The organism is Pseudomonas sp. LB3P58, from assembly GCF_054897895.1.
In genome coordinates, this window is record NZ_JBUBVE010000001.1 from 4,701,527 (window position 1) to 4,816,287 (window position 114,761).

The 114,761-nt window shown below is 59.1% G+C and carries 107 protein-coding genes (2 of these 107 running past the window's edge); 60 read left to right on the top strand and 47 right to left on the bottom strand.

The annotated features are described in order from the left end of the window. Nucleotides 1–281: the 3' end of a pyruvate kinase gene (gene pyk, locus ACYZTZ_RS21880; protein ID WP_046049690.1), read on the top strand. It extends 1,171 nt beyond the left edge of the window; 281 of the gene's 1,452 nt are visible here — the last part of the coding sequence; its start codon lies off the left edge, out of view; it ends in the stop codon at nt 279–281. Between the two features lie 192 nt (nt 282–473). On the opposite strand, the gene ACYZTZ_RS21885 is transcribed toward pyk, so the two are convergent. Genes ACYZTZ_RS21885 through ACYZTZ_RS21895 form a run of 3 tightly spaced genes read right to left on the bottom strand, consistent with a single transcriptional unit; the run spans nt 474 to nt 3,286 of the window. Further along, nucleotides 474–1,223 carry an enoyl-CoA hydratase-related protein gene (locus ACYZTZ_RS21885; protein WP_056741365.1) on the bottom strand — a complete coding sequence of 250 codons (750 nt, stop codon included), beginning with the start codon at nt 1,221–1,223 and terminating at the stop codon, nt 474–476. A gap of 28 nt (nt 1,224–1,251) precedes the next feature. Then, nucleotides 1,252–2,187, bottom strand: coding sequence for an iron-sulfur-binding ferredoxin reductase (locus tag ACYZTZ_RS21890; protein WP_461999686.1), 936 nt, complete (start codon nt 2,185–2,187; stop codon nt 1,252–1,254). Next, nucleotides 2,180–3,286 carry a GGDEF domain-containing protein gene (locus ACYZTZ_RS21895; RefSeq protein WP_461999687.1) on the bottom strand — a complete coding sequence of 369 codons (1,107 nt, stop codon included), beginning with the start codon at nt 3,284–3,286 and terminating at the stop codon, nt 2,180–2,182. The genes ACYZTZ_RS21890 and ACYZTZ_RS21895 overlap by 8 nt, the downstream gene beginning before the upstream one ends. A 484-nt stretch (nt 3,287–3,770) precedes the next feature. Between ACYZTZ_RS21895 and ACYZTZ_RS21900 the strand changes: the two genes are divergently transcribed. The 4 genes from ACYZTZ_RS21900 (at nt 3,771) to ACYZTZ_RS21915 (ending at nt 10,475) form a co-directional block, all read left to right on the top strand. After that, nucleotides 3,771–5,294, top strand: a complete 1,524-nt coding sequence (locus ACYZTZ_RS21900) for a fumarate hydratase (protein WP_129437918.1) — start codon at nt 3,771–3,773, stop codon at nt 5,292–5,294. 390 nt (nt 5,295–5,684) lie between these two features. After that, nucleotides 5,685–7,451 (top strand): sensor histidine kinase, encoded by a 1,767-nt coding sequence (locus ACYZTZ_RS21905; RefSeq protein ID WP_462000695.1) that lies wholly within the window; start codon nt 5,685–5,687, stop codon nt 7,449–7,451. Next, nucleotides 7,445–8,776, top strand: coding sequence for a sigma-54-dependent transcriptional regulator (locus tag ACYZTZ_RS21910; protein WP_461999688.1), 1,332 nt, complete (start codon nt 7,445–7,447; stop codon nt 8,774–8,776). The genes ACYZTZ_RS21905 and ACYZTZ_RS21910 overlap by 7 nt, the downstream gene beginning before the upstream one ends. A gap of 379 nt (nt 8,777–9,155) precedes the next feature. Further along, nucleotides 9,156–10,475, top strand: a complete 1,320-nt coding sequence (locus tag ACYZTZ_RS21915) for an MFS transporter (RefSeq protein WP_046049695.1) — start codon at nt 9,156–9,158, stop codon at nt 10,473–10,475. Nucleotides 10,476–10,616: 141 nt separating this feature from the next. On the opposite strand, the gene ACYZTZ_RS21920 is transcribed toward ACYZTZ_RS21915, so the two are convergent. Next, on the bottom strand, nt 10,617–11,372 hold the full coding sequence (locus ACYZTZ_RS21920) for a COG4705 family protein (protein WP_461999689.1): 756 nt from the start codon (nt 11,370–11,372) through the stop codon (nt 10,617–10,619). Nucleotides 11,373–11,581: 209 nt separating this feature from the next. Between ACYZTZ_RS21920 and ACYZTZ_RS21925 the strand changes: the two genes are divergently transcribed. Then, nucleotides 11,582–12,211: a flavin reductase family protein gene (locus tag ACYZTZ_RS21925; protein WP_056741356.1), complete on the top strand. Its 630-nt coding sequence runs from the start codon at nt 11,582–11,584 to the stop codon at nt 12,209–12,211. Here the strand turns inward: ACYZTZ_RS21925 and ACYZTZ_RS21930 are convergent, their stop codons facing one another. After that, on the bottom strand, nt 12,212–12,442 hold the full coding sequence (locus ACYZTZ_RS21930) for a hypothetical protein (protein WP_008156042.1): 231 nt from the start codon (nt 12,440–12,442) through the stop codon (nt 12,212–12,214). 42 nt (nt 12,443–12,484) lie between these two features. Further along, on the bottom strand, nt 12,485–12,838 hold the full coding sequence (locus ACYZTZ_RS21935; RefSeq protein WP_461999690.1) for a putative quinol monooxygenase: 354 nt from the start codon (nt 12,836–12,838) through the stop codon (nt 12,485–12,487). Nucleotides 12,839–13,173: 335 nt separating this feature from the next. Here ACYZTZ_RS21935 and ACYZTZ_RS21940 point away from each other — a divergent pair, with 335 nt between their 5' ends. Then, complete coding sequence (locus ACYZTZ_RS21940) at nt 13,174–14,103, top strand: AraC family transcriptional regulator (RefSeq protein ID WP_461999691.1); 930 nt, start codon at nt 13,174–13,176, stop codon at nt 14,101–14,103. A 62-nt stretch (nt 14,104–14,165) separates the two neighbouring features. Here ACYZTZ_RS21940 and ACYZTZ_RS21945 read toward each other — a convergent pair whose 3' ends face one another. The 6 genes from ACYZTZ_RS21945 to ACYZTZ_RS21970 all read right to left on the bottom strand — a co-directional run bounded on the left by ACYZTZ_RS21945 (nt 14,166) and on the right by ACYZTZ_RS21970 (nt 21,600). Continuing rightward, nucleotides 14,166–15,221 carry an ABC transporter ATP-binding protein gene (locus ACYZTZ_RS21945; RefSeq protein ID WP_046049700.1) on the bottom strand — a complete coding sequence of 352 codons (1,056 nt, stop codon included), beginning with the start codon at nt 15,219–15,221 and terminating at the stop codon, nt 14,166–14,168. A gap of 15 nt (nt 15,222–15,236) precedes the next feature. Further along, a complete protein-coding gene (locus ACYZTZ_RS21950) occupies nt 15,237–16,085 on the bottom strand; it encodes an ABC transporter permease (RefSeq protein ID WP_056741352.1) in 849 nt (282 codons plus the stop codon). Next, nucleotides 16,082–16,990, bottom strand: a complete 909-nt coding sequence (locus ACYZTZ_RS21955; protein ID WP_046049702.1) for an ABC transporter permease — start codon at nt 16,988–16,990, stop codon at nt 16,082–16,084. The genes ACYZTZ_RS21950 and ACYZTZ_RS21955 overlap by 4 nt, the downstream gene beginning before the upstream one ends. Nucleotides 16,991–17,183: 193 nt before the next feature. Continuing rightward, nucleotides 17,184–18,287, bottom strand: coding sequence for an extracellular solute-binding protein (locus ACYZTZ_RS21960; protein ID WP_056741351.1), 1,104 nt, complete (start codon nt 18,285–18,287; stop codon nt 17,184–17,186). A gap of 218 nt (nt 18,288–18,505) precedes the next feature. Beyond that, nucleotides 18,506–19,954 (bottom strand): aldehyde dehydrogenase family protein, encoded by a 1,449-nt coding sequence (locus ACYZTZ_RS21965; protein WP_461999692.1) that lies wholly within the window; start codon nt 19,952–19,954, stop codon nt 18,506–18,508. An 8-nt stretch (nt 19,955–19,962) separates the two neighbouring features. After that, nucleotides 19,963–21,600, bottom strand: a complete 1,638-nt coding sequence (locus ACYZTZ_RS21970) for a 5-guanidino-2-oxopentanoate decarboxylase (protein ID WP_461999693.1) — start codon at nt 21,598–21,600, stop codon at nt 19,963–19,965. A 159-nt stretch (nt 21,601–21,759) separates the two neighbouring features. Between ACYZTZ_RS21970 and ACYZTZ_RS21975 the strand changes: the two genes are divergently transcribed. Then, on the top strand, nt 21,760–22,641 hold the full coding sequence (locus ACYZTZ_RS21975) for a LysR substrate-binding domain-containing protein (protein WP_461999694.1): 882 nt from the start codon (nt 21,760–21,762) through the stop codon (nt 22,639–22,641). Nucleotides 22,642–22,764: 123 nt separating this feature from the next. On the opposite strand, the gene ACYZTZ_RS21980 is transcribed toward ACYZTZ_RS21975, so the two are convergent. After that, nucleotides 22,765–23,379 carry an NAD(P)-dependent oxidoreductase gene (locus ACYZTZ_RS21980; RefSeq protein WP_461999695.1) on the bottom strand — a complete coding sequence of 205 codons (615 nt, stop codon included), beginning with the start codon at nt 23,377–23,379 and terminating at the stop codon, nt 22,765–22,767. 44 nt (nt 23,380–23,423) lie between these two features. Next, entirely contained in the window at nt 23,424–24,305 is an 882-nt protein-coding gene (locus ACYZTZ_RS21985) for an MBL fold metallo-hydrolase (protein ID WP_461999696.1), read from the bottom strand. Nucleotides 24,306–24,419: 114 nt separating this feature from the next. Between ACYZTZ_RS21985 and ACYZTZ_RS21990 the strand changes: the two genes are divergently transcribed. Beyond that, nucleotides 24,420–25,325, top strand: coding sequence for a LysR family transcriptional regulator (locus tag ACYZTZ_RS21990; RefSeq protein ID WP_461999697.1), 906 nt, complete (start codon nt 24,420–24,422; stop codon nt 25,323–25,325). Nucleotides 25,326–25,524: 199 nt separating this feature from the next. Then, the gene (locus ACYZTZ_RS21995) at nt 25,525–25,746 is read left to right on the top strand and encodes a hypothetical protein (RefSeq protein ID WP_046049710.1); all 222 of its coding nucleotides are present in this window, start codon (nt 25,525–25,527) and stop codon (nt 25,744–25,746) included. A 9-nt stretch (nt 25,747–25,755) separates the two neighbouring features. On the opposite strand, the gene ACYZTZ_RS22000 is transcribed toward ACYZTZ_RS21995, so the two are convergent. Next, nucleotides 25,756–26,652 carry a helix-turn-helix domain-containing protein gene (locus ACYZTZ_RS22000; protein WP_008156068.1) on the bottom strand — a complete coding sequence of 299 codons (897 nt, stop codon included), beginning with the start codon at nt 26,650–26,652 and terminating at the stop codon, nt 25,756–25,758. A gap of 188 nt (nt 26,653–26,840) precedes the next feature. On the opposite strand from ACYZTZ_RS22000, the gene pobA reads away from it, so the two are divergent. Next, nucleotides 26,841–28,025, top strand: a complete 1,185-nt coding sequence (gene pobA, locus ACYZTZ_RS22005) for a 4-hydroxybenzoate 3-monooxygenase (RefSeq protein WP_462000696.1) — start codon at nt 26,841–26,843, stop codon at nt 28,023–28,025. A gap of 80 nt (nt 28,026–28,105) precedes the next feature. Further along, entirely contained in the window at nt 28,106–29,623 is a 1,518-nt protein-coding gene (locus ACYZTZ_RS22010; RefSeq protein ID WP_461999698.1) for an MDR family MFS transporter, read from the top strand. A gap of 87 nt (nt 29,624–29,710) precedes the next feature. Here ACYZTZ_RS22010 and ACYZTZ_RS22015 read toward each other — a convergent pair whose 3' ends face one another. The 4 genes from ACYZTZ_RS22015 to ACYZTZ_RS22030 all read right to left on the bottom strand — a co-directional run bounded on the left by ACYZTZ_RS22015 (nt 29,711) and on the right by ACYZTZ_RS22030 (nt 33,621). Next, complete coding sequence (locus ACYZTZ_RS22015) at nt 29,711–30,559, bottom strand: cache domain-containing protein (protein WP_461999699.1); 849 nt, start codon at nt 30,557–30,559, stop codon at nt 29,711–29,713. A gap of 123 nt (nt 30,560–30,682) precedes the next feature. After that, nucleotides 30,683–31,555 carry an ATPase gene (locus ACYZTZ_RS22020; protein WP_461999700.1) on the bottom strand — a complete coding sequence of 291 codons (873 nt, stop codon included), beginning with the start codon at nt 31,553–31,555 and terminating at the stop codon, nt 30,683–30,685. Between the two features lie 118 nt (nt 31,556–31,673). Further along, a complete protein-coding gene (locus tag ACYZTZ_RS22025; protein WP_461999701.1) occupies nt 31,674–32,666 on the bottom strand; it encodes an NAD-dependent epimerase/dehydratase family protein in 993 nt (330 codons plus the stop codon). Between the two features lie 61 nt (nt 32,667–32,727). Further along, complete coding sequence (locus tag ACYZTZ_RS22030) at nt 32,728–33,621, bottom strand: LysR family transcriptional regulator ArgP (protein ID WP_056741339.1); 894 nt, start codon at nt 33,619–33,621, stop codon at nt 32,728–32,730. A gap of 96 nt (nt 33,622–33,717) precedes the next feature. On the opposite strand from ACYZTZ_RS22030, the gene ACYZTZ_RS22035 reads away from it, so the two are divergent. The 3 genes from ACYZTZ_RS22035 to ACYZTZ_RS22045 all read left to right on the top strand — a co-directional run bounded on the left by ACYZTZ_RS22035 (nt 33,718) and on the right by ACYZTZ_RS22045 (nt 35,502). Continuing rightward, complete coding sequence (locus ACYZTZ_RS22035; RefSeq protein ID WP_461999702.1) at nt 33,718–34,119, top strand: ACT domain-containing protein; 402 nt, start codon at nt 33,718–33,720, stop codon at nt 34,117–34,119. 7 nt (nt 34,120–34,126) lie between these two features. Beyond that, entirely contained in the window at nt 34,127–34,729 is a 603-nt protein-coding gene (locus ACYZTZ_RS22040; RefSeq protein WP_461999703.1) for a LysE/ArgO family amino acid transporter, read from the top strand. Nucleotides 34,730–34,905: 176 nt separating this feature from the next. Then, nucleotides 34,906–35,502, top strand: a complete 597-nt coding sequence (locus ACYZTZ_RS22045; protein ID WP_461999704.1) for a superoxide dismutase — start codon at nt 34,906–34,908, stop codon at nt 35,500–35,502. A 204-nt stretch (nt 35,503–35,706) separates the two neighbouring features. Here ACYZTZ_RS22045 and ACYZTZ_RS22050 read toward each other — a convergent pair whose 3' ends face one another. Next, nucleotides 35,707–35,973 carry a DUF6124 family protein gene (locus ACYZTZ_RS22050; protein ID WP_223430265.1) on the bottom strand — a complete coding sequence of 89 codons (267 nt, stop codon included), beginning with the start codon at nt 35,971–35,973 and terminating at the stop codon, nt 35,707–35,709. A gap of 709 nt (nt 35,974–36,682) precedes the next feature. Here ACYZTZ_RS22050 and ACYZTZ_RS22055 point away from each other — a divergent pair. The 7 genes from ACYZTZ_RS22055 (at nt 36,683) to ACYZTZ_RS22085 (ending at nt 48,628) form a co-directional block, all read left to right on the top strand. Then, nucleotides 36,683–38,734: a putative bifunctional diguanylate cyclase/phosphodiesterase gene (locus tag ACYZTZ_RS22055; protein ID WP_056741994.1), complete on the top strand. Its 2,052-nt coding sequence runs from the start codon at nt 36,683–36,685 to the stop codon at nt 38,732–38,734. A 208-nt stretch (nt 38,735–38,942) separates the two neighbouring features. Continuing rightward, the gene (locus ACYZTZ_RS22060; RefSeq protein ID WP_134096511.1) at nt 38,943–40,289 is read left to right on the top strand and encodes an imelysin family protein; all 1,347 of its coding nucleotides are present in this window, start codon (nt 38,943–38,945) and stop codon (nt 40,287–40,289) included. Nucleotides 40,290–40,589: 300 nt separating this feature from the next. Then, on the top strand, nt 40,590–42,017 hold the full coding sequence (locus ACYZTZ_RS22065; RefSeq protein ID WP_461999705.1) for a di-heme oxidoreductase family protein: 1,428 nt from the start codon (nt 40,590–40,592) through the stop codon (nt 42,015–42,017). 26 nt (nt 42,018–42,043) lie between these two features. Then, entirely contained in the window at nt 42,044–43,108 is a 1,065-nt protein-coding gene (locus ACYZTZ_RS22070) for an imelysin family protein (RefSeq protein ID WP_461999706.1), read from the top strand. 14 nt (nt 43,109–43,122) lie between these two features. Beyond that, nucleotides 43,123–44,220: a DUF1513 domain-containing protein gene (locus tag ACYZTZ_RS22075; RefSeq protein ID WP_461999707.1), complete on the top strand. Its 1,098-nt coding sequence runs from the start codon at nt 43,123–43,125 to the stop codon at nt 44,218–44,220. A 219-nt stretch (nt 44,221–44,439) separates the two neighbouring features. Then, nucleotides 44,440–45,588: an efflux RND transporter periplasmic adaptor subunit gene (locus tag ACYZTZ_RS22080; RefSeq protein WP_056741998.1), complete on the top strand. Its 1,149-nt coding sequence runs from the start codon at nt 44,440–44,442 to the stop codon at nt 45,586–45,588. 13 nt (nt 45,589–45,601) lie between these two features. Continuing rightward, entirely contained in the window at nt 45,602–48,628 is a 3,027-nt protein-coding gene (locus ACYZTZ_RS22085) for a multidrug efflux RND transporter permease subunit (protein WP_461999708.1), read from the top strand. Nucleotides 48,629–48,755: 127 nt separating this feature from the next. On the opposite strand, the gene ACYZTZ_RS22090 is transcribed toward ACYZTZ_RS22085, so the two are convergent. The 5 genes from ACYZTZ_RS22090 to colR form a co-directional block, all read right to left on the bottom strand. Next, nucleotides 48,756–48,983: a hypothetical protein gene (locus ACYZTZ_RS22090; protein ID WP_082555825.1), complete on the bottom strand. Its 228-nt coding sequence runs from the start codon at nt 48,981–48,983 to the stop codon at nt 48,756–48,758. A gap of 2 nt (nt 48,984–48,985) precedes the next feature. After that, a complete protein-coding gene (locus ACYZTZ_RS22095; RefSeq protein ID WP_461999709.1) occupies nt 48,986–49,699 on the bottom strand; it encodes a lipopolysaccharide kinase InaA family protein in 714 nt (237 codons plus the stop codon). 4 nt (nt 49,700–49,703) lie between these two features. Further along, complete coding sequence (locus ACYZTZ_RS22100) at nt 49,704–50,372, bottom strand: class I SAM-dependent methyltransferase (protein WP_462000697.1); 669 nt, start codon at nt 50,370–50,372, stop codon at nt 49,704–49,706. Nucleotides 50,373–50,534: 162 nt separating this feature from the next. Then, nucleotides 50,535–51,812 carry a sensor histidine kinase gene (locus ACYZTZ_RS22105; RefSeq protein ID WP_461999710.1) on the bottom strand — a complete coding sequence of 426 codons (1,278 nt, stop codon included), beginning with the start codon at nt 51,810–51,812 and terminating at the stop codon, nt 50,535–50,537. Then, entirely contained in the window at nt 51,802–52,485 is a 684-nt protein-coding gene (colR, locus tag ACYZTZ_RS22110) for a two-component system response regulator ColR (protein WP_008155536.1), read from the bottom strand. The genes ACYZTZ_RS22105 and colR overlap by 11 nt, the downstream gene beginning before the upstream one ends. A gap of 204 nt (nt 52,486–52,689) precedes the next feature. Here colR and ACYZTZ_RS22115 point away from each other — a divergent pair, with 204 nt between their 5' ends. Together ACYZTZ_RS22115 and ACYZTZ_RS22120 are read left to right on the top strand one after the other, a co-directional pair. Beyond that, nucleotides 52,690–54,639: an LTA synthase family protein gene (locus tag ACYZTZ_RS22115; RefSeq protein ID WP_461999711.1), complete on the top strand. Its 1,950-nt coding sequence runs from the start codon at nt 52,690–52,692 to the stop codon at nt 54,637–54,639. A gap of 54 nt (nt 54,640–54,693) precedes the next feature. Next, nucleotides 54,694–55,437 carry a phosphatase PAP2 family protein gene (locus ACYZTZ_RS22120; RefSeq protein WP_461999712.1) on the top strand — a complete coding sequence of 248 codons (744 nt, stop codon included), beginning with the start codon at nt 54,694–54,696 and terminating at the stop codon, nt 55,435–55,437. Between the two features lie 174 nt (nt 55,438–55,611). Here ACYZTZ_RS22120 and groL read toward each other — a convergent pair whose 3' ends face one another. The 4 genes from groL to ACYZTZ_RS22140 all read right to left on the bottom strand — a co-directional run bounded on the left by groL (nt 55,612) and on the right by ACYZTZ_RS22140 (nt 59,121). Beyond that, nucleotides 55,612–57,255, bottom strand: a complete 1,644-nt coding sequence (groL, locus tag ACYZTZ_RS22125; RefSeq protein WP_008155543.1) for a chaperonin GroEL — start codon at nt 57,253–57,255, stop codon at nt 55,612–55,614. Between the two features lie 49 nt (nt 57,256–57,304). Further along, complete coding sequence (locus tag ACYZTZ_RS22130) at nt 57,305–57,598, bottom strand: co-chaperone GroES (RefSeq protein WP_008155545.1); 294 nt, start codon at nt 57,596–57,598, stop codon at nt 57,305–57,307. A gap of 248 nt (nt 57,599–57,846) precedes the next feature. Then, a complete protein-coding gene (locus ACYZTZ_RS22135; protein ID WP_008155548.1) occupies nt 57,847–58,323 on the bottom strand; it encodes an FxsA family protein in 477 nt (158 codons plus the stop codon). Between the two features lie 66 nt (nt 58,324–58,389). Further along, nucleotides 58,390–59,121: a HugZ family pyridoxamine 5'-phosphate oxidase gene (locus ACYZTZ_RS22140; protein WP_056742005.1), complete on the bottom strand. Its 732-nt coding sequence runs from the start codon at nt 59,119–59,121 to the stop codon at nt 58,390–58,392. Between the two features lie 165 nt (nt 59,122–59,286). On the opposite strand from ACYZTZ_RS22140, the gene ACYZTZ_RS22145 reads away from it, so the two are divergent. Further along, nucleotides 59,287–60,045 (top strand): SDR family oxidoreductase, encoded by a 759-nt coding sequence (locus tag ACYZTZ_RS22145; protein WP_461999713.1) that lies wholly within the window; start codon nt 59,287–59,289, stop codon nt 60,043–60,045. A gap of 110 nt (nt 60,046–60,155) precedes the next feature. Here the strand turns inward: ACYZTZ_RS22145 and apbC are convergent, their stop codons facing one another. Further along, nucleotides 60,156–61,250: an iron-sulfur cluster carrier protein ApbC gene (gene apbC, locus ACYZTZ_RS22150; RefSeq protein WP_046047101.1), complete on the bottom strand. Its 1,095-nt coding sequence runs from the start codon at nt 61,248–61,250 to the stop codon at nt 60,156–60,158. 181 nt (nt 61,251–61,431) lie between these two features. Here apbC and metG point away from each other — a divergent pair, with 181 nt between their 5' ends. The 8 genes from metG to ACYZTZ_RS22190 all read left to right on the top strand — a co-directional run bounded on the left by metG (nt 61,432) and on the right by ACYZTZ_RS22190 (nt 68,319). Further along, nucleotides 61,432–63,483 (top strand): methionine--tRNA ligase, encoded by a 2,052-nt coding sequence (gene metG / locus ACYZTZ_RS22155; protein WP_095132521.1) that lies wholly within the window; start codon nt 61,432–61,434, stop codon nt 63,481–63,483. A gap of 142 nt (nt 63,484–63,625) precedes the next feature. Next, the gene (locus ACYZTZ_RS22160) at nt 63,626–64,195 is read left to right on the top strand and encodes an Rnf-Nqr domain containing protein (RefSeq protein WP_461999714.1); all 570 of its coding nucleotides are present in this window, start codon (nt 63,626–63,628) and stop codon (nt 64,193–64,195) included. Next, nucleotides 64,192–65,202 (top strand): electron transport complex subunit RsxB, encoded by a 1,011-nt coding sequence (gene rsxB, locus ACYZTZ_RS22165; protein ID WP_461999715.1) that lies wholly within the window; start codon nt 64,192–64,194, stop codon nt 65,200–65,202. Before ACYZTZ_RS22160 ends, rsxB begins: the two co-directional genes overlap by 4 nt. Beyond that, a complete protein-coding gene (locus ACYZTZ_RS22170) occupies nt 65,189–66,181 on the top strand; it encodes an RnfABCDGE type electron transport complex subunit D (protein ID WP_461999716.1) in 993 nt (330 codons plus the stop codon). Before rsxB ends, ACYZTZ_RS22170 begins: the two co-directional genes overlap by 14 nt. Then, complete coding sequence (locus ACYZTZ_RS22175) at nt 66,178–66,789, top strand: RnfABCDGE type electron transport complex subunit G (RefSeq protein ID WP_461999717.1); 612 nt, start codon at nt 66,178–66,180, stop codon at nt 66,787–66,789. Before ACYZTZ_RS22170 ends, ACYZTZ_RS22175 begins: the two co-directional genes overlap by 4 nt. Further along, entirely contained in the window at nt 66,782–67,369 is a 588-nt protein-coding gene (locus ACYZTZ_RS22180) for an Rnf-Nqr domain containing protein (RefSeq protein WP_461999718.1), read from the top strand. The genes ACYZTZ_RS22175 and ACYZTZ_RS22180 overlap by 8 nt, the downstream gene beginning before the upstream one ends. A 25-nt stretch (nt 67,370–67,394) precedes the next feature. Beyond that, entirely contained in the window at nt 67,395–68,033 is a 639-nt protein-coding gene (nth, locus tag ACYZTZ_RS22185; protein ID WP_008155568.1) for an endonuclease III, read from the top strand. A gap of 106 nt (nt 68,034–68,139) precedes the next feature. Continuing rightward, nucleotides 68,140–68,319, top strand: a complete 180-nt coding sequence (locus ACYZTZ_RS22190) for a PA3496 family putative envelope integrity protein (RefSeq protein ID WP_007898493.1) — start codon at nt 68,140–68,142, stop codon at nt 68,317–68,319. Nucleotides 68,320–68,410: 91 nt separating this feature from the next. Here ACYZTZ_RS22190 and ACYZTZ_RS22195 read toward each other — a convergent pair whose 3' ends face one another. Beyond that, complete coding sequence (locus ACYZTZ_RS22195) at nt 68,411–69,037, bottom strand: response regulator transcription factor (protein WP_008155570.1); 627 nt, start codon at nt 69,035–69,037, stop codon at nt 68,411–68,413. Between the two features lie 578 nt (nt 69,038–69,615). Here ACYZTZ_RS22195 and ACYZTZ_RS22200 point away from each other — a divergent pair. After that, nucleotides 69,616–70,248: a hypothetical protein gene (locus ACYZTZ_RS22200; protein WP_461999719.1), complete on the top strand. Its 633-nt coding sequence runs from the start codon at nt 69,616–69,618 to the stop codon at nt 70,246–70,248. A gap of 185 nt (nt 70,249–70,433) precedes the next feature. Here ACYZTZ_RS22200 and ACYZTZ_RS22205 read toward each other — a convergent pair whose 3' ends face one another. Beyond that, complete coding sequence (locus tag ACYZTZ_RS22205) at nt 70,434–71,651, bottom strand: argininosuccinate synthase (RefSeq protein ID WP_007898502.1); 1,218 nt, start codon at nt 71,649–71,651, stop codon at nt 70,434–70,436. A gap of 129 nt (nt 71,652–71,780) precedes the next feature. Continuing rightward, nucleotides 71,781–72,689 (bottom strand): flagellar protein MotY, encoded by a 909-nt coding sequence (locus tag ACYZTZ_RS22210; RefSeq protein ID WP_461999720.1) that lies wholly within the window; start codon nt 72,687–72,689, stop codon nt 71,781–71,783. A gap of 159 nt (nt 72,690–72,848) precedes the next feature. Between ACYZTZ_RS22210 and pyrC the strand changes: the two genes are divergently transcribed. Further along, entirely contained in the window at nt 72,849–73,895 is a 1,047-nt protein-coding gene (gene pyrC, locus ACYZTZ_RS22215; protein ID WP_056742014.1) for a dihydroorotase, read from the top strand. After that, complete coding sequence (rnt, locus tag ACYZTZ_RS22220) at nt 73,892–74,569, top strand: ribonuclease T (RefSeq protein WP_046047091.1); 678 nt, start codon at nt 73,892–73,894, stop codon at nt 74,567–74,569. Before pyrC ends, rnt begins: the two co-directional genes overlap by 4 nt. A gap of 69 nt (nt 74,570–74,638) precedes the next feature. Here the strand turns inward: rnt and ACYZTZ_RS22225 are convergent, their stop codons facing one another. Continuing rightward, nucleotides 74,639–75,241, bottom strand: a complete 603-nt coding sequence (locus ACYZTZ_RS22225; RefSeq protein WP_008155583.1) for a peroxiredoxin — start codon at nt 75,239–75,241, stop codon at nt 74,639–74,641. 302 nt (nt 75,242–75,543) lie between these two features. Here ACYZTZ_RS22225 and ACYZTZ_RS22230 point away from each other — a divergent pair, with 302 nt between their 5' ends. Both ACYZTZ_RS22230 and bfr read left to right on the top strand, forming a co-directional pair. Beyond that, on the top strand, nt 75,544–75,762 hold the full coding sequence (locus tag ACYZTZ_RS22230) for a bacterioferritin-associated ferredoxin (protein WP_008155585.1): 219 nt from the start codon (nt 75,544–75,546) through the stop codon (nt 75,760–75,762). Nucleotides 75,763–75,960: 198 nt separating this feature from the next. Next, complete coding sequence (gene bfr / locus ACYZTZ_RS22235; RefSeq protein ID WP_056742015.1) at nt 75,961–76,434, top strand: bacterioferritin; 474 nt, start codon at nt 75,961–75,963, stop codon at nt 76,432–76,434. A 180-nt stretch (nt 76,435–76,614) separates the two neighbouring features. Here bfr and grxD read toward each other — a convergent pair whose 3' ends face one another. The 3 genes from grxD to ACYZTZ_RS22250 form a co-directional block, all read right to left on the bottom strand. Then, a complete protein-coding gene (gene grxD / locus ACYZTZ_RS22240) occupies nt 76,615–76,956 on the bottom strand; it encodes a Grx4 family monothiol glutaredoxin (protein WP_461999721.1) in 342 nt (113 codons plus the stop codon). Between the two features lie 97 nt (nt 76,957–77,053). Further along, a complete protein-coding gene (locus ACYZTZ_RS22245; RefSeq protein WP_461999722.1) occupies nt 77,054–79,159 on the bottom strand; it encodes a molybdopterin oxidoreductase family protein in 2,106 nt (701 codons plus the stop codon). A gap of 134 nt (nt 79,160–79,293) precedes the next feature. Beyond that, nucleotides 79,294–79,584, bottom strand: a complete 291-nt coding sequence (locus ACYZTZ_RS22250; RefSeq protein ID WP_046047088.1) for a hypothetical protein — start codon at nt 79,582–79,584, stop codon at nt 79,294–79,296. Between the two features lie 417 nt (nt 79,585–80,001). On the opposite strand from ACYZTZ_RS22250, the gene argF reads away from it, so the two are divergent. Together argF and ACYZTZ_RS22260 are read left to right on the top strand one after the other, a co-directional pair. Beyond that, on the top strand, nt 80,002–80,922 hold the full coding sequence (argF, locus tag ACYZTZ_RS22255; RefSeq protein WP_033053690.1) for an ornithine carbamoyltransferase: 921 nt from the start codon (nt 80,002–80,004) through the stop codon (nt 80,920–80,922). Further along, nucleotides 80,919–82,028 (top strand): ABC transporter ATP-binding protein, encoded by a 1,110-nt coding sequence (locus tag ACYZTZ_RS22260; RefSeq protein WP_033057464.1) that lies wholly within the window; start codon nt 80,919–80,921, stop codon nt 82,026–82,028. Before argF ends, ACYZTZ_RS22260 begins: the two co-directional genes overlap by 4 nt. Before the next feature lie 91 nt (nt 82,029–82,119). Here the strand turns inward: ACYZTZ_RS22260 and ACYZTZ_RS22265 are convergent, their stop codons facing one another. After that, the gene (locus ACYZTZ_RS22265) at nt 82,120–82,902 is read right to left on the bottom strand and encodes a PhzF family phenazine biosynthesis protein (protein WP_461999723.1); all 783 of its coding nucleotides are present in this window, start codon (nt 82,900–82,902) and stop codon (nt 82,120–82,122) included. Nucleotides 82,903–83,008: 106 nt separating this feature from the next. Continuing rightward, a complete protein-coding gene (gene ybaK / locus ACYZTZ_RS22270; RefSeq protein WP_007971306.1) occupies nt 83,009–83,479 on the bottom strand; it encodes a Cys-tRNA(Pro) deacylase in 471 nt (156 codons plus the stop codon). 369 nt (nt 83,480–83,848) lie between these two features. On the opposite strand from ybaK, the gene ACYZTZ_RS22275 reads away from it, so the two are divergent. The 4 genes from ACYZTZ_RS22275 to glpD all read left to right on the top strand — a co-directional run bounded on the left by ACYZTZ_RS22275 (nt 83,849) and on the right by glpD (nt 88,967). Beyond that, on the top strand, nt 83,849–84,700 hold the full coding sequence (locus tag ACYZTZ_RS22275) for an MIP/aquaporin family protein (RefSeq protein WP_462000698.1): 852 nt from the start codon (nt 83,849–83,851) through the stop codon (nt 84,698–84,700). A gap of 75 nt (nt 84,701–84,775) precedes the next feature. Then, nucleotides 84,776–86,281, top strand: a complete 1,506-nt coding sequence (glpK, locus tag ACYZTZ_RS22280) for a glycerol kinase GlpK (protein ID WP_033057460.1) — start codon at nt 84,776–84,778, stop codon at nt 86,279–86,281. 95 nt (nt 86,282–86,376) lie between these two features. Next, nucleotides 86,377–87,132, top strand: a complete 756-nt coding sequence (locus ACYZTZ_RS22285) for a DeoR/GlpR family transcriptional regulator (RefSeq protein ID WP_007916700.1) — start codon at nt 86,377–86,379, stop codon at nt 87,130–87,132. A 296-nt stretch (nt 87,133–87,428) separates the two neighbouring features. After that, nucleotides 87,429–88,967 (top strand): glycerol-3-phosphate dehydrogenase, encoded by a 1,539-nt coding sequence (gene glpD, locus ACYZTZ_RS22290; protein ID WP_461999724.1) that lies wholly within the window; start codon nt 87,429–87,431, stop codon nt 88,965–88,967. Between the two features lie 62 nt (nt 88,968–89,029). Here the strand turns inward: glpD and ACYZTZ_RS22295 are convergent, their stop codons facing one another. Continuing rightward, nucleotides 89,030–89,917, bottom strand: a complete 888-nt coding sequence (locus ACYZTZ_RS22295) for a LysR family transcriptional regulator (RefSeq protein ID WP_462000699.1) — start codon at nt 89,915–89,917, stop codon at nt 89,030–89,032. Nucleotides 89,918–90,022: 105 nt separating this feature from the next. Here ACYZTZ_RS22295 and ACYZTZ_RS22300 point away from each other — a divergent pair, with 105 nt between their 5' ends. The 15 genes from ACYZTZ_RS22300 to ACYZTZ_RS22370 all read left to right on the top strand — a co-directional run bounded on the left by ACYZTZ_RS22300 (nt 90,023) and on the right by ACYZTZ_RS22370 (nt 106,174). Next, nucleotides 90,023–91,390, top strand: a complete 1,368-nt coding sequence (locus ACYZTZ_RS22300; RefSeq protein ID WP_461999725.1) for an MFS transporter — start codon at nt 90,023–90,025, stop codon at nt 91,388–91,390. After that, entirely contained in the window at nt 91,371–91,781 is a 411-nt protein-coding gene (locus ACYZTZ_RS22305; protein WP_461999726.1) for a DUF4440 domain-containing protein, read from the top strand. Before ACYZTZ_RS22300 ends, ACYZTZ_RS22305 begins: the two co-directional genes overlap by 20 nt. 7 nt (nt 91,782–91,788) lie before the next feature. Continuing rightward, complete coding sequence (locus ACYZTZ_RS22310; RefSeq protein WP_461999727.1) at nt 91,789–92,736, top strand: flavin reductase family protein; 948 nt, start codon at nt 91,789–91,791, stop codon at nt 92,734–92,736. A 13-nt stretch (nt 92,737–92,749) separates the two neighbouring features. Continuing rightward, nucleotides 92,750–94,054: a Rieske 2Fe-2S domain-containing protein gene (locus ACYZTZ_RS22315; protein ID WP_461999728.1), complete on the top strand. Its 1,305-nt coding sequence runs from the start codon at nt 92,750–92,752 to the stop codon at nt 94,052–94,054. Beyond that, nucleotides 94,032–94,517 (top strand): aromatic-ring-hydroxylating dioxygenase subunit beta, encoded by a 486-nt coding sequence (locus ACYZTZ_RS22320; RefSeq protein WP_461999729.1) that lies wholly within the window; start codon nt 94,032–94,034, stop codon nt 94,515–94,517. The genes ACYZTZ_RS22315 and ACYZTZ_RS22320 overlap by 23 nt, the downstream gene beginning before the upstream one ends. A 26-nt stretch (nt 94,518–94,543) precedes the next feature. Then, nucleotides 94,544–96,244: an NAD(P)/FAD-dependent oxidoreductase gene (locus ACYZTZ_RS22325; protein ID WP_462000700.1), complete on the top strand. Its 1,701-nt coding sequence runs from the start codon at nt 94,544–94,546 to the stop codon at nt 96,242–96,244. Nucleotides 96,245–96,288: 44 nt separating this feature from the next. Continuing rightward, nucleotides 96,289–97,626: an amidase family protein gene (locus ACYZTZ_RS22330; protein ID WP_461999730.1), complete on the top strand. Its 1,338-nt coding sequence runs from the start codon at nt 96,289–96,291 to the stop codon at nt 97,624–97,626. A 118-nt stretch (nt 97,627–97,744) separates the two neighbouring features. Beyond that, nucleotides 97,745–99,022: a tryptophan permease gene (gene mtr / locus ACYZTZ_RS22335; RefSeq protein ID WP_461999731.1), complete on the top strand. Its 1,278-nt coding sequence runs from the start codon at nt 97,745–97,747 to the stop codon at nt 99,020–99,022. Between the two features lie 268 nt (nt 99,023–99,290). Then, a complete protein-coding gene (locus ACYZTZ_RS22340) occupies nt 99,291–100,205 on the top strand; it encodes a glutamate/aspartate ABC transporter substrate-binding protein (RefSeq protein ID WP_461999732.1) in 915 nt (304 codons plus the stop codon). Nucleotides 100,206–100,396: 191 nt separating this feature from the next. Continuing rightward, entirely contained in the window at nt 100,397–101,143 is a 747-nt protein-coding gene (locus ACYZTZ_RS22345; RefSeq protein ID WP_008156468.1) for an amino acid ABC transporter permease, read from the top strand. Then, entirely contained in the window at nt 101,143–101,814 is a 672-nt protein-coding gene (locus ACYZTZ_RS22350; protein ID WP_056742021.1) for an amino acid ABC transporter permease, read from the top strand. Before ACYZTZ_RS22345 ends, ACYZTZ_RS22350 begins: the two co-directional genes overlap by 1 nt. Then, on the top strand, nt 101,811–102,545 hold the full coding sequence (locus ACYZTZ_RS22355) for an amino acid ABC transporter ATP-binding protein (RefSeq protein WP_046047081.1): 735 nt from the start codon (nt 101,811–101,813) through the stop codon (nt 102,543–102,545). Before ACYZTZ_RS22350 ends, ACYZTZ_RS22355 begins: the two co-directional genes overlap by 4 nt. 64 nt (nt 102,546–102,609) lie before the next feature. Next, nucleotides 102,610–104,511 (top strand): two-component sensor histidine kinase AauS, encoded by a 1,902-nt coding sequence (gene aauS, locus ACYZTZ_RS22360; RefSeq protein ID WP_461999733.1) that lies wholly within the window; start codon nt 102,610–102,612, stop codon nt 104,509–104,511. Continuing rightward, on the top strand, nt 104,508–105,836 hold the full coding sequence (aauR, locus tag ACYZTZ_RS22365; protein ID WP_056742023.1) for a two-component response regulator AauR: 1,329 nt from the start codon (nt 104,508–104,510) through the stop codon (nt 105,834–105,836). The genes aauS and aauR overlap by 4 nt, the downstream gene beginning before the upstream one ends. 8 nt (nt 105,837–105,844) lie before the next feature. Further along, nucleotides 105,845–106,174, top strand: coding sequence for a GlpM family protein (locus ACYZTZ_RS22370; RefSeq protein ID WP_462000701.1), 330 nt, complete (start codon nt 105,845–105,847; stop codon nt 106,172–106,174). A 197-nt stretch (nt 106,175–106,371) separates the two neighbouring features. Here the strand turns inward: ACYZTZ_RS22370 and ACYZTZ_RS22375 are convergent, their stop codons facing one another. The 3 genes from ACYZTZ_RS22375 to metE form a co-directional block, all read right to left on the bottom strand. After that, the gene (locus tag ACYZTZ_RS22375; protein ID WP_461999734.1) at nt 106,372–107,040 is read right to left on the bottom strand and encodes a DsbA family oxidoreductase; all 669 of its coding nucleotides are present in this window, start codon (nt 107,038–107,040) and stop codon (nt 106,372–106,374) included. Nucleotides 107,041–107,129: 89 nt separating this feature from the next. Then, nucleotides 107,130–108,164, bottom strand: a complete 1,035-nt coding sequence (locus tag ACYZTZ_RS22380; RefSeq protein WP_056742026.1) for an alpha/beta fold hydrolase — start codon at nt 108,162–108,164, stop codon at nt 107,130–107,132. Nucleotides 108,165–108,411: 247 nt separating this feature from the next. After that, nucleotides 108,412–110,724: a 5-methyltetrahydropteroyltriglutamate--homocysteine S-methyltransferase gene (gene metE, locus ACYZTZ_RS22385; protein ID WP_461999735.1), complete on the bottom strand. Its 2,313-nt coding sequence runs from the start codon at nt 110,722–110,724 to the stop codon at nt 108,412–108,414. 107 nt (nt 110,725–110,831) lie between these two features. Between metE and metR the strand changes: the two genes are divergently transcribed. After that, a complete protein-coding gene (gene metR, locus ACYZTZ_RS22390; RefSeq protein WP_008155262.1) occupies nt 110,832–111,749 on the top strand; it encodes a transcriptional regulator MetR in 918 nt (305 codons plus the stop codon). A 120-nt stretch (nt 111,750–111,869) separates the two neighbouring features. On the opposite strand, the gene ACYZTZ_RS22395 is transcribed toward metR, so the two are convergent. The 4 genes from ACYZTZ_RS22395 to ACYZTZ_RS22410 all read right to left on the bottom strand — a co-directional run. Beyond that, nucleotides 111,870–112,367 carry a GNAT family N-acetyltransferase gene (locus tag ACYZTZ_RS22395; RefSeq protein ID WP_462000702.1) on the bottom strand — a complete coding sequence of 166 codons (498 nt, stop codon included), beginning with the start codon at nt 112,365–112,367 and terminating at the stop codon, nt 111,870–111,872. A 2-nt stretch (nt 112,368–112,369) separates the two neighbouring features. Beyond that, nucleotides 112,370–113,008, bottom strand: coding sequence for a LysE family translocator (locus tag ACYZTZ_RS22400; RefSeq protein ID WP_461999736.1), 639 nt, complete (start codon nt 113,006–113,008; stop codon nt 112,370–112,372). Nucleotides 113,009–113,032: 24 nt separating this feature from the next. Then, nucleotides 113,033–113,467: an NUDIX hydrolase gene (locus tag ACYZTZ_RS22405; RefSeq protein ID WP_461999737.1), complete on the bottom strand. Its 435-nt coding sequence runs from the start codon at nt 113,465–113,467 to the stop codon at nt 113,033–113,035. A 90-nt stretch (nt 113,468–113,557) separates the two neighbouring features. Beyond that, on the bottom strand, nt 113,558–114,761 hold the 3' portion of the coding sequence (locus ACYZTZ_RS22410; RefSeq protein ID WP_461999738.1) for an HD domain-containing phosphohydrolase. The gene runs 161 nt beyond the window's last position; only the last 1,204 of its 1,365 coding nucleotides appear in the window; its start codon lies off the right edge, out of view — the gene reads right to left on this strand; its stop codon occupies nt 113,558–113,560.

Consider the following 114,761-nt stretch of genomic DNA (forward strand, 5'->3'; position numbering starts at 1 on the left):
TGATCATGTCGCGCATCCGTTCCTCGATTCCGATCTACGCGTTCTCCCCGCACCGCGAAACCCAGGCCCGCGCGGCCATGTTCCGTGGCGTCTACACCGTACCGTTCGACCCGGCATCGCTGCCGCCTGAGCAAGTCAGCCAGGCCGCGATCGACGAGTTGCTCAAGCGCGGCGTAGTCGAAAAAGGCGACTGGGTCATCCTGACCAAGGGCGACAGCTACCACACCATCGGCGGCACCAACGGGATGAAAATCCTGCACGTTGGCGACAAGATGGTCTGATTGCCAGATCGCTGAAAAACAAAAGCCCCGCCATTTGAATGGCGGGGCTTTTTGCTTTCTGGGTCCAGAAGATGTGTTGCCTGGGCGGGCCTCTTCGCGAGCAGGCTCGCTCCCACATTGGGTCTGTGGCGTTCACAAAATCCCTGTGGGAGCGAGCCTGCTCGCGAAGGGGCCCGCCCAGTCACCGCAGAGTCAATGCCGTTTGATGAACCCGGTCAACGCCGCAATCGCTTCCGGCGAGCGCAACCGTTGGGTGAACTGTGCACTCTCTTCTTCTATTGCCTTGCGCAGTTGTTCGCGGTCCGGGGCTTTCATCAATTGCTTGCTGATACGTACCGCCTCCGGCGGCAGCGACTCGAAACGCAACGCCATCTCCCGCGCCTTGGCCAGCGCCTCTTCGCCACTGCCCAAGGCTTCGGTCGCAATGCCCCACTGCGCGGCCTGCTCACCACTGAAACCTTCGCCAAGCAGCAACAACTCGGCGGCTTTGGCCTGCCCGAGCAGTCGCGGCAGGATCAGGCTGGAACCAAACTCCGGGCATAACCCAAGATTAACGAACGGCATGCGTAGGCGCGCATCGCGGCTGATATACACCAGATCGCAATGCAGCAGCATCGTCGCGCCAATACCTACCGCAGCACCGGCCACGGCGGCGATCACCGGTTTGCGGCATTCGAGCAGGGTGAGCATGAACTGAAACACCGGGCTGTCGAGGTTGCTCGGTGGTTGCTGGATGAAATCGGCGATGTCGTTGCCAGCGGTGAAGCACTCGGCGCTGCCAGTGATCAGCACGGCGTTGATTTCAGGGTCGGTATCGGCCAGTTTCAACGCTTCAGCCAAGTGGCTGTACATGGCGCGGGTCAGGGCGTTTTTCTTGTCAGGGCGGTTGAGGCGCAGGGTCAGCAGGCCGCGCTCACGTACAAATTGGATGGCATCGCTCATGGTCGGTCTCGCGTCTGAAAATCAGCGCTCAACCGCGGAGAACAAAGACGTCCGCCAGCAGTTGATTGCGCGGCAATCCCGCCAGATACAAGCGCCGGGCAAAGGCGTCTACGCTGTCAGGGGCCCCGCAGAGTAAGGCCAGGGTTTGCCGGGAGACAAGCCGCAGTTGCGCCAAAGCCGCGGGCAACTCGGCCGCTGTCCACAGCTCGATGCTCAGGTTCGGGCGGCTGGCTGCCATGGCTTGCAGGGGCTTGGCCAGATAATGCGCCTCGGCATCATGGGCCAGATGAATGACGCGAATGGCACCTTGGTGATCTTGTCGTAGCGCTTCACGCAAGATGCCGAATAAAGGTCCCAAACCCGTGCCGGCAGCCATCAGCCAAAGCGGTCGGGTGTTCCAGTCCGGGTCGTAATGCAAGGCCCCGCCGCGCAACTCGCCGAGGCGGATCGAATCGCCGATTTTCAGCTGGCGGGCCGCGTCGCTGAATTCACCCGGCTGGCGACAATCGAGGTGGAACTCCAAAAAGCGGTCTTCTTCCGGCAGGCTGGCCAATGAATACGGCCGTGCCACGTTGCCCGCCCACAACACCAGATGCTGCCCGGCGCTGTAGCGCAAAGGGCTTTGAGGGGTCAGGCGCAAACGCAACACGCTGGTGCTTAACCAATCGACAGCCGCCACCTCGGCCGGGCGGCCATCCTGCTGAGGATCGAAGGTGTGCACCTGCAAGTCTTCGACCACCTGACACTGACACGCCAGGCGCCAGCCTTGCTGACGCTGGTCTGCGCTCAGGGCGTCGGGGCGGCTGTCACTCGGCAGCCCTTGGACACATTGCACCAGACAGGCATGGCAACTGCCGGCGCGACAGCTGTAGGGCACCGATACGCCGTTCTGATTCAACGCATCGAGCAGGTTGCTGCCCGCCGCCACCGACCATTGGCGTTCGCCGACCCGTAACTCAGGCATCGACGTTCTCCCACGCGGCCGCGCAACGATTGCGGCCGTCACGCTTGGCGCGATAAAGCGCCTGATCGGCGCGCTGCAAGGCTTCATCGAGATCGTCGCCCAGTTCGAGCAACGTCATGCCCGCCGACAAGCTGAGATGGGCGACGTTGAGTCCGATCAGTTCGACATCGGTGAACGCAATGCGCAGCCGCTCGCAACAGGAGGTCAGGCGTTCGGCGTTGCAATCGGGCAACAGCACGACGAATTCTTCGCCACCGTAACGGGCCAGGACATCGCCATCGCGCAAGCAGGCGGTGGCCACGGCGGCAAAGGCTTGCAGCACCTGATCACCGGCGGCATGGCCGTGCACATCGTTGATCCGTTTGAAATGGTCGAGGTCGATCAGCGCCAGGCCATGCAGGACACCGGCGTCCATGGCCTTCAGCTCACGGGAGGCCAGGCGCAGGAAATGCCGGCGATTGAACAGCCCGGTCAGTTCGTCGGTGGCCACCAAATCTTCGAGCTGGCGCATCATCCCGCGCAGGGTGTCCTGATGCGCCTGCAAGGCAAATCGGCGCTGACGCATGCGTAGTCGAGAGGCCTGGACGTGACGGGCATAAAGTTCCAGCCAGACCAACACGATGAGCAGTACGCACACCTGCAACGCGGCCAGTGCCGGGTCGGGTAACTGGAAGTGGTAGCCCTCCCACAGCGTGATCGCGCTGAAACTGAAAAACACCAACAGCGCGCACCGCAAAAAGGCCAGGCGCGAAAGATGGAACAACCCGAACAGCAGAATCAGCACGTAGAACACCAGGAACGCGCCGCGTGCCTCGTCCAGATGGGCGATCAGCCAGGTTTGCCAACCCAGCCCCAGCAACACTTGCGCTTCGGTCAGGCTGGGGTCGGAAAAACGCAGGTTGCAGCCACTGTAAAACAGCGCAAACAACGTGGCCTGACTGATGACCACCAGCGCACTGCCGATGGCCACGTTGGGCAAGGATTCATCGTAATGACCGGTGAAAAACGCCAGCCACAACAGCAACAAAGCCAGGGCGTAGGTGCCGGCTGCGAGGGCAAAGCGTTTGAGCAACAAGCGCTGGATGGCGTTATGGGTCAATCGTTGACTCACCGTGCGAAGGGAGGCTGCTTGAGTGTCCTACTCTACAGACCGAATGCCACTTTAGTAGCGTGCCTGATAAATGACCATTCAATTTTAAGGGCGGAAAACTGGCGCCAAAGGCATGACCTCATTTCTCGCCAAAACAACAATCCTTGTAGCAGCTGGCGAAGCCTGCGTTCGGCTGCGAAGCAGTCGTAAAATCAAGCACCGCGGTGTGTCAGGTAAATCAGGGTGTCCGTTTCACGACTGCTTCGCAGCCGAACGCAGGCTTCGCCAGCTGCTACAGGGATCGTGTTCGATATGCGACCAACGATTGACTACCGGCGGGTGTGCCCGGAACCGAGGCGCGTTATACTGCCGCGCCTTTTTAGCGTCGCGCCAGCAGCCCCGGCGTGCCTTGTAAAGGTGCTTGCAACCGACCGATGCACCCAAGCTGCAAGCACCTTATTGAATGTTCCCGTCTTTTAGAGGAGCGCGACTCATGACCGTGATCAAGCAAGACGACCTGATTCAGAGCGTTGCCGACGCCCTGCAGTTCATTTCCTATTACCACCCCGTTGACTTCATCCAGGCGATGCACGAAGCCTACCTGCGCGAAGAATCGCCAGCGGCCCGTGACTCCATGGCGCAAATCCTGATCAACTCGCGGATGTGCGCCACCGGCCACCGCCCGATTTGCCAGGACACCGGCATCGTTACCGTCTTCGTTCGCGTGGGCATGGACGTACGCTGGGATGGCGCCACCATGGGCCTGGACGACATGATCAACGAAGGCGTGCGCCGGGCTTACAACCTGCCGGAAAACGTCCTGCGTGCCTCGATCCTCGCCGACCCGGCGGGCGCTCGTAAAAACACCAAGGACAACACCCCGGCCGTTATCCACTACTCCATCGTTCCGGGTAACACCGTGGAAGTGGACGTGGCGGCCAAGGGCGGCGGTTCCGAGAACAAGTCGAAAATGGCCATGCTCAACCCGTCCGACTCGATCGTCGACTGGGTGCTGAAAACCGTTCCGGAAATGGGCGCTGGCTGGTGCCCACCGGGCATGCTCGGCATCGGCATCGGCGGCACCGCCGAGAAAGCCGCCGTGATGGCCAAGGAAGTGTTGATGGAATCCATCGACATCCACGAGCTGAAAGCACGCGGCCCACAGAACCGTATCGAAGAGATGCGTCTGGAGCTGTTCGAGAAGGTCAACCAACTGGGCATCGGCGCCCAGGGCCTCGGTGGCCTGACCACCGTACTCGACGTGAAGATCATGGATTACCCGACCCACGCCGCTTCGTTGCCGGTGTGCATGATCCCGAACTGCGCCGCCACCCGTCACGCGCACTTCGTGCTCGACGGTTCCGGCCCGGCCTCGCTGGAAGCGCCACCGCTGGACGCCTACCCGGAAATCGTCTGGGAAGCCGGCCCATCGGCTCGTCGCGTCAACCTCGACACCCTGACCCCGGAAGACGTGCAGAGCTGGAAGCCGGGCGAAACCGTCCTGCTCAACGGCAAAATGCTCACCGGTCGCGACGCCGCGCACAAGCGCATGGTCGAGATGCTGAACAAGGGTGAAACCCTGCCGGTGGACCTCAAAGGTCGCTTCATCTACTACGTCGGCCCGGTTGATCCGGTGCGCGAAGAAGTGGTGGGCCCTGCCGGCCCGACCACCGCGACGCGGATGGACAAGTTCACCCGTCAGATCCTCGAGCAAACCGGCCTGTTGGGCATGATCGGCAAATCCGAGCGCGGCCCGACCGCGATCGAAGCGATCAAGGACCACAAAGCCGTTTACCTGATGGCAGTCGGCGGCGCGGCTTACCTGGTGGCACAAGCCATCAAGAAATCCCGCGTGGTGGCTTTCGCCGAACTGGGCATGGAAGCAATCTACGAGTTCGACGTGAAAGACATGCCGGTTACCGTTGCGGTTGATAGCAAGGGGGAGTCGGTACACATCACCGGTCCTGCCATCTGGCAGAAAAAGATCAGTGAAAGCCTGGCGGTGGAAGTGCAGTAAGCACGACCTTACGCAGCGAAAAACCGGCCTGTTGGCAACAACAGGCCGGTTTTTTTGTGCCTGACAAAAAGTAATCAAAAGCGCTCAAAGACGTATTGATTTGTTCTAAGTAAATGTCATCGACCTGTCAGATCTGGCAGGTCACAGCAACAACCACGCCTGATAAGTTAAACGCACTGGTGCACTCTCTATCATGGCGGATATGCGCCTCTACAGAGAGGCTGGCACCACGGATAACAGGTTTCTGGAACGACAACGACGAAAAGCAGCTTAGACGCGCCACTCGTATCAACAATCGTCCAATCAAGGTGCGGTGGAGGGGCGGGCATCGGCAACAAGTCTGGACGGCATGCTATCGTGCGCGCCCGTATTCCCAGTGTTTTCTACAGCATGATTCCAACTGCTCGTGCCGTGCGTTTGTCGTTGTATACCCTGTTGATCATCGCCGGGGCGGTCCTTGCCGCCACCTTGGCCATACGTCATGCCGAACGCCAGGCCCTGGTCGAAGACGCCGCCCGCGCCAATCAGCAACTGGCTTTGTACGCCAACTCCCTGCACACCCTGATCGACCGCTACCGCGCCCTGCCCGCCGTATTGGCGTTGGACCCGGAACTGCGCGCCGCGCTAAGCGGTGAAGTGAGCCCCGAACAGCAGCTTGCGTTGAACCGTAAACTGGAAAAAATCAACGGAGCAGCCCACTCATCGACCCTGGAACTGCTCGACCACACCGGCCTCGCCGTGGCCGCCAGCAATTGGCGTTTGCCCAGCAGTTACGTTGGCCACAACTATGGCTTTCGCCCCTATTTCAGCCAGACGCGCACTCAAGGCACCGGGCGCTTTTATGCGGTGGGCGTGACCAGCGGCATTCCCGGCTACTTCCTGTCCAGCGCGGTCACCGGCGACGACGGCCAGTTCCTCGGCGCGATGGTGGTGAAACTCGAATTTCCGGAACTGGAGCGCGAATGGCGTCAGGGCAGCGACACGCTGCTGGTCAGTGATGCACGCGGGATTATCTTCATCGCCAACCAGCCGGGCTGGCGCTATCGCCTGTTGAAACCGCTGAGTGACAGCGATCACGCCGAACTCAAGGTCACCCGTCAATACGATAAACAACCGCTGACCCCGCTCGAGTATCAATCGGTGCGGCGCTTCGACGACAACAGTGATCTGACGCGGGTCGTGGGTCCTGACGGGACGGCGAATTACCTGTGGGAATCGCTGCCGCTGAGCACTGAAGGCTGGACGTTGCACCTGCTGCGCCGCCCACAAATCGCGTTCGAAGACAGCCGCAACGCCGGGCTCGCCGCCGCCGGGTTGTGGCTGGCCGTGGTGTTTCTGTTGCTGTTCCTCAATCAGCGCTGGCGTCTGGCCAAGCTGCGCCAGCGCAGTCGCGAAGAGCTCGAACAACTGGTGGAAGAACGCACCCGCGACCTTCGCACCGCTCAAGACGGTCTGGTGCAGTCGGCCAAACTCGCCGCCCTCGGCCAGATGTCTGCGGCGCTGGCCCATGAAATCAATCAACCGCTGACCGCCCAGCGCATGCAGCTTGCTACTCTGAGGCTGCTGCTCGATCACGGCCGGGTCGATGACGCCTACAAAGCACTCAGACCGGTGGATGAGATGCTGACGCGCATGGCCGCCCTCACCGGCCACCTGAAAACCTTCGCCCGCAAAAGCCCCAGCGGCCTGCGCGAACGGCTGGACCTGGCGGCGGTGGTGGACCAATCGTTGCAGCTGCTCGACACAAGGTTGCGCGATGAACAGGTCAGCACGGTGCTGCACCTGACGCGTCCGGCCTGGGTGCGTGGCGATGCGATTCGTCTGGAACAGGTGCTGATCAATTTGCTGCGCAATGCCTTGGACGCCATGCAGGACAAACCCTGCAAACGCCTGGAAATCCGTCTCGAAGCCGACGAACAACTCTGGCGCCTGACCGTCACCGACAACGGTGGCGGCATTGCCGAAGAGCACTTGGCCAACGTGTTTGATCCGTTCTTCACCACTAAACCGGTGGGCGATGGCCTGGGCCTCGGGCTGGCCGTATCCTTTGCCATCGTTCACGAATCGGGCGGACGCCTGAGCGCCAACAATCATGCAAACGGCGCGGTGTTCACCGTGACCTTGCCCATTGACCTGGAGGCCCCTGGCTCATGCTGAATTCAGTGATGGTGGTCGACGACGAAAGCAGTATTCGCAGTGCCGTCGAACAATGGCTGAGCCTGTCGGGGTTCGAGGTGCAATTGTTCAGCCGCGCCGATGAGTGCCTGGCGCAGCTGCCGAAGCATTTCCCCGGGGTGATCCTCAGCGACGTGCGCATGCCTGGCATGACCGGCCTGGAACTGCTGGCCGAGGTTCAGCGGCGCGACGCCGACTTGCCGGTGATTCTGCTGACCGGCCACGGCGATGTGCCGATGGCGGTCGAAGCCATGCGCGATGGCGCCTACGACTTCCTTGAAAAACCCTTCAGCCCCGAAACCCTGCTCGGCAGTCTGCGCCGTGCGCTGGACAAGCGGCGGCTGGTGCTGGAAAACCGCGCCCTGCACGAGCAGGCGGACAACCGCGCCAAACTCGATGTGACGTTGCTGGGCGTGTCCCGTGGTTTGCAGACGCTGCGTCGGCAAGTGCTCGACCTGGCGACGCTGCCGGTCAATGTGTTGATTCGCGGTGAAACCGGCAGCGGCAAAGAGTTGGTTGCCCGTTGCCTGCACGACTTTGGTCCACGTGCCGACAAACCGTTTGTGGCGCTGAACTGTGCGGCGATTCCCGAGCAGTTGTTCGAGGCCGAGCTGTTCGGTCACGAGAGCGGCGCGTTCACCGGCGCCTCAGGCAAACGCATCGGCAAGCTCGAATACGCCGACGGCGGCACGCTGTTTCTCGATGAAATAGAAAGCATGCCGCTGGCCCAGCAGGTGAAATTGCTGCGGGTGTTGCAGGAGCAGAAGCTGGAGCGGTTGGGCTCCAATCAGAGCATCCGCGTGGATTTGCGAATCATCGCCGCGACCAAACCCGACTTGCTGGACGAAGCCCGGGCCGGACGCTTTCGCGAGGATTTGGCCTATCGGTTGAACGTGGCCGAGTTGCGGCTGCCGCCGTTGCGCGAGCGGCGTGAAGACATTCCGTTGTTGTTCGAGTCGTTTGCACAAAATGCCGCCGAGCGTTTGGGGCGCACTTTTCCACCGCTGAGCGGCCCGCAGTTGAGCCACCTGCTGAGCCACGACTGGCCGGGCAATGTGCGCGAATTGGCAAACGTTGCTGAGCGACAAGTGTTGGGGCTGGGTGAGCCGGAACCGGTGGGAATTGATCCTGGGCAATCGCTGGCGGCGCAGCAGGAAGCGTTTGAAGCGCATTGTCTGCGCGCGGCGTTGACCCGGCATAAGGGCGATGTGAAAGCGGTACTTGAAGAACTGCAACTGCCGCGCCGGACCTTCAATGAAAAGATGCAGCGGCATGGGTTGAGTCGGGAGATGTTTTTGGGGGAGTGAGTTTTCACGCGGGATTTTCAGTGATGCTGAAATCCATCCCCTCACCCCAGCCCTCTCCCCAACGGGGAGAGGGGGAAAGGGAGCAGATTTGTGTTGTTTTCAAAGCTGCGTTCGACTCGGTCTTTCAGGTCGATGTAGCTCCAAGAACACCTCGGTCAGTCCCCTCGCCCCTTTGGGGAGAGGGTTAGGGTGAGGGGTGTTTCTCCCTGAATAAGCGGATTTCCGCTCACACCCCCAACACTCATAAGCAAACATCCGCTCATAAAACCCCGCCCCCCCCTCTAAACCGGCCCTCCTCCCGTTGGCACAGCTCCTGCTATAGCCCAAGCAGGCTGCGTTTCAACGCGCTCCACAAAAACAATTAAATGAAGGATCCGTCATGGATAACTCACAAACCCTGCCTCTTGGGTCGGCAGCTACGCCTGCCAAAGAAAGAACCACTGCCAGTCGCATCAAATCGATCTTCAGCGGCTCTGTCGGCAACATGGTCGAGTGGTACGACTGGTACGTCTACGCCGCCTTCTCCCTGTACTTCGCCAAGGCCTTTTTCCCCAAAGGCGACACCACCGCACAACTGCTGAACACCGCCGCGATCTTCGCCGTGGGCTTCCTGATGCGCCCGATCGGTGGCTGGTTGATGGGCCTTTACGCCGACAAGGCCGGTCGCAAGAAAGCGCTGATGGCTTCGGTGTACCTGATGTGTTTCGGCTCGCTGCTGATCGCCCTGAGCCCCGGTTATGAAACCATCGGCATCGGCGCACCGATCCTGCTGATTTTCGCCCGTTTGCTGCAAGGCCTGTCGGTCGGTGGCGAGTACGGCACCTCGGCAACGTACCTCAGCGAGATGGCGACCAAGGATCGTCGCGGTTTCTACTCCAGCTTCCAGTACGTGACCCTGATCTCCGGTCAGCTCATCGCCCTGGCCGTGCTGATCGTGCTGCAACAGACCCTGACCACTGAAGAGCTGTACGCCTGGGGCTGGCGCATCCCGTTCGCCATCGGCGCACTGTGTGCCGTCGTCGCGCTGTACTTGCGTCGTGGCATGGAAGAAACCGAGTCGTTCGCCAAGAAAGAGAAGGCCAAGGAAAGCGCCATGCGCACCTTGATGCGCCATCCGAAGGAACTGATGACCGTGGTCGGCCTGACCATGGGCGGCACCCTGGCGTTCTACACCTACACCACGTACATGCAGAAATACCTGGTGAACACTGTCGGCATGAGCATCTCCGACTCCACCACTATTTCGGCTGCCACGCTGTTCCTGTTCATGTGCCTGCAACCGATCATCGGCGGGCTCTCGGATAAAGTCGGTCGCCGGCCAATCCTGATTGCCTTCGGTATTCTCGGGACGCTGTTCACCGTGCCGATCCTGACCACCCTGCACACCGTGCAGACCTGGTGGGGCGCGTTCTTCCTGATCATGGCGGCGCTGATCATCGTCAGCGGCTACACCTCGATCAACGCGGTGGTCAAAGCCGAGCTGTTCCCGACCGAAATCCGCGCCTTGGGCGTCGGCCTGCCGTACGCGCTGACCGTGTCGATCTTCGGCGGCACCGCTGAATACATCGCACTGTGGTTCAAGAGCATCGGCATGGAAACCGGTTACTACTGGTATGTCACCGCGTGTATTGCCGTGTCGTTGCTGGTCTACGTGACCATGAAAGACACCCGCAAGCATTCGCGGATCGAGACGGACTGACAGTTGCATTGAGGTCGGCTGTGCCGGCCTCTTCGTCGGAACGCCGCCCGGACCAAGCCCGCTCCCACATTCGACCGCATTCTCATGAAAGAACTCGGTCAGTGTGGGAGCGAGCCTGCTCGCGATGGCCGCACCTCGGTATCAAGTCAACTCGGCAACCGCAGGCTTCGCGAACTTCTTCTGCGCATACGAAGCCCCCGCAATCATCACCACCAGAATCCCCGCCAACACCAACGACGAACCGATGGTGCCGAAATCCAGCCCACCCTTTGCATGGGGCTTGGTCAGGAAATCGCCCAACGTCGCGCCAAACGGCCGCGTCAGTACAAACGCCACCCAGAACAGCAGCACCGACGAAATCCTGGTGAAGTATTTGAGCAGCACCACCACCGCAATGGTCGAGCCGATCAGCAGTGCGCCACCTGCAAAACCGAGACCCGAGTCATCGGCCAGGTAGTCGCCAAGCGCAGTGCCCAGGGTGTTGGAAAACAGTATCGCCATCCAGTAAAACATCTCGCCGCGAAAGGTCTGGACCTTGGTGACGTTCAGCGAATCGCCGCTCAAGCGCCACGCAGCAAAAATCCCTATCAAAATCGCAATCAGGATCATCGAGCCCGTGGCATAGCCCAACTCAAGGGTGCGGTCCATGAAATCAGACATGGTGGTGCCGGCCGTGCTGGTCGACAAAATCACGATCCAGTACAGCACCGGCTTGTAGGTTTTGGACATCAGTTGTGTGATCAGCGTCAGTACGAACACGCTGATCAAAATCAGAGAGCTGATGGCGTAACCGACGTTGAGGGTCATCGACAGCAAGTCGCCGGCGGTTTCCCCCAGGGTCGTCGCGCAGATTTTCATCACCCAGAACGCCAGGGTGATTTGAGGAAGTTTGTTCATCGAGGGTAAAGCTCCAATAGTCAGGGCAGCCGTTTTCTCAGGCTTTGGACGCCGCGCAGACTGAAGGTGAGGCCGTGAAAATTAGGTAGGTGCTTTATGAAAAAACTGTCACACAAGCCAATGCGCCGTCATTGCCACACTGGAAATTGCTGGCCACCGCTTGCACTATGGCCCTCTTCGCTACAAACCGAACTCAGGAACCCCGCGCCATGCCCGACGACATCCACTTCTACGAACCCGCCAACGGCCACGGCCTGCCGCATGACCCGTTCAATGCGATCGTCGGCCCGCGTCCCATTGGCTGGATTTCCTCTCAGGATGCCAATGGCCGCCTGAACCTGGCGCCTTACAGTTTCTTCAACGCGTTCAACTACATTCCGCCGATCATTGGGTTTTCCAGTGTCGGGCGCAAAGACAGCCTGAATAACATCGAGCAGACCGGCGAATTCGTCTGGAACCTGGCGACCCGGCCACTGGCCGAGCAGATGAACCAGAGCTCTGCCATGGCCCCGCCCGAGGTCAACGAGTTCGAGTTGTCCGGGCTAACCCCGGCAGCGTCGAAAATCATTCAGGTGCCGCGCGTCGCCGAAAGCCCGGTGTCCTTCGAGTGCAAGGTCACGCAGATCATTCAGTTGCAGCGGGCCGATGGCAACGTGGTGCCGAGCTGGCTGATTCTCGGCGAAGTGGTCGCCGTACATATCGCCAAATGGCTGTTGAAGGATGGGGTGTACGACACCGCCGCGGCAGAACCGATTCTGCGCGGCGGCGGGCCAGCGGATTATTTCCAGCTGGGGCCTGAGGCGTTGTTCAAGATGTATCGCCCGGGGGCGAAAAGGTAATTACCAGATCAGGTCGCCGTCTTCGCTGACGTCCCTGAGACGGGTCAGTTCTTTGGCTGCGGCCTCGTCGGCCTCATGGGCAGTTTTGAAGGTCTGTTCTTCGAGCAGCTTGTGAAAGCGCGGCGCACCCGAACCACCGATGGCTTTGGTGGCGATTGCGGCGTGATAACCGCCTTCACGGGGTACTACGGCAGATACGGCTTCGAAGGTTTCAAAGGCTTTGCGTGCCATGTCGCGGATCCTGGCTGAATGGAGAATTGAGCCATTAAACCCTCAACCCGCCATTTTGTGTACCCACGACTGAGACTGCCCCAGCGCCTGGGCGGCCGACACGTCCTTGAAGGTATGAAAATCCAGGCTGTTGACCACCAGGTCTTGAACCAACCCGGCAAAAATCTGCATGGCCGGGGTGCTGAAGTAAGCGGTCATGGCCTGCTGGTTCATCCAGAAACCGGACACCAGCCACAACTCCGGATCGCATTGCGAATGCTGCAGGGCAAAACTCAGGCAACCCGGTGCGCTGCGAGACGGCTCGATCAACGCGCTGAGGCGCGCGCCGAGCTCCACCGAACGCCCGGCGCGAGCGCGGACAAAGGCCATATGACTGACGGGGATCTGCGTAGACATGTTCAACCCTCCCAGGTACTCGAGTGGCAGCCGTGGGACGGGCTGCGACAGGATCAAAGGTTAAGCGCGCAGGTGGAAGCGCGGTTAGTCGATTCCTGCCGGCTTGTTGCACAATCCTGCGCGGCGTCTCGAAAAACCTGTAACAACCTGTAAACGCTTTCGTGCCAATGAAACAGGGCTTTCAAGCAAGTTTCCCTTGGGTTGGCCTGTCATAGAGGTGCCGTTAATTCACTCCGTGCAGAATCAGGCAAGGTTGAGGCAGGATGTGTCTACCGCTTCGTCTTGCACAAACTTAAGCTCGCCTCATTACCAACGCCTTGCCGAGGATGCCTAGCATGTCGTCGCTCGATCACTTTCAAGCCCCGCTGGACGCCGACATGGAGAAACAGCGCGCGGAACTGGCCGCTATCATTCGCCAAAACACGGCGGAGGATGGCACTTATGCGACTGCCGTCGGCTCGCTCTTCATGTCTCGCCATAGCCAGTCCCATGAGTTTGCCCCGGTACTGGCGCAACCCGCGCTGTGCATCATGGCGCAGGGCCGTAAAGAGGTCAGGCTGGCCGATGAATACTTCAACTACGATCCGCTGAATTACCTGGTGGTGTCGGTCTCGATGCCACTGAGCGGGCGTGTGGTGAATGTCACGTCTGAAGAACCGATCCTCGCGGTGCGGCTGGATATCGACCCGGCTGAAATCACTGCGCTGATTACCGACGCCGGCCCTCTCAGTGTGCCCACCCGGCCGACGGGGCGCGGCTTGTATGTCGAACGGATCGACACCGCGATGCTCGACGCGGTGTTGCGTCTGGCACGTTTGCTGGATGCACCGAAAGACATCGCCATGCTCGCACCGCTGATTCGCCGGGAAATCCTGTATCGGTTGTTGCGCAGTCAGCAGGGTCACCGGCTGTACGAAATCGCTATCGCCAACAGCCAGAGCCATCGCATCAGCCAGGCGATCAAATGGCTCAACGGCAACTATGAACAGCCGTTGCGCATCGATGATCTGGCGAAGGAAGTGAACCTGAGCGTGTCGACGTTGCATCACCGGTTCAAGGCGATGACGGCGATGAGTCCGTTGCAGTATCAGAAGCAACTGCGCCTGCAAGAAGCGCGACGGTTGATGCTGGCGGAAGGGTTGGAGGCTTCGGCGGCGGGGTATCGGGTGGGGTATGAAAGCCCTTCGCAATTCAGCCGTGAGTACAGCCGGTTGTTTGGGGCTCCGCCGTTGCGGGATTTAGCGCGGTTGCGGTTGACCGTCTGATCTGGTTTTTGTGCTGGTTTTGCCGGCCTCATCGCGAGCCTGCTCGCGATGAGGCCAGTCAGTCAGGCGCCGAGTACTCGGCACGCCTCAGCTGGCAAGGTCACGGAAACGGGATTGCCAATGCTCAACCCAAACCCCTGACACGGTGTGCTCAACGCCGTAAACGACACCCCGGAACACTCCACGGTCGTTTCAATCGTCGCGCCAATATCACGCACAAACGTCACCTTACCGAGCAACCGATTCCCCGCCGTGGCCTGTGGATGCGACAGTTGCAGGTCTTCAGGGCGAATCAGCATCTTCACCTTCTCACCCACCACAATGCTGCTGCAGATCGGCACTTCCAGCGCATCGCCACCCGGCAGCCCGATCTTGCCGTTGCCCAGTGCGGTGGCCGGGAAAATATTCCCCGAGCCGATAAAGTCCGCGACAAATTCATTGGCCGGGTGACGATAGATTTCAATCGGCGTGCCCACTTGCTGCACCCGATGTTCACCCAATACCACAACGATATCCGCCATGGTCATGGCTTCACGCTGGTCGTGGGTCACCATGATGGTGGTGATGTTCAAGCGTTGTTGCAGCTGACGGATTTCCACCTGCATCGATTCACGCAGCTTGGCGTCCAGCGCCGACAGCGGTTCGTCGAGCAGCAGAATTTTCGGGTGGTTGGCAATCGCCCGGGCAATCGCCACGCGCTGACGTTGGCCACCAGAGAGTTTCGACACCGGACGGTCGATCATTTCCTGCAACTGAATCAGTTGCAGCAACTCCACCACCCGCGCCTGCTGATCGGCCTTGCTGACGCCACGCAATTTCAGCGGATAGGCGATGTTCTCCCCCACCGTCATGTGCGGGAACAGCGCCAGCGATTGAAACACCATGCCGAAATTACGTTGATGCGCAGGCGTGTGGCCGATATCTTCACCGTCCAGGCGAATCTCGCCGCCGCTCAGGGTTTCAAGCCCTGCGATCATGCGCAGCAAGGTGGTTTTGCCGCAGCCCGACGGGCCGAGAAAACACACCAGTTTGCCCTCGGGCAAATGCAGGTTTACATCCTTTACCGCGCAGGCCGAGCCGTAATGTTTCTCGACGTTTTCCAGAATCAGACCAGTCATGTTGCACCTCAAGAATCAGAACGAAACGCCACCTTCACCAACCAGCTTCTCCAACGCCCAGATCAGGACGAAGTCGATCAGCACGATCAGCACGGCAAACGAGAAAACGGTTGGGTCGAGCGAAGACACGGTGCGGCTGTACATCCAGATCGGCACGGTCATGACGTCGATGGTGTAAAGGAAGTAGGTCACGGTGAATTCGTTGAACGAGACGATGAACGCCAGCAGCATCCCCGCCAGAATCCCCGACTTCATCAGCGGCACCACCACATCGATGATCGCCCGGGTCGGCGAAGCACCGAGCATCTGTGCGGCCTCTTCAACTTCGCTGCCGATGGAGAGCATCGCGGCGGTGCAGTTTTTCACCACGAACGGCAGCGCCAGGATCACGTGGGCAATCACCAGCCGCGAGGTGGTCATCTGGAACGGCAGGCTGTCGAACACCAGCAGCAACGCCAGCCCCAACACCACCATCGGAAACACCAACGGCAGCGACATCAATTGCAGCGCCACGGCTTTGCCGCGGAACTCGCAACGGGTCAGCGCATAAGACGCAGGCACTGCGATGATCGTTGCAAACACCATGGTCAGGCACGCGACCATCAGGCTGGTGGTCATGGCTTTGCCCAGGCTCAGCACGTCGCTGGCGTCCGGCGAGACGAAGGTGTGCCAGGCCGCTTTGTACCATTGCAGGCTGTAGCTGCTCGGCGGGAAGTCGAGGTTCGACGAGCCGCTGAACGACATTACGATCATGGTCAGGATCGGCAACACCGCCAGCAGCAGGATGAAGCCCGAGAGGATGCCGGCAAACTTGCCGGTCTCGCCCGGCAGCAGCCCATAACGTTTCTTGATCAGGGTACTCATTGCGAAGCCTCCAGCATGCGCCGACGGCGGCCAGTGATGTATTCGGACAAGGTCATGATCGCGAGCGTGGTGACAATCAACACCACACCGGCAGCGGAGGCGGCGGGCCAGTTCATCAGCGGGGCGATCTGGTCATGGACCATCACGGCCAGCATCGGCACGCGTCGGCCACCGAGCAGCAAAGGCACCACGAAGCTGCTGGCGTTGTAGGCAAATACCAACGTCGCGCCAGTGATGATCCCCGGCATGCTCATCGGCAGCACCACCTGACGGAACACCTGCAAACGGCTGGCACCTAGCGTTGCAGCGGCTTCTTCATAAGTACGGGCGACGCCGCGCATGGCGCTGGCAATCGGCAGCACGGCCAACGGGAACGCGGTTTGCACCAGGCCCATCAGTACGCCGTTCTGGTTGTAGAGCAACATGATCGGGCGCTTGATCAGGCCCAGGCCCATCAGCGCCTGATTGAGCATCCCGCCTGGGCCGAGAATTACCAGCCAGCCGTAGCTTTGCAGCAGCAGGTTGACCAGCAAAGGCAGCAGCACCGCGGCGAGGAAGATCCGTCGCACAAACGGTGAGGTCAGCCGCGACATGGTGTAGGCCACCGGGATCGCCAACACGACCGCGATCACCGCGCTGATCAACGCCAAGCGCAGGGTCAGCAGCAAGGATTTGAGGTAATACGGTTCCAGCAGTTGGGCGTAACTGGCCAGGCTGAACCCGGTCCATTCCGCGCCCTTGGTGCCCACGCTCATGCGCAGTACCAGCAGGCTGGCGGCGATCAATACGCCCAGAAACAGCATCGACGGCGAAAGGAAAATCCAGGCACGCGTCGTCGGCGAAACACCCCGATTGACGCGCACAGGAGCGGCGGCGACCGGATGAGTCAGAGGTTGGTGTTCCATAGCAAGGGTCTCGTCAATGGAAAGCAGCTGACAAACACAAGACTTCAGGCGACTTCGGCCCCTGTGGGAGCGAGCTTGCTCGCGATTGCGGTGTATCAGTCGACATCAATGTTGAATGACAGTCAGCAATCGCGAGCAAGCTCGCTCCCACAGGGGATTTTCAGTGGTTGAAGATCCTGTGTTCGTCACTCGATCAGGAAGAAAAGATTTCCGTGTAACGACGAATCCATTGGTCATGCACGGTGGCCAGGAAGGCGTTGTCGTGCATGATCGCCTTCTCGGCAATCTGCTCTGGCGTGAGGATGAACGGGCTCTTGCGCGCTTCGGCGGAGATGATCGCCTTGGCGTTGACCGGGCCGTTGTAGATGTCTTCAGCCATCTTGCCCTGCACCAACGGGTCCAGAGAGTGGTTGATGAAGGCGTACGCCATGTCGGTGTCGCCCGGACGGTTCTTCGGCATTACCGATTGCATCAAGTCGGTGTAGAAACCTTCCTTCATGCCAAAGGTTGCACTCAGACCGTAGGCCGGATCGCGGATCTGTTTCGGGAAGAATGCCGGCGCGTACAGGCCGCCCATGTCCAGGGAACCGGTGCGGAACAGCTCGGCGATCTGGTTCGGGTTTTCACCCAGGGTGACCACGCGATCTTTCAGCTCGGCGAGTTTCTTGAAGCCCGGCTCAATGTTGTGTTCGTCACCACCGGCCAGTTTGGCGGCGATGATGATCAGGTCCATGGCCTCGGTCCAGTTCGGCGGCGGCAGGAAGATGTTCGGCGCAGCGTCGGCGTCCCACAGGGCGGCGTAGCTGTCCGGCGCTTCTTTCTGAGTGCGCGTGCTGTAGACCAGGCTGTTGCACCAGAGCAGGTAACCGATACCGTGGCCATTGGCGCCGGTGCGGTATTTTTCCGGTACGTCGACCAGGTTCGGGATGCGGTTGAGGTCGGGTTTTTCCAGCAGGTTGGCGGCGGCCAGACCTTCGGCGCCGACGCCGGCCAGGGTGATGATGTCGTACTGCGGACGATCACCGCCGGCCTTGAGTTTGGCGACCATTTCCGAAGTACTGCCGGTACGGTCAGCGATGACCTTGCAGCCGTACTTGTCTTCGAAGGTCGCAGCGATGTTACGCAGGGCTGCCAAGCCGGTGTCATCGGACCAGGTCAGCAAACGCAGGGTCTTGCCCGCAAAGCGTGTGTCGCTGGCGTTAGCCTTGATGAACGGCATGCTCATAGCGGCCGCTGCCACCGAGGCTACGCCCACGGTTTTGATGAATTGACGTCTGTTCAGATCATGCTCGCCCATTACGGACTCCCTTTGTTTTTGTAGGTATGAGGCTGGTCGCAACCGTTGCATCTGCGCCGCCAGATCTGCTTCAAGCCCCCGTATTCACGGGGTTTGCGCTGAGCCGACGGGTTCATCCTGAGGTCGTGCAAAACACCTGACTATCGATAAAAACTCATTGAAGCCATGACGCCAGCGCATGCCTCATCACGAGGCATGCGCTGGCCCTTTTCGAGCCGTCAGACCGCTCGAATCACGTGTTTGATTTCCTGGAAAGCCTGCAAACCCCACGGCCCCAATTCGCGGCCGATGCTGCTCTGTTTGTAGCCACCCCAAGCGGTCTGCGGGAAGATCACTTGCGGCGCGTTGATCCACACAAGCCCCGCCTGCAAGGCGTTGGCGACCCGATCTGCCGCTTCCGCGTCGCGAGTGACCACGCTGGCCACCAGACCGAACTGGCTGTCGTTGGCCAGGGCAATCGCCTCGGCTTCGGAGGCAAAACTGCGTACGCAGATCACCGGACCGAAAATCTCTTCACACCACAGCGCACTGTCGAGGGGCACTTCGGTGAAAATCGTCGGCTGCAAAAAATAGCCGCGCGGCAGGTCTGCCGGGCGATTGCCGCCGCAAACCAGCTTGGCGCCAGCACTCAAACCACGATCGATGTGGCCGAGTACGCGCTGGTATTGCGCCTGATTGACCAGTGCGCCCATTTCCACGTTCGGGTCGAACGGGTCGGCCACGCGAATGGCTTCGGCGCGGGCCTTCAACCGGATGAGGAATTCGTCCGCCAGTTCATCGGCGATCAGTACTCGACTGGTGGCCGAACACATCTGCCCGGCGTTGAAGAACCCGCCGCCACAGGCCACTTCCACGGCCAGTTCGATGTCAGCGTCTTTGAGCACCAGCAGCGAGGATTTTCCGCCCAGTTCCAGGCTCACGCCCTTCACGGTTTCTGCGGCACGTTGCATGACTTGAACACCGACGGCGTTGCTGCCGGTGAAGGAAATCTTGGCGATGCGCGGGTCAGCCGACAACGGCGCACCAACCGCCAGGCCAGTGCCGCAGACCAGGTTGAACACACCCTTGGGCAGACCGGCCTCGGCGATGATCGTCGCCAGTTCCAGTTCCGGCAGCGGCGTGACTTCGGACGGCTTGAGCACCACGCAGCAACCAGCAGCCAGGGCCGGGGCGAGTTTCCAGGCGGTGGTGACCATCGGGAAATTCCACGGCACGATCAGGCCGACCACACCGCACGGCTCACGGCGCACACGAGCGCTGAAGTCGTCGGTTGGCAGCTCGACATTGCTGTCTTGCTTGGCATCGAGCCCTTCGGCCAGACCGGCGTAGTACTCGAAGGTGGCGATCACGTCATCGACATCGATGGCGGCTTCAAACAGCGGCTTGCCGTTGTTGCTCGACTGCAAATGCATCAACTGTTCGCGACCGGCCTGCACGCCCGCAGCAATTTTGCGCAGGATCGCACCGCGCTCGGCACCGGTGGTTTTCGACCACTCCTTGAAAGCGTTGGTCGCGGCAGTGACGGCTTGATCGACTGCATGTTCATCGCCGCCGTTCACGGTGGTCAACAGGGCTTCGGTTGCCGGGTTGATCACCCGCAGGTGTTCGTTGCCAGCGGACCATTGGCCGTTGATGAACAGGCCATCCAGCGCCGTTGGGAAAGTCATGCGGAAAGTCATTTCGACACCGCCTTCATCCACACACTCTGATCGATTTCAATCAGGGTCGGACCCTGGCGATCGGTGGCGGCACGCAGTGCGCTGCGCAGTTGCTCGACACCGCAGATGGCTTCGGCGGCACAGCCCAGCGCCTTGGCCACGCCGATGAAGTCCGGGGTGTAGATGTCGACGCCAACCGGCTCGATGTCGCGGTTGACCATGTATTTCTTGATCTCTTCGTAGCCCTGGTTATTCCACAGCAGGACGATCACCGGGGTGCGCGCTTCAACGGCGCTGGCCAGTTCCGGCAGGGTAAATTGCAGGCCGCCGTCGCCGATCAGGCACACCACCGGAGGACGTGCGCCGTTTTCAATGCTGCCGCCGAGCCAGGCGCCGATGGCTGCCGGCAAGGCGTAACCGAGGGTGCCGTAACCGGTGGACGAGTTGAACCAGCGACGCGGGCGTTCCGGGTTGAACGTCAGGTTGCCGGTGTACACCGGTTGGGTCGAATCGCCGACGAAGACTGCGTTTGGCAGTTCGTGCAAGACGGTTTCCAGGAAGCGGGTCTGGGCCAGGGTCGGAGCGTCCCAGGTGGCGGCCAGTTCGTCGCGCAAGCGTGCGGCACGGACCTGGCCCCAATCGTTACGGCGCTCGGCCAGCGAGTGGTGGGACAGTTCGCTCAGCAAGGCTTGGGCGGCGTTGCGCGAGTCGGCTACCAACGCGACTTTCGGCGGGTAGTTGCGCACGGTCTGGTCGGGATCGATGTCCACACGCAGCAGCACGCCAGGAATTTCGAATCCGCCGGCGAAGGTCACGTCGTAATCGGTCTCGGCCAGTTCGGTGCCGATCGCCAACACCACGTCCGCTTCAGCCACCAGAGCGCGAGTCGCGACCAGGCTTTGGGTCGAGCCGATCAGCAACGGATGGTTGGATTCGAGCATGCCTTTGGCATTGATGGTCAGGGCCACCGGGGCGTCCAGCAACTCGGCCAGTTCAGTCAACTCGGCGGCGGCATCGATGGCGCCGCCACCGGCGAGAATCAGTGGGCGCTTGGCACCGGCCAGCAGCGCGGTCATGCGGCTGATTGCGCTCGGCGAGGCACCGGCGCGGTCGATGTTCACCGGGACGCTGGCGAGCAGGTCATCGGCCTCTTCGACCAGGACGTCCAACGGAATTTCGATGTGCACCGGACGCGGACGGCCGGCCTGGAACAATGCAAAAGCGCGAGCCAGGACGCCCGGCAGTTCAGCCGCCGACATCAAGGTGTGGGAGAACGCCGCCACGCCACCGACCAATGCGCTCTGGTTCGGCAGCTCGTGCAGCTTGCCGCGACCGCCGCCCAACTGGCTGCGCGATTGCACGCTGGAGATCACCAGCATCGGGATCGAGTCGGCGTAGGCCTGGCCCATCGCGGTGGTGATGTTGGTCATCCCAGGGCCGGTGATGATGAAGCACACACCCGGTTTGCCGCTGGTGCGAGCGTAACCGTCGGCCATGAAACCGGCGCCCTGTTCGTGACGCGGAGTGACGTGGTTGATGCTCGAACGGGCCAGCCCGCGATACAGCTCCACGGTATGAACCCCGGGAATGCCGAACACCTGCTCAACCCCGTAATCTTCGAGTAACTTGACCAATACTTCGCCGCACGTCGCCATGTCTTTGCCCTTCTTGTTCGTTTGAGACGCCGGACCTGCGCAGTGTTTATGATGAGTGGGCAGGTCCAGGGATGGCCTCATTGGAACGGGCGACACGTAGCCGCAACAATGGATAAAAAGTCATACTAGCCATGTCCTCACGTCATACCTTGGATCCCAATGAAACGATTGCCTCCCCTGCCGGCGCTGCACACCTTTCTGATTACCGCGCAGTGCTGCAACTTCACCCGTGCTGCCGAACAGCTGTACATCACCCAAGGGGCGGTGAGTCGGCAGATCGCCGGGCTGGAAGAACATCTGGGTTATGAACTGTTCATTCGCCAGGCCCGAGGCCTTGACCTGACGGCCGAAGGACGGGAATGGTTGCCACGGGTCCAGCAGATTTTCGGCTTGATCGACGAGGCGGTGGAGCAGATCGGCGAGAAGCGCGAAACCCTGCAACTCAAGGCCCCGACGTGTGTCATGCGCTGGCTGTTGCCGCGGCTGTTGCAGTGGCAACGGGAGCGCCCGGATGTGCCGGTGGAGTTGACCACCACGGTCAAACACGGCGTGGATTTTCATCGCGAGCAGTTCGATGCAGCGGTGATGTACGGCGCACCGCCGGACAGCGCGCTGGCCTCTTTTCATTTGTTCGATGAGCAACTGACACCGGTCTGCTCCAAACCTCTGCTGGAAGGTCCAGTGCCGCTGATGACGCCGGAGGATCTGGAGCAGCACATGCTGCTGCACCCGACCCGGGATGAACGGGACTGGAAAGCCTGGCTGGCCACCGCGGATATTCGCTTGAGCAATGTCGGCAAGGGTCAGCATTTCGAAACGCTGGACCTGGCGATGTCGATGGCGTCCCAGGGGACCGGCGTGGCGATCGGGGATTGGTCGTTGATTGGCGATGATTTGAGTGCCGGGCGGCTGGTCATGCCGTTTGAATTGAAGGTGAAGACCGGGTTGGCGTATTACCTGGTTTTCCCGGAAAAACCCGGACCTTCGCCGAAGTTGCGTGAGTTGATGGGGTGGTTGGTGGAGCAGGCTCAGAGCCGCTGAAAAGCTGAAAAGCTTCGCGAGCAAGCCCGCTCCCACACTGGATCGTAGGCGTTCACAAATTGTGTGTTCACCTGCGGTCCAGTGTGGGAGCGGGCTTGCTCGCGAATGGTTTCAGCCGCGCTATCAATACCCGACTGTGAACCGCTGCCGAGAATGCTTCGGCGCTTCCACTTCATCGATCATCGCAATCGCATAGTCGGCAAAAGTGATCCAACTACGCCCTGCACTGCACACCAGCAAATCATCCTTGCCAACCCGAAATGTCCCCGTGCGCTCACCTTCGACAAACTCTGCCGATGGCGACACAAAGGTCCAGTCCAACTCTTTTTCCTGCCGCAGGTTTTCCAGAAACAGCGCACCCGCGCTGGCCTCAGCCTTGTACGCCTGCGGAAAACCCTCGCTGTCGATGACGCGTGTTCCGTCCGGCAGCAACAGCGATCCGGCACCGCCCACCACCAGCAAACGTTTCACCCCGGCCTTCTGCACAGGCCCGATGACGGCGCTGGCAGGAAGGGTCGCGAAGTGCGCAGCGCTGATCACCACGTCATGGCCCGCAACGGCCGCTTGCAACGCTTCGGCATCAAGGGCATCGACATTCTTGGTGACCACACCGGCACGCTGACCGATCTTCGAGGTGTCGCGGGCAATGGCGGTGACGCTGTGACCACGGCGCAGGGCTTCTTCCAGCAGTTGGCTACCGGCACGACCGGTGGCACCAATGATTGCGATCTTGCTCATGACGTTCTCCAGTTGGCTTGTGTGTATTGATCAGGTACGGCGGGTTACCACTTCATCTCGCCCTTGGCGACTTTGGCGCTCAGCTCAAGCGAGCTTTCTTCACCCAGCTTCGGGTAGCGTTTTTTCATCGCAGCGATCAGCGCGGCAGCGTCCTTTGCCTTGGCAGTTTCTTCGTCGAAGGCCTTGATGTAATCGGCGGTGAACTGCACGGCGGCCAGCGAACGGGCGCTCTCACCAAGGTAATGACCCGGCACGATGGTTTTCGCCTTCAGGGTTTCGATGGCGTGCAGCGTAGTCAACCAATCGGCGTGGGACTGCGGCGTCTGGGTGTCGGCCATCCACACGTGGATGTTTTCCGCGACGACGACGCCACCGACCACTGCCTTGATCGACGGAATCCAGACAAAGGTGCGATCTGGTTGTTTGCCCTCAAGCCCCACCACCTGCAATTTCTGCCCTTCGAGCATCAGGCTGTCGCCTTTGAGTACCTGCGGCACGATGGTTTTGGCCGGTACATCGGCGCCCATTTTCGGCCCCCAGAACGCCAGTTTGCCGTCGACGGTTTTCTGGATGTGATCCACGGTCGGTTGCGAGGCGAGCACTTTGGCGTTGGGGAATGCGGCGGTCAGGGTGTCGAGGCCGAAGTAGTAATCCGGGTCACCGTGGCTGATGTAGATGGTGGTCAGTTGCTTGCCGCTGGCGCGGATCTTTTCGACCACTTGCTCGGCCTGGGATTTGCCAAATTGCGCATCCACCAAAATCGCGTCTTTCTCGCCGCTGACCAATACCGAGGTCACCGGGAAGATCGCCTTGACGCCCGGGTTGTAGACATCCAGGGTCAGGGTCGAGGCTGCCGCTGCGTGGGCGGCGAAACCGAGGGTGGCGGTGGCCAGCAAAATACGTTTAAGCGAGGTGAAGCCGATCATCTGTTGCTCCGTTGTCCGAATGCCGTGCTTGGCGATGGGACAGAGCTTAGTTGCATGACTCAGTACAAAAAATGCGATGCTTGAACATAGTTTGTTTCTGAAAGCGGGCAAATCATGGATCGTCTACAAGCAATGCGGGTGTTCGTCACAGTGGTTGACCTCGGCAGCCAGTCGGCCGCCGCCGATCACCTGGACCTGTCACGGCCGGTGGTTTCGCGCTATCTGGCGGAGCTGGAGGATTGGGTCGGCGCACGCCTGATGCACCGCACCACGCGCAAGTTGAGCCTGACCGCCGCCGGCAGTGAAATCCTGCCTCGGTGTCGGCAGATGCTCGACTTGTCCACGGACATGCAAGCCGCCGTCAGCGAACCGGACGAGGCACCACGCGGCCTGCTGCGCATCAGCGTCAGCACTTCGTTTGGTCAGGCACAACTGGCGGATGCCATGGCCGCTTACGTCAAACGATATCCCGGCGTCAGCATCGACCTGCAGATGCTCGACCGCACGGTGAACCTCGTGGATGAGCGCATCGATCTGGCGATCCGCACCAGCAACGACCTGGACCCAAACCTGATCGCACGACGGCTGACGGTCTGCCGCTCGGTAATCTGCGCCTCCCCCGCTTATCTGCTCGAACACCCGACACCGCGGCGGGTCGAGGATCTGAGCCAGCACAATTGCCTGACCCACTCCTACTTCGGCAAAAGCCTCTGGCATTTCGAGGAGGACGGCGAGCAGGTGTCAGTGCCGGTGCAGGGCAACATCAGCGCCAACGAAGCCAGCACGCTGTTGCGCGCGGCGATGGCCGGTGCCGGGGTGGCGATGCTCCCCAGTTATCAGGCCGGCGTGCATATCCACAGCGGCGAACTGATCCGCCTGCTGCCCCACGCCGAACCCCGGCAAATGAACGTTTACGCGGTGTATGCCTCACGCAAACACATGCCGGCGGCGTTGCGCAGCATGCTGGATTTTCTGGTGCTCAGATTTCCGGAAGAGCCGGAGTGGGATATCGGCCTGTAACCGAATGATCGTTCCCACGCTCCGCGTGGGAATGCAGCCCGGGACGCTCCGCGTCCCTTTCGAGAGCTGGAACGCGGAGCGTCCCTTGAGGCATTCCCACGCGGAGCGTGGGAACGATCAGGCACAGGGGTTCATCAGTGTTCTGAATACCGGGTTACATGCAAATGCCGCTTTGGTGGCAACTCACTGGCGCTGACCTATGCTGAAAGTAGTACCGAAGGGTATTCGTTCAGAGGTCAACGCCATGAACATCAAAACAAGAAGATACCTCGCTATTTTCATCACCTGCGCGGCCACGCTCGCGCTGTATGGCACTGCGGCCTGGCGCGTCGAGCAGTTGCGACAACTGCCCCGTGAATACGCGAGCTGCAACTTCGAACGCTGCATTCCCCACAACGCGACCCTCAACGCCCTCAAGTAACGAAGGGGATCAGGCCTCGTTGTCCTGATCGGCCTTCAAGCGGTCGCGAAATGCCTTGGGCGAGATCCCCACTCGACGCCGGAACAGGCGCGTGAAGTTGGTCGGATCAGAGAACCCCAACACGTCGGACATTTCATAAATGGTCATGCTGGTATAGGTCAGCAAACGCTTGGCCTCCAGCAACTGACGCTCGTGCATGATCTGCAACGCCGGTTGTCCCGCCAGCTCACGGCAGGTGCCGTTGAGGTGGGACACGGAAATCCCCAGCCGATGGGCCAGGTCTTCGACCTTGACGTGCTGGCGATAGGTCTCTTCCACCAGTTGGATAAAACCGTTCAGATATTCCCGGGCACGCTGCGGACGCTGGCTGGCGTTGCGACGGGAAATCACCTGGCGGCTGACCCACACCATGATCACGCTGACCAGCGAATGCATGAGCATTTCGCGAGCCGGCTGGTGGCCGGTGTATTCGTCTTGCAGCGCTGAAAACAGGCTGTTGAGGTATTCGCCTTCCTTGCCCGCCGGATAACTTTCGGCCTGGGCCAGGGCGTTCACCGAGTTGCCCAGTTGCGCCTGAAGATGGGCGACCAGCGGCGCGGCAAGGGTCACGACAAACCCTTCGACGTCCTCGGAAAACCGGAAGCCGTGCACCGACAGCGGTGGCAGGATCTGGATCGCCGGCTCGGTCAATTGCGTACGTTTGCCTTCGATTTCAAGCTCTGCCTGACCTTTGAATACGAAGAGCAACTGGCACAAATCGGCGTGACGATGGGGTTTGATTTCCCATTGGTGTTCGCGGCTGCGTTTGGAAATGGTTTCACAGTGCAGCAAGTCCGGGGTCGGCCAATCCAGGCTTTCACCGTAGAGCTTGAACACTGGAATCGAAGGTAGGTCAGGCTTGTTCATCACTTCAATCCAGGCCTCGGGGGTAGGCGGGCGATAATCGCACCGATTGGCAGAATGTACAGGTATCGGCTCAGTTTTCCCCTTCAATTGACAGACTCGCGAGAGAAAAATGCAAGCACTCGATCCATAAAAATTACTCACCGGCCCTGGTCGCGTGAAGCTTGCGAGTCATAAAAACAATGAAAACGCTGAAAACCCAAATCGCCATCATCGGCGCCGGTCCGTCCGGTTTATTGCTCGGCCAATTGCTGCACAACGCCGGCATCGACACCCTCATTCTCGAACGCCAGACCCCGGACTATGTGCTCGGACGAATCCGTGCCGGTGTCCTCGAACAAGGCATGGTAGAGCTGTTGCGCCAGGCCGGGGTGGGACAGCGAATGGACGCCGAAGGGCTGGTCCATGGAGGCTTCGAACTGGCCCTCGACGCACGCCGCGTACACATCGATCTGCAAGCCCTGACCGGTGGTAAAACGGTGATGATCTACGGTCAGACCGAGGTCACTCGCGACCTGATGGCCGCTCGTCGGGAGGCCGGTGCGCAGACGATTTACGAGGCAGGCAACGTCGTTCCTCACGGGATGAAAACCGAAGAGCCGTTCGTGACTTTTGAGAAGGACGGTGAGCTGTATCGACTCGATTGCGACTACATCGCCGGATGCGACGGTTTCCATGGCGTGGCCCGGCAGTCGATTCCTGCCGAATGCCTGAAGGTGTTTGAGCGGGTCTACCCGTTTGGCTGGCTTGGCATCCTCGCTGACACGCCGCCTGTTCACGAAGAGCTGGTTTACGCCCGGCATGAGCGCGGTTTTGCCCTGTGCAGCATGCGTTCGGCCACCCGCACTCGCTATTACCTCCAGGTGCCGGCCGACGAGCACGTCGAGAACTGGTCTGATCAGCGCTTCTGGGATGAACTCAAATCCCGTCTGCCTTGCGAGTTGGCAGCGTCGTTGGTCACTGGGCCTTCCATCGAAAAAAGCATCGCGCCGTTACGCAGTTTTGTCGTCGAACCGATGCAGTACGGACGGATGTTTTTGGTCGGCGACGCCGCACACATCGTCCCGCCCACCGGCGCCAAGGGCCTGAACCTGGCGGCCAGCGACGTCAGTACGCTGTTCAACATTCTGCTGAAGGTTTACCGAGAAGGCCGTGTGGATTTACTGGAGAAGTACTCCGAGGTCTGTTTGCGCCGGGTGTGGAAAGCCGAACGGTTTTCCTGGTGGATGACCTCGATGCTGCACCGCTTCGACGATCACGACGCCTTCAGCCAGCGGATTGCCGAGTCGGAACTGGGGTACTTCGTCGACTCCAAGGCCGGTCGAAAAACCATTGCAGAAAATTACGTCGGCCTTCCATACGAGGCTATCGAATAGCCTGCTACCGACTTACACTGGCGAGCATCCCCGCTCGCCTTGCTCCTTGCGGGTCAATCACTGTCCGCAGGTTCTAACCCGTGACCAATCTCAACCAGCCTGAAACGCCCAAACCGGCCATTCGCAGCGTGTTGATCGCCCTGATGCTGGCAATCTTTCTTGGCGCGCTGGACCAGACCATCGTGGCCGTATCGATGCCGGCCATTTCCGCACAATTCAAGGACGTCAGCCTGCTGGCCTGGGTGATTTCCGGCTACATGGTGGCGATGACGGTGGCGGTGCCGATCTACGGCAAACTGGGTGATCTGTACGGTCGCCGCAAGTTGATGCTGTTTGGCATGGGGTTGTTCACGGTCGCTTCGTTTTTCTGCGGCATGGCCCAGAGCATGGAGCAACTGGTGCTGGCGCGAATTCTTCAGGGCGTCGGCGCCGGCGGGATGATTTCGGTCAGCCAGGCGATCATCGGCGACATCGTGCCGCCCCGGGAGCGCGGCCGCTATCAAGGCTATTTCAGCAGCATGTACGCCGTGGCCAGCGTGGCCGGCCCGGTACTCGGCGGTTACATGACCGAGTACCTGTCATGGCGCTGGGTGTTCTTGATCAATCTTCCGTTGGGCCTCGGTGCCTGGCTGGTGGCCAATCGAACGCTGGTGGGTTTGCCAGTGCCACAACGCAAACCAATCATCGATTACCTCGGCACGTTGCTGATGATCATCGGCTTGACCGCCTTGTTGCTGGGCATCACCCAGGTCGGTCAGGGCCATTCGTGGCGCAGTGCGCAAGTGCTGGGCCTGCTCGGTTGTGCAGTGTTGGTATTGGCACTGTTTGTCTGGCATGAACGCCGGGCGCGGGAGCCGCTGCTGCCGATGCATTTGTTCGCCAATCGCAATGCGATCCTGTGCTGGTGCACGATTTTCTTCACCAGTTTCCAGGCGATCTCGCTGATTGTGTTGATGCCGCTGCGCTTCCAGAGCGTTACCGGCGCCGGGGCCGACAGCGCCGCATTGCACCTGTTGCCGCTGGCGATGGGCTTGCCGATTGGTGCGTATTTCGCCGGCCGCCGAACCTCGGTGACCGGGCGCTACAAACCCATGATCCTGACGGGCGCCCTGCTTATGCCGATCTCGATTCTCGGTATGGCGTTCAGTCCTCCCCAGGCCTTTGTGCTCAGTAGTCTGTTTATGTTGCTCAGCGGGATCGCTAGCGGCATGCAGTTCCCGACGTCCTTGGTCGGTACGCAGAACTCGGTGGCACAACGGGACATCGGTGTCGCCACCAGCACCACCAACCTGTTCCGCTCATTGGGCGGCGCGGTGGGTGTGGCGTTGATGTCGGCACTGCTGTTGGCATTGTTGCAGGACTCTAGTTTTGCCCACCTGGCCGGCTCTTCGATGATTGCCGAGGGCAGTTCGGGGAACGTCTTGCTCGATGGCTTGAACGCCGCGCCGGGGGATGCGCAGAACGCCTTGCGCGCTGAGCTGCTGCTGACCTTTCAACATTTGCTGATGGTCAGCGCGGCGGTGTCGCTGCTGGGGCTGACGGCGGCGATTGCCATGCCGAACATGGTGTTGCGGGGGCGCGAGGATAAAGTCCGCTAAAAGCAAAAGATCGCAGCCTGCGGCAGCTCCTACAGTGGAATGCGTACACCCTTGTAGGAGCTGCCGCAGGCTGCGATCTTTTGATCTTCAAGGGCTGTAATACCCCACAGCCACCAGAAAATGCCCGACCTTTTTCAGGTAGGCATGCTTGTCCTCGACCTTGCCCGTCACCGGGTTTTTCCAGCGGTATTCGTATTCGCCGTAATCCTGCTTGGCCATCAGCGCCAGGATCGGCTCCCCAACCGGCTTGCCTTCCGGATCATTGATCTTGCTGAAATCGGTATTGATCAACCGCAGGTTGGTGCCGTGGGCGACGTATCGCTGGTTATCCAGGTCGACGACGAAGACGTACAGGTCATCCTGCAAGTACCCGCCCTTGAGGGAGTTGATGGCCGTGAGCGTGCCCTTCTCGTCCTTGGCCAGATCGGCCGCCGCTTTGTTCAGCAACGCCATCGCCTGTTCCGCTGAGGCCCGTGGCAAATAGTAACCCACCGCCAGGATCCGCTGACCGACGCGCTGGTAGAACACATGCTTGCGTTCGACCTTGCCGTCGGACCAGTTCTGCCAGCGATATTCGGCCTGCTGAATGCCATTGCCCTCCGGCACGTTCAAGGCGTCTTTGAAGGCTTTCTGCAAATCAGGCCCGAGCACATCGGACACATCACGGCCAATCAACGCCGAAGACGGCCCACCGCTGGCGAGCATCACGCCCTTGGTGTCGAGCACGAACACGTAACGATCCTTGTCGACAAACTCGCCCTGACGGCTGAAAGCAGCGAAGGACTTGTCGCCATTGTCGTGGTAGTACGCCAGGGCTTTTTCCAGCAAGGCTTTGGCAGCCTGGCTGTCGTCCTTTTCCGTGCCGGCAGCTTGAACCTGGCCCAGACACAGCAAAAGCATCACGCCCAGCAAGGCCAACCTATGCAAAAACCCCATTGCGCATCCCTCGTTCTTGTCGGTGTTTCAAGAGCGTAGACGGCAATGGGGTATGTATGGATATTCAGCGAATGGCAGTGTGTAAGGAAATCATTCCCGGGAAATCCGGGAATGATTCATGGCTCAAGGCCGGGCGCGCAGCTGCTGCTGCAAATTCTGGATCTGCGCCTGAAGGGTGTTGATGTTGCGGGTGACCTGGCTACGGAAGGCGTCGAATTCGGCGGTATTGGTCCCGCCTGCCGTCGCGGCCGGGCGATTATCCTGCTGGCTTTTGAGGATGATGACTTCCTGCTCCAGACGCTCGATGGCGGCGCTCGGGTTGCCTTGTTTCTTCAGTGCAACGATATCGGAGCCAAGGCTCTTGAGTTGCGCGTCGAATTTGTCTGTGTCCGCCGGGTTGCTTTTCAGCACGGCGACATCGCTGTTCAAGACTTTGACCTGAGCCTGCAACTGAATGGTGGCGGTCTGTTGTTCGGTGTCTTGCGCGGTTATCTGCGCCAAGCGCTTATCCAGATCGGTGGTTTGTGCGCTCATCAGTGCCAGGCGTTTGTCCAGATCGGTGGTCTGGCCGACAACGCCTTGCTGTTGTTTGCTTTGATCCTGGAGCTTGCTTTCCAGCTGTTTGATTTGCAGCTTCAAGGCTTCACTGTCGCTGCTGACGTTGGTCTGACTGGCGACAACCTTGCCGGAAATGTCCTGCAAGCGCCCCGCCGCATCCTCACTGATACGCGCGAAACTTTCCTGGGTCGCCACCAATTGCTGTTCCATCAGCGAGAGCTGCTGAAAGCTCCACCAGGCCAGGCCTGCAAACGCGAAGAACAAGGCGCCGACCAGCGCCCACAGCGGGCCGGTGCTCGGGCTTTTGACTTTGACGACTGGCGCGGTCCGCGAATGCACGGAGGTACGAGCGCTTGTCGGAAAATCATCGTCGTCGAGGCTGTCGGCACGCAGGCTCGGTACATCGAAGTCGTCGTTGGCATCGTTACGCATGGACATTGAGTCAACCTTTGAGGAACGCGGTGATGGCTTGATGCGGCGCAGTATAACCCCCACTGCCGCATCGATTGACCCTCAACCCCGAACTCGGTTCAGTGCGGCGGCGCTAACCCGCGCGTCAGCGGATGTCCTGGGCCTTCCACCAGCCGCAGAATTCATCGAGGGCGGTCCAGAGACTGACTTTGGGATCGTAGTCCAGATAATGCCGGGCGCGGCTGATGTCCAGGGTGAAATTTTTGTTCATCACCTGCATGCCCAGGCGCGACAGGGTCGGCTCGGGGCGACCCGGCCACAGCTTGCACACGCCCTCATTGAGCGCTGCTACGGTGTAGGCCAAGCCGTAGGAACGGTAGCGCGTGACCTGTGGGACATCCATCTTGCGCATCACGTAATTGACCACGTCCCACAGCGGAACTGGCGTGCCGTTGCTGATGTTGTAGGCCTTGCCCAACGCCGAACCACTGGCCAGCAAACTGCTGAGCAACGCTTCATTGAGGTTTTGCACGCTGGTGAAATCAACCTTGTTCAGGCCGTTGCCGATGATTGAGAGCCGTCCTTTACGCTGCATTTTCAGCAATCTCGGGAAGATGCTCATGTCGCCAGCCCCCGTCACGAAACGCGGGCGCAGGGCCAGGGTTTCGAGGCCGAACTCCTGAGCGCCGAAAACTTTTTGCTCGGCCAGGTATTTGGTCGCGGCGTAGGGATGCTTGAAGCGCTTGGGCACCTGTTCTTCGGTCAGCCCCAAGTGATCGCGGCCATCAAAGTAGATCGACGGCGACGACAAGTGCACCAGTCGCCGAACCCGCTGTTTAAGACAGGCCTCGACCACGTTTTCAGTGACCTGGACATTGCCTTGATGGAAGTCCTGATAGCGCCCCCACAAACCGACCGCACCGGCGCAATGCACCACGGCTTCGACGTCTGAGCACAGATCGCGTGCCAGTTCCGGGTCGCTCAAGTCCCCCTGGATGAACTCGGCGCCACGGCGCACCAGATGCTCCACACTTTCGGCCCGGCGACCGTTGACCCGCACGTCCAGGCCTTGCTCCAGGGCGAAACGCGCAAAGCGCCCGCCAATGAAGCCGCTTGCGCCGGTAACCAGAATCTTCATGAATTGCTCCGAATATTTCGTTTTGCGTTTAGCATAGGGCGTGAGGTCTTGACGCTGCCCGTCAGTCCAACGGCACCAGCCATTGCTTCGACGAACGCACCAACTGATCGGTGAGTAACCCCAGCAACTGACCGCCATTGCGCCAATGATGCCAGTACAGCGGCACATCGATCGGCTTATCGGGCAAAAGCTCTACCAATACACCGCGCTCCAGTTGCTCGCGCACCTGCAGTTCAGGCACCAGGCCCCAACCGAGTCCCGCTTCCGTGAGGCGGATGAAGCCTTCGGACGAGGGGCATAGATGGTGTTCGAATCCGCCATCGACGCCGAGGGACGCGAGGTAGCGATGCTGTAGGAAATCGTCCGGGCCAAACACCAACGCGGGCGTTTTCGACAACAGATCGGCGCGTACACCTTCAGGAAAATGCCGGGCGATAAAGGCCGGACTGGCCAGCGCACGGTAGCGCATGGCCCCCAGCAAAACGCTGCGCGCGCCGGCCACCGGGCGCTCGCTGGCGCAGACGCACGCCGCGACTTCACCGGCACGCATGCGTTTGAGGCCGACGGTCTGGTCTTCGACCACCAGATCGAGCAGCAAATGCTGCTGCGCACAAAAATCCCCGACCGCCACCGCCCACCACGTGGCGAGGCTGTCGGCATTCAAGGCGATGCGCAGACGTTCCGGCAGGCCTTCTTCGTCGAGTGCCGGCACCAATGTTTGCAAGTCCCGTTCAAGTAAACGCACCTGCTGCACATGGTTGAGCAGCCGTCGGCCGATTTCGGTCGGGGCCGGCGGTGTCACCCGCACCAGCACCGGTTGGCCGACTCGCGCCTCGAGCAATTTGATGCGCTGGGAGATCGCCGATTGCGACAAACCGAGCACCTGAGCCGCACGTTCGAACCCGGCCTGCTCGACCACCGCGGCCAAGGCAGAAAGCAATTTATAGTCGAACATCAGTTTTCCTAATGAGCGATCAGCATGATTGGTTTTTCTTATACAGCCTGGCACCGGAGAATGGCCAGCAAGAACTCTTGAACAAGGATCATCGACATGGCTGGCGAAACTTTATTGGCAACGCTGCTGCGCAGCATGAGCCCGCAACTCAACGTCGGCGAATACGTGTTCTGCACCCTGCGCGACGGCAATCTGCCGGCAGGTCTTGAGATTGTCGGCAGCTTTCGCGAGCAGGAAGGTCTGACGGTGATTCTGGAACGATCCCACGCCGAGAAGGCCGGTTTCAGTTTCGATTACGTCGCGGCCTGGATCACCTTGAACGTGCATTCGGCCCTCGAAGCCGTCGGCCTGACCGCCGCGTTCGCCACGGCATTAGGCCAGGCCGGCATCAGCTGCAACGTGATCGCCGGCTATTACCACGACCATTTATTCGTCGGCCAGGCCGATGCCGAACGCGCCCTGCACGTGCTGCGGGATCTGGCGGCCAACGCGGAGTAAACATCTTATGTGGCAAAGCTATGTGAACGGCCTGTTGGTGGCCGCGGGGCTGATCATGGCGATCGGTACTCAGAATGCGTTCGTGTTGGCTCAGAGCCTTAGGCGCGAACATCACCTGCCCGTGGCGGCACTGTGCGTAACCTGCGATGCCTTGCTGGTGGCCGCCGGGGTATTCGGCCTGGCGACGGTGCTGGCGCAGAACCCGACGTTGTTGGCAGTCGCCCGCTGGGGTGGCGCGGCGTTTCTGATTTGGTATGGCAGCCTGGCGTTGCGTCGAGCCTGCTCGAAACAGAGCCTGCAACAAGGCGAAAACCAGACCGTGCGCTCGCTACGGGCGGTGATGCTCAGTGCTTTGGCCGTAACGCTGCTAAACCCGCACGTTTATCTGGATACCGTGTTGCTGATTGGCTCCCTCGGCGCCCAACAAACCGAGCCCGGCGCTTATGTGGTGGGCGCGGCCAGTGCGTCGCTGCTGTGGTTTTTCACCTTGGCGCTCGGCGCGGCGTGGTTGGCGCCATGGTTGGCTCGGCCAAGTACCTGGCGAATCCTTGATCTGTTGGTGGCAGTGATGATGTTCACCGTGGCGTTTCAATTAATCGTCGCCGGCTGATTATTCCAAAAGGCTCTGGAACCTCTATTCCACACAGTTGTTGCGTGGTTATGCCGCACCCCCGGTGCTATGATCCGATCCGATGCGCCGCAAAGAGTACAAACTCCCCGGCGCTTGTCTGGCCGCCCGTGATCGGCCTTGCGCTCACCGCAACTGACCTGATTAGGAGAATCATCATGGCTTTCGAATTGCCGCCGCTGCCTTACGCACACGATGCCCTGCAGCCGCACATTTCCAAGGAAACTCTGGAATTTCACCACGACAAGCACCACAACACCTATGTCGCGAACCTGAACAACCTGGTGCCAGGCACCGAGTTCGAAGGCAAGACTCTGGAAGAAATCGTCAAATCTTCCTCGGGCGGTATCTTCAACAACGCCGCTCAGGTCTGGAACCACACTTTCTACTGGAACTGCCTGGCGCCAAACGCCGGCGGTCAACCAACCGGCGCACTGGCTGAGGCGATCAACGCAGCCTTCGGTTCGTTCGACAAGTTCAAGGAAGAATTCAGCAAGACTTCCATCGGCACCTTCGGTTCCGGTTGGGGCTGGCTGGTGAAAAAAGCTGACGGTTCCCTGGCCCTGGCCAGCACCATCGGCGCCGGCAACCCGCTGACCAACGGCGACACCCCGCTGCTGACCTGCGACGTCTGGGAACACGCTTACTACATCGACTACCGCAACCTTCGTCCAAAATACGTCGAAGCGTTCTGGAACCTGGTCAACTGGAAATTCGTGGCTGAGCAGTTCGAAGGCAAAACCTTCACCGCTTAAGATCGACGCCAGTCAAAAAACCCGGCTTTTGCCGGGTTTTTTTATGGGCGCTGGAAAGTTTAGAAAGCGGGTACATCCATGAAAAATGTGTCGATTGTCCGGCCGTCTTCGCGAGCAAGCCCGCTCCCACAGGGGGAATACATTTCAAATGTGGGAGCGGGCTTGCTCGCGAAGAACGATGACGCGGTAGAACTGACTGAACGCCTATTCCTGCGGGTCGACGATATCCAACGCCCGATTAACGGCTAAGTCCGCCAGCATGACGATCTGCGCGATGGCCAACGCCGTACTGCGCTGGGAGCCGGTCAGGTAGGTGGCGAAGTCGCTGGCCAGAACACTTGCCGAGGCCAATGACTCACAGGCGTGGGCCAGGAGGGTTTCGGTGTTCATGTCCGGGGAGATCAGGAACATGGGGCTGGGGTTGTAGGGTTTGGAGCTGTTGAAGGGGGGATCGGGGATTAATTTATCCAAGGGAATGCCTATGACGTTGGGTGCCATTCCCTCGCCGTTTCTCACGCGACGAAGAGGTGGCAGCTATGTGCGAGGTGAGAAACCGGTCATAGACACCCGGCCAGACCGAAGTCTGCCCGCACACAGCCGCCATAACGCATATGCAGCAGATAAACTGGCGGCAATTATGCGGATACTGGCGATGGATGACTATGACTTGCCGGGTTCTCACACCCGATCGCTGAGTTTTCAGCGACACCCAAAAGGTAATTGAACCCGCTTCCTACGGGCAACCTGAAAACCTCGTGGGAAAGGTCTGGTTTTTTTACCGCTGTTTAAACAGACGCATCCGTTGCCTGTGCGGCCGCCATCGCGAGCAGGCTCACTCCCACAGGGATTGGATGTTTGGCAGGCCATTACCGACCCGCACACAAAAAATCTGACACTCTCCAGAAATGGATATACACACCAGACCAAATCCCCACAGCGAACCCTTGCCCCAACGCCACAGCCGTCTAACATCAACCAAACGGAAATATGTCCCAATCCCCCTCAAGTTGAAGGACCCAACAACCGACACAGTACGAATAGGCAAACACTCCAAACCACAGCATTTCGGCCAAGCTACAGGCAAAACCCCATGTGATTGATTGTCCCTTTGACTGCCATCACCGGATTGCCAATACTCATGGCAACTTGACGCTACCCGCACGGAACAAGGAATGACTCTTTGAAGCTGGAACTCAAGAACAGCTTGTCGGTGAAGTTGCTTCGGGTCGTGCTCCTGTCGGCATTGATCGTCGGCGTGGTCTTGAGCTGCGCGCAGATCGTTTTCGATGCCTATAAAACACGCCAGGCCGTGGCCAGCGATGCCCAACGCATCCTCGACATGTTCCGCGACCCCTCGACCCAGGCCGTCTACAGCCTGGACCGGGAAATGGGCATGCAGGTTATCGAAGGCCTGTTTCAGGACGACGCTGTGCGCAAGGCCTCCATTGGCCATCCCAACGAAGCCATGCTCGCGCAAAAGTCTCGCGAGCTGCAGCATTCCGACAGTCGCTGGTTGACCGACCTGATCCTCGGCAAGGAGCGCACCTTCACCACCCAGCTGGTGGGTCGCGGCCCTTACAGCGAGTATTACGGCGACTTGAGCATCACCCTCGACACCGCCACCTACGGCCAGGGTTTCATCGTCAGTTCGGTGATCATCTTCATCTCCGGCGTGTTGCGTGCGATGGCCATGGGGCTGGTGCTGTACCTGGTCTATCACTGGCTACTGACCAAGCCGCTGTCGCGGATCATCGAACACCTCACGGAAATCAATCCGGATCGCCCCAGCGCACACAAAATCCCGCTACTCAAGGGGCATGAAAAGAACGAACTGGGGATCTGGATCAACACCGCCAACCAGTTGCTCGAGTCCATCGAGCGCAACACCCATTTGCGCCACGAAGCGGAAAACAGCCTGCTACGCATGGCCCAGTACGACTTCCTCACCGGCCTGCCGAACCGCCAGCAATTGCAGCAGCAACTGGACAAAATCCTGGTAGACGCCGGCAGGTTGCAACGTCGGGTCGCGGTATTGGTGGTCGGCCTGGACGACTTCAAGGGCATCAACGAACAATTCAGCTACCAGACCGGCGACCAACTGCTGCTGGCCCTGGCCGATCGCCTGCGAGCTCACAGCGGACGCCTTGGCGCCCTCGCCCGCCTCGGCGGCGACCAGTTCGCCCTGGTTCAGGCCGACATCGAACAACCCTACGAAGCGGCCGAACTGGCCCAAAGCATTCTCGATGACCTGGAAGCGGCCTTTGCCCTCGATCATCAAGAGATTCGCCTGCGCGCCACCATCGGCATCACCCTGTTCCCCGAAGACGGTGACAGCACCGAGAAGCTGCTGCAAAAAGCCGAGCAGACCATGACCCTGGCCAAGACTCGCTCGCGCAACCGTTATCAGTTCTATATCGCCAGCGTCGACACCGAGATGCGCCGCCGTCGCGAGCTGGAAAAAGACCTGCGCGACGCCTTGGCCCGAGGCCAGTTCTACCTCGTCTACCAACCGCAGATCAGCTATCGCGATCACCGGGTGGTGGGTGTCGAGGCGCTGATTCGCTGGCAGCATCCCGAGCACGGGCTGGTTCCGCCGGACTTGTTCATCCCCCTGGCCGAGCAGAACGGCACCATCATCGCCATCGGCGAATGGGTGCTGGATCAGGCGTGCAAACAATTGCGCGACTGGCATGACCAGGGTTTCGTCGACCTGCGCATGGCGGTGAATCTGTCCACGGTGCAGCTGCACCACGCCGAGTTGCCACGGGTGGTCAACAACCTCCTGCAGATGTACCGCCTGCCACCGCGCAGCCTGGAGCTGGAAGTCACCGAAACCGGCCTGATGGAAGACATCAGCACGGCCGCCCAGCACCTGCTGAGCCTGCGCCGCTCCGGTGCGCTGATCGCGATCGACGACTTCGGCACCGGTTACTCGTCATTGAGCTATCTGAAAAGCCTGCCGCTGGACAAGATCAAGATCGACAAAAGCTTCGTTCAGGACCTGCTCGATGACGACGACGATGCGACCATCGTTCGGGCCATTATCCAGTTGGGCAAGAGCCTGGGCATGCAGGTGATTGCCGAAGGCGTGGAAACCCCCGAGCAAGAGGCCTACATCATCTCCGAGGGCTGTCACGAAGGTCAGGGCTATCTCTACAGCAAGCCGCTGCCGGCGCGGGAATTGAGCGCGTATCTGAAACAGGCCCAGCGCAGTAACGCCGCTATTTTGTAAAAGATCAAAAGATCGCAGCCTCGTTTCACTCTGTAGCAGCTGTCGAGTGAAACGAGGCTGCGTTCTCTTGACCCACGACATAACTCCCCCTGAATAAGAAATATTTCCAAGCACAACCCTTTACACATAATGCGAAAGATTTGCATTATGTCGCAGTTTTGCGCGCTTGCTGCGCCATTCCACCCCTTCTCGAAGCAGGATGTTCGCCATGATTCGTATGCCTCTGGCTACCGCCAGTCTGTTGGCCATCGCTATTTCCCTCGCCGGTTGTGGCGAAGGCAAAGACAAAGCTGTCGCTGCGCAAGCACCGACTCCGGCCGCCAGCACCACGGCCCCGGCTGCTGCACCTGCCGCTGCCAGTAAAGTCGACGAAGCCGCCGCCAAAGCCGTTGTCGCGCATTACGCCGACATCGTCTTCGCCGTTTACAGCGATGCCGAATCCACCGCGAAGACCCTGCAAACCGCCGTCGACGCCTTCCTCGCCAAGCCGAACGCCGACACCCTGAAAGCTGCCAAGGCTGCCTGGATCGCTGCCCGCGTTCCTTACCTGCAGAGCGAAGTGTTCCGCTTCGGCAACACCATCATCGACGACTGGGAAGGTCAGGTGAACTCCTGGCCGCTGGACGAAGGCCTGATCGACTACGTCGACAAATCCTACGAGCACGCACTGGGTAACCCGGGCGCCACGGCCAACATCATCGCCAACACCCAGGTTCAGGTCGGCGAAGACAAGGTCGACGTGAAAGACATCACCCCGGCAAAACTTGCCAGCCTGAACGAGCTGGGTGGCTCCGAGGCCAACGTCGCCACCGGCTACCACGCCATCGAATTCCTGCTCTGGGGCCAGGACTTGAACGGCACTGGCCCTGGCGCCGGCAACCGTCCAGCTTCCGACTACCTGGAAGGCAAAGGCGCAACCGGCGGTCATAACGATCGTCGTCGCGCTTATCTGAAGTCCGTGACCCAACTGCTGGTCAGCGACCTGGAAGAAATGGTCGGTAACTGGAAGCCGAACGTGGCCGACAACTACCGCGCCACCCTGGAAGCCGAGCCAGCTGAATCCGGCCTGCGCAAAATGCTGTTCGGCATGGGCAGCCTGTCCCTGGGCGAACTGGCGGGCGAGCGCATGAAGGTTTCCCTGGAAGCGAACTCCCCGGAAGACGAACAGGATTGCTTCAGCGACAACACCCACAACTCGCACTTCTACGATGCCAAAGGCATTCGTAACGTGTACCTGGGCGAATACACCCGCGTCGACGGCACCAAAATGACCGGCGCCAGCCTGTCGTCCCTGGTGGCCAAGGCTGACCCGGCTGCCGACACCGCGCTCAAAGCCGACCTGGCCGCCACCGAAGCCAAAATCCAGATCATGGTCGATCACGCCAACAAGGGTGAGCACTACGACCAGCTGATCGCCGCCGGCAACACCGCTGGCAACCAGATCGTCCGCGACGCTATCGCTTCCCTGGTCAAGCAGACCGGTTCGATCGAAGCCGCCGCTGGCAAACTGGGCATCAGTGACCTGAACCCGGACAACGCTGATCACGAATTCTGATCAACGCAGGCTGAATAAAAAGGCGACCTTCGGGTCGCCTTTTTCATGCCAGCCTGAACACATTTCCATTGTGGGAGCGAGCTTGCTCGCGATAGCGGTCGTACATTCAACATCAATGTCGACTGTGATGACGCCATCGCGAGCAAGCTCGCTCCCACATTGGATTGTGTTCCCACAGGGGAATTGTGGCGTCCAGATAAATACTGTCCCACATCAACCAAACGATAATTCCTCTTATTCAATCTCCCCTGCCCTGTTAGACTTTGCGCCCCTTGTTTTGCTCGTCTTGCAGGATGTCCGATGCCCTCGCTGCCTCTTCGCTTGTCCGCACTGTTTCTGGCCCTGGGCCTGAGTGCCTGCGATGACGCCCCGCGTTTTACCCAGGCCGAACCCGGTGAAGCCCGGTCCGGTGGCAGTGCAACCGTGCGCAAGACCGATCAGAACTCATTTTCTTTGCCGTCCGCCAACCTGTCGCCGTCACGACGCGTGGACTTCAGTGTCGGCAACAGTTTTTTCCGTAATCCCTGGGTGATCGCGCCGTCGACCACCACCGCCCGGGATGGCCTCGGGCCGTTGTTCAACACCAACGCGTGCCAGGGCTGCCACATCAAGGACGGCCGCGGTCATCCGCCCACGCCTGATGCGCAGAACGCCGTGTCGATGCTGGTACGCCTGTCGATTCCCGATGCGCCGGCCTATGCCAAGGTCATCGAGCAGCTTGGTGTCGTTCCGGAACCGGTCTACGGCGGACAGTTCCAGGACATGTCCGTGCCAGGTGTCGTGCCGGAAGGCAAAGTGCGCGTCGATTACACGCCCGTTCCGATTCGTTTCAAGGACGGCACCGAAGTCGAGTTGCGCAAACCGACGTTGCAGATCACCCAGCTCGGCTACGGCCCGATGCACCCTGACACGCGTTTCTCGGCCAGGGTCGCACCGCCAATGATTGGCCTGGGCCTGCTTGAAGCGATTCCCGACGAGGCGATCCTGGCCAATGCCGAGGCTCAGGCAAAAGACAAAAACGGTATCGCCGGACGCCCGAACCGGGTCTGGGATGACACGCAGCAAAAAACCGTTCTCGGGCGATTTGGCTGGAAGGCCGGGCAACCGAACCTCAATCAACAGAATGTTCATGCGTTTTCCGGTGACATGGGCCTGACCACCAGCCTGAGGCCCGTTGATGACTGCACCGACGCGCAAACCGCCTGCAAACAGGCACCGAATGGTAATGGCCCGGATGGCGAGCCGGAAGTCAGCGACAACATCCTGCGCCTGGTGCTGTTCTACAGCCGAAACCTCGCCGTACCGGCCCGCCGCGATGTCAGCGCCCCCGAGGTGCTGGCCGGCAAGAATCTGTTTTTCCAGGCCGGATGCCAGTCCTGCCACACCCCGAAATACACCACCGCCGCCAACGCCGCAGAACCTGAACTGGCCAATCAAGTGATTCGCCCTTACAGCGATCTGCTGCTGCATGACATGGGCGAGGGTCTGGCCGACAACCGTACCGAATTCCAGGCCAGCGGCCGCGACTGGCGCACGCCGCCGTTGTGGGGCATCGGCCTGACGCAGGCGGTCAGTGGCCACACCCAGTTTTTGCACGATGGCCGCGCCCGCAATCTGCTCGAAGCCGTGCTCTGGCATGGCGGCGAAGCCACAGCGGCGCAGCAACAGGTTTTATCTTTCAACGCCGAACAGCGCGCTGCGTTGCTGACGTTCTTGAATTCCCTTTAATACGTATTCCATAGCGGGAGCCCGACATGTTCCGTCCCAAATTGTTGTTCACCAGCCTTGCCGCGCTAGCCTTGGGCGCCTGTTCACCGCAGGATCCGCAGGCCGTCACGTCAGCAGCCATCGCCAAGTCGGTGATCCTGCCGACCTACGCGCGCTGGGTTGAAGCCGACCGCCAACTGGCCGTCAGTGCGTTGGCCTACTGCGAAGGCAAGGAAAACCTCGACACCGCCCGCGCCGACTTCCTGCATGCACAGAAAGCCTGGGCCGAGCTGCAGCCGCTGCTGATCGGGCCGTTGGCCGAGGGCAATCGCGCCTGGCAGGTGCAGTTCTGGCCGGACAAGAAAAACCTCGTCGGCCGTCAGGTCGAGCAACTGGTCACCGCACAGCCGCAGATCGATGCCGCTGCCCTGGCCAAGTCCAGCGTTGTGGTTCAAGGCCTTTCCGCCTACGAATACATCCTGTTCGACAGCAAGCCTGATGTGGCCAACGCTGAACAGAAAGCCAAGTACTGCCCGCTGCTGATCGCGATTGGCGAGCGTCAGAAACAACTGGCCGAAGAGATTCTGAAAAGCTGGAACAACACCGACGGCATGCTCGCGCAGATGAGCAAATTCCCGAACCAGCGCTACGCCGATTCCCACGAAGCCATCGCCGATCTGTTGCGCGTGCAAGTCACCGCCATCGACAGCCTGAAGAAAAAACTCGGCACGCCGATGGGCCGTCAGACGAAGGGGGTGCCGCAACCGTTCCAGGCCGATGCATGGCGCAGCCAGTCGTCCCTGACCGGCCTCGAAGCCAGCCTCGCCGCCGCCAAAACGGTGTGGGAAGGCGTCGACAACAAAGGCCTGCGCGGCCTGTTGCCGAGCGAGCAGAAACCGTTGGCCGACAAGATCGACGCCGCTTACGCCGCGTCCCTGAAACTGTTCGCCAGCAACCAACGCTCGCTGACCGAAATGCTCAACGACGATGCCGGTCGCCAGCAACTCAACGATCTCTATGACAGCCTCAACGTCGTCCACCGCCTGCACGAAGGCGAACTGGCCAAGGCGCTGGGCATCCAACTGGGCTTCAACGCCAACGACGGTGACTGATGAGGGCAAGTTCCATGCTGCGACGCCAGGCTCTGACGTTAGGTAGTTTGCTGCTGGGTGCGGTGACACTGGGCGGCTGGACGCTGTTCAAGCAGAAGGACAAAAGCCCGCTGCTGCTCTCGGCGCGGGACGACACCGACGGCAAGCACTATGCCGTCGGTTACCGGCTGGACGGCACCCGGGTGTTTGCCACCCAGGTCGGCCAGCGCTGCCACGACATCATCAATCACCCGACGCTGCCGATTGCGCTGTTCGTCGCCCGTCGTCCTGGCACCGAGAGTTACCTGATCGACCTGCGCGACGGCACGTTGCTGCAAACCGTGACCTCGCTGCCGAACCGGCACTTCTACGGTCACGCGGTGATTCACAAGAGCGGCGACTGGCTGTACGCCACCGAGAACGACACCTCCGATCCGGGGCGCGGCTTGCTCGGTGTGTATAAGTTCGAAGGTGAGCGGCTGGTGCACAGCGGTGAGATTTCGACTCATGGCGTCGGCCCGCATCAGGTGTCGTGGATGCCCGACGGTGAAACCCTGGTGGTGGCCAACGGCGGCATTCGCACCGAGGCCGAAAGCCGCGTCGAGATGAACCTCAACGCCATGGAACCGAGCCTGGTCCTGATGCAACGCGACGGCACCTTGCTGAGCAAGGAAACCCTCGCCCAGCAGATGAACAGTGTGCGTCATTTGGGGATTGCCAGCGACGGCACCATCGTCGCCGGTCAGCAGTTCATGGGGCCGTCTCACGAGTCGTCGGAGCTGCTGGCGATCAAGCGTCCCGGCCAGCCTTTCGTGGCCTTTCCGGTACCTGAGCATCAGTTGCAGGCCATGGGGCATTACACCGCCAGCGTCGCGGTGCACAGCGAATTGCGCCTGGTCGCGTTGACTGCGCCACGGGGCAACCGCTTTTTCATCTGGGACCTGGACAGCGGTGAAGTGCGCCTGGACGCGCCGCTTCCCGATTGCGCCGGGGTCGGCTCGGTAGCCGATGGCTTTGTCGTGACCTCGGGTCAAGGGCGCTGCCGGTTCTACGATTGCCGCCAGACAAGCCTTGTAGCAAAACCCCTCGATCTACCCGCAGGGCTCTGGGACAACCACCTGCACCTCATCTAGACACGGTCCTTTGTAGGAGCCGAGCTTGGTCCGGGCGGCGTTCCGACGATGGCGGTGTATCAGTCGATATTTTCGTTGGCTGACCCACCGCTATCGCGAGCAAGCTCGGCTCCCACAGGTTTTGCGCTTGCCTGTAAAAAGTGCCGGTTGGAATCCCCGGCACACTCGGAGTAATGTGCCCCGACTGTCTCACCTGATTTTCTCCAAGGAAGTGGAAATATGCTGCGTCGCCGCATGCTGATCATGTTGGGTGTTGTTTTGCTGATCGTGCTGGTGCTGGCCGGTTACAAAGCCTTCTCCATCTATACGATGATTCAGGGCTTTGCTGTGCCGAAACCGGCGATCAGTGTCGCCGTGGCCACGGCCACCGAACGGCCGTGGCAAGCCCGCCTGCCCACCGTCGGCACCCTGAAGGCGCTGCAAGGCGTGGACCTGAGCCTGGAGACCGACGGCACCGTCATCGATTTGCAGTTCGAATCAGGCCAGAAGGTCAAGGTCGGCCAACCGCTGCTTTTGCTTGATAGCGTGGTAGAAACCGCCCTGCTCGAAACCGCTCAGGCCGACCTGGGTCTGGCGCAGCTCGATTACGGTCGCGGCAGTCAATTGGTGGGTAGCCAGGCCATTTCCAAAGGCGAATTCGACCGGCTCTCTGCAGTGCTGAAAAAGAGCCGGGCCACGGTCAATCAGCTCAAGGCGGCGCTGGCCAAAAAACGCTTGCTCGCACCGTTCAGCGGGACCATCGGCATTCGTCAGGTGGACATCGGTGACTATCTCGCCAGCGGCACCATGATTGCCACCCTGCAAGACCTCAGCAGCCTCTATGTAGACTTCTTCGTGCCCGAGCAGTCGGTACCGAAGATCGCCCTCGGTCAACCGGTGCAGATCATTGTCGCGGCCTACCCGACACAAACCTTCCCCGGCACCATCAGCGCGATCAACCCGAAAGTCGAAAACAGTACCCGCAACGTCCAGGTCCGCGCGACCCTGGCCAACCCCGACGGCAAACTGCTGCCGGGGATGTTCGCCAGCCTGCAAGTGTTGTTGCCCGACCCGCAGCCGCGCATTGTCGTGCCGGAAAGCGCGATCACTTACACGCTGTACGGCAACTCGCTCTATGTCGTTGCGCAGAAAAAAGCCGAAGACGGCAGCCTGGAAAAAGACGACAAGGGCCAACCGATCCTGATTGCCGAACGGCGCTTCATCGAAACCGGCGAGCGCCGCGACGGGCAAGTGATGATCACCAAAGGTGTGCAGAACGGCGAAAAAGTGGTTACGGCCGGCCAAATCAAACTGGACAACGGCGCACACATTGCGATCAGCGACGACAAGACCCTAGCCGAGAAGAACAGCCCGCCGCGCGCGGACTGATCAAGGAATCCCCATGGCTTTTACCGACCCGTTCATCCGCCGCCCGGTGCTCGCCACCGTGGTCAGCCTGTTGATTGTGCTGCTGGGCTTCCAGGCCTGGAGCAAGTTGCCGCTGCGCCAGTATCCACAAATGGAAAACGCCCTGATCACGGTGACCACCGCTTATCCCGGGGCCAACGCCGAAACCATTCAGGGCTACATCACCCAACCGATGCAACAAAGTCTGGCGAGCGCCGAAGGCATCGATTACATGACCTCGGTCAGTCGCCAGAACTTCTCGGTGATCTCGATCTACGCGCGCATCGGCTCCAACAGCGACCGCTTGTTCACCGAACTGCTGGCCAAGGCCAACGAGGTGAAGAACCAGCTGCCCCAGGACGCCGAAGACCCGGTGCTGAGCAAGGAAGCCGCCGACGCCTCGGCACTGATGTACATCAGCTTCTTCAGTAAGGAGCTGAGCAACCCGCAAATTACCGACTACCTGTCGCGGGTCATCCAGCCGAAACTGGCGACCCTGCCGGGCATGGCTGAAGCCGAGATTCTCGGCAACCAGGTGTTCGCCATGCGTCTGTGGCTGGACCCGGTCAAGCTCGCCGGTTTCGGCCTGAGTGCCAGCGACGTGACCGATGCCGTGCGCAAGTACAACTTCCTCTCCGCCGCCGGCGAAGTGAAAGGCGAGTACGTCGTCACCAGCATCAACGCCAACACCGAGCTCAAATCCGCTGAAGCCTTTGCCGCGATTCCGCTCAAGGTCGAGGGCGACAGTCGCGTGCTGCTCAGCGATGTGGCGCGGGTTGAAATGGGTGCGGAAAACTACAACTCGATCAGCTCCTTCGGCGGCACACCTTCGGTGTACATCGGCATCAAGGCCACGCCCGGCGCCAACCCGCTGGACGTGATCAAGGAAGTGCGCAAGATCATGCCGGACCTGGAAGCCCAGCTGCCGCCAAACCTTAAAGGTGAAATCGCCTACGACGCCACGCTCTTTATCCAGGCCTCGATCAACGAGGTGATCAAAACATTGTTCGAAGCGGTGCTGATCGTGATCGTGGTGGTGTTCCTGTTTCTCGGCGCGCTGCGTTCGGTGGTGATCCCGGTGGTCACCATCCCGCTGTCGATGATCGGCGTGATGTTCTTCATGCAGATGATGGGCTACTCGATCAACCTGCTGACGTTGCTGGCCATGGTATTGGCCATCGGCCTGGTGGTGGACGACGCCATCGTCGTGGTGGAAAACATCCACCGGCACATCGAAGAAGGCAAGACGCCGCTGGATGCAGCCATCGAAGGCGCCCGGGAAATCGCCATGCCGGTGGTCTCGATGACCATCACCCTCGCGGCGGTCTATGCGCCGATCGGCTTCCTGACGGGGCTCACGGGAGCGCTGTTCAAGGAGTTCGCCCTGACCCTGGCCGGCGCGGTGGTGATCTCCGGCATCGTCGCCCTGACCCTGTCGCCGATGATGTGCGCCTTCCTGCTGCGTCATGACGAAAATCCCAGCGGCCTGGCCCATCGCCTGGACCTGATTTTCGAAGGCCTCAAGCGCCGTTACCAAAGCATGCTGCACGCAACCCTGAGCACCCGGCCGGTGGTGCTGGTGTTCGCGGTGATCGTGCTGTGCCTGATTCCGGTACTGCTCACGTTCACCAAGTCGGAACTGGCGCCGGACGAGGACCAGGGCATCATTTTCATGATGGCCAACGCCCCGCAACCGGCCAACCTCGACTATCTGAGCACCTACACCGACGAGTTCGTCACGATCTTCAAGACGTTTCCCGAGTACTACTCGTCGTTCCAGATCAATGGCTTCAACGGCGTGCAATCGGGGATCGGCGGCTTCCTGCTCAAGCCGTGGAACGAACGCAGCCGCACTCAGATGCAAATCCTGCCCGAGGTCCAGCGCAAACTGGAGAGCATTTCCGGGTTGCAAATCTTCGGCTTCAACCTGCCTTCCCTGCCCGGTACCGGCGAGGGGCTGCCGTTTCAGTTCGTCATCAACTCCGCCAAGGATTACGAGTCGCTGCTGCAAGTGACCGACCGGGTGAAAAAGCGGGCAATGGAATCCGGCAAATTCGCCTTCGTCGACGTCGACCTGGCGTTCGACAAACCTGAAGTGGTGGTGGATATCGATCGCGCCAAAGCCGCACAGATGGGTGTTTCCATGCAGGATCTGGGCGGAACGCTCGCGACATTGCTGGGTGAGGCGGAGATCAACCGTTTCACCATTGAAGGTCGCAGCTACAAAGTCATCGCGCAGGTCGAACGGCCCTTCCGGGATAACCCCGACTGGCTGAACAATTATTATGTGAGGAACACCCAAGGCGAACTGCTGGCCCTGTCGACCCTGATCACCGTGACTGACCGGGCGCGTCCACGGCAGTTGAACCAGTTCCAGCAACTCAACTCGGCCATCCTGTCCGGGGTGCCGCTGGTCAGCATGGGTGAAGCCATCGACGCCGTGCGCCAGATCGCTCGGGAAGAGGCGCCGGTGGGTTATGCCTTCGACTATGCCGGCGCATCCCGGCAATACGTCCAGGAAGGCAGTGCGCTGTGGGTCACCTTCGCCCTGGCGCTGGCGATCATTTTCCTGGTACTGGCCGCCCAGTTCGAAAGCTTCCGCGATCCGCTGGTGATTCTGGTGACCGTACCTTTGTCGATCTGTGGTGCGCTGATCCCGCTGTTCCTGGGCTGGTCGAGCATGAATATCTACACCCAGGTCGGCCTGGTGACGTTGATCGGGCTGATCAGCAAACACGGAATCCTGATCGTCGAATTTGCCAACCAGTTACGCAAGGACAAAGGCCTGACGCCGCGCGAGGCCGTGGAGGAAGCGGCGGCCATTCGTCTGCGTCCGGTGTTGATGACCACCGCTGCGATGGTGTTCGGCATGGTGCCGTTGATCATCGCCACGGGGGCGGGCGCCGTCAGCCGGTTCGACATCGGCACGGTGATCGCCACAGGGATGTCGATCGGGACGTTGTTTACGTTGTTTGTGCTGCCGTGTGTGTACACCCTGCTGGCAAAACCCGATAAACCCTAGGGAACACAGCACAACCCTGTGGGAGTGAGCCTGCTCGCTCCCACATTTGGTCGATGTCGTTGCTGAAAGGTGGGAATAAAAAAGGCCTCGCATTTTGGCGAGGCCTTTTATTTGGGCTTCAATCTGTTCAACTTTGCGGCCTCAGTCCTTGAGAAAGTCCGAACATGAACAGCAATAAATCATGATCGGGGCGGGATGCCACGGATGCCTTGGCAACTCGTGGCAATGGACAATGCGCGTCGCCGCTCACTGAACTGAGGACCTGCGGGCGGGGCTGCTCCCATGCCGCCACCGCCAGTGAAGCAACTGCCAAGGCTCCTATTAAAAATACACCTCGTGCAATTTCGAGTTTCATTGCTATAAACCCTTGATAGCGCTGCCAAACGCCGTCTTATAAAAGTAGACGAGTTTTTGCCAGTCCGTCGTGCTGAACGACGAGTGGCGACGCAGTTGCTTCATGTCATGAGTAGCCGCTTGCCGGGCGGTCAAACGCCGCCGGCATTTCTCCAGATCGATCAAGGCCACTTCAACTTTGGCAGCCTCGCCTTCACCGGTGACGCGCACGAATACGTGCTTGGCATAAAGGCAGCTGTGCTGCCAGCGGCCCTTGTGCATCCGGGCCAGGTTCTCGGCCAGTTCCTTCAACACTCGATCATGCACAGCCTCACCGTGACGCTCGCGACCGCCGCCAGCGTACCAGTGTTCGATTTCCTCGAAGCCGTCCAGCGCCTTGGTGATCAGCAATGCGCGCCATTTATGCACCGGATCGCGCTGTGCACCGCAGAAAACGATTTCCGGAACGAGAACGTCGAGCAGGTTCAGGCCGATGAGCGCATCGCGCTCGCGCAACACCGTCGGCCGACCGAACGGGTGCAGCAAGCTGCGATGGATATGCCCGGATTGACGTTTAACGTACAGCAGCTGTCCATTGCCGCTCACGACGCGCTGCACACCGCTTTCTCCACCGCGACGGGCGTTGGGTTCTTCTACCCATTCACCGCGCTGATTCCAAAAATAATCGAAGCGGTCCTGGGGAGCGACTTCCGTTTCTGCTGCACATTGCACTGCCATTCTGTTACCTCTTGCGTAATACGTAGACCCGCCACATGGCATAGAGCGGTAAAAAGTCCAGTTGTTCCTGAATATGAAAACCCGCCTGCTCGAATTCCTTTTCAACCGTAGCAGCCGGTAACACAAATCGATTTTGGTAACCTACATGCCCACGGGTTTTCTCGAGGCGCTTGCGTTTCCACGCTTTGAAATTGCCATCCACCCACAAGGAAAGGATCACGCTGTCGCGAGTGACTCGCTCGAACTCGCGCAAAATAGCCAGTCGATGCTCGGCTTCACCGATGTGATGGAGCAAACGCATGCAGAAAATGCTGTCGACGGCGTTATCAGGCAAGGCAATGTCGAATGCAGAAGTGTGCAAGGGTTGTACCCGTTTCACCACCTCGGCAGGTTGCGCCTGCATGGCAATCTTCAGCATTGATTCAGAGTTGTCGGCCCCGATGATGGCTCGATTGGTTTTTTCCGCCAGCAATGGCCAGAAACGCCCCGCACCGCAGGGCAAATCGAGGATCAGCCCCGGCTCACCGGCCAGTGCCAACGCCTTGCGCGCCAGTTGCTCGTCACGCCAGTGGGACAGGCGACGGCCAAAGCCATCCTGGTGTTTGCGCAGATATCGTTGAGCGTGTTGATCGTCGTATTTTTCGGAAAAATCCAGTTTGATCGGGCCGTCCATCATCAAGGTTTCCTGAGCTGCTGATGGCTCCCACGATAGGTCGCGCCGTGTCAGCGTCAGGTCATGCCGCTGTGAAAAAAACGTCATGTAAAACGCCAAATTATTTCGAGGATTTACGGGACGAAAACAATTGCACGGGGTTAATGCATTTCAATAAGGCGATCAGTTACTCGTTGACAACTCCACCTGAAAACGACAGCCGTTGGGTTCCATGTTCGTCAGGCTGACGCTCCAACCCTGGTTTTCACAGATCCGTTGCACCAGCGACAGCCCCAGCCCCAGGCCTTCGCCGCGTTTCTCGCTACCCCGCACGAAGGGCTCGAACATCGCCTCGCGTTTTTCCTCGGGAATGCCCACACCACTGTCTTCGACGATAAACCCGGTGGCCGTCAGCGTCAGGCGAATGAACCCGCGCTCGGTGTAATGCAGCGCATTACGCAGCAGGTTGCCCATGACCGCGTGCAGAAGGGTTGCGTTGTAGCAGGTATTTGCCGGATTGCCTCGTTCAAAGATCAGCGTCAGTCCCTTGGACTCGATCGGCTCGCGCCACAGATTGAGCAGTCCATCAGCGACCTGGTTCAGAGTCTGCTGGGGCGACATGCTGGCGTCTTCACGTTGTGCGCGGGCCAACATCAGAAAGGTTTGCACCAGCTCACGCATCTCTTCACAGGCGCGGGCGATTCGCTCGACCTGAGCACGTCCACGCTGATCGATGCCGGGGTTTTCCAGCAGCAGCTCGCAGGAACTGGCCAGTACCATCAATGGCGTGCGCAGCTCGTGGCTGACGTCACTGGTAAACAACCGTTCGCGGGTCAACGCCTGGCGCAAGCGCCCGAGGGTGGCGTCGAAGGCCACGGCTAACTCGCCCACCTCATCAGCGGCGTAATCCGGCGCCAGGGGTGGCGCAAGACCCAACAATTGGTCACGGTGACGGACCTGGCGGGCCAGTCGCACCACAGGCGCCATCACTTTGCGCGCCAGTATCCAGCCGAGAAATACCGCCAATGCCAGACTCAGGACGAAGCCCACCAGCACCACGGCAAAAAGCACCCGTTCACGCTCTTCGAAATCGCTCTGATCCTGTAACAGCACATAACGCCGGCCGTCGACGACTTCGACCATCGCGTGATACGACAGCTGCTCACGAAACACTTCGTGAAAACCCGGCTCCAGATGGCGTAAATCTTTGGGCAACTGAAAATCGCCCGGTCCGCCACTGAAATAGAACAGCTGGTCCGGCTCGGGACGATGGCTCCAGTCCGTGACACTGTCCATCAGCAACAGCCGTTGTAAATCGCCCCCCAGACCTGCCGAAATCAGTTTTTCTTCCACCAGGTGCACAGTCGCCACAATGCCCATGGCAAAGGCTCCCGCGACCAGTGCGCTCATCAGCGCAAAGGCGATGATGATCCGTTGAGCAAGGCTCTGTTTAAACTCCATCACGCCCCTCGGCCAAGCGATAACCCACACCGTGCACGGTTTGCAGCAACGGTTTGGCGAACGGCTTGTCGATCACTTGGCGCAATTGATGGACGTGGCTGCGCAGGCTGTCACTGTCCGGGCAGTCGTCACCCCACAGCGCCTCTTCGAGAATTTCCCGGCGCAGCACATGCGGACTTTTCTGCATCAACACGGCCAGCAACTTCAGGCCCACCGGGTTGAGTTTGAGCAGACGACCTTCGCGGGTGACTTCCAGGGTGTCGAGGTCGTAGTTCAGATCGCCGACCTGCAAAGTACGGCGACCGCCACCCTGGGTGCGACGCATGACCGCCTCGATGCGCGCCGCCAATTCAGACAGGGCAAAGGGTTTGATCAGGTAATCATCGGCGCCGGATTTGAAACCTTGCAGCCGGTCGTCCAATTGATCGCGGGCGGTGAGCATGATCACCGGCGTGTCGCGGCGCGCATCTTCACGCAGGCGTTTGCACAGGGTGTAACCGTCGATGCCAGGCAACATGATGTCGAGCACGATCAAGTCGTAATGCTCGGTGGCCGCCAGGTGCAAGCCTGACAAACCGTCCTGCGCGCAATCCACGGTATAACCCTTGAGCCCCAGGTAATCGGCCAGATTGGCCAGGATATCGCGGTTGTCTTCAACCAATAGAATTCGCATGGGTATCTCCTGCGTGCACAGTAACGGCCGTCTTGGCCCGCGCAGCTTAAGGCCAAGTGTGGCTGAGGGCTAGGGTTACGGTGCCAGGAATCAATCCGCTCAACCAAATGATAGAGTTAACACGTTTTTCACTATCGATTCACAAGCCGACTACAGTGGAGGCGCGAGAATCCCACGCAATTGTTGTAAAGGAATGTACACACAATGGACCTCTTCAAGACCGCGCCAATGCGCTTTCTCTTGCTCGTGACCGGCACTTGGCTGGTCATTTTCTTGCTGACCCGGATGGTTTTGCTACTCACCCACCTGGATGAGGCCGGTAGCGGATTTCTGTCGGTGTTTGGCATCGGCCTGCTCTACGACCTGGGCTTCATTGCCTACGCAGCGCTGCCGATGGGTCTCTACTTGCTGCTCTGCCCACCGGCCTTATGGCGCCGCCGCGGCCATCGCTGGTTCCTTCAGGGACTGCTGACCGTCAGCCTGTTCGCCATGTTGTTCACCGCGGTAGCCGAGTGGCTGTTCTGGGATGAGTTCGGTGTGCGCTTCAACTTCATCGCCGTCGATTACCTGGTGTATTCCGATGAGGTGTTGAACAACCTGTTGGAGTCTTATCCAATCGGTACGCTGCTGAGCATCCTTGCCGTGTTGGCCGTCGCCTTGAGCTTTGCGTTGCGCAAACCTTTCAATGCCGCGCTGGACGCACCGTTGCCGCCACTGCGCGGGCGCCTGCTGAATGCGCTGGGCCTGTTGATCGTCGCGGGGCTGAGCTTGCAACTGCTCAGCCAGGATTCGCCGCGCGCCCAGGGCGGTAACGCCTATCAGAACGAACTGGCGAGCAATGGGCCCTATCAGTTTTTTGCAGCATTCCGTAACAACGAACTGGATTACCCGCAGTTCTACAGCAGCCTGCCGCCGGCAATCGTTGCTCAGCAGATTCGTGCCGAACTGAGCGAACCCAACGCGCGCTTCATCGGCGAGGATCCGCAGGACATTCGCCGGATGATCGACAACCCGGGCACTGTGCGCAAACCCAACATTGTGCTGGTGACGATTGAAAGCTTCAGCGCCAAGTACATGGGCAGTAACGGCGACGAGCGCAACCTGACACCCAACCTCGATGCCTTGCGCAAGCAGAGCCTGTACTTCAACAACTTCTATGCCACCGGCACCCGCACCGATCGCGGCCTTGAGGCCATTACCCTGGCGATCCCGCCAACCCCAGGGCGTTCGATCGTCAAACGTGTGGGGCGTGAAAGCGGTTTCGCCAGCCTCGGCCAGCAACTCACCGCGGTGGGTTACGACAGCGTGTTCGTCTATGGCGGACGCGGTTACTTCGACAATATGAACGCGTTCTTCAGTGGCAACGGTTACCGTGTGGTGGACCAGAGCAGCGTCGATGAATCAGAGATCAACTTCAAAAATGCCTGGGGCATGGCTGACGAAGATCTCTACAAGCAGACCCTCAAACTGGCCGACGCTGACTACGCAAAACAGCAGCCGTTTCTGCTGCAGCTGATGACCACCTCCAACCATCGCCCTTACACCTACCCGGACAACCGGATCGACATCAAATCCGGCAACGGTCGCGACGGTGCGGTGAAGTACACCGACTATGCCATTGGTCAGTTCCTCGATCAGGCGCGCCAAAAGCCGTGGTTTGACAATACAATCTTCGTCTTCGTCGCCGACCACACGGCCGGCAGCGCCGGCATGGAAGACTTGCCGATCAAAAACTATCAGATTCCGCTGTTCATCTATGCACCGAAGCTGATCGATGCACGGGAAACCGCGCAACTGGCCAGCCAGATCGACCTGGCGCCGACCTTGCTGGGTTTGCTGAACCTGGATTATCAATCGACCTTCTTCGGCCGCAACTTGCTGCAGGACAATCCACTGCCGCCCCGCGTGGTCGTTGGCAATTACCAGCATTTGGGCTTGTTCGACGGCAAGGATTTGGCGATCCTGAGCCCTCGCCAAGGGCTGCGGCGCCATGATGAAGCATTGACCGAGAGCCGCGAGTCCCGGGCCACCGCCAGCGATCCGTTGATTGTCCGTGCTATCACCTATTACCAAACCGCCAGTTATGGCTTCAAGCAACAGCTACTTGGCTGGAAGGCGCCCATGGAGGGCACTGGCCAAGTCAGCGCACATTAATCGAAGCGCCCCGGGCTTGATGCCCCGGGGCTTTTCCTTTGTTCAGGATCCAACATGCCATCAATTGCTGTCCGCCCCGCCTCCCGCCCGCTGAATTTCTGGGTGTGCCTGGGCGTTCCCGCCATCGCAGCGATCACTCTGATGCTGCTCGAATTGACGTCCCTGGACATGGACCTTGCCAAGCTGCTCTATGACCCGGTCGCGGGTGATTTCATCGGGCGGCACAGTTACTTCCTGGAAGACATCCTGCATGACCGCGCCAAGCAAGTGGTCATCGCCTTCTCGGTGTTGTCCATCTTCGGTTTCATCGCCTCTTTTTTCATGGACAGTCTCAAACCGATCAAACGGGAATTGGGCTGCCTGGTGCTGTCTCTGGCGCTGGCAACCTCCTTTGTCACGCCAGTCAAAGCGGTGACGGCCGTTCAATGCCCGTGGAGCCTGGAGCAATTCGGTGGTCACGAAACCTATAGCGAGTTGCTCAGCCCTCGCCCGCACACCGATAAGCCGGGCCGTTGCTGGCCCGGCGGTCATGCGGCAACCGGTTTCACACTGTTTGCGCTGTTCTTTGTCCTGCGCGACCGTCGTCCGCGTCTGGCGCGCAAGGCGTTTGTGTTCGCTTTCGCGTTGGGCACGGTGTTTTCCATCAGCCGGATGATGCAGGGCGCGCACTTCTTTTCGCACAATGTGTGGACGGCGATTTTCTGCTGGCTGATTTGTCTGGGGGCGTATTACTACATCCTTTATCGCCCGGCGGCGAAGGATGAGCGAGCGACCAAGGCAGAATCGGTCAACGCCTGAGGGAAGATCAAAAGATCGTCCGAACGCGGCCCGAACCTTCGCCAGCTCCTACAGGGGATCGCGTTCTTTTGTAGGAGCTGCCGCAGGCTGCGATCTTTTGACTTTATAGAGGACAATAAAAAACCCCGCCTGCTTATCGCAGGCGGGGTTTTTTAGTACAGGGGTAAGGCTGGCTTACATCATGCCGCCCATGCCGCCCATACCGCCCATGTCTGGCATGCCGCCGCCAGCTGGACCGTCTTCCTTGATCTCAGCGATCATGGCTTCGGTGGTGATCATCAGGCTGGCAATCGACGAAGCCGCTTGCAGAGCCGAACGAGTCACTTTAGCCGGGTCCAGGATACCCATTTCGATCATGTCGCCGTATTCGCCGGTAGCAGCGTTGTAACCGTAGTTACCTGAACCCTGCTTGACCTTGTCGACCACTACGCTTGGCTCGTCGCCGGAGTTGGCAACGATCTGACGCAGTGGCGCTTCAACAGCGCGACGCAGCAACTGGATGCCAACGTTCTGGTCATCGTTGTCGCCTTTCAGCTCGGAGATTGCCTGCAGAGCGCGAACCAGTGCCACGCCGCCGCCAGGTACCACGCCTTCTTCAACGGCTGCACGGGTAGCGTGCAGGGCGTCTTCAACGCGGGCTTTCTTCTCTTTCATTTCAACTTCGGAACCAGCGCCAACCTTGATCACTGCAACGCCGCCGGACAGTTTGGCCAGACGCTCTTGCAGTTTTTCACGGTCGTAGTCGGACGAAGTGTCGGCCACTTGCTGACGGATCTGCAGAACGCGAGCCTGGATGTCAGCCTCAACGCCGGCACCGTCGATCACGGTGGTGTTTTCTTTGGACAGGATCACGCGCTTGGCATTACCCAGGTGTTCCAGGGTAGTGCTTTCCAGGCTCAGACCGATCTCTTCGGAGATAACGGTACCGCCAGTCAGAACAGCGATGTCCTGCAGCATGGCCTTGCGACGGTCGCCGAAGCCTGGAGCCTTGACGGCTGCGACTTTAACGATGCCACGCATGTTGTTCACAACCAGAGTCGCCAGGGCTTCGCCTTCAACGTCTTCGGCCACGATCAGCAGTGGACGGCCGGCTTTGGCAACGGCTTCCAGTACTGGCAGCATTTCGCGGATGTTCGAGATCTTTTTGTCGACCAGCAGGATCAGCGGACCGTCCAGCTCGGCAGTCATGGTCTCTGGCTTGTTGACGAAGTACGGGGACAGGTAGCCACGGTCGAACTGCATGCCTTCAACAACCGACAGTTCGTTTTCCAGGCCCGAGCCTTCTTCAACGGTGATCACGCCTTCTTTACCGACTTTTTCCATGGCTTCGGCAATGATGTCGCCGATGGAGCTGTCGGAGTTGGCCGAGATGGTGCCGACCTGAGCGATTGCCTTGGTGTCAGCGCAAGGCTTGGACAGGGCTTTCAGCTCTTTGACGATAGCGATGGTCGCTTTGTCGATACCGCGCTTCAGGTCCATCGGGTTCATGCCGGCAGCGACGGCTTTCAGGCCTTCGTTGACGATCGATTGAGCCAGAACGGTAGCGGTGGTGGTGCCGTCGCCTGCGTCATCGTTGGCACGGGAGGCAACGTCTTTGACCAGCTGCGCGCCCATGTTTTCGAAGCGATCTTTCAGCTCGATTTCTTTGGCAACGGACACGCCGTCCTTGGTGATGGTCGGAGCGCCGAAGCTCTTCTCGATGATCACGTTACGGCCTTTAGGGCCCAGGGTCGCTTTTACTGCGTCAGCCAGGACGTTGACACCGGCGAGCATTTTCTTGCGGGCGGAATCGCCGAATTTAACTTCTTTAGCAGCCATGATCGATATTCCTTAAATACTTTGTAGTAGCGGGAAAATGAGCGGGGAATCAGCCTTCGATAACGGCGAGGATTTCGCTCTCGCCAATTACCAGCAGGTCTTCGCCGTCGACTTTCACGGTGTTGCTGCCGGAGTACGGGCCGAACACAACCTTGTCACCCACTTTCACAGCCAGTGCACGCACTTCACCGTTTTCCAGTGCTTTGCCTGGACCTACGGCGAGAACTTCACCCTGGTTTGGCTTTTCAGCAGCCGAACCTGGCAGGACGATACCGCCAGCGGTTTTCTTTTCTTCTTCGCTGCGACGGACGACGACGCGGTCATGCAGAGGACGAAGCTTCATTGTCGATCTCTCCTAATTGTGGTTTTCATCGGCCGGTGTATTCCCGGCGGGTTTAACAAATCCGGCGGTGCCGGGTGCGGTTCGTCAAGCGAACCGCGGAAGTCTGTCTGGCGCAATTGCCAGAAACCTTGCGGTGACCGTTACATAAGGGCGCATAAGCTTATTACAAGGGCGAGGAAGCAAATTTTTTCAGGTTGCGGCCCCACAAATGAACACGGCACCCGAAGGTGCCGTGCCAGTGGTGCAGATTACTTGGTATCGCGGTGTTCGAATTCGCCTTCGATCACGTTGGGCTCACGGCCCAGCGGCTCGCGTGGAGCAGGACCGCCACGAGGCTGAAGGTCGTCGGCGAATGCACGCTGACGGATTGCCGCCTCTTCGGCACGCTGGCGCATTTTATTGGCCAACAGTCGACGAGAGATCGGCAGCAACATGATCAGACCCAGCACGTCAGTGACGAAGCCCGGCAGGATCAACAGACCACCCGCCAGTGCCAGCATCAAACCTTCGAGCATGGTCTGGGCCGGCAACTCGCCGCGGTTCAGGCTTTCACGAGCACGCAATGCGGTTGCCAGACCAGCGATACGCAGCACGAACACGCCGAGCATCGAGCCGAGAATGACCAGCAGCAGGGCCGGGAAAAACCCGATCGCCCCGCTGACCTTGACGAATACGAACAGCTCCAACACCGGAAACAGTACAAAGAGCAATAAAAAAGGGCGCATCAAATGGTTCCTCAACGCAAGAATGCCTTGCCAGTCTTCCCTAGATGACGTCGCCGATTCGTGAATTCAAGCGTCGGCCACTTCATTTTTCGGCCAATGTTCGGCGTGAGCCAGGAAAACCAAGGCTTCGCGCACTTGTGTCGGCGTATTACACGGCGCTTGAAACGGCAACCAGTAGAGCCCCTGACCAATGCGCAGGTGCATGCCTTCGGTGTCGATACCCGCCAGTTGCGCCGGCTCGGTTTTCGGCAGGCCCGCCAGTTCGACGTAATGGGCGATGGCTTTGGCGTGATCGGCATTCATGTGCTCGACCATGCTCGCTTCGGCCTTACCGGCAAACGGGTTGGCCAGCGTTAACTGATCGACCCAGTGAATCGCACCGAAGCCGCCGATGTAACGGTGACGTACCGGTTTGAGCACCCAGAAATCGAAATCGTGAGCCTTGTGGTAGCTCTGCGAATCCGGGAAATAGCGGTAGTAACGCTCAGCCGCCGCTTCGATGGCGGCCTCGTCCTCGAGCTTTTCCGCTTCGGCGAGGTAGGTCAGGCGACCAACGGCTTGCACATCTTCAGCCCCGCGCTCGCCCACAAATAGTGAGCATTTTGGATCCTTCTGCAGGTTATGCGTGTGCTGGGCGATACGGCTGATAAGGATCAGCGGCCGGCCCTGTTCATCCAGACAGTACGGAACCACGGAGCCAAACGGGAAACCGGGCATCGCCTTGGAGTGTGTCGAGAGCACTCCACGGTATTCCTTGAGAAGCAATTCTCGGGCATTCTTGGCCGCTTCAACGCTCAATTTATGACTCCTTATTAGAATCCGTCAAAAAACGGACAGGCGCCTGGGATAAGTTCCAGTACGCCATCGGGGCAGTTCTCATGTGCAGCCAGGCCATCAGGTGCAGATCGAGAGGCTACTCTCTGAAAGGAAACCACTCCTCTGACCTGCTATTGGGGCATGCGAATGAAACTCACTGACAAAGTAATCATTATCACCGGCGGTTGCCAGGGTTTAGGCCGTTCCATGGCCGAGTATTTCGCCGGTAAAGGCGCGAAGCTGGCGCTGGTGGACCTGAACCAGGAAAAGCTCGACGACACCGTCGCCGCTTGCACGGCTAAAGGCGTCGAGGCTCGCGCTTATCTGTGCAATGTCGCCAATGAAGAGCAAGTGACGCACATGGTCGCCCAGGTTGCCGAAGACTTCGGCGCGATCCATGGCCTGATCAACAACGCAGGGATCCTGCGCGATGGCTTGCTGATCAAGGTCAAGGACGGCGAGATGACCAAGATGAGCCTGGCCCAGTGGCAGTCGGTCATCGACGTCAACCTCACCGGCGTTTTCCTGTGCACCCGTGAAGTCGCGGCCAAAATGATTGAGCTGAACAACAGCGGCGCGATCATTAATATCTCGTCGATCTCCCGTGCAGGCAACGCCGGCCAGACCAACTACTCCGCCGCCAAGGCCGGTGTCGCCGCGGCGACCGTGACCTGGGCCAAGGAATTGTCACGCTACGGTATTCGTGTGGCAGGCATTGCACCGGGCTTTATCGAAACCGAAATGACGCTGAGCATGAAGCCTGACGCGCTGGAGAAGATAACGTCCGCGATTCCACTCAAGCGCATGGGCACGCCTGAAGAGATCGCCCATTCAGCGAACTACATTTTCGAAAACGACTACTACAACGGTCGGATTATGGAGCTGGATGGCGGGTTGCGGATCTAAAGCAAGATCAAAAGATCGCAGCCTCGCTTCGCTCGACAGCTCCTACAGGTGTAAGCCAATCCATGTAGGAGCTGTCGAGCGAAGCGAGGCTGTGATCTTTTTTCAGCGAATCAATCGTCGCTGATGGTGATGTTCGGCATGGCCGGTGTCGCCGCTTCCTGCAACACGATTCGCGCGCCGACATGGCGGGCCAGTTCCTGGTAAACCATTGCAATCGGGCTGTCAGGCTCGGCGATCACCGTTGGCTTGCCGCCATCGGCCTGTTCGCGGATCGCCATCGCCAGCGGCAACGAAGCCAGCAGCTCGACGCCGTACTGGTTGGCCAGCTTCACACCGCCGCCCTCACCGAACAGATGCTCGGCATGCCCGCAGTTGGAGCAGATGTGCACGGCCATGTTTTCCACCACGCCCAGCACCGGGATGTTGACCTTGCGGAACATCTCCACGCCCTTGCGTGCGTCCAGCAATGCCAGATCTTGCGGCGTGGTGACGATCACCGCGCCAGCCACCGGGACTTTCTGCGCCAGAGTCAGCTGGATGTCGCCGGTGCCTGGCGGCATGTCGATGACCAGGTAATCCAGGTCGCCCCAGGCGGTCTGAGTGACGAGTTGTAACAAGGCGCCGGAAACCATCGGCCCGCGCCAGACCATCGGCGTGTTGTCGTCGGTCAGGAATGCCATGGACATGACTTCGACACCGTGGGACTCGATCGGAATAAACCACTTCTGATCCTTGACCTTCGGTCGGGTGCCTTCAGGGATGCCGAACATGATGCCTTGGCTCGGTCCGTAAATGTCCGCGTCGAGAATCCCGACCTTGGCGCCTTCGCGGGCCAAGGCCAGGGCCAGGTTGGCGGCGGTGGTTGATTTGCCCACACCGCCCTTGCCGGACGCCACGGCCACCACGTTCTTGACGTTGGCCAGACCCGGGATCTGCGCTTGAGCCTTGTGCGCGGCAATGACACTGGTGATCTCGACGCGGGCGATGGTCACGCCGTCCAGCCCTTCAATGGCCATTTGCAGCAACTGCGCCCAGCCACTCTTGAACAGACCGGCGGCGTAACCCAGCTCCAGCTGGACGCTGACGCGATCACCCTGAATATCGATGCCGCGTACGCACCCGGCGCTGACCGGGTCCTGGTTCAAATAAGGGTCGGTGTATTGGCGAAGGACGGCTTCCACCGCTGCGCGATTGACGGCGCTCATGGGCAACTCCGATAGCAAGACTGGAAAATCAGGCGGGTATCCTACGCCGGACACACATTTGTGGCGAGGGAGCCCGACGCCGGTTGGCGGTTGTCGTAGATCGAAACAGGCTCACGGGGTGAAAAATATGCGCCGGCGCTTTATAGTGGCCGACCTCCGTTTCATCAAGTAGCCGAGCCCCATGTCCGAGCCACGCAAGATCCTCGTCACCAGCGCCCTGCCCTATGCCAATGGTTCGATCCATCTTGGCCACATGCTGGAATACATCCAGACCGATATGTGGGTGCGCTTCCAGAAGCACCGCGGCAATCAATGCATTTATGTCTGCGCCGACGACGCCCACGGTTCGGCCATCATGCTGCGCGCGGAAAAGGAAGGCATCACCCCGGAACAACTGATCGCCAACGTCCAGGCTGAACACAGCGCCGACTTTGCCGAGTTCCTGGTGGACTTCGACAACTTCCACTCCACTCACGCCGAAGAAAACCGTGAGCTGTCGAGCCAGATCTACCTGAAGCTGCGCGACGCCGGGCACATTGCCACGCGCTCGATCACTCAGTACTTCGACCCGGAAAAGAAAATGTTCCTGGCCGATCGCTTCATCAAGGGCACCTGCCCGAAATGCGGCACCGAAGACCAGTACGGCGACAACTGCGAAAAATGCGGCGCGACCTACGCGCCGACCGACCTGAAGGATCCGAAGTCGGCGATCTCTGGCGCCACTCCGGTGCTCAAGGATTCCCAGCACTTCTTCTTCAAGCTGCCGGACTTCCAGGAAATGCTGCAAGCCTGGACCCGCAGCGGCACCCTGCAAGAAGCCGTGGCGAACAAGATCGCCGAATGGCTGGACGCCGGCCTGCAACAGTGGGACATCTCCCGCGATGCACCGTACTTCGGTTTCGAAATCCCTGACGAGCCAGGCAAATACTTCTACGTCTGGCTGGACGCGCCGATTGGCTACATGGCCAGCTTCAAGAACCTCTGCGACCGCACGCCTACACTTGATTTCGACGCGTTCTGGGGCAAGGATTCCACCGCCGAGCTGTACCATTTCATCGGCAAGGACATCGTCAACTTCCACGCCCTGTTCTGGCCAGCCATGCTCGAAGGCGCCGGTTTCCGTAAACCGACCGGCATCAACGTACACGGTTACCTGACCGTCAACGGTCAGAAAATGTCCAAGTCCCGCGGCACCTTCATCAAGGCCCGGACCTATCTCGACCACCTGTCGCCGGAATACCTGCGCTACTACTACGCGGCGAAGCTGAGCCGTGGCGTCGATGACCTGGACCTGAACCTCGAAGACTTCGTGCAGAAGGTCAACTCGGACCTGGTCGGCAAAGTCGTCAACATTGCCAGCCGTTGCGCCGGTTTCATCCACAAAGGCAACGCCGGCGTGCTGGTGGCAGGTAATGCCGCGCCGGAACTGACCGAAGCCTTCCTCGCCGCAGCGCCGAGCATCGCCGAAGCCTACGAGGCTCGCGACTTCGCCCGTGCCATGCGCGAAATCATGGGCCTGGCCGACCGTGCCAATGCCTGGATCGCCGACAAGGCGCCTTGGTCGCTGAACAAACAGGAAGGCAAGCAAGACGAAGTCCAGGCCATCTGCGCCCTGGGCGTCAACCTGTTCCGCCAGCTGGTGATCTTCCTCAAACCTGTGCTGCCGCTGCTGGCCGCCGATGCCGAGGCGTTCCTGAACGTCGCGCCGCTGACCTGGAACGACCACGCCACCTTGCTCAGCAACCATCAGCTGAACGAGTTCAAACCGTTGATGACCCGTATCGACCCGGTAAAAGTGCAAGCCATGAGCGACGCCTCGAAAGAAGACCTGACCGCCAGCGCTACCGACACCGGCGACGCTGCGCCTGCCGGCAACGGTGAACTGGCCAAGGATCCGCTGTCGCCGGAAATCGAGTTCGATGCCTTTGCCGCTGTCGACCTGCGCGTCGCCCTGATCCTCAAGGCCGAACACGTGGAAGGCGCCGACAAACTGCTGCGCCTGACCCTGGACATCGGTGACGAGCAACGCAACGTGTTCTCCGGGATCAAGAGCGCTTATCCGGATCCGTCCAAGCTCAATGGTCGTCTGACCATGATGATCGCCAACCTCAAGCCACGGAAAATGAAGTTCGGCATCTCCGAAGGCATGGTGATGGCGGCCGGCCCTGGCGGTGAAGAAATCTACCTGCTCAGCCCTGACAGCGGCGCCAAGCCAGGTCAGCGCATCAAGTAAGGCTCTGCTGTAAACCGATCCCACAGTCGTGCCTGGCGCGACTGTGGGATTTTCATGTCTGGCCCACCCTCCGTCCTTGCCGGATAATGCCTAAGCTTTTTAGACCGCTCCGTTAAAAAGCCCCGTTCTTGCCGGCACGATCATGACCGAAATTGTTCTTATGCTTATCAGCACTGCCTTGATCAACAACCTCGTGTTGCACTGGCCGCTGGGCGTTGATCCGCTGCTGGGCAACGAGCATCGACAGGTCCACGCGCTGGGCCTTGCGACAATGTGTTTGATGCTGATCGTCGGCACGGTGGGCTACTCGGCCTACCGTTGGTTGCTGGTCCCGCTGGAGCTGACATCGCTGCGCCTTTTCGTCTTCCTGCCATTAAGCGTTCTGCTGATTGGCCCGCTGCTGAAATTGCTTTCCCAGACACTTCCAAAGCTTGCGTTCGATGGCCTCTGGCCCCTGCTGCTAGGCAACGCCGGCGTACTCGGCCTGACGTTGCTCAACGCTCAGGACGACAAAGGCTTCTTCCACGCCATGGCCCTGAGCCTGGGTGCCGGCTTGGGTTTCTGGCTGGTACTGAGCCTGTTCAGCGACTTACGCCAACGCACACTCGAAAATGATATCCCCCTGCCCTTTCGCGGCCTGCCGATCGACCTGATCGGCGCCGGACTGATTGCAGTGGCCTTTCTCGGATTCAGCGGACTGATCAAAACATGAGTCTGATTCAACGCATCGACGCCCTCTTGCCGCAGACCCAATGCGGCAAGTGCGGCCACCCCGGATGCAAACCGTACGCCGAAGGCATTGCCAGCGGCGAACCGATCAACAAGTGCCCGCCGGGCGGCAGCGAAACCATCGCCGCCCTGGCCGAACTGTTGAAAGTGCCGGTGCTGGAACTGGACGTCAGTCGCGGTTCGGCCCCGGCGCAGATCGCCTACATTCGTGAAGCGGAGTGTATTGGTTGCACCAAGTGCATCCAGGCCTGCCCGGTGGATGCCATTGTCGGCGCGGCGAAATTGATGCACACGGTGATCGTCGATGAATGCACCGGTTGCGACCTGTGTGTGGCGCCGTGCCCGGTGGATTGCATCGAAATGCGGCCATTGCCACTGGCCACGGTGCTGCCGATTGTCGGCGGCCTGGCGTTCAGCCTTGAGGAACAACGTGCCCGGGCGGCCAAGCGCAATCACGCGCGGCGTCGATTTGAACAGCGCAACGCTCGCCTGCATCGCGAAGAAGAACAGAAAATCGCCGAACGTCAGGCCCGAGCCCAGCGCGCCGTCCAGCACACTGAGGTAGCGACGCTCGATCCGGTTCAGGCCGCTCTTGAGCGAGTCCGCGCACAGAAAGTAGCCAATGCGGATGCGGCGTTGAAAAAAGCCAAGATCGATCTGGCGATGAGTCGGGCGCAATTGAACAAGTCACTCAAGGCGTTTGGGCATCCACCGACCTTCGAACAGCAGTCGCAACTGATCGTCCTGCAACAGCAATTCGAGGTTGCCGAACAGGCGTTGGCGAAACTGGAAAGTACTGCACCGCCAGCCCCGACGCCTGTCGCTCCGGCGAAAAATGCGCAGCTGAATCGGGCAAAGATCCAGTTGGCCATGCGCCGCGCCGAACTCAAGAAAGCTCAATCCAACGAAGCGCCGATTGAGCAGATCGAAGCCCTGGAACTCGCGGTGAATGAAGCCGAGCGTCAGGTGGATGCCTATGCCGCCCCTTGAATCGGTCGACGAGCGCCTTCAGCAAGCCATGAAGCTGGTATTGCTGGCCACCGTGCCGGGAATGCTGGTGTTTTTCTGGCTGTATGGCTGGGGCGTGTTGATCAACCTGATTCTGGCGGGTGTTACCGCACTGGCCGTTGAAGCGACCGTGTTGCGCTTGCGCAAGCTTGCGCTCAAGCCGACCTTGAGCGACGGCAGTGCGCTGGTCAGCGCGACGCTGTTGGCTCTGGCCTTGCCGCCTTATTGCCCGTGGTGGCTGACGGTCTGTGCCGCGGCGTTCGCGATGGTGTTCGGCAAACACCTGTATGGCGGCGTTGGCAAGAACCCGTTCAACCCGGCAATGTTGGGCTACGCCCTGGTGCTGGTGACCTTTCCCCAACAGATGACCCACTGGCCGTCATCCCATGGGCTGGACCTGATCGGCGGCTTGCAGCAGGTGTTCGGGTTCAGCCTCGGTCAGACGCCAGATGCCTGGGTCCAGGCCACGGCACTGGACAGCCTGCGGATCAACAAAAGCCTGACCATGGATGAACTGTTTGCCGCTAACCCGGCGTTCGGCCACTTCGGCGGCCGGGGCATGGAATGGGTCAACCTGGCCTTTCTGGCAGGTGGCGCTTTTCTGCTGCAACGACGGGTGTTCAGCTGGCATGCGCCGGTCGGCATGCTGGCCAGCCTGTTCATCATCAGCCTGCTGTGCTGGAACGGCTCGGGCTCCGACTCCCATGGCTCGCCGCTGTTTCATCTGCTCACCGGCGCGAGCATGCTGGGTGCATTCTTCATCGTCACGGAACCGGTGTCCGGCGCAAAAAGCCCCGGCGCGCGACTGCTGTTCGGCGCCGGCGTCGGGCTGCTGACGTACCTGATTCGTACCTGGGGTGGTTATCCGGACGGCGTAGCCTTTGCCGTGCTGTTGATGAACCTCTGTGTGCCGGCGCTGGAGCGGTTTGCCGCCTCCAGACTGGAACGGGGTGCGCCATGAGCCGAGCGTCGAGCGGTGTGATCCTGGTGTTGCTGGCAGGCCTGGGGATTGGCGCGACTTACCTCGTGCAGCACACCAGCGCGCCGCGCATTGCGGCCGAACAGCGCCTGATCGACAGTCGTAACCTGCTGGACCTGCTCCCGGCTGAAAGCTACGACAATCAGCCGCTGGAACAGCCACTCGCCCTCGAAAATACGGGATTGGCCAACAGCACGCTGCTGGGTGGCTACCTGGCAACCAAGGCTGGCCAACCCAGCGCCGTGTTGCTGCGCAGCCAAACCCTGGGTTACGAGGGTTCCATCGAATTGCTGATCGCAATCGACGCAAACGGCAAGGTGCTGGGCGTCAAAACGCTCAAGCAATCGGAAACTCCGGGGCTGGGCGGTCGACTCGCTGACTGGCCCAATGCCTGGCTTCAGGCTTTTTCCGGAAAGTCCCGAACCGACCCTGCCGACAATGGCTGGGCCTTGAAAAAGGATCAGGGGCAATTCGATCAAATGGCGGGCGCGACCATTACGTCGAGAGCGGTCATCAACGCCATCCATGACGCGTTGCGCTATTTCGACGAATATCAGCAACAGTTGATCGGGAGCAGCGCACATGAATAAGTCATCGACGCTGCAGAGTTCACTGATGCTTGCACCGCTGATCGGTGCCACGGATTCATGGGTGTCCGCTCTGGGCTTGTGGCTGATGTTCATCGTGGTGATCAGTGCCTTTGGAGTGAGCATGGGCGCGTTGCGAGCCCGGCTTATCCCTGCGACACATCTGCTTGCCAATGTCCTGCTGGCGGCCACGCTGACCAGCTGCGCGGAACTCGCCGCGCAAGTCTGGTCGCTGCAATGGCACCAACATGTAGGGCTCTATGCAGGATTGATTGCCTTGCAATGCGTTGTGCTGGAACACACCGGTTTTTTCCAGAGCGCCTGGCGTGATCGCCTGCGTCTGTGCGGCCTCTTTGGCGCGTTGATGGCGGGCCTTGGCTTGCTGCGCGAACTCATCGGCAACGGGACCCTCTTCAGCCATCTGCCATGGCTGGCTGGCACTGCGCAAGCGGACTGGCAAGGCTGGGTACTGACCGCCGACGGTGGCTTGCGCCTCGCCACCCTGGCCCCTGGTGGATTCATTCTGCTGGGACTGCTGATCGCCGCACGTCAGGCCTGGACCCGCTCGACGCCCTCTCACTGACCGCCTTCGAGGAAACGCACTGCCCATGAATGCCGCAAAACGTCTGGAAATTTTTCGCCGATTTCACGAAGACAACCCGGAACCGAAGACCGAGCTGGCCTACTCCTCGCCGTTCGAATTGCTGATATCCGTGATTCTCTCGGCGCAGTCGACCGATGTCGGCGTCAACAAGGCCACCGCCAAGCTCTACCCGGTGGCCAATACACCGGCGGCGATTTATGCCCTGGGTGTCGAAGGCTTGTCGGAATACATCAAGACCATCGGCCTGTTCAACAGCAAAGCGAAAAACGTGATCGAGACCTGTCGCTTGCTGATGGAGCGTCATGGAGGCGAAGTGCCGCAAACCCGTGAAGAACTGGAAGCGTTACCCGGCGTCGGCCGCAAGACTGCCAACGTGGTGCTCAACACCGCATTCCGCCAACTGACCATGGCCGTGGATACGCATATTTTCCGGGTCAGCAATCGTACCGGCATTGCTCCGGGCAAAAATGTGGTCGAGGTTGAGCAAAAACTGATGAAGTTCGTGCCGAAGGAATATCTGCTCGACTCCCATCACTGGCTGATCCTCCACGGACGCTATGTTTGCCTGGCTCGCAAGCCTCGCTGCGGCAGTTGCCGGATCGAAGACTTGTGCGAATACAAGCAAAAGACATCGGACGATTGAGGCGCTATTAGGTTTTTTGATTTATCGATTGAAAAAATCTTTTTTACCCGCCGGGAGTTTATCGATATAAGGAGCGCCAAAGGCAGTCTTAGCCTGGAGTAACACTATGAGCACTGGCAAAGAGCAATTGGACGTAGAAGACGACTTCACCCCCGTTGAGGCGGATGACGCTGAGCCGGTGGTTGAAGTGGCGAAGACCAACCTGAGCAAACGCCGTACCATCGACAATCTGTTGGAGGAGCGCCGACTGCAAAAGCAATTGGCCGATTACGATTTTGACCTATGACACCTAAAAGCCTCCCGAAACGGAGGCTTTTTACTAAGTGCCGACCCCTGATACCCCCCCGTTCATCGCGCCTCGTCAAACGCTGAGGCAGTCACACCAGACCATTGCGTTGAGCCAATTCGATCAGGTCGACCAGGGAGCGAGCATTGAGCTTCAACAACAGACGCGTCTTGTAAGTACTGACGGTCTTATTGCTGAGGAACATTCCGTCGGCAATCTCCTTGTTGGTCTTGCCTCGGGCCAATTGTTGCAAGACCATCATTTCCCGTCCCGACAGTCGATCCACCATATCGGCTTCACTGGCATTCCCCAAACTGGAACGTACGGTATGCAAGGCTTGGTTCGGAAAGTAACTGTAGCCCGACAATACTGCCTTTATTGCACTGAGTAATTCAGTGAGATCCTGTTGCTTGCAGACATACCCTGCGGCACCGGATTGCATACAACGCATGGAAAAATGCCCAGGCGCCTGGGAAGTTAGTATCAGTACTTTCATGGGCATTGCTGTCGATGTCAGACGCGCAATGACTTCCAGCCCATCAAGTTTCGGTATTCCAATATCCAGGATGACAATATCCGGCATATGCTCACGGGCAAGTTGCAACGCATCCACGCCATTATCTGTCTCTGCAATAACTTCGTAGCCGTGACGCTCCATTAGCATACGTACCGCAAGACGAATGACGGGGTGATCATCCACGATCAGCACTTTATTCATGGGCAAGTCCAATTTTCGCTGTTCGAATTTTTAGAGCCCGCACGATAGCCTAGTCGTTTCACCCATGGCATGCCGCCCCCCTCGGCCACCCACACCGAGAGACATTCCCTACAGACATTAAAGAATAGTCTTACAAAATTCCCAAAAATACCGTGGGGTAAAAATTTTATCAGCCTGAAAACATTTCGATTATCCGCAGTTTTTTTGTTTCTGTTTACAACCAGAAAACCAAATAACAGGGTTCGTCGCAAGAGATCCAACGAATGCCGACTATTGAGCTACCCTTAAAAGTAACTGATATTTACCACTTGAAACCCCACACCACAAACATCGCACATCAGAATGTAATAAAAAATCACACCAAGCAACACTTCAACAACAAACTCAACCCATCACCACCTAAAACCCAAACAACAGAGGTACCCGCCGAACGCTCAATACCGTTACTATCAAACCTTCGAAACCTAAAACTCAAAAGGAGTGCTGCACAAATATAAACACCGACCACTTAGTTATTAAAATCAAAACCAATAACATCAACCAACCGAGAAAAGACAATATTCCAATGAGCAAAAAACATGAACAAATCAAAGAAAAAAATCATCAACCCCATGACAGTTATTGCAATATTTGCCGCTATTTCTGAAACATCGGCCGCCGTCTCACTGCCCTTTCTCGACAATAAGGAGCGGGAGCTCTATGTCTGGTTCCTGATCAGCTTCCCTTTTTATTTACTTTTTCTTTTCTTCGCCACACTCAACTTCAACTACCGGTCGCTGTACGCGCCCTCCGATTTCGGCAAGGGAAAGCATTTTATAAAAGTGATGGACAACGCTGAACGCGGTCAGCAGCCCGATAACCTGAAGGACCCTCCCGTCCGGATCGGTATTCAAACGGGCCTCTCGGCTCTACAGCACGTTTGCCTGGCCGAGCAGTTAAAAAACCTGCACATCGTCGATGCGCGGTGGCTAAACAAGAAAATGGAATTCGGTGCATGGATTGAAAAAAACCGGCACCCACAGGGAAGCCCAGCACAAGTGATCGTATTTCTCACCTGTACCGATTCGGAGGCATTACTGAAGGAAAGCGCAAGCAAGCAATCAAAACAGGCAAAGAATCGCAGCAGCCCAACGCTTTGCATTGCTTACAATTTGAATTCACGCGGTCTGACGATTCTTGATCACTCTTTTTACCTGACACGCAGCAGGTAACGCTTGAAGAGCATTCAGAGAGAGGAAACAGAAGGAAGGTATTACAGATACAAAAAGAGCGCTGATAACACGATGTCCGGCAGGAAAACTCCCCCCTATTCAGAAATTGTGGCCTTGTCACCGACAAGGCCACAACTCTATTACCGTGGTTCCACTACGGTCGTTCCACTACGGTTTCAAAGATCTCAGAAAAGCTTCCGGCCTTTGTTCGCCGCAATACGCATGCGCAAGGCGTTGAGCTTGATGAAGCCCGCCGCGTCGGCCTGGTTGTAGGCGCCGCCATCTTCTTCGAAGGTCGCGATGTTGGCATCGAACAACGATTCGTCAGACTTGCGACCGGTGACGATCACGTTGCCCTTGTACAGCTTCAGGCGCACAACGCCGTTCACGTGGGCCTGGGACGCGTCGATCATCTGTTGCAGCATCAGACGCTCAGGGCTCCACCAGTAACCGGTGTAGATCAGGCTGGCGTATTTAGGCATCAGCTCGTCTTTGAGGTGAGCCACTTCGCGGTCCAGGGTGATCGATTCGATCGCACGGTGAGCGCGCAGCATGATGGTGCCGCCAGGGGTTTCGTAGCAGCCACGGGACTTCATGCCCACGTAACGGTTCTCGACGATGTCGAGACGGCCGATACCGTGTTCGCCACCGATACGGTTCAGGGTCGCCAGCACGGTGGCCGGGGTCATTTCGACGCCGTCCAGTGCGACGATGTCGCCGTTGCGGTAGGTCAGTTCCAGGTATTGCGCTTTATCTGGAGCCTTCTCCGGGGAGACGGTCCATTTCCACATGTCTTCTTCGTGCTCGGTCCAGGTGTCTTCCAGCACGCCGCCTTCATAGGAGATGTGCAGCAGGTTGGCATCCATCGAGTACGGGGATTTTTTCTTGCCGTGACGCTCGATCGGGATGTTGTGCTTTTCAGCATAATCCATCAGCTTTTCACGGGAGAGCAGATCCCATTCGCGCCACGGAGCAATCACTTTCACGCCTGGCTTCAAGGCGTAGGCGCCCAGTTCGAAACGAACCTGGTCGTTGCCCTTGCCGGTGGCGCCGTGGGAAATGGCGTCAGCACCGGTTTCGTTGGCGATTTCGATCAAGCGCTTGGCGATCAACGGACGAGCGATGGAAGTACCCAGCAGGTACTCGCCTTCGTAAACGGTGTTGGCGCGGAACATCGGGAAAACGAAATCGCGCACGAATTCTTCGCGCAAGTCGTCGATGTAGATCTCTTTCACGCCCATGGCCTGTGCCTTGGCGCGTGCAGGTTCGACCTCTTCGCCCTGACCCAGGTCAGCGGTGAAGGTCACGACTTCACAGTTATAAGTATCCTGCAGCCACTTGAGGATCACCGAAGTGTCCAGGCCGCCGGAATACGCCAGAACGACCTTGTTTACGTCCGCCATGCCATCACTCCACGGGGTTCTACGGAAAGCCGTCAAGTCTACCGCTCATGCAGGATAATTTACAGAGGCGCGACAGCTTATGACGACGAAGCGACAGATTATGTCGAGTGAGCGACGATAACAGCGGGTTCAGGAGGTCGACGCGGCACTCGCCGATACAGTGGCCTGAGGGGCCGGCTTTTCGGTGGGCGCAACACGCGCGAGTTGCACATTGACCCGACGGTTCTTCGCCCGGTTGGCGGAATTGGTATTGGGCGCCAATGGATAACGCTCGCCGTGAAAGCGCACAGTGATTTGTGACTCCTGAACACCGTTGGCCTTGAAGAACTCCATGACGGCCAAGGCCCGACGCCGCGACAAATCACGATTGGTCAGGCGGTTGCCGCTGTTATCGGAGTGGCCATCGAGTTCGATGTGGTTGACCGTCGGGTCGGCCTTCATGAACTCCAGCATCACTTGTAATTGCGCCTTGGCCTGCGCGTCGAGATCGATGCCTTCGCCAGGGAAGCCGATCTGCGATTGTTTAACCTGCTCGAAATTCTTCGGCAGCAGCTTCGCCACGCAGCCCTGATAATCGTTAAACGCCTGGCTGAACTTGACTGGCAACAGACGCACTTCCGACACCCGGCCATCGCCCGAGTAATGTCGAACGACCGGACTGCGACCATCCATCAGGCCACTGAGCAAGCGGCCAGCCTGAACTTGCGAACTGTTGAACAACACATTGCCGCTGCCGATTCGTACAGAACCGAGGTTAATGTCGCCACGCCCCGGCTGCCAGGGTGCAGCCGCCGCCAGCAAGGTGGCCGAACCGCCGCCGATCATTGAGTTATAGGCCTTCAGACGGAACGTCGCTTGCTCGCCAGCGCGACGCACGAATTCGCCCGAACCAAAATCGGTGATGGGCTGAGTCAGGCGGCACTCGAACTTGTCTCCTTCGACCGTCCACTCGATGCTCTCCAGACGGGTCTGGAAAGTGAGCGCCATCGCAGGAAGGCTGGCAAACACGCTGAGCAAGGCTAAATAACGCTGGCGCACGGGAGGCTCCACTGGCTTCTACAACAAAAAGACCGACACACAGATGTTTACGGCATACCTGTTGGATATCGGAAGCTTCCAGCAAAACTTGATAGCGAGTGCCTGGAAGAGTCTTTTCCGGTAGCATTCCCCTCAGTTTGACCCGCCTGGAATCCCCTCATGTCCGACCGCCTGACCCTGCTGCGTCCCGACGACTGGCATATTCATCTTCGCGATGGTGCTGTGTTGCCCAATACAGTCGCGGATGTCGCGCGCACCTTTGGTCGCGCCATCATCATGCCCAACCTGGTACCTCCGGTGCGTAACACCGCTGAAGCCGACGGCTATCGCCAGCGGATTCTCGCTGCACGCCCGGCCGGCAGCCGCTTCGAACCGTTGATGGTGCTGTACCTGACCGACCGCACCCAGCCCGAAGAAATTCGCGAGGCCAAGGCCAGCGGCTTCATTCACGCCGCCAAGCTGTACCCGGCCGGCGCGACCACCAACTCGGACTCTGGTGTCACCAGCATCGACAAGATTTTCCCTGCACTTGAGGCCATGGCCGAAGTCGGGATGCCCTTGCTGGTTCACGGTGAAGTCACCCGTGGCGATGTCGACGTGTTCGATCGCGAAAAATTCTTCATCGATGAGCACATGCGTCGTGTGGTCGAGCGCTTCCCGAGCCTCAAAGTGGTGTTCGAACACATCACCACCGCTGACGCCGTGCAGTTCGTCAACGAGGCTTCGGCCAATGTTGGCGCGACCATCACCGCGCATCACCTGCTGTACAACCGCAACCACATGCTGGTGGGCGGGATTCGGCCGCACTTCTATTGCCTGCCGATCCTCAAGCGCAACACCCATCAGGAAGCCCTGCTCGACGCCGCCACCAGCGGCAGCGACAAGTTCTTCCTCGGCACCGACTCGGCGCCCCATGCCCAGCACGCCAAAGAAGCCGCTTGCGGCTGTGCCGGTTGCTACACCGCTTATGCAGCGATCGAGATGTATGCCGAAGCCTTCGAACAGCGCAACGCGCTGGACAAGCTCGAAGCCTTCGCCAGCCTGAACGGCCCTCGTTTCTACGGCCTGCCGGTGAACACCGATCGCATCACCCTGGTCCGCGAAGAGTGGACCGCCCCAACCAGCCTGCCATTTGGCGAGCTGACCGTAATCCCGCTGCGCGCCGGTGAAAAACTGCGCTGGCGCCTGCTGGAGGAACACGCGTGAGTGAAGACCATTTCGACGACGAACAGGACGGTCAAGGCGGCGGAGGTGGTTCGCGCCACCCGATGGCTGAGCGCTTCCGTGGATACCTGCCAGTCGTTGTCGACGTTGAAACCGGTGGTTTCAACTCTGCCACTGACGCCTTGCTGGAAATCGCCGCAACCACCATCGGCATGGATGAAAAAGGGTTTGTGTACCCCGACCACACCTACTTCTTTCGCGTAGAGCCTTTTGAAGGCGCGAACATCGAAGCAGCCGCTCTGGAATTTACCGGGATCAAACTCGATCACCCGCTGCGCATGGCAGTGAGTGAAGAAGCAGCGCTGACCGACATCTTCCGCGGCATCCGCAAGGCCCTGAAAGCCAACGGTTGCAAACGGGCGATTCTGGTCGGGCACAACAGCAGCTTCGATCTGGGTTTCCTCAACGCCGCTGTCGCACGCCTGGACATGAAGCGTAACCCGTTTCATCCGTTCTCGAGCTTCGATACCGCGACCCTGGCCGGTCTGGCTTACGGCCAAACCGTACTGGCCAAGGCCTGTTCGGCAGCCGACATCGACTTCGACGGTCGTGAGGCCCACTCGGCTCGCTACGACACCGAGAAGACGGCCGAGTTGTTCTGCGGCATCGTCAATCGCTGGAAACAAATGGGCGGCTGGGAAGACTACAACGACTGATCGTTGGGTTTATCCCGCCCATAAAAAAACCGGCCTCAACGGCCGGTTTTTTTATGCCTCAAACGTGCCTTACAGCGCAGCAGCGTGCTCGGTCAGGTAAGCCGCGACGCCTTCGGTCGAAGCGGTCATGCCTTTGTCGCCTTTTTTCCAGTTGGCAGGGCAAACTTCACCGTGCTCTTCGTGGAATTGCAGAGCGTCGACCAGACGAACCAGCTCTTCGATGTTACGGCCCAGCGGCAGGTCGTTGATGATCTGCGAGCGGACAACGCCTTTGTCGTCGATCAGGAACGCACCACGGAAAGCTACGCCGTCAGCGGACTGAACGTCGTAAGCCTTCATGATTTCCTGCTTGATATCGGCAGCCATGGTGTAACGGACCTGGCCGATACCACCATTGTTGACCGGGGTGTTGCGCCAGGCGTTGTGGGTGAAGTGCGAGTCGATCGAAACGGCGATCACTTCAACGTTGCGTGCCTTGAAGTCAGACATGCGGTTGTCCAGAGCGATCAGCTCGGACGGGCAAACGAAGGTGAAGTCCAGTGGGTAGAAGAACACCAGGCCGTATTTGCCTTTGATGGCCGACGACAGGGTGAAGCTGTCTACGATTTCGCCATTGCCGAGTACGGCCGGTACGGTGAAGTCTGGGGCTTGTTTGCCTACGAGTACGCTCATTGGATATCTCCTGGTGTAAAAACGTGAAGTTCCGGGTTTGCGCCAGCCTGCCACCTTCAGGCGACAGCCCTGTGACACGAACCCGCTTCATAAGGACCGGCCATCATACACTGCGTTTTTGCCCTGTCCTTAACGGTTTTTTTGTCAGGGGAAATGCTATCGACAGGTTTTCCTCGTGATCGACGCTGAGGGGAAACCGTTCGTCAGCCCTGAGCAAAGCTTTCAGAAACCACTTTGACAATCATTCTCGTTAACATTAAGATCCATCGCAATTGAGTCACAACCAGCGACGGTTTTCACTTATGTATGTTTGCCTCTGCACTGGCGTCACCGACGGTCAAATCCGCGAAGCGATCTATGAAGGTTGCTGCAGCTATAAGGAAGTCCGTCAGGCCACCGGCGTAGCTAGCCAATGCGGTAAATGTGCCTGCCTTGCCAAGGAAGTGGTCCGCGAAACCCTGACCAAATTGCAATCGGCCCAGGCCGCGATTCCCTACCCTGTAGAATTTACTGCCGCGTAAGTAACGTATTTCAAAGAACCGGACTTGATGTCCGGTTTTTTTATGTCTGAAAATCAATCGCTTACGCTCTAGACGCGGAACACAAACATTCTTATTCAGATTAATTTTCACTTAAGTTTCAATAACTTAGGTTTGACACTCTTAATTACGCGGCTCAAACTCAGCCTTATAGACAGCTACTTAGGGCAGGACCCCATCATGAAAGGCGACGTTACAGTCATCCAGCATCTCAACAAGATCCTTGCCAATGAGCTGGTCGCGATCAATCAATACTTCCTGCATGCACGCATGTACGAAGATTGGGGCCTGAACAAGCTCGGCAAGCACGAATACCACGAATCCATCGACGAGATGAAGCACGCGGATAAGTTGATCAAGCGCATCCTGTTCCTTGAAGGCCTGCCGAACGTCCAGGACCTGGGCAAGCTGCAGATCGGCGAACACACCAAGGAAATGCTTGAGTGCGACCTGCGTATCGAACGCACCGGTCATGCGGATCTCAAAGTGGCTATCGCTCATTGCGAAACCGTTGGCGACTTTGGTAGCCGTGAACTGCTTGAAGATATTCTTGAATCCGAAGAAGAACATATCGACTGGCTGGAAACCCAACTGGGTCTGATCGATAAAGTCGGTCTTGAGAACTATCTGCAATCTCAGATGGGCGAAGAGTAGGAGCTGTCGAGTGAAACGAGGCTGCGATCTTGGCGATGGCAGCGGTGACATCGCAATAACTTAATTAAGTGCAATAAAAAGCCCCGCTCCTCTTTCGAGGGGCGGGGCTTTTTAGTTGCTGAAGATCAAAAGATCGCAGCCTCGTTTCACTCGACAGCTCCTACAGGGGAGCCAATCGTTTTAGGCTTCGGACTTATTGGCAGAAGCAGCTTCGACAGCAGCCTTGATGGTGGTTTGCAGCGAACCGTCTGCAGCCATCTCGGTCATGATGTCGCTACCGCCGACCAGCTCACCACCAACCCACAGTTGCGGGAAGGTTGGCCAGTTGGCGTATTTTGGCAGGTTGGCGCGGATTTCCGGGTTCTGCAGGATGTCCACGTAAGCAAATTTTTCACCACACGCCATCACGGCCTGCGCGGCTTTCGCGGAGAAGCCACACTGCGGGGCATTCGGCGAACCTTTCATGTAAAGCAGAATGGTGTTGTTAGCAATCTGCTCTTTAATCGTTTCGATGATATCCATGGAGCACCTCGGCTGAACTTTCCGACTCAGGGGTCGGCACGGTGGCGCATTGTAACGGAAACCCGAGCACCCTGCTCGGTCTCCCCGACAGACTTGATCAAGCCGCCGCCACGGTCACTGGCACACCGTTCAACGCCGCATTGCCCGACAACTCATCGAGCTGACACTCGTCGGTCAAATCATTGGCGCTGGAACCCGGCTGACCACTGGCAATGGTCATCTGCACACCCGGCCGCGCATGGCCCCAACCGTGCGGAAGGCTGACCACGCCTTTCATCATATCCAGACTGCCGAGCACTTCAACTTCGATCTCACCGACCCGCGAACTGACCCGCACGCGCTGCCCGTCGTTGAGTCCACGGCTGGCCAGGTCATCCGGGTGCATCAGCAATTGATGGCGCGGCTTGCCCTTCACCAGGCGGTGATAATTGTGCATCCACGAGTTGTTGCTGCGCACATGACGGCGGCCAATCATCAACAACTCATCGGCCGCTGGTGCTTGCAAGGCTGCAAAGCGCGCCAGGTCAGCAAGGATCGCGGCAGGCGCTGCCTGGACTCGCTGGTTAGCCGTTTTCAGACGTGGAGCCAGGTTGGACTTCAATGCCCCAAGATCGACACCGTGAGGGTGATCAAACAACGTCGCCAGCGATAGCTTGTGCTCCGAAGCGTCGCCATACAGCCCCATCCGTAAGCCATGATCAATAATCTGCGCCGGAGCGACGGTTGGTTTCAATACTTTGCCAGTCTTCGCAGCAAAGGCCTTGGCCAGCCCCACGAAAATCTCCCAGTCATGCAACGCACCTTCGGGCTTGGCGAGGATCGCGCGATTGAACCGACTGACGTTACGCACCGCAAACATATTGAAAGTCGTGTCGTAATGATCGTTTTCCAGGGCCGATGTGGACGGCAGGATCAGGTCGGCATAACGCGTGGTTTCATTGATGTACAGGTCGATGCTGACCATGAACTCCAAACCGTCCAGCGCCTGTTCCAGTTGTCGGCCATTGGGCGTCGACAGCACCGGATTACCCGCCACGGTAATCAGCGCGCGGACTTGCCCTTCCCCTTCGGTAAGCATCTCTTCGGCCAGCGCCGAGACCGGCAGTTCTCCACCGTATTCAGGACGCCCGGAGACCCGGCTCTGCCACAGATTGAAATGCCCACCTGAGGTGGACGCCACCAGGTCCACCGCCGGTTCGGTGCACAACGCCCCTCCTACGCGATCAAGATTACCGGTGACCAGGTTGATCAGCTGCACAACCCAATGACACAAGGTGCCGAACGCCTGGGTCGAGACGCCCATGCGGCCGTAGCAGACCGCCGTCGGCGCCGCTGCAAAGTCCCGCGCCAGTTGGCGGATCTGTTCGGCGGGCACCGCGCACAATGGGCTCATGGCCTCAGCGGTGAAATTCGCGACCGCCTCCCGCACCTCATCCAGACCGTCCACCGGCAAATGACTGTCGCGGGTCAGGCCTTCAGCGAACAAAGTGTTGAGCAGTCCGAACAACAACGCCGCATCGCCACCGGGGCGCACAAACAGATGCTGATCGGCAATCGCCGCCGTTTCGCTGCGGCGCGGATCGACCACCACCACTTTGCCGCCGCGGGCCTGAATGGCCTTCAAGCGCTTCTCCACATCCGGCACGGTCATGATGCTGCCGTTGGAGGCCAGTGGATTGCCGCCGAGGATCAGCATGAAATCAGTGTGATCGATGTCCGGGATCGGCAACAGCAAACCGTGGCCGTACATCAAATGGCTGGTCAGGTGATGGGGCAACTGATCAACCGACGTCGCAGAAAACCGGTTGCGGGTTTTCAACAGGCCGAGAAAGTAATTGCTGTGGGTCATCAGCCCATAGTTGTGCACGCTGGGGTTGCCTTGATAGACCGCCACCGCGTTTTGCCCATGACGCTCTTGAATCGCCGCCAGACGTTCGGCTACAAGGCTGAAGGCGTCTTCCCACTCGATGGGTTGCCATTCACTGCCGACACGCAGCATCGGCTGACGCAGACGATCCGGATCGTTCTGAATATCTTGCAGGGCGACGGCCTTGGGGCAGATGTGCCCACGGCTGAATGTATCCTGAGCGTCACCCTTGATCGAAGTGATCTGCACCGCGCCTTCGACCTCGGTGGTTTCGATGGTCAGGCCGCAAATGGCTTCGCACAAGTGGCACGCACGGTGATGGAGAGTCTTGGTCATGGCCAGTCTCTGTCTTGTTCTGGGCGGGCAATATCGGCCGCGGGAACAAAACTATGGCGCCTGATCCACTGCGGCGCCAGCGACGTTCGTCTTGTGAATCGGCGGCCATCAGGCCAGCCGATGACCGCTGGGGATCAGTTCGGCGGCAGCCTCGGCGGCGCCTGCAACTGGATCTCCTGGATGGTTTCGATCTGCTCTTGAGCGAGATGAACACCGGTGAGTTCGCCGATCAGCCGCCAGTGCTCGTCGAGCCCGGTGCTGATGGTTGCCATGCGGTCGATCATCCGCCGGCCGGCAGCCTTGGTCACTTCGTCTTCACTGCGCATCAACTCGAAGGACATCGAGGTCATGGACGCGGTGAGGTGGGTCAGCGAGCGAGCCGTGAGGCCGAGTAATTCCATTAACTGTCGTTCTTTCGATTCCATTCCGAAGGCTTCCTGCGTCGTTCGTGCGTTAGTTATAACCCGCCACTTTGCATTAGCAAATGTTTCAGACCAGACACATCCCTCAATCCTGAGCATAAATGTATCGAATGACAGGTCAGAAACCGACCGTTGCTATGCCGTCCCCGCCCCGTTTGATTGCAAAGCCCCGCGACCCCAGTGTACAAATGACGGGCTGCTGTCAGGAAACAGGCTTCAAAAGCGCTACTGCGGTCATCCCGTAGCCCCTCTGAAATCCCCTAAAAACCGTAGCCCTATTGGTAAGACGCGACATTTAATTATAAGATCGCGCCTTCCCCTATTTCGTCGCCCCGTGCGGCTTACGCCGCAGGTCTCGCCCGTTTTTCAGTTAAACAAGGCTTTGAGTATCTGCGGTCTGTTGCAAAAAGGTAGTCAATGATGAGCGCAAGGCACTTTCTCTCCCTGATGGATTGCACGCCCGAAGAGCTGGTCAGCGTGATCCGTCGAGGCGTTGAGCTCAAAGACCTGCGTAACCGCGGCGTACTGTTCGAGCCTCTGAAAAACCGCGTGCTCGGGATGATTTTCGAGAAATCGTCGACCCGCACCCGAATTTCGTTCGAAGCCGGCATGATCCAGCTCGGTGGCCAGGCGATCTTCCTGTCACCGCGCGACACCCAACTGGGCCGTGGCGAGCCGATCGGCGACTGCGCGATCGTCATGTCGAGCATGCTCGACGCCGTGATGATCCGTACCTTTGCCCACAGCACCCTGACCGAATTCGCCGCCAACTCCCGCGTGCCCGTGATCAACGGCCTGTCCGATGACTTGCACCCGTGCCAGTTGCTGGCCGACATGCAGACGTTCCTCGAACACCGCGGCTCGATCCAGGGCAAAACCGTGGCCTGGATCGGCGACGGCAACAACATGTGCAACAGCTATATAGAAGCGGCGATCCAGTTCGACTTCCAGTTGCGCGTCGCTTGCCCGGAAGGCTTTGAACCCAACCCTGAATTCGTGGCCAAGGCCGGTGATCGGGTGACCATCGTCCGCGATCCGAAGGATGCCGTACGCGGCGCCCACCTGGTCAGCACCGACGTCTGGACCTCCATGGGCCAGGAAGAGGAAACCGCCAAACGCCTGAAGCTGTTCGCACCGTTCCAGGTCAACCGCGCCCTGCTCGACCTGGCCGCACCGGACGTGCTGTTCATGCACTGCCTGCCGGCCCACCGTGGCGAGGAAATCAGCGTGGACCTGCTCGATGACCAGCGCTCCGTCGCGTGGGATCAAGCCGAAAACCGTCTTCACGCACAGAAGGCCCTGCTCGAGTTTCTCGTCGAGCCGGCGTACCACCACGCATGAGCCATCCATTACTGTTGAACCTGCGTAACCTCGCCTGCGGCTATCAAGACCAGCGAGTCGTGCAGAACCTCAACCTGCATTTGAATGCCGGCGACATCGGTTGCCTGCTGGGCTCTTCAGGCTGCGGCAAAACCACCACGCTACGGGCGATTGCCGGTTTCGAACCGGTGCACGAAGGTGAAATCCAGTTGGCGGGCGAGACGATCTCCCGCGCCGGTTTCACCCTTGCCCCGGAGAAACGCCGGATCGGCATGGTGTTCCAGGATTACGCCCTGTTTCCTCACTTGAGCGTGGCCGAGAACATCGCCTTCGGGATCCGCAAGCACCCGCAAAAGGATCGCGTCACCGAAGAGTTGCTGGAACTGGTCAACCTGAAGAACCTCGGCAAGCGCTTCCCGCATGAGCTGTCCGGTGGTCAACAGCAGCGCGTCGCACTGGCCCGCGCCCTGGCGCCGGAACCGCAACTGCTGCTGCTCGACGAACCCTTTTCCAACCTTGATGGCGAGCTGCGACGCAAGCTCAGCCATGAGGTGCGCGATATCCTCAAGGCCCGTGGCACCAGCGCGATTCTGGTGACCCACGACCAGGAAGAAGCCTTCGCGGTGAGCGATCATGTGGGGGTTTTCAAGGAAGGTCGTCTGGAACAGTGGGACACGCCTTACAACCTGTATCACGAACCGCTGACGCCGTTTGTCGCCAGTTTCATCGGCCAGGGTTATTTCATTCGTGGTCAGCTGAGCAGCCCCGAATCGGTGCAGACCGAACTGGGCGAGTTACGCGGTAATCGTGCCTACACCTGGCCGGTTGGCGGTGCGGTGGATGTGTTGCTGCGTCCGGACGATATCGTTTATGCACCGGACAGCACGTTGAAGGCGCGGATTGTCGGCAAGTCTTTCCAGGGTGCGTCCACCTTGTATCGCTTGCAGTTGCCGACCGGCGCGCAGCTGGAATCGATTTTCCCGAGCCATGCCGATCATCAGGTGGGTTCAGAGGTCGGCATTCGTGTCGCGGCTGAACACCTGGTGCTGTTTCAGGCGTCGGGCAGTACGGCGGCGCAGATTCCGGTCGTCGAGTCCGGTGTTCGCCGCTACAGCAGCGCCCACTAAACCAACGCTAAAAGATCGCAGCCTTCGGCAGCTCCTACATTGGAGTGCGTACACCTGTAGGAGCTGCCGAAGGCTGCGATCTTTTTCGGGGTCAACCCAGCATCAGCGTTCCGCTTGCAACGAGCGTCGCATTCCCGCCGATTTTCACCCGATCCCCTTCCAGCCGACAGAACAACTCCCCGCCTCGAGCCGAACGCTGACAAGCCGTCAGGCTCGACTTGCCCAAACGTTTCGACCAGTACGGAATCAGGCTGCAATGGGTCGAGCCCGTCACCGGGTCTTCGTTGATGCCGATCGCCGGCGCGAAGTAGCGGGACACAAAATCATGCTGGCTGCCCCTGGCCGTGACAATTGCCCCCGGCCACGGCAGTTTCGCCAGCGCTGCCATGTCCGGCTGACATTCGAGCACCGCCTGCTCGGATTCCAGCACCACGAACAACTCGTTCGCCCCCAGCACATCAACCGCCTCCACACCCAGCGCGCGCTCGACATCCAGGGTCACGCCCACTTCCGACGGCACGATGGCCGGGAAGTCCAGCCACAAGCGTTCACCCTCACGGCTCACACTGAGCAGGCCCGACTTGCAAACGAAGTCCAGCCGCTCGACCGGCTCTTTGTAGATTTCAAACAGAACGTAAGCGCTGGCCAGGGTTGCATGACCGCACAACGGCACTTCGGTGGTCGGGGTAAACCAGCGGATGTGCCAGCCCTGCCCTTCGCGCACCACGAAAGCGGTTTCGGCGAGGTTGTGCTCGGCGGCGATCTTCTGCATCAACTCATCGGCAAGCCAGGCATCGAGGCGATAGACCATCGCCGGGTTGCCACTGAACGGCCGATCACTGAACGCATCGACCTGATGAAACTCAAGCTGCATAACCTTCTCCCTTTGTCAGGTCACGGAGCATGAAGCCGCCGACAACCCGGCACCAGTGACAGAGCCCGTAAATTTCCACCATACAGCGCCGGGCTGATAGTCCGCGTCAGGCGCGGCCGATATCAGCGAACTTCGCCTGGGTATGTTCGGCCAGCACCGCGGGTGCCAATTCGACTTCCAGCCCTCGTCGCCCCGCGCTGACAAAAATGCTGGCGAAAGGCTGCGCCGAATTATCGATAAAGGTGCGCAAGCGCTTTTTCTGTCCCAGCGGGCTGATGCCACCCAACAGGTAACCGGTGGATCGTTGCGCAGCGGCAGGATCGGCCATTTCGACTTTTTTCACGCCCGCTGCATGAGCCAGGCCTTTCAAGTCCAGACTTCCGACGACCGGCACCACGGCCACCAGCAATTCACCTTTCTCGCTGGCCGCCAGCAAGGTCTTGAACACCTGCGCCGGGTCCAATCCCAACTTTTCCGCGGCCTCCAGCCCGTAGGACGCTGCCTTCGGATCATGTTCATAACTGTGCACGCGATGTTCGGCACGAACTTTTTTCAACAAATCCAATGCGGGGGTCATGACAGCTCCAGACTGGGCGGCAGAAGAAAAATACTGCGCTGGATTCTAGGTCATTGATCGACAAATGGCTCTATTGCGGCGCTATTTCAAAGGTTTGGCGGCACCTTATGCCGTTCGTCCACCTTCGGCCTGCCGTGTGAACGATGCGGTCATTCATGTGACTAATAGTTCGATTGTGACTGACGGTTCACTTTCGACCTTTGACATCAGCGTTTCTTGTCTATATTTTTTCGAATCTGAATACTGTACGAATGTTCCTACGCAGCACCCAGCAGTAGGCCGAGAACAGGATGGGGATCCTGCCTCGGTGAAAATCGCGCTTTGACCATGATGCAAAAGCGCCAGACAACAACAAAAACGAGGTTTTCAATGACAACTGCTTTACAACAACCGTCGCTCTCAAGCCAATGCATGGCCGAATTCCTGGGCACCGCGCTGCTGATCTTTTTTGGTACAGGTTGTGTTGCCGCGCTCAAGGTCGCGGGTGCCAGCTTCGGCCTTTGGGAAATCAGCATCATCTGGGGGATCGGCGTGAGCATGGCGATCTACCTGACCGCCGGCGTTTCCGGGGCTCATCTCAATCCCGCCGTCAGCATTGCCCTGAGCATTTTCGCTGACTTCGAAAAGCGCAAACTGCCCTTTTATATTCTCGCCCAGATCGCTGGTGCCTTCTGTGGAGCGTTGTTGGTTTACACGCTGTACAGCAATTTATTCTTCGATTACGAACAAACTCACCATATGGTTCGTGGTACTCAGGCCAGCCTCGAATTGGCGTCGGTGTTCTCCACCTTCCCCAACCCGGCCTTGACCACGGCACAAGCCTTTCTGGTTGAGGTGATCATCACTGCCATCCTGATGGGCGTGATCATGTCCCTGACCGACGACAACAATGGCTTGCCAAAGGGTCCGCTCGCTCCGCTGCTGATCGGCCTGCTGATTGCCGTGATTGGCAGCTCGATGGGGCCGCTGACCGGTTTTGCGATGAACCCGGCGCGCGACTTCGGTCCTAAACTGATGACTTTCTTCGCTGGCTGGGGTGAAATTTCCTTCACCGGCGGGCGCGATATCCCGTATTTCCTGATTCCGATTTTTGCACCGATTGTCGGTGCCTGCCTCGGTGCTGCAGCGTATCGCGGGCTGATTGCCCGTCATCTGCCCAGCGCCCTACCTGCTACAAAGGACGCAGTACCGGCCATTGACGGCAAACCAAGAACTTCTTGATACCGTTGGCGTGTGATCCTGCCCATCAGATCACGCGCCGGACCTCACTCCCTTTTTTCGTCCAAGGCAATCGACATGACCGACACTCAGAATAAGAACTACATCATTGCCCTCGATCAGGGTACGACCAGCTCACGCGCGATCATTTTCGACCGCGACGCGAACGTGGTCTGCACCGCCCAGCGCGAATTCGCACAGCATTACCCGCAAGCCGGTTGGGTCGAACACGACCCGATGGAAATCTTCGCCACCCAAAGCGCCGTGATGGTCGAGGCCCTGGCTCAAGCCGGCCTGCATCACGACCAGGTTGCTGCCATCGGCATCACCAACCAGCGCGAAACCACCGTGGTCTGGGACAAGACCACCGGCCGCCCGATCTACAACGCGATCGTCTGGCAGTGCCGCCGCAGCACCGAGATCTGCCAGCAGCTCAAGCGCGACGGTCACGAGCAATACATCAGCGACACCACCGGCCTGGTCACCGACCCGTACTTCTCCGGCACCAAGCTCAAGTGGATCCTCGACAACGTCGAAGGCAGCCGCGAACGTGCGCGCAAAGGCGAACTGTTGTTCGGCACCATCGACAGCTGGTTGATCTGGAAATTTACCGGCGGCAAGGTGCACGTCACCGACTACACCAACGCCTCGCGCACCATGCTCTTCAACATCCACACGCTGGAGTGGGACGCGAAGATGCTGGAGGTGCTGGATATTCCGCGCGAGATGCTGCCGGAAGTTAAATCCTCGTCCGAAATCTACGGCCACACCAAAAGCGGCATCGCCATCGGCGGTATCGCCGGTGACCAGCAAGCGGCCCTGTTCGGCCAGATGTGCGTCGAACCAGGTCAGGCGAAAAACACCTACGGCACCGGCTGCTTCCTGCTGATGAACACCGGCGACAAAGCCGTGAAGTCCAAGCACGGCATGCTCACCACCATCGCTTGCGGCCCGCGCGGCGAAGTGGCTTACGCACTGGAAGGTGCTGTGTTCAACGGCGGCTCCACCGTTCAATGGCTGCGTGATGAACTGAAAATCATCAACGACGCCCACGACACCGAATACTTCGCCAACAAGGTCAAGGACAGCAACGGCGTGTACCTGGTACCCGCCTTCACCGGCCTGGGCGCTCCGTACTGGGACCCGTATGCCCGTGGCGCGCTGTTCGGTCTGACTCGCGGCGTACGCGTGGATCACATCATTCGTGCAGCCCTTGAGTCGATTGCCTACCAGACCCGCGACGTTCTCGACGCCATGCAACAGGATTCCGGCGAACGCTTGAAATCCCTGCGTGTCGACGGCGGTGCGGTGGCGAACAACTTCCTGATGCAGTTCCAGGCCGACATCCTCGGTACTCAGGTCGAGCGTCCGCAAATGCGCGAAACCACTGCACTGGGTGCGGCTTACCTGGCCGGTCTGGCGTGTGGCTTCTGGGGCAGCCTGGATGAGTTGCGCGGCAAGGCTGTGATCGAACGCGAATTCGAACCGACCCTGGACGAAACCGCGAAGGAAAAACTCTACGCTGGCTGGAAAAAAGCCGTCAGCCGCACCCGCGATTGGGAACCGCATGAAGGCGCTGAATAAGCCGAACTGAGTACTCGTATCGGTATGTAACTGGTAGGGAGCAGATTCCTGCGGCATCATGGGCAAATTTTGCACGGCAGCCCAAAGGAAGCCCCATGAATCTGCCTCCCCGTCAGCAGCAAATCCTCGAACTGGTCCGCGAACGCGGCTATGTCAGCATCGAGGAAATGGCTACGCTGTTCGTCGTTACACCGCAAACCATCCGCCGCGATATCAATCAGCTCGCGGAAGCTAATTTGTTGCGTCGCTACCATGGCGGCGCAGCCTACGATTCCAGTGTCGAAAACACCGCCTACGCCATGCGTGCCGATCAGATGCGCGATGAAAAGCAGCGTATCGGTGAAGCCATTGCGGCTCAAATCCCCGATCACGCCTCGCTGTTCATCAATATCGGTACCACCACCGAATCCATCGCCCGGGCGTTGCTCAATCACAATCACCTGAAGATCATCACCAATAACCTGCATGTAGCCTCGATGCTCAGCGCCAAGGACGACTTTGACGTTCTGCTGACGGGTGGCAACGTGCGGCGCGACGGTGGCGTGGTCGGTCAGGCCAGTGTCGACTTCATTAACCAGTTCAAGGTTGATTTTGCCCTGGTCGGCATCAGCGGTATCGATGAAGACGGCAGTCTGCTGGACTTCGACTATCAGGAAGTTCGGGTGTCGCAGGCGATCATCGCCAATGCCCGACAGGTCATCCTTGCGGCGGATTCCAGCAAATTCGGGCGCAACGCCATGATTCGTCTGGGGCCGATCAGCTTGATTGATTGCCTGGTGACCGATCAGCAGCCTGTGCCGGCGTTGGCGCAGTTGCTGAGTCAGCACAAGATTCGGCTCGAAGTCGTTTAACTCCCCTCACATCTTCGTCGACTGTACCGACGCCATCGCGAGCAGGCTCGCTCCCACAGGTTCCGCGTAACCCTTGTGGGAGCGAGCCTGCTCGCGAATACGGTCGCCCATGCGGCACACCTTCCGCGGCTTACCGCACATCTAGATGTTCGAAAATTTTCCTTTCAAGGCCCTTCGATCAGTATTTTCAATCGAAGTTAACTGGCTGTGGGCGACTTTATGGGCTACCATTTTCGCAAATGAACATTAATGTTCGAATTCCAATACAGAAAATCATAAAAGCCCGAGGCTAGCCGATGCCCACTTCTACCTTGCCTACGCCCCCTCTCGCTGAGATCTACGATATCGCCGTCATCGGTGGCGGGATCAATGGCGTGGGGATCGCAGCGGATGCCGCCGGTCGCGGTCTTTCGGTGTTTCTTTGCGAGAAGGACGACCTGGCCAGCCACACCTCGTCAGCCAGCAGCAAGCTGATCCACGGTGGCTTGCGCTACCTCGAACATTACGAATTCCGTCTGGTGCGCGAAGCCCTGGCTGAACGCGAAGTGCTGCTGGCCAAGGCCCCGCACATCGTCAAGCAGATGCGCTTCGTGCTGCCGCACCGCCCACACCTGCGTCCGGCCTGGATGATCCGCGCCGGCCTGTTCCTTTATGACAACCTCGGCAAGCGGGAAAAACTCGAAGGCTCGAAAAGCCTGAAGTTCGGCCCGGACAGCCCACTGAAAAGTGAAATCACCAAAGGCTTCGAATACTCCGATTGCTGGGTCGACGATGCTCGCCTGGTGGTGCTGAACGCCATGGCCGCCCGCGAAAAAGGCGCCCACGTTCACACCCAGACCCGTTGCGTCAGCGCCCGTCGTACCAAGGGAATGTGGCACCTGCATCTGGAACGCGCCGATGGCAGTCTGTTTTCGATCCGCGCCAAGGCACTGGTAAACGCCGCCGGCCCTTGGGTCGCCAAGTTCATTCGTGACGACCTGAAGATGGAATCGCCATATGGCATCCGTCTGATTCAGGGCAGCCATCTGATCGTGCCGAAACTGTACGAAGGCGAACATGCGCACATTCTGCAAAACGAAGATCAGCGCATCGTGTTCACCATTCCGTACCTGAACCACTTCACCCTGATCGGCACCACCGACCGCGAGTACACCGGCGATCCGGCTGCAGTTGCGATCACTGAAGGCGAAACCGATTACCTGTTGAAAGTGGTCAACTCCCATTTCAAGAAACGCATCAGCCGCGACGATATCCTGCACAGCTATTCCGGCGTTCGCCCACTGTGCAACGACGAGTCCGACAACCCGTCGGCCGTTACCCGCGACTACACCTTGGCACTGTCGGGCACCGGCGAAGAAGCGCCGCTGTTATCGGTGTTCGGCGGCAAACTGACCACCTACCGCAAACTGGCCGAGTCGGCGCTGGCGCAACTGGCTCCGTACTTCAAGGACATCAAGCCGAGCTGGACTGCCAGCGCTCCCCTGCCGGGCGGTGAAGACATGACCACCCCGCAAGCCTTGTGCGCCTTGATCCGTGACAAGTTCGACTGGGTGCCGACCGAAATCGCCCGCCGCTGGGCCACCACCTACGGCAGCCGCACCTGGCGCATGCTGGAAGGCGTGCAGAATCTCGGCGATATGGGCGAACACATCGGCGGCGGTCTCTACACCCGTGAAGTCGATTACCTGTGCAGCGAAGAGTGGGCGACCACCGCGCATGACATTCTGTGGCGCCGTAGCAAGCTGGGCTTGTTCACTACTCCGGCGGAACAGGAAAAGCTCAAGGATTACCTGAACAAGGTCGAACAGAACCGCAGCAAGATCGAAGCGGCCTGATCGGCAATCCGGTTAAAACCAAGCCCCTGAGTCTCACGATTCAGGGGCTTTTTTGTAGGCGCTTACTGCGCCAGATGCAGCAACAGGAAATCAATGAACGCCCTCGATTTGTGGGGCAAATGCGGGCTGTTGGGGAACACCACGTTGACTGACTGAGAGGGCAGCGAATAGTCGGGTAACAACTGGATCAGCCGCTCGCTGGCGATGTCGTCCTTGACCACCCAGGAGGGCAGCACCGAAACACCTAGCGACGACAACGTCATGGAACGGATGGCCGTGGAAGAATTGGATTCAAACTGATTGATCCCATTGATCTCGACATCACCCAATTGCGGATGGCGCAGCGTCCATTGAGTGGGCGCCTGCAGGTTGCTATTGGCAATCCACGGCACTGCATTCAGGTCCTGAGGTTTTTGCACTGGGTGACGCGCAAGGAACGTCTTGGTAGCCACCAGGACAATCTCATAATCCGCCAGTTTACGGCTCTTGAATGCAGAGTCCGCCAAGTTGCCCAAACGGATAACCAGGTCTAACTTTTCCGCCACCAGGTCATTGAGTGACGAGTTAAAGTTATAACAGAGTTTTATCTCCGGGTAGCGCTCTATAAACTGCGGAATCAACGGCAGAATATACGCCTCACCGTATTCACTGGTGGAACTGAAGCGCAATTTACCGGCAACCCGATTATGCCCTTTTAATACATTATCAAAGGCATTATCTATATCCGCGACAATACCTTTGAACTCTTCATAAAAATCCTGACCTATTTCGGTGAGGGATATATTTCGGGTATTGCGAATCAACAGCGTCGCTGACAGCACATCCTCCAGCGCCTTGACATGCAGGCTGGCCATGGCTTTGCTGATGCTCAGGTAATTGGCGGCCTTGGTGTAAGAACCAAAATCGACCACGGCCAGAAATGTCTGGACCCGATTAAGATGAGTGTGCATAGCAATATGGCTCACTGTTAAATCCCGTCAAACATTGTTTCAAGGATAGTCGTATCGACAGTTCAAGTCCATCGCCCCTATGCTTTGCGACAAAGGGGAAACAACATGACCTATCGCTACAAAGTTGCGCTGATATTTCTGATCGGCTTTTTTATAGACTGCATTAACATCTTTATGTCGGCGGTCGCATTACCCAGCATATCGGCGGCGTTGCACGTTAGTACTTCAGACGTTGCCTGGGTGGCTAATGCTTATATTCTCGGGCTGACGCTGATTATCCCGGTCAGCACTTGGCTGGCCGGTCGTTTTGGCAGCCGGGAAATCCTCACCGCCTCGATGATCGTATTCACAGGCTCCGTGTGGATGTGTGGGCTGGCCAACAGTTTCAATGAACTGGTGATCTGGCGCTTCGTCCAGGGCGTTGGCGGCGGACTGTTGATTCCTGTCGGCCAGGCGCTGACGTTCAACCTGTTCAAGGGTGAGCAGAGGGCGAAAATATCCACATTGGTCATGGCCGTTGCCCTGATAGCGCCCGCCATTTCACCGACCATCGGCGGCATCATCGTCGACAGCAGTTCCTGGCGCTGGGTCTTCTACAGCAACATTCCGTTCTCGCTGATCGCGGCATTGCTGTCCTGGTTCTGGATCAACGAAGCGCGCCCGACGAGTTTGCCCAGACCCGACATCAAGGGCTTGCTGCTGGTTAGCGCGGCGCTCGGCAGCCTGCTGATGGGCATGTCGTTGTATGGCGGCGACGCTCCGGCAGGGGTGGCCGCCCTCTTCGTCATGGCCGGCGTTACTTTCGTCGTGCTGTACGGGCTGCACTACCGCACCTGCAAAAACCCGATCATTGAACTGAGCCTGCTCAAAAGCAAAAAACTCAGCACCTCCATTTTTATCTATTACGCGATTCCAGGTGTGTTCACCGGAGTCAACTTGATGAGCATCTTCTTCCTGCAAAACACCCTGCACTTCAGCGCCCGACTGACAGGGATGTTCATGATCCTGTATGCCATCGGCGCGTTCATCGCGATGTTGATCTGTGGCCGGGTCTATAACCGGATGGGCGCAAAGCGGCTGTTTGCCCTCGGCATGCTCTTGCACAGCGCCGGCATTGCCACCCTGTTACTGGTGAACAATCCCTCAGACCTTTGGACGATTGTCATCGCCTACAGTTTGATGGGGATCGGCGGCGGCATCGGTGCCAACACAGCACAAACCACGTCATTGATGGACTTTGAGGGCAGTGACACCCACAAGGCCAGTGTCATCTGGAACATCAACCGACAGATGTCATTCAGCATCGGCGCTGCCCTCTTCCTGATGGTTTTCAACCTGCTCTTGAAGCATTTCGATACCACCCAGGCGTACCACGTGACCTTCGCCATCGCCGCGCTGGTGGGCCTGTTTCCACTCTTTCAACTGAGTCAGTTGAACACTCAAAAGGACTGTCATGCACAACAAAATAGTTGAACAGGCGCACCACAGCATTCATCACGTGCACGCGTTGATCCACACCCTGTTCACCGATTCAAACGGTGAGGGGCAGGCCACGCTTGAACCGCTGATGTCGGCATTCGCCGAGCACTTCACCATGGTTACCACTTCGGCCGCCATCGTCAGCCGGGCGATGGTTGAACAGATGTTCAAGGGTGCGGTCGGCGCCAAGCCAGGTCTGGAGATCGTCATCAGTGACCTGCAGACGGTATGGAAAGAAGGCGCCAGCGTGGCGATCCGCTACAAGGAAACCCATCGCCTCAACCAGCGCGAAAGCTCACGGGTTTCGGTGGCGATCATTGGCATCCATCACCACAACGCCCAATGGACCTACCTGCATGAAACGCCGCTAAGCCAGGAAAGCTGATTCTCGTATGAACTACACAATCACTGATTGCCGGATGCTCTCGGCCTCGATCAAAGAAATCAGCGTCAGCCCGCAAACACCGGGGTTTGCGGCCCTGGAAGCGGGCGCACATTTCAAATGGTTCATCCCCGAACTGAATGAATGGCGGCACTACTCGGCGGTACAGCTGGCAGGTCGCACTACCCCGCAAGGCAGCGTCGTCTTTGCCATCCGGCTCACTGCCGACTCAGTCAGCAGTCGCTACATCCGTTCGCTGGCAGTCAACGACTCGGTGCAGCTCGATGGCCCATTCAATACGTTCACCTACCCGCTCACTGAAGGCGTCGGCAGGGACATTGCGATTGCTGGCGGCATCGGCATTACGCCGCTGACCGGGATCCTTCATCACCTGACGTCATTGAATCGAAGCGCACACCTGCACTATTTCGCCAGGAGCGACGACGACGCGGCCTATGCCTTGCCAATGAAGGCACTGTTGCAGGAGCGCCTGCACTTCCACTTCTCCAGTCAGCCCGATGGCCGCCGCTCTGTCAGCCAGGTCCTGGCATACCTTTCGCCACACGACCGGCTCTACGTCTGCGGTCCGCAATCGATGCTCAACGACGTGTTTTGCCATGCCGAGGCCAATGGCCTGCCCCGCGAGCGCATCCATTTTGAAATCTTCAATGTGGTACGTGAAGACGATGCGTCGGCCTTTGTAATTGACGCCGTCGAGTCGGGTATCAGCGTCAACGTCAATCCAGATCAATCCTTGCTGGAGGCGCTGGAGGCTGCCGGTCTGGACCCGCTCTATGACTGTCGACGCGGTGAGTGCGGCGTCTGCGCGCTAGAGGTCCTTGAGGGCGAAGTCGACCATCGCGATTTCATCATGAGCGAAAAAGAAGCTGCCTGTAGCGCAAGGATTTATCCCTGCGTCTCGCGGGCCAAAAGCCAACGCCTGAAGCTGGCGATCTAACGAGGAAAACCGTTTGGACAATTACTTCAACGGCAGAGAAGTGCACAAATCGCTCTTCCTTGATCAACAGCTCTTCGAACAAGAACAACAAAGCGTCTTCGCCGCCAGTTGGTGCTACGTGGGGCATGACAGTCTGATCCCGCAGCCCGGCGACTTTTTTACCACCGACATTGCACAGCAACCCTTGGCGATGGTCCGGCAAAAAAATGGCGAGATTGTTGTTCTGCATAATCGCTGCCCGCACAAAGGTGTGAAAGTACTGGCCGAGCCTCGCGGTAATGTCGGCCGGTTCATCCGCTGCCCCTACCATGCCTGGACATTCAAGACCGATGGCGAACTGTTGAGTATTCCGGTGAAGAAGGAATACGACGATTGCGAGCTCAGCGCCTGCTCCGCCCACAAAGGCATGCAAGCCGTTGCGGCGGTGGAGAATTATCGCGGTTTTGTGTTTGTCCGCCTCCAGGCGGAAGGCATCGACTTCAACACGTTTTTCGGCGAGTCATTATCGACACTGGACAACATGGTGCTGCGCTCGCCCCTGGGTCAGCTTCGCGTCGTTGGCCAGCCGCTCCTGCACCGACATCACTGCAACTGGAAAATGGTCGTCGATAACCAGACCGACACCTGTCACCCGATGATTGCCCATGAGTCCTCGGCGGGCGAGGCGATCAGCTTGTGGAAGGAAACCAGCGACCAGACCAGCCCTTCGCCCATGGCGGTCGAACTGTTTTCACCGTTCATGGCGTCCTACGAGTTTTTCGCCAACATGGGCATTCGCGTCTGGCCCAACGGCCATGGGCATACAGGCGTCAGCAACTCAATCCATAAAGCCTATGCCGATATTCCGGGTTATTGGGACCTGATGGTCCAGAGCTATGGCGAACGCCAGGCCACCGAGATTCTCGAAGACACCCGACACAACACCGTCTATTTCCCGAACCTGATGGTCAAGGGACCGATCCAGACGTTGCGGGTGATCAAGCCGGTCAGCGCCCAAGAGACCGTTGTCGAGTCCTGGATCTTCGAGTTGTTGGGCGCCCCCATCCAGTTGCTGGAAAGAACCGTCCAGTACAACAACCTGATCAATTCCCCGTGCTCGATGGTTGCCCACGACGATGTGGAAATGTACGAGCGGGCAACGGAGGGGTTGCGCAGTGACGCCAATGAGTGGGTCAACGTGGCGCGACTCTTTGAATCGAACGAATCCTATGAGCGGACCCAGGTGGTTTCGGGCACCAGCGAAATGGCGATGCGCAATTTTTACAACAGCTGGCAGCACTTGATGCGGGATAACAATGCAACTCGATCCGAACAATAAACACGCCATAGAACAGTTGATCGCCACCGAGATCCAGCTGTTGGACCAACAAGACTTCAGTGCCTGGCAACAACTACTGACTCCCGAATACACCTACTGGGTACCGTTGCGACGAGAACAAACCAGCCCCCTTCATGAGTCCTCGCTGCTGTATGAAGACCGGTTTCTGACGACGTTGCGAATCAACCGATTGGCCAACGCGCGCAACTACTCGCAACAGCCAAAGAGTCGCAGTTTGCATATTGCCCAGTGTTCGTTGATCCGAATGGACGACGACGAACTGAGCGCATCGAGCAGCACCAACATGCTCTATTGCGAAGCCCGCGGTGACAGCGAATGGCACTACCCGGTCACCGTCGAGCATCAACTGATTAACGTCGAAGGCACCTGGAAAATCAAAGGCAAAAAAGTACTTCTGCTCAATCCCTCCCGCGCGATTGAAAGCCTGCAGTTAATCATCTGATTTATCGAGAATCACACGTGAACGTTATGAGTACCGGCTTCGACGAAGCCACATTCCCCTGTTCTTTTCCGTATGTCGATCTGTTGTACGACTACGGCCAGTTTTTGCGCAATGCTGTTGATGCGATCGGGTACTTGCCACCCGAAGCGGCCAACAAACACATTGGCATTGTCGGCGCCGGGCTGAGCGGACTGGTCGCTGCCTACGAATTACTCCGCGCCGGCGCCCACCGGGTCACGCTGTTCGAGGCTGCCGAGGAACACTTGGGCGGTCGCTTGCTGACCCAACGCTTTGACGATGACCACCCGCAATTCATCGCCGAAATGGGGGCGATGCGTTTTCCTCCCAGCGAGGTCGGGTTGTTTCATTACCTGAACCGGTTCGGCATCGAAACCACTGAAGCGTTTCCTGACCCCGGTGTGGTGGACACCGAAATCCACTACCGCGGGGAGACTTATCACTGGGCCGCCATGCAGCCGCCACCGGCTATTTTCAGCACGGTCCACCGGGGCTGGAATACCTTTCTGAAAGAGGGTGTGACCTTCGATGACGGCACCTGTCTGGCGCCACCATTGTTACTGACCGAGTTACTGAAGCAACACAATTACCCGGAAGTGCAGCCGGAATGGCAGCGCTATCTGGATTGTTTCGGCGACAGTTCGTTCTATTCGGCCATGGTGCGGATTTTCACTGGCAGCAACCCGCCCGGCGGAAAACAGTGGCGTAAACCCGAAGACTTCCATCTATTCGGGTCGCTGGGGATTGGCTCGGGCGGTTTCCAATCGGTTTACCGCGCCTCTTTTACCGAGATTCTGCGGCTCGTGGTCAATGGCCTCGAAGTCAATCAACGACTGGTGCCAATGGGCATCTCGTCGCTGTCGGAGTTGATTGCCGATACGTCATTCAACGGAATGCCATTGCGCGACCGAATCTGCCGCACCCGCATCGAGTCCATCAACAAGGGCGATAACGGTGAAATCCTGCTGGCCGGCAGCAATGGTGAGACCTATGCCTGCGACCGGGTGATCACCACGACTACAACCCGGGCGCTGCAAGTGAACATGAAGCTCACACAGAACCAGGCCTTCGTGAATCGCGATGTCGCCCGGGCGATCAACGAAACCCACATGGTCGGTTCATCCAAGCTGTTCATCCTGACCAAAGACAAGTTCTGGTTGAAACACGGTCTGCCACAGAACATCCAGACGGACACCCTGGTGAAGGGCGTGTATTGCCTGGATTACGCGCCACAGGACCCTGACTCCTGGGGCGTGGTATTGATCAGTTACACCTGGGAAGACGACTCCCACAAGATGGTTTCAATGACCGACAAAGTTCAACGCTGCTTGCGTCTTGTCGATGAACTGGCCATGAGCGCACCTGAGTTTGCCAGCCACCTTCTACCGCTCAATGGTAACTACCAGCGATACGTCCTGGAGTATGACTGGCTGACCGACAAGCATTCACTGGGGGCCTTCAAACTCAACTTTCCAGGTGACGATATTTACTCGGAGCGTTTGTTCTACCAATTCAAAACAGCCCTCGATCCACAACAGGACACGGGGTTGTACCTCGCCGGGTGCGGCTGCTCTTTCACCGGTGGCTGGGCGGAAGGCGCCATTCAAACAGCGCTCAACGGTGCCTGTGCGGTGATCAGCAGTCTGGGTGGCGACTTGATTGCCGACAATCCGCTGGACGGGCTGCACGCTCAATACCGCTATTGCTGACGCCTTCATCGCAAGCCTCCATCCCCATAGCCGAGACCCGTTTTATGTACAGCCAGCATTCAATTGAAGAACTCGTCAGCGGATTTCGCAGTGGCAGTCACTGCCTGGACACCTGGCACCAATCCCTGCGCGAAAAACAGTTTGATCATCAACACCTGAACAGCTTCATCACGTTCGATCCGGCGGCGTTCGAGGGCGCCCCCGGCGCGGATCGAGAGGCGGGCCTGTATGGCATTCCCGTTTCCTTCAAGGACAACATCAATGTCAGCGGCATGCCGACCACCGCAGGAACGCCGGGGCTGGCCGCTTATTACCCGTTGTCCGATGCCGGGATTGTCGAGCGCTTCAAGACGCTGGGGGCGAGGGCCGTTGGTAAAAACAACATGCATGAACTTTCGTTCGGGGTGACTTCTGCCAACCGAACCCACGGCGCCGTGGTCAACCCGGTCGACGAACGCTACAGCGCCGGCGGCAGCAGCGGCGGTTGTGCGGCTGCCGTCGCCGCCGGCCTGGTCCCCTGCGCCGTGGGCACCGACACCGGCGGTTCGGTGCGCATCCCCGCTGCGTTCTGCGGGATCGTCGGGTTTCGCCCCACCACGGGTTGTTACCCGGTCGACGGCATCGTGCCCGTTTCCCAGACCAAGGACACGCCGGGGCTACTGACCCGCACATTGCAAGACTGTCAGTTCATCCACCATCATCTGACCGGGACACGCCCCGCGGCCCTGGACGACAACAGACCGCTACGGGTGGGCATACCGGAAAAGTTCCTCTGGGCCGACCTCGACGAAAAAGTCCGACGCGACTGCTTCGCGGCTATCGAGGCACTGGCAGATCAGGGCGTGGAACTTGTTCCGGTCGATGACCTGTTGATAGGGGAAATCAACGAGAGTATTCAGTTCCCATTGCCGATTTATGAGTTCTTTATCGACTTCCCGCGCTTCTTGATGAAGGAAGGCTGGGGCGACAATTTCCTGAGCATCCTGGCGCAGATCCAGGACCCCGGCATAAAGAAAATACTGACGGCGCAACTCGAGAGCCCGGCGATTTCCTACACGGACTATGTACAGGCACTGATGAGCAAACTGCAGCTGGGTCGTGAATACAGCCGTCTGTTCAATGCCCATCAACTGGATGTGATTGCGTACCCCACCGTCAGCTGCACGGCACCATTGCTCACGGATTGCGAGGCAGAAAGTAACTTCGAAACGTTCGTACGCAACACCGACCCTGCCAGCAACCTGGCGGCCCCCAGTGTCACCATACCCGTAGCGGAAAAACACTCGCTGCCGGTCGGACTCTCGTTCGACGCGTTGCCCGGTCAGGACAGCCTGCTGCTGGAGAGAGCCCGTCAGTTATCACGCTTGCTGGCCATGCACTAACGCGCTGTCGGCGCCATTCATCAGCAACGCTGAATGGCGCTGATCCTTTCGCACGCGCGGTCGGCAATTCAGCCCGCCGAAAGAACAGCCCTCTAATAATTCAGATGCAGGCCATGCCATGCGCAGCACTTCTACGCCCTCTTCCACCTCATCCGCTACCCCCGTCGCACTCGAACGGTCGCCTTCGGTACTCGGCGGCGCCATGATGATCGGTGGCACCATTGTCGGCGCCGGCATGTTTTCGCTGCCGGTCGTCATGTCCGGCCTGTGGTTTTATGGCTCCGTCGCGGTCCTGTTGTTTGCCTGGTTCTGCACCTTGCATTCCGGGTTGATGATCCTTGAGGCCAACCTCAACTATCGTCCGGGCGCCAGTTTCTCAACGATCACCAAAGACTTGCTGGGTCGTCGCTGGAATGTGTTGAACGGATTGAGCATCGTGTTTGTCCTGTACACGCTGACTTACGCTTACATCTCGGCCAGCGGTTCGGTGATTCATCACAGTGCCCAATCATTGGGATTGAATCTGTCGGCACGTGCCGGGGGCTTGTATTTCACCCTGACGGTCGCGCTCATTGTGTGGCTAAGTACGGCAGCGGTGAGCCGGGTGACCACGCTGATTTTCGGCGCAAAGATCATTGCGTTTTTCCTGACCTTCGGCGGGCTGCTCGATCATGTGCAACCGGCGACGCTGCTCAATCGAAACGCCACGGATAGCCACTACCTCCCTTACCTGCTGATGACCCTGCCCTTCTGCCTGACGTCCTTCGGCTTTCACGGCAACGTTCCCAGCCTGATGAAACACTTCGGCAAAGACCCGCAGCGTATCCGTGCCTGCCTGGTCAGCGGCACCCTCATCGCGCTTGGACTCTACGTTGTCTGGATGGTTTGCAGCATGGGGAACATTCCCCGGGACGGGTTCAAGGATATCGCTCAGCGTGGCGGCAATATCGACGTACTGATCAGCGCGCTGGGGGCAATGCTCAACAGTGCAAAAATCGACGTATTCCTCACACTTTTTTCCAACTTCGCCGTTGCTTGCTCCTTTCTCGGCGTGACCTTGGGGCTCTTCGATTATCTGGCCGATGTGCTGGGTTTTGATGACAGCCCGCGAGGTCGCATGAAAACCGCAGCCACCACCTTTACACCGCCCATGTTCTGCGGGTTGTTGTGGCCCGAAGGGTTTATCCATGCCATCGGTTTCGCCGGTCTGGCGGCAACCCTCTGGGCCGTCATCACCCCGGCATTGTTGGCCAGAGCCTCACGCAAACGCTTTGGCAGCCCGCGGTATCGCGTCTGGGGAGGCCAGCCCATGATTGCCCTGGTACTGTTTTTCGGAGTGATCAGCGCGGTTTCACATGTCCTGTTTTCACTGGGTTTGTTGCCGGTGTGGCGTTAGCAGCCCTGAACAGCATTCGGTTTTCCGAACATGACCTGTCGGTCGATTCGGTTAACCGGATTCCCCCAACATCAAAAACCTCGCCATAAATATTTAATCCCCTTATAAATCAATAGCTTGATCTGTTCAGCCTGGCCTGGCACGAGTCATGCTCTACACTCTTGGACGAATGTCCGCTGAGCCAACCCTTCAGGAGCCGGCAAGCATTCAAAGCACAAAAAGGGCCGATGAACTGGCTCCATATAAAAACAATGTCGAGGAAAATTTGATGCGCATCGTTCCCCATCTCCTGGGCGCAGCCATTGCTGCCGCTCTGATCAGCACTCCAGTTTTCGCCGCCGAACTCACCGGCACCCTGAAGAAGATCAAAGAGTCCGGCGTTATCACCCTCGGACATCGTGACGCTTCCATTCCGTTTTCCTACATCGCTGATGCTTCCGGCAAACCGATGGGCTACTCCCACGATATCCAGCTGAAAATCGTCGAAGCCATCAAGAAAGACCTCGACCTGCCGAACCTTCAGGTCAAATACAACCTGGTCACCTCGCAAACCCGTATCCCGCTGGTGCAGAACGGCACCGTGGACGTCGAGTGCGGCTCCACCACCAACAACGTCGAGCGTCAGCAGCAAGTTGACTTCTCCGTCGGCATCTTCGAAATCGGTACCCGCCTGCTGTCCAAGAAAGGTTCGGCGTACAAGGACTTCGACGACCTCAAAGGCAAGAACGTCGTGACCACCGCTGGCACCACGTCCGAGCGCATCCTCAAGTCGATGAACGCCGACAAACAAATGGGCATGAACGTCATCTCCGCCAAAGACCACGGCGAATCCTTCCAGATGCTGGAATCGGGCCGTGCCGTCGCGTTCATGATGGACGACGCGCTGCTGGCCGGTGAAGCGGCCAAAGCCAAGAACGCCGCCGACTGGGCTGTGACCGGTACTCCACAGTCCTACGAAATCTACGGCTGCATGGTCCGCAAGGGCGACGAGCCGTTCAAGAAGGCTGTAGATGACGCCATCGTCGCCACCTACAAGTCGGGCGAGATCAACAAGATCTACGAAAAATGGTTCATGCAGCCAATCCCGCCAAAAGGCCTGAACCTGAACTTCCCGATGAGCGACGAGCTCAAGAAACTGATCGCCAGTCCGACCGATAAAGCGGCTGACGACAAGAAGTCCTGATTTCTGACTAACCTTATCTCCTGAGAGGGCCACTGCCCTTTCGGGGGATAGTCACTCCCTGCTGGCTTTTTTGGAGCACTCGAACCGGTGGCTGTCGAGCCGATCGTGTGTGCCTGATCGTCAAGATCAGGCGGGAACGGAGCTTCCCCAGGCGGGCACTTGTACATCGAACGATCTGAGGGGAGACCCTAATGAATTACAACTGGGACTGGGGCGTGTTCTTCAAGTCCACCGGCGTGGGCAGCGAGACGTATCTCGACTGGTACGTCGCCGGTTTGGGCTGGACCATCGCCATCGCCGTCGTGGCCTGGATCATTGCCCTGCTGCTGGGCTCGATTCTGGGTGTCATGCGCACCGTGCCGAACCGCATCGTATCGGGCATCGCGACCTGTTACGTCGAACTCTTCCGTAACGTGCCGCTGCTGGTTCAGCTGTTCATCTGGTACTTCCTGGTGCCCGATCTGCTGCCTCCGGACCTGCAAGAGTGGTACAAGCAGGATCTCAATCCGACCACCTCGGCTTACCTCAGCGTCGTCGTCTGCCTGGGTCTGTTCACCGCCGCCCGCGTTTGCGAACAAGTGCGTACCGGTATCCAGGCGCTGCCTCGCGGCCAGGAATCCGCCGCTCGCGCCATGGGCTTCAAGCTGCCGCAAATCTACTGGAACGTGCTGCTGCCCCAGGCTTACCGGATCATCATTCCGCCGCTCACCTCGGAATTCCTGAACGTGTTCAAGAACTCTTCGGTCGCGTCGCTGATCGGCCTGATGGAGTTGCTTGCGCAGACCAAACAGACCGCCGAGTTCTCCGCCAACCTGTTCGAAGCCTTCACCCTGGCAACGCTGATCTACTTCACGCTGAACATGGGCCTGATGCTGCTGATGCGCATGGTCGAGAAGAAAGTAGCCGTACCGGGCCTGATCTCCGTAGGGGGTAAATGATGGAATTCGACTTCTCGGGCATCGTCCCGTCCCTGCCGGGTTTGTGGAACGGCATGGTCATGACCCTGCAACTGATGGCGCTGGGCGTGTCCGGCGGGATCATCCTCGGCACAATCCTGGCGCTGATGCGCCTGTCCCACAGCAAACTGCTGTCGAACATTGCCGGCGCCTACGTTAACTACTTCCGCTCGATTCCGCTGCTGCTGGTCATCACCTGGTTCTACCTGGCGGTGCCGTTCGTACTGCGCTGGATCACCGGCGAAGACACCCCGATCGGCGCGTTTGCCTCGTGCATCGTGGCGTTCATGATGTTCGAAGCGGCGTACTTCTGCGAAATCGTCCGGGCCGGTGTGCAGTCGATTTCCAAGGGCCAGATGGGTGCATCCCAAGCCTTGGGCATGACGTATGGCCAGATGATGCGTTTGATCATCCTGCCGCAAGCGTTCCGCAAAATGACCCCGCTGCTGCTGCAACAGAGCATCATCCTGTTTCAGGACACCTCGCTGGTCTACGCGGTCGGTCTGGTGGACTTCCTCAATGCCTCGCGTGCCAGTGGCGACATCATCGGTCGCTCCAACGAGTTCCTGATCTTTGCAGGTCTCACGTACTTCACAATCAGCTTTGCCGCCTCGCTGCTGGTCAAGCGTCTGCAAAAAAGGTTTGCCGTATGATCTCTATCAAGAATGTCAACAAGTGGTATGGCGACTTCCAGGTACTGACTGACTGCAGCACCGAGGTCAAAAAAGGCGAAGTGATTGTGGTGTGCGGGCCGTCCGGTTCCGGCAAATCCACCCTGATCAAATGCGTCAATGCCCTGGAACCCTTCCAGAAAGGCGACGTAGTGGTCGATGGCACGTCCATCGCCGACCCGAAGACCAACCTGCCGAAACTGCGTTCACGCGTTGGCATGGTGTTCCAGCATTTCGAACTGTTCCCGCACCTGACCATCACCGAAAACCTGACCATCGCGCAGATCAAGGTGTTGGGCCGCAGCAAGGAAGAAGCCACCAAGAAAGGCCTGCAACTGCTGGAGCGCGTCGGTCTCTCGGCACACGCTCACAAGCACCCGGGCCAGCTCTCCGGTGGTCAGCAACAGCGTGTGGCGATTGCCCGTGCGCTGGCGATGGACCCGATCGTCATGCTGTTCGACGAACCAACCTCGGCGCTTGACCCTGAAATGGTCAACGAAGTACTCGACGTGATGGTGCAACTGGCCCACGAAGGCATGACCATGATGTGCGTGACCCACGAAATGGGCTTCGCCCGTAAAGTGGCGGACCGGGTGATCTTCATGGACCAGGGCAAGATCATCGAAGACTGCAAGAAAGAGGAGTTCTTCGGCGACATCAACGCCCGCGCCGAGCGTACGCAGCATTTCCTCGCCAAGATTCTGCAGCACTAAAACCCGCTGCATTCCCCGACAGCAATTGTCGGGGAATGCAGGTGGTTGACCCAAGGCATCTGTGATGAAATGCGACCCCAATCTCTATCGCGCCGCGCCGCCATCACTCGCCGTGAAACCCCGTCTGATTCGCCATCTGTTCCTGCCGCCGCTGGTCATCGCCCTGATGATCGGATTGGGCTACCTCGGCTTCTGGGTCAGTGAACACTACGGGATCCGCAGCCTCAGCGAGAACGGCCAGCGTCAGCTGGAACTGCACGCCCGCGCTGTCGAGAGCGAGATCAGCAAGTACACCTACCTGCCCAGCCTGCTGGAACTCGAATCCAGTGTTTCGAAGCTGTTGGCCGACCCGTCGCCGGAACACCGGCAGACGGTCAATGAATACCTCGAAGGCCTGAACCGGCGCAGCCGCAGTCGGGCTATCTATGTGATGGACACCACCGGCCGCGTCATGGCCACCAGTAACTGGCGCGATGTCGACAGCTACCTGGGCGAAGACCTGTCCTTCCGCGCCTATTTCCAGAATGCCGTTCGCGGTCAGCCGGGGCGTTTCTATGGCATCGGCAGCACCAGCGGCGAACCCGGTTACTACCTGGCTCATGGCCTGGAAGAACACGGCAAGATCATCGGCGTCGCGGTGGTCAAGGTCCGACTCGAAGCCATGGAAGAACGCTGGCAGCGCGCGCGGCTGGAAGCTTTCGTCAGCGATGAAAACGGCATCATCATTCTTTCCAGCGATCCGGCACGGCGCCTGAAATCGGTTGTTCCGTTGAGCGACGAAACGAAAGAAAAGCTGGCCCGCAGCCTTCAGTACTACTGGTTCCCGCTGAACGAACTGCAACCGCTGGCCCGGGAAAAACTGGCCGAAGGCGAGGAAAAACTCACCTTCCCCGCCAACAGCGAAGTGGAATCAGATGAAGAGGACATCAGCTACCTGTCGCAAACCCGGCCATTGAGCGATACCCCGTGGAATTTCACCCTGCTCACCCCCCTGCAGGATTTGCGCCGCGAAGCGATCAGTCAGGGGATTCTGGTGGCGGTGGCGTTTGCCCTGGTGGCGTTCCTGCTGATCGCCTGGAACGAGCGGCGCAAGGTCATTGCCACCCGCCTCGCCGCCCGGGAAGCCTTGCAGGAAGCCAACAATCAACTGGAGCGTCGGATTACCGAACGCACCACTGATCTGCGCGCCAGCAACGAACGGCTCAAGGGCCAGATCCGCGAACGGCGTCTGGCCGAAGAGACGCTACGCCGCGCCCAGGATGAACTGGTGCAGGCGGGTAAACTCGCGGCCATCGGCCAGATGTCCACTAGCATCGCCCACGAATTGAACCAGCCACTGGCGGCGCTGCGAACCTTGTCCGGCAACACCGTGCGGTTTCTGGAACGCGGTCAACTGGACGTTGCCAGCACCAACCTCAAAACCATCAACGAACTGATCGACCGCATGGGCCGGATCACCGCCAGCCTGCGTTCGTTCGCTCGCCGCGGCGATGACAAAGGTCAGGCCAGCCTCGGCAAAGCGGTGGATGCAGCCTTGCAACTGCTCGGTGGTCGCGTGGAAAGCGCTCATCTGCAGCTGCACCGAGACTTCGCCGATCTGCAGGTGCAGATCGACCAGACCCGCCTGGAGCAGATTCTGGTCAACTTGATCGGCAACGCCCTCGACGCCATGCAGGCACAACCAATGCCAGAACTGTGGCTCGAAGGTGAAGAGTTCGATGGCAAATATCGCCTTCGCGTACGCGACAACGGCCATGGCATCGACGCCGAAGCACGCAAACATCTGTTCGAACCGTTCTTCACCACCAAGCCCGGCGAACAAGGCCTGGGCCTCGGCCTGACCCTTTCCGCCAGCCTGGCCGCCGCCACCGGCGGGCACCTGGGTGTCGAGCACCCGGCCAGCGGTGGTACCACCTTCGTCCTCAGTTTACCGTTGGTAAGCCCCACTCACGCCGAGCCAATATGAACAACGACCTTAGTGTGCTGATCGTCGAAGACGACCCCCATGTGCTGCTCGGCTGCCAACAGGCGCTGACCCTGGAAGACATTCCCTGCGTGGGCGTCGGTAGCGCCGAAGAAGCGCTGGAGCGGGTCGGCGACAACTTCGCCGGCATCGTCATCAGCGACATCCGCCTGCCGGGTATCGATGGCCTGGAATTGCTGACCCGACTCAAGGCCCGCGATCGCAGCCTGCCAGTGGTACTGATCACCGGTCACGGCGACATTTCCATGGCTGTCGGCGCGATGCAGAAAGGCGCCTATGACTTCATGGAGAAACCCTTCTCCCCCGAACGTCTGGTCGACGTGGCGCGCCGTGCGCTGGAGCAACGCAGCCTTGCGCGGGAAGTCTCTTCGTTGCGTCGGCAACTGGCGGAACGGGACTCCCTCGAAGGCCGGATCATCGGTCGCTCACCCGCCATGCAGAACCTGCGGGAATTGATCGCCAACGTTGCCGATACCTCGGCCAACGTACTGATCGAAGGCGAGACCGGCACCGGTAAAGAGCTGGTTGCGCGTTGCCTGCACGACTTCAGTCGACGGCACACCAAGCAGTTCGTCGCGCTGAACTGCGGTGGCCTGCCGGAGAACCTGTTCGAAAGCGAAATTTTCGGCCATGAAGCCAACGCCTTCACCGGCGCCGGCAAGCGGCGGATCGGCAAGATCGAACACGCCGACGGCGGCACGCTGTTCCTCGACGAAGTGGAAAGCATGCCACTGCCGCTGCAAATCAAACTGCTGCGGGTGTTGCAGGAACGCACCCTGGAACGCCTCGGGTCGAACCAGAGCGTGGCGGTGGATTGCCGGGTGATCGCGGCGACCAAGTCCGATCTGGATGAGTCGAGCAAGGCTGGCGAGTTTCGCAGCGACCTGTATTACCGCTTGAACGTGGTGACCCTTGAATTACCGCCGCTGCGTGAGCGCCGCGAAGACATCCTGCAACTGTTCGAACACTTTCTGCAGCAGTCGTCCCTGCGCTTCGATCGTGCCGTGCCGGACCTGGACAACCAGACCCTGTCGAACCTGATGAGCCACGACTGGCCGGGCAACGTGCGCGAACTGCGCAACGTCGCCGAGCGCTTTGCCCTCGGTCTGCCGGCCTTCAAGAAATCCGGCGCCAGCGGCAGCAATCAGGGCCTGGCCTTCGCCGAAGCGGTAGAAGCTTTTGAACGCAACCTGCTGAACGACGCGTTGCAGCGCAGCGGCGGCAACCTGACCCAGGCCAGCCTGGAACTCGGGATGGCCAAAACCACGCTGTTCGACAAAGTGAAGAAGTACGGGCTGAGCCACTGATGGACCTGATCTTCAAAGCAACCCTGGGCGCGGCCGTGGTGGTGATTCTCGCCGCCCTGGCCAAGACCAAAAACTATTACATCGCCGGATTGGTGCCGCTGTTTCCGACCTTTGCGCTGATTGCTCATTACATCGTCGGCAAGGGTCGTTCGCTGGAGGATTTGAAGACCACCATCGTGTTTGGGATGTGGTCGATCATTCCTTACTTCATCTACCTGGCGACGTTGTATGTGATGGTGGACCGGATGCGGCTGGAGGCTTCGCTCGCTGTGGCGGCGGTGGCTTGGTTGATGGCGGCGACTGTGCTGGTCACAGTATGGGTTCGTTTCCACGGCTGACTGATGTGATCGGTTGTAGAACCACCCCTCACCCCAGCCCTCTCCCCACGGGGGAGAGGGGGAAAGGGAGCCGATCATTGTGCTTTCAAACCTGAGCTCGACTCGGTATTTCAGGTCGATGTAGCTCCAAGTACAACTCGGTCAGTCCCCTCGCCCCTCTGGGGAGAGGGGTCGATCTAGAGAATCGCCACAGAACCTCAGCCGTTAACCGTCCCGCCCTTCGCTTCACTCATGATCTGCCGAATCGCCCCGACAAACGTTTCCACCGGCTGACCGCCAGTGACGGCGTATTGTCCGTTGAATACCACCGTCGGCACCGAACTGACGCCTCGCGACAGCCACAACTGCTCCTCTTCACGAACTTCTTTGGCGAACTCATCCGACGCCAGTATCGCCTCGGCTCGCGACCGATCCAGCCCCACGCTTTCGGCGATCTGCGCCAACTGCCCATGGTCGGACGGATTGCCGCCCTCGGTGAAATACGCCTTGAACAGCGCCTCTTTCAGATTGAACTGCAACCCTTCCAGTCCCGCCCAGAACAGCAAGCGGTGGGCATCGAAGGTGTTGTAGATGCGACTGTTGCCGTCCGTGCGAAACGCAAACCCGACCTCGGCGCCGCGCGCGCGGATCATCTCGCGATTTTTCTGGGATTGCTCAGGCGTCGAGCCGTACTTCTCGGTGATGTGTTCGGTGATGTTCTGCCCTTCAGGCCCCATCTTCGGGTTCAGTTCGAACGGCTGGAAACGGATCTCGGCCTGCACCTCGTCGCCCAGCAAATCCAGGGCCCGGGTCAGGCCGTAGAGGCCGACGACGCACCAGGGGCAGGACACGTCGCTGACGAAATCGATTTTCAGGGGGGTACTCATCACACACCTCGCAGACTGGAACGCGCCGGAAAGCTCGAACCATACACCCGACGAGGCCGAGGTGGCAGCCGTTCCACTCCCCCTGTGGGTTAGAGAAGGTTGGGGGTTGCCACCGGATCAATCTGCGCCCAATGCGAGGTGTCTTCGCGGTGAGCCTGCAAGTATGGCAACACCGCCGCCAGCAACGGCGCCTTGAACGCCTCCTGGAAACGATGGGCCAACCCCGGAATCAGCTTCAACTGGCTGCCGCGGATATGCGCCGCCAGGTGTACACCGTGCATCACCGGCAACAGCGGATCAGCAGTGCCGTGAACCACCAGCGTCGGAACGCGCAGTTGATTGAGCAATGCCACACGACTGCGCTCGGCGAGGATCGCCATGATCTGGCGCTTCACGCCCTCGGGATTGAACGCCCGGTCATAAGACAGCGCCGCCTGATGCAGCAATACCTGCCGATCATCGCTCACCGTCGGGCTGCCCAGCGCCGCCAGCAGGTCGGCCTGTTGTTCCAGCGCCACTTCGCGATTGGGCGCCCCACGGCGCGACAACAGTTGCACCAACGCCGCACTCGGCGCCGGCAAGCCTTCGGCCCCGGAACTGGTCATGATCAGGGTCAGGCTCTCGACCCGTTGCGGCGCCATCGCCGCCATGTGCTGGGCAATCATCCCGCCCATGCTCGCGCCCAGCACGTGGAATTGCTCGACGTGCAACGCATCCATCAAGCCAAAAGCATCGTCTGCCATATCGGTCAGGGTGTACGGCGCCGACACCGGCAAACCGAGTTTGTAACGCAGCACTTCAAAGGTCAGGTTGGCATCGACGGGCGCTTGCCGCCAGGTCGAGAGCCCGACATCGCGATTGTCATAGCGAATCACCCGAAAGCCTTGCTGACACAGCGCGACCACCACCTCGTCCGGCCAGTGAATCAACTGCCCGCCCAGGCCCATCACCAGCAACAACGCAGGGTCCGACGCACGGCCGATGCTCTGGTACGCCAGGCTCACCTGTGCCAGATCGACCCGTTCGGTCGGAACATTGATATCGCAACGAGACGCCGCCAAGGACGGCAGGCCGAACAACAGCGCGGCCAGGAAAACCGCTGTGGAAAAAAATCGTGCACGCATGAAAAACACCGAAACGCAGAACTCCAGTAGAGCGCGAGTCTGATGAAGTTTGTTCAAGCGCGCTGCCACAGTTACGTGACAGTTTGATGAAGAGTGCTGAACGGTCATTTTCAGGACCGCGTTATCGTTCTTCGCGAGCAGGCTCGCTCCCACAGGATTGATGTCGTACACAACATCTCTGATCGACATAAATCCAATGTGGGAGCGAGCCTGCTCGCGAAGGCGCCAGAATGAGCGCCGCAGGACTTTAAGCCAACTGACTCCGCAATTGCCGCGCCGCCGCCACCATGTTGACCAACGCCGCCTCAGTCTCCGGCCACGCCCGGGTCTTCAACCCGCAATCCGGATTGACCCACAACCGCTCGGCTGGAATACGCTTCACCGCTTTGCTCATCAACTTGACCATTTCGGCCGTGTCCGGCACCCGTGGCGAGTGGATGTCGTAGACGCCCGGGCCGATGTCGTTCGGGTAGTCGAACGCTTCAAAAGCTTCCAGCAATTCCATGTCCGAACGCGAGGTTTCGATGGTGATCACATCGGCGTCCATGGCCGCGATGGACTGGATCACATCGTTGAATTCGCTGTAGCACATGTGGGTGTGGATCTGGGTTTCATCACGCACACCGGAGGCGCTCAAGCGGAAAGCTTCCACCGCCCAGTCGAGGTATTCCTGCCATTGCGCCCGGCGCAGCGGCAAGCCTTCGCGGAAGGCGGCTTCGTCGATCTGCACGATCTTGATGCCGGCGCTTTCCAGGTCCATCACCTCGTCACGCAGGGCCAGGGCCAACTGCTGCGCCTGGATTTTGCGCGAAACGTCTTCGCGCGGGAACGACCACATCAGCATGGTCACGGGTCCGGTGAGCATGCCTTTCATGACCTTGTCGGTCAGGCTCTGGGCATAGGTGATCCAGTCGACGGTCATGGCGTTCGGGCGGCTCAGGTCACCGTAGATGATCGCCGGCTTCACGCAGCGCGAACCGTAGCTCTGCACCCAGCCGAAACGGGTGAACAGGTAGCCGTCCAGTTGCTCGGCGAAGTACTCGACCATGTCGTTGCGTTCAGCTTCACCGTGAACCAGCACGTCCAGGCCCAGGCGTTCCTGGACTTGCACGGCATGGCGGATTTCGCTGTGCATGGCGTCGGTGTAGTCGTTGGCCGACAGTTTGCCTTGCTTGAAGGCCTGGCGTGCCAGACGAATCGAACCGGTCTGCGGGAACGAACCGATGGTGGTGGTCGGGAATGCCGGCAGTTTCAACCGCGCACGCTGCTGCTCGATGCGTTTGGCAAACGGCGAGTGGCGTTGGCTGTCCGCCGCCCCGATGGCGTTGATGCGCGCCTGCACTTCGGCTTTGTGGATACGCGGCGACTCGGCGCGACTGGCCTGAATCGCACGGCTCTCGGCGAGGGCGGCTTGCACCTTGGGCGATTGCGGATCGTTCAGGGCATCGCGCAGCACGGCGATTTCGCCGCACTTCTGCACGGCAAACGCCAGCCAGCTTTTCAGTTCCGGGTCGAGTTTGTCTTCGCGATCCAGATCCACCGGGCTGTGCAGCAGCGAGCACGAACTGCTGACCCACAGGTTGTCGCCGAAGCGTTCCTGGGCCGGCTGCAGTTGCGCCAGCACTTGCTCCAGTTCGCAGCGCCAGACGTTGCGACCGTTGACCAGGCCCACCGAGAGAATCTTGTAGGTCGGCAGACGGTCCAGCACCTGGCCGAGTTGATCCGGGGCGCGCACGGCGTCGATGTGCAAGCCTTGCACCGGCAGGCTGACCGCCAGGCCGAGGTTGTCTTCCAGACCGCTGAAGTAGGTCGCCACCAGTTTTTTCAGCGGCGAGTATTGAAGGATGTGATAAGCACGCTCGAAAGCGTTTTTCCAGGCTTGTGGCAGGTCGAGGGTCAGGATCGGTTCGTCGATCTGCACCCACTCCACGCCTTGAGCGGCGAGGCGGCCGAGGATTTCACCATAGATCGGCAGCAGGCGTTCCAATAGGTCGAGTTTGTCGAAGTCGTTGCCTTTGGCTTTGCCCAGCCACAGGTAAGTCAGTGGGCCGATGATCACCGGTTTGACGTTGTGGCCGAGGGCCTTCGCCTCGTCGACTTCGTCGAACAACTGTTCCCAGCTCAGCTTGAACTGCTGGTCAGCGCTGAATTCCGGGACCAGGTAGTGGTAGTTGGTGTCGAACCACTTGGTCAGTTCCTGGGCGTATTGCGCTTTGCTGTGTTCGCCGCCGCAGCAGGCAGCCGTGGCGCCACGGGCCATGGCGAACAGGGTGTCGAGGGTCGGCAGGCCGCGCGAGTCCTTGGCGTTGTCGAAACGCTCGGGGATCACACCGAAGGTCAAGGAATGGGTCAGGACCTGGTCGTACCAGGCGAAGTCGCCCACGGGCAGCAGGTCGATGCCGGCGTCTTTCTGCAATTGCCAGTGGGTGGCGCGCAATTGGCGGCCGACGCTTTTCAGCGCGTCCTGATCCAGATCGCCCTTCCAGTAGGATTCGAGGGCTTTTTTCAGTTCGCGGTCCGCGCCGATGCGTGGGAAACCAAGTGTATGGGCCAGAGCCATGGTGAATTTCTCCCTGTAAAAGATGGCGCTATTGTCGACAGCTAACCCAACATGAGACAAACTCAACCTTTTCGTGTTGATCACAAGTTTTCCTCATGGAGCCCCCGGTGCTTGAAATCCGTCACCTGAAGACCCTGCACGCCTTGCGCGAAGCCGACAGCCTGGTCGATGCCGCCGACCGCTTGCACCTGACACAGTCGGCCTTGTCCCACCAGTTCAAGGAACTGGAGGAGCGCATGGGCATGCCGTTGTTCGTGCGCAAGACCAAACCAGTGCGCTTCACCAGTGCCGGTTTGCGTCTGCTGCAACTGGCTGACGCCACCCTGCCATTGCTGCGCGGCGCCGAGCGCGATATCGCGCGGCTGGCCGGTGGCACTGCCGGGCGTTTGCACATGGCGATCGAGTGTCACAGTTGCTTTCAGTGGCTGATGCCGACCATCGACCAGTTCCGCGATGCCTGGCCGGAAGTCGAACTGGACCTGGCCTCAGGGTTCTCCTTCGCCCCGCTGCCGGCGCTGGCCCGTGGCGATCTGGATTTGGTGGTGACCTCCGACCCGCTGGAACTGGCCGGGATCACTTACGTGCCGTTGTTCACCTATGAAGCGATGCTCGCGGTGGCCAACCAGCACCGCTTGGCGAGCAAGGCCTACATCGTCCCGGAAGATTTGCTCACCGAAACGCTGATCACCTACCCGGTGGAACGTGATCGGCTGGACATCTTCACCCGTTTCCTGGAACCGGCCGATATTGAACCGGCGCAGGTGCGCACGTCGGAACTGACGGTGATGATGATGCAATTAGTCGCCAGCGGCCGCGGTGTGTGCGGCATGCCCCATTGGGCGCTGCATGAATACAGCTCACGGGGTTATGTGAAGGCCAAGCGGCTGGGCGAGAAAGGTTTGTTTGCGACGCTGTACGCCGGGATTCGCGCCGACATGCTGGATGCACCGTACATGCGCGATTTCTTGCTGACGGCCAAGGACACGTCGTTCTCGACACTCGACGGCGTCAGCGCCGTTCGCTGACACACCACATACCCCTGTGGGAGCGAGCCTGCTCGCGATGGCGGTCTGACATTCAACATTTGTATGGACTGACACACCGCTATCGCGAGCAGGCTCGCTCCCACAGGGATTGTGGTGGATTTAGAGCTCGTGCCACATATGGATCTTGTCGAAGTAGTCTTCGCCCACCCGCACCGCCAGCGGCTCAAGACCAAACTGGATGAAGCCGCAACGCTGGTACAGGTTGAACGCGGCGTCATTGCCGGCGGTGACGGTCAACTGGATCAACCTCAGACCTTTATGGTCCTGCGCTTCAGCCAGGGCGGCCTGCACCAGGTGATAACCGAACCCGCGTTGCCGGACCTTGCCCGACACGTACATGCCAAACAAGGTCGCCTTGTGCCGGGCCTTTTCCCGAGGTTCGAAGGCCAGGCCGACGATGCCCGCCAACTCACCGTCTTCGAACGCGCCAAACACCACGTCCAGCTTGCTGCTCAGGCGTGATTCCCACCAACTCAGCGGCATCACGGCGCGTTCGCGCACGCTGGAGGTAAACGCCTGGGGATGCAGGTCATAGGCTTCGAGCATCAGCGCCCGATAATCCAGGGCATGACTGGCATCAAGCCGTTCAATCCACATGTTCAAGTCATCCGTCGTTGTTCCAGCATCAGTCGCACCGCCAGCGCCGACAGCACGAACCCCATGAAATAGCGCTGCACCGCCAGCCAGGACGGGTTGTTGACGAACCAGGAGGCGATGCCCGCGGCGAACAGCGCGATCAGCAGATTGACGCTGAAACTGACGCCGATCTGGGTTAACCCCAGCGTGATGCTTTGAGTGAACACCGAGCCATGCTCAGGCGTGATGAATTGCGGAAATACCGACAAATAAAACACAGCGATTTTCGGGTTCAGGGCGCTGGTCAGAAAGCCCATGGTGATCAGTTTGCGCGACGAGTCCGGCGGCAACTGCTGCGCTTCGAACGGTGAACGCGCTCCCGGTTTGACGGCTTGCCAGGCCAACCACATCAGGTACAGCGCACCGGCCCACTTCAGCACTTCGTAAGCCATCGGCACCGCCAGAAACACCGCGGTCAAACCGGCAGCGGCCGCGAACAGGTGCACGAAAAACCCCGCGACCACACCGAGCAACGAGGTCACACCGGCCTTGCGCCCCTGGCAGATCGAACGGGAGATCAGGTAAATCATGTTCGGCCCCGGCGTCAGTACCATCAGCAATGCGGCAGCGGCAAAAATCAGCAAGTCTTGAAGTGGGATCATGGGCAATCCTTTGTCCGGGAATAATCAGGCAGTTTCGGTTAACAAGGCACGATAAAACGGCAGGATCAGGTCCCGTGTCAATGGCGCCAGCGTGACATTGCCGTCAGTGGCTGGGTCGATCCAGCGTACCTCTTCGATCTCCGCCGCAGGCGATACGTCTGAATCGATGGTCAACTGAAAGAGTTCGGCCTGGACGATAAAACCCGGCTCATTGGCGGCCGGTGCCGAGAATTGCCCAAGATAAGTGGCGTGTGCCGGATCGATGACCAGGCCCAATTCTTCTTCCAGTTCACGGGCCAGCGCGTGGACCGGTTGCTCATGGGCTTCGATCTTGCCCCCCGGCTGCATGAACGCTTCGGTGCCGCGCTTGCGGACCAACAGCGTGCGACCGTCCGGGCCGATCAACAGGGCAGCGGCGATGCGGATGAGACGGGGCGAAGCAGCGGATGAAAGCGTCATGGATCGTGATTGGCCTTGGGGAAAAGGCGCAAGGATCACATGGCCACCGCTGCTTCGTCACCCCCGAAAAACCACATCCTGCACCCGCGTCTATGTCGTGGCGCGTTCCAGCAGCGCGGTCTCCTCTTCCTCCGGCACCTTCACGAAAATGCTGTATTTCGCGCCTTCCATGGCCTCGAAGGCGATCAACTTCTCCACCAGCGGCCCGTTCAACACCTTGCCGGCATTGAGCAACAGCATGCCGTTGTCGGCATTAAGGTTGCGCGCCAGGATCATGCCCGCCGTCACTTCCCGTGTGGTCAGCACCTTGATCGACGGATCGACCAGTGAGATGTCGTTCAAGTACGCGGCACACACCTGGATGAAATCCTCCACCAACTCGGGATCGTAGAGTCGCCCGGCATAGCTGCGGATGTAGACCAGCGCTTCATCACTGTTCATCAGCCGCTCGAGGATCAGCCCGCGCTGCAACTCGATGAAATCCACCGCCAGTTTCAACAGCCGCGAACCGAACGGAATCGCCTCGCCCTTGAGCCGGTCGGGGAAGCCACTGCCATCCCAGCGCTCCTGATGATGAAGAATCAGACGGGCGGCGTCCTTCATCGGCTCGAGCGTCATCAATAGCGATTCGCTCTGCTTGGGATAACCGCGATAGCGCTCCCGATCGCTGTGATGCAGCAGGTCCGCGGGCGCGGTCATCATGCTGTCGGTCCAGCTCAGCTTGCCGATGTTGTAGAGCGCCGCGGCCATGGTCAGGTCGCGACTGGTGCCCTCGTCCAGGCCGTGAAGTTTGCAGTAGACCCGCACCAGTTCAATGATCTGGCGGTTGGTCTGTTTGGCCGGGGGCAAGCGCAGGTTGGCCAGCAACGAGAACACCTCGGTGCCGGTGACATAACTGTGCTTGAGCTCTTCGTAGGCCAGGTCGAGCATGTCGGCGGTCTGCTGGAGTTCGGCAGTGCGGGCGGCGACGTGTTTTTCCAGGGTGATGTTGAGCGACTTCAACTGGTCGTTCTGCAACCGGGTCAACTGCTCCAGGCGCTGGCGTTCACGCTCGGAATATTGATGAGCCAGGGCCTGGCGCAAGGTCAGGAGCATTTCCTCGTCGTTCCAGGGTTTGCTGATGTAGCGGTGAATCTTGCCTTCGTTGATGGCTTTGATGATCGTCGGCATGTCCGCGTAGCCGGTGAGCAGAATCCGGGTGGTCGTGGGGTAAAGCTGATGGATGCGGGCCAGCAGCGTGGCGCCGTCCATATTGGGCATGCGTGCGTCGGTCATCACCAGGTCAATGGAGTGT

Coding starts and splice junctions, on each gene's coding strand:
- ACYZTZ_RS21885 (WP_056741365.1), bottom strand. CDS start 1,223: ATGAGCGATGCCATCCAATTTGTACGTGAGCGCGGCCTGCTGACCCTG.
- ACYZTZ_RS21890 (WP_461999686.1), bottom strand. CDS start 2,187: ATGCCTGAGTTACGGGTCGGCGAACGCCAATGGTCGGTGGCGGCGGGC.
- ACYZTZ_RS21900 (WP_129437918.1), top strand. CDS start 3,771: ATGACCGTGATCAAGCAAGACGACCTGATTCAGAGCGTTGCCGACGCC.
- ACYZTZ_RS21905 (WP_462000695.1), top strand. CDS start 5,685: ATGATTCCAACTGCTCGTGCCGTGCGTTTGTCGTTGTATACCCTGTTG.
- ACYZTZ_RS21910 (WP_461999688.1), top strand. CDS start 7,445: ATGCTGAATTCAGTGATGGTGGTCGACGACGAAAGCAGTATTCGCAGT.
- ACYZTZ_RS21915 (WP_046049695.1), top strand. CDS start 9,156: ATGGATAACTCACAAACCCTGCCTCTTGGGTCGGCAGCTACGCCTGCC.
- ACYZTZ_RS21920 (WP_461999689.1), bottom strand. CDS start 11,372: ATGAACAAACTTCCTCAAATCACCCTGGCGTTCTGGGTGATGAAAATC.
- ACYZTZ_RS21925 (WP_056741356.1), top strand. CDS start 11,582: ATGCCCGACGACATCCACTTCTACGAACCCGCCAACGGCCACGGCCTG.
- ACYZTZ_RS21930 (WP_008156042.1), bottom strand. CDS start 12,442: ATGGCACGCAAAGCCTTTGAAACCTTCGAAGCCGTATCTGCCGTAGTA.
- ACYZTZ_RS21935 (WP_461999690.1), bottom strand. CDS start 12,838: ATGTCTACGCAGATCCCCGTCAGTCATATGGCCTTTGTCCGCGCTCGC.
- ACYZTZ_RS21940 (WP_461999691.1), top strand. CDS start 13,174: ATGTCGTCGCTCGATCACTTTCAAGCCCCGCTGGACGCCGACATGGAG.
- ACYZTZ_RS21945 (WP_046049700.1), bottom strand. CDS start 15,221: ATGACTGGTCTGATTCTGGAAAACGTCGAGAAACATTACGGCTCGGCC.
- ACYZTZ_RS21950 (WP_056741352.1), bottom strand. CDS start 16,085: ATGAGTACCCTGATCAAGAAACGTTATGGGCTGCTGCCGGGCGAGACC.
- ACYZTZ_RS21955 (WP_046049702.1), bottom strand. CDS start 16,990: ATGGAACACCAACCTCTGACTCATCCGGTCGCCGCCGCTCCTGTGCGC.
- ACYZTZ_RS21960 (WP_056741351.1), bottom strand. CDS start 18,287: ATGGGCGAGCATGATCTGAACAGACGTCAATTCATCAAAACCGTGGGC.
- ACYZTZ_RS21965 (WP_461999692.1), bottom strand. CDS start 19,954: ATGACTTTCCCAACGGCGCTGGATGGCCTGTTCATCAACGGCCAATGG.
- ACYZTZ_RS21970 (WP_461999693.1), bottom strand. CDS start 21,600: ATGGCGACGTGCGGCGAAGTATTGGTCAAGTTACTCGAAGATTACGGG.
- ACYZTZ_RS21975 (WP_461999694.1), top strand. CDS start 21,760: ATGAAACGATTGCCTCCCCTGCCGGCGCTGCACACCTTTCTGATTACC.
- ACYZTZ_RS21980 (WP_461999695.1), bottom strand. CDS start 23,379: ATGAGCAAGATCGCAATCATTGGTGCCACCGGTCGTGCCGGTAGCCAA.
- ACYZTZ_RS21985 (WP_461999696.1), bottom strand. CDS start 24,305: ATGATCGGCTTCACCTCGCTTAAACGTATTTTGCTGGCCACCGCCACC.
- ACYZTZ_RS21990 (WP_461999697.1), top strand. CDS start 24,420: ATGGATCGTCTACAAGCAATGCGGGTGTTCGTCACAGTGGTTGACCTC.
- ACYZTZ_RS21995 (WP_046049710.1), top strand. CDS start 25,525: ATGCTGAAAGTAGTACCGAAGGGTATTCGTTCAGAGGTCAACGCCATG.
- ACYZTZ_RS22000 (WP_008156068.1), bottom strand. CDS start 26,652: ATGAACAAGCCTGACCTACCTTCGATTCCAGTGTTCAAGCTCTACGGT.
- ACYZTZ_RS22015 (WP_461999699.1), bottom strand. CDS start 30,559: ATGGGGTTTTTGCATAGGTTGGCCTTGCTGGGCGTGATGCTTTTGCTG.
- ACYZTZ_RS22020 (WP_461999700.1), bottom strand. CDS start 31,555: ATGTCCATGCGTAACGATGCCAACGACGACTTCGATGTACCGAGCCTG.
- ACYZTZ_RS22025 (WP_461999701.1), bottom strand. CDS start 32,666: ATGAAGATTCTGGTTACCGGCGCAAGCGGCTTCATTGGCGGGCGCTTT.
- ACYZTZ_RS22030 (WP_056741339.1), bottom strand. CDS start 33,621: ATGTTCGACTATAAATTGCTTTCTGCCTTGGCCGCGGTGGTCGAGCAG.
- ACYZTZ_RS22035 (WP_461999702.1), top strand. CDS start 33,718: ATGGCTGGCGAAACTTTATTGGCAACGCTGCTGCGCAGCATGAGCCCG.
- ACYZTZ_RS22040 (WP_461999703.1), top strand. CDS start 34,127: ATGTGGCAAAGCTATGTGAACGGCCTGTTGGTGGCCGCGGGGCTGATC.
- ACYZTZ_RS22045 (WP_461999704.1), top strand. CDS start 34,906: ATGGCTTTCGAATTGCCGCCGCTGCCTTACGCACACGATGCCCTGCAG.
- ACYZTZ_RS22060 (WP_134096511.1), top strand. CDS start 38,943: ATGATTCGTATGCCTCTGGCTACCGCCAGTCTGTTGGCCATCGCTATT.
- ACYZTZ_RS22065 (WP_461999705.1), top strand. CDS start 40,590: ATGCCCTCGCTGCCTCTTCGCTTGTCCGCACTGTTTCTGGCCCTGGGC.
- ACYZTZ_RS22070 (WP_461999706.1), top strand. CDS start 42,044: ATGTTCCGTCCCAAATTGTTGTTCACCAGCCTTGCCGCGCTAGCCTTG.
- ACYZTZ_RS22075 (WP_461999707.1), top strand. CDS start 43,123: ATGCTGCGACGCCAGGCTCTGACGTTAGGTAGTTTGCTGCTGGGTGCG.
- ACYZTZ_RS22080 (WP_056741998.1), top strand. CDS start 44,440: ATGCTGCGTCGCCGCATGCTGATCATGTTGGGTGTTGTTTTGCTGATC.
- ACYZTZ_RS22085 (WP_461999708.1), top strand. CDS start 45,602: ATGGCTTTTACCGACCCGTTCATCCGCCGCCCGGTGCTCGCCACCGTG.
- ACYZTZ_RS22090 (WP_082555825.1), bottom strand. CDS start 48,983: ATGAAACTCGAAATTGCACGAGGTGTATTTTTAATAGGAGCCTTGGCA.
- ACYZTZ_RS22095 (WP_461999709.1), bottom strand. CDS start 49,699: ATGGCAGTGCAATGTGCAGCAGAAACGGAAGTCGCTCCCCAGGACCGC.
- ACYZTZ_RS22100 (WP_462000697.1), bottom strand. CDS start 50,372: ATGGACGGCCCGATCAAACTGGATTTTTCCGAAAAATACGACGATCAA.
- ACYZTZ_RS22105 (WP_461999710.1), bottom strand. CDS start 51,812: ATGGAGTTTAAACAGAGCCTTGCTCAACGGATCATCATCGCCTTTGCG.
- colR (WP_008155536.1), bottom strand. CDS start 52,485: ATGCGAATTCTATTGGTTGAAGACAACCGCGATATCCTGGCCAATCTG.
- ACYZTZ_RS22115 (WP_461999711.1), top strand. CDS start 52,690: ATGGACCTCTTCAAGACCGCGCCAATGCGCTTTCTCTTGCTCGTGACC.
- ACYZTZ_RS22120 (WP_461999712.1), top strand. CDS start 54,694: ATGCCATCAATTGCTGTCCGCCCCGCCTCCCGCCCGCTGAATTTCTGG.
- groL (WP_008155543.1), bottom strand. CDS start 57,255: ATGGCTGCTAAAGAAGTTAAATTCGGCGATTCCGCCCGCAAGAAAATG.
- ACYZTZ_RS22130 (WP_008155545.1), bottom strand. CDS start 57,598: ATGAAGCTTCGTCCTCTGCATGACCGCGTCGTCGTCCGTCGCAGCGAA.
- ACYZTZ_RS22135 (WP_008155548.1), bottom strand. CDS start 58,323: ATGCGCCCTTTTTTATTGCTCTTTGTACTGTTTCCGGTGTTGGAGCTG.
- ACYZTZ_RS22145 (WP_461999713.1), top strand. CDS start 59,287: ATGAAACTCACTGACAAAGTAATCATTATCACCGGCGGTTGCCAGGGT.
- apbC (WP_046047101.1), bottom strand. CDS start 61,250: ATGAGCGCCGTCAATCGCGCAGCGGTGGAAGCCGTCCTTCGCCAATAC.
- metG (WP_095132521.1), top strand. CDS start 61,432: ATGTCCGAGCCACGCAAGATCCTCGTCACCAGCGCCCTGCCCTATGCC.
- ACYZTZ_RS22160 (WP_461999714.1), top strand. CDS start 63,626: ATGACCGAAATTGTTCTTATGCTTATCAGCACTGCCTTGATCAACAAC.
- rsxB (WP_461999715.1), top strand. CDS start 64,192: ATGAGTCTGATTCAACGCATCGACGCCCTCTTGCCGCAGACCCAATGC.
- ACYZTZ_RS22170 (WP_461999716.1), top strand. CDS start 65,189: ATGCCGCCCCTTGAATCGGTCGACGAGCGCCTTCAGCAAGCCATGAAG.
- ACYZTZ_RS22175 (WP_461999717.1), top strand. CDS start 66,178: ATGAGCCGAGCGTCGAGCGGTGTGATCCTGGTGTTGCTGGCAGGCCTG.
- ACYZTZ_RS22180 (WP_461999718.1), top strand. CDS start 66,782: ATGAATAAGTCATCGACGCTGCAGAGTTCACTGATGCTTGCACCGCTG.
- nth (WP_008155568.1), top strand. CDS start 67,395: ATGAATGCCGCAAAACGTCTGGAAATTTTTCGCCGATTTCACGAAGAC.
- ACYZTZ_RS22190 (WP_007898493.1), top strand. CDS start 68,140: ATGAGCACTGGCAAAGAGCAATTGGACGTAGAAGACGACTTCACCCCC.
- ACYZTZ_RS22195 (WP_008155570.1), bottom strand. CDS start 69,037: ATGAATAAAGTGCTGATCGTGGATGATCACCCCGTCATTCGTCTTGCG.
- ACYZTZ_RS22200 (WP_461999719.1), top strand. CDS start 69,616: ATGAACAAATCAAAGAAAAAAATCATCAACCCCATGACAGTTATTGCA.
- ACYZTZ_RS22205 (WP_007898502.1), bottom strand. CDS start 71,651: ATGGCGGACGTAAACAAGGTCGTTCTGGCGTATTCCGGCGGCCTGGAC.
- pyrC (WP_056742014.1), top strand. CDS start 72,849: ATGTCCGACCGCCTGACCCTGCTGCGTCCCGACGACTGGCATATTCAT.
- ACYZTZ_RS22225 (WP_008155583.1), bottom strand. CDS start 75,241: ATGAGCGTACTCGTAGGCAAACAAGCCCCAGACTTCACCGTACCGGCC.
- ACYZTZ_RS22230 (WP_008155585.1), top strand. CDS start 75,544: ATGTATGTTTGCCTCTGCACTGGCGTCACCGACGGTCAAATCCGCGAA.
- bfr (WP_056742015.1), top strand. CDS start 75,961: ATGAAAGGCGACGTTACAGTCATCCAGCATCTCAACAAGATCCTTGCC.
- grxD (WP_461999721.1), bottom strand. CDS start 76,956: ATGGATATCATCGAAACGATTAAAGAGCAGATTGCTAACAACACCATT.
- ACYZTZ_RS22245 (WP_461999722.1), bottom strand. CDS start 79,159: ATGACCAAGACTCTCCATCACCGTGCGTGCCACTTGTGCGAAGCCATT.
- ACYZTZ_RS22250 (WP_046047088.1), bottom strand. CDS start 79,584: ATGGAATCGAAAGAACGACAGTTAATGGAATTACTCGGCCTCACGGCT.
- argF (WP_033053690.1), top strand. CDS start 80,002: ATGAGCGCAAGGCACTTTCTCTCCCTGATGGATTGCACGCCCGAAGAG.
- ACYZTZ_RS22260 (WP_033057464.1), top strand. CDS start 80,919: ATGAGCCATCCATTACTGTTGAACCTGCGTAACCTCGCCTGCGGCTAT.
- ACYZTZ_RS22265 (WP_461999723.1), bottom strand. CDS start 82,902: ATGCAGCTTGAGTTTCATCAGGTCGATGCGTTCAGTGATCGGCCGTTC.
- ybaK (WP_007971306.1), bottom strand. CDS start 83,479: ATGACCCCCGCATTGGATTTGTTGAAAAAAGTTCGTGCCGAACATCGC.
- ACYZTZ_RS22275 (WP_462000698.1), top strand. CDS start 83,849: ATGACAACTGCTTTACAACAACCGTCGCTCTCAAGCCAATGCATGGCC.
- glpK (WP_033057460.1), top strand. CDS start 84,776: ATGACCGACACTCAGAATAAGAACTACATCATTGCCCTCGATCAGGGT.
- ACYZTZ_RS22285 (WP_007916700.1), top strand. CDS start 86,377: ATGAATCTGCCTCCCCGTCAGCAGCAAATCCTCGAACTGGTCCGCGAA.
- glpD (WP_461999724.1), top strand. CDS start 87,429: ATGCCCACTTCTACCTTGCCTACGCCCCCTCTCGCTGAGATCTACGAT.
- ACYZTZ_RS22295 (WP_462000699.1), bottom strand. CDS start 89,917: ATGCACACTCATCTTAATCGGGTCCAGACATTTCTGGCCGTGGTCGAT.
- ACYZTZ_RS22300 (WP_461999725.1), top strand. CDS start 90,023: ATGACCTATCGCTACAAAGTTGCGCTGATATTTCTGATCGGCTTTTTT.
- ACYZTZ_RS22305 (WP_461999726.1), top strand. CDS start 91,371: ATGCACAACAAAATAGTTGAACAGGCGCACCACAGCATTCATCACGTG.
- ACYZTZ_RS22310 (WP_461999727.1), top strand. CDS start 91,789: ATGAACTACACAATCACTGATTGCCGGATGCTCTCGGCCTCGATCAAA.
- ACYZTZ_RS22320 (WP_461999729.1), top strand. CDS start 94,032: ATGCAACTCGATCCGAACAATAAACACGCCATAGAACAGTTGATCGCC.
- ACYZTZ_RS22325 (WP_462000700.1), top strand. CDS start 94,544: ATGAGTACCGGCTTCGACGAAGCCACATTCCCCTGTTCTTTTCCGTAT.
- ACYZTZ_RS22330 (WP_461999730.1), top strand. CDS start 96,289: ATGTACAGCCAGCATTCAATTGAAGAACTCGTCAGCGGATTTCGCAGT.
- mtr (WP_461999731.1), top strand. CDS start 97,745: ATGCGCAGCACTTCTACGCCCTCTTCCACCTCATCCGCTACCCCCGTC.
- ACYZTZ_RS22340 (WP_461999732.1), top strand. CDS start 99,291: ATGCGCATCGTTCCCCATCTCCTGGGCGCAGCCATTGCTGCCGCTCTG.
- ACYZTZ_RS22345 (WP_008156468.1), top strand. CDS start 100,397: ATGAATTACAACTGGGACTGGGGCGTGTTCTTCAAGTCCACCGGCGTG.
- ACYZTZ_RS22350 (WP_056742021.1), top strand. CDS start 101,143: ATGGAATTCGACTTCTCGGGCATCGTCCCGTCCCTGCCGGGTTTGTGG.
- ACYZTZ_RS22355 (WP_046047081.1), top strand. CDS start 101,811: ATGATCTCTATCAAGAATGTCAACAAGTGGTATGGCGACTTCCAGGTA.
- aauS (WP_461999733.1), top strand. CDS start 102,610: ATGAAATGCGACCCCAATCTCTATCGCGCCGCGCCGCCATCACTCGCC.
- aauR (WP_056742023.1), top strand. CDS start 104,508: ATGAACAACGACCTTAGTGTGCTGATCGTCGAAGACGACCCCCATGTG.
- ACYZTZ_RS22375 (WP_461999734.1), bottom strand. CDS start 107,040: ATGAGTACCCCCCTGAAAATCGATTTCGTCAGCGACGTGTCCTGCCCC.
- ACYZTZ_RS22380 (WP_056742026.1), bottom strand. CDS start 108,164: ATGCGTGCACGATTTTTTTCCACAGCGGTTTTCCTGGCCGCGCTGTTG.
- metE (WP_461999735.1), bottom strand. CDS start 110,724: ATGGCTCTGGCCCATACACTTGGTTTCCCACGCATCGGCGCGGACCGC.
- ACYZTZ_RS22395 (WP_462000702.1), bottom strand. CDS start 112,367: ATGTGGATTGAACGGCTTGATGCCAGTCATGCCCTGGATTATCGGGCG.
- ACYZTZ_RS22400 (WP_461999736.1), bottom strand. CDS start 113,008: ATGATCCCACTTCAAGACTTGCTGATTTTTGCCGCTGCCGCATTGCTG.
- ACYZTZ_RS22405 (WP_461999737.1), bottom strand. CDS start 113,467: ATGACGCTTTCATCCGCTGCTTCGCCCCGTCTCATCCGCATCGCCGCT.